The 115,343-nt window shown below is 64.5% G+C and carries 94 protein-coding genes and 2 pseudogenes (1 of these 96 running past the window's edge); 59 read left to right on the plus strand and 37 right to left on the minus strand.

Annotated features, from left to right (window positions below; genetic code table 11):
* Nucleotides 1–296: 296 nt before the first annotated feature.
* Entirely contained in the window at nucleotides 297–1,313 is a 1,017-nt protein-coding gene (locus NWE53_RS04060) for an amino acid ABC transporter substrate-binding protein (protein ID WP_265053095.1), read from the plus strand.
* Nucleotides 1,314–1,498: 185 nt separating this feature from the next.
* On the opposite strand, the gene NWE53_RS04065 is transcribed toward NWE53_RS04060, so the two are convergent.
* Nucleotides 1,499–2,695 (minus strand): mandelate racemase/muconate lactonizing enzyme family protein, encoded by a 1,197-nt coding sequence (locus NWE53_RS04065; RefSeq protein WP_265053096.1) that lies wholly within the window; start codon nucleotides 2,693–2,695, stop codon nucleotides 1,499–1,501.
* A complete protein-coding gene (locus NWE53_RS04070; protein ID WP_265053097.1) occupies nucleotides 2,695–3,435 on the minus strand; it encodes a GntR family transcriptional regulator in 741 nt (246 codons plus the stop codon). The genes NWE53_RS04065 and NWE53_RS04070 overlap by 1 nt, the downstream gene beginning before the upstream one ends.
* Before the next feature lie 81 nt (nucleotides 3,436–3,516).
* On the opposite strand from NWE53_RS04070, the gene NWE53_RS04075 reads away from it, so the two are divergent.
* The 11 genes from NWE53_RS04075 (at nucleotide 3,517) to lhpI (ending at nucleotide 14,614) form a co-directional block, all read left to right on the plus strand.
* Nucleotides 3,517–4,548 carry a succinylglutamate desuccinylase/aspartoacylase family protein gene (locus tag NWE53_RS04075; protein WP_265053098.1) on the plus strand — a complete coding sequence of 344 codons (1,032 nt, stop codon included), beginning with the start codon at nucleotides 3,517–3,519 and terminating at the stop codon, nucleotides 4,546–4,548.
* 41 nt (nucleotides 4,549–4,589) lie between these two features.
* Nucleotides 4,590–6,128 carry an ABC transporter substrate-binding protein gene (locus tag NWE53_RS04080; protein WP_265053099.1) on the plus strand — a complete coding sequence of 513 codons (1,539 nt, stop codon included), beginning with the start codon at nucleotides 4,590–4,592 and terminating at the stop codon, nucleotides 6,126–6,128.
* A 245-nt stretch (nucleotides 6,129–6,373) separates the two neighbouring features.
* Complete coding sequence (locus NWE53_RS04085; protein WP_265053100.1) at nucleotides 6,374–7,318, plus strand: ABC transporter permease; 945 nt, start codon at nucleotides 6,374–6,376, stop codon at nucleotides 7,316–7,318.
* A complete protein-coding gene (locus NWE53_RS04090) occupies nucleotides 7,315–8,166 on the plus strand; it encodes an ABC transporter permease (RefSeq protein ID WP_265053101.1) in 852 nt (283 codons plus the stop codon). The genes NWE53_RS04085 and NWE53_RS04090 overlap by 4 nt, the downstream gene beginning before the upstream one ends.
* 17 nt (nucleotides 8,167–8,183) lie before the next feature.
* On the plus strand, nucleotides 8,184–9,671 hold the full coding sequence (locus NWE53_RS04095; protein ID WP_265053102.1) for a M81 family metallopeptidase: 1,488 nt from the start codon (nucleotides 8,184–8,186) through the stop codon (nucleotides 9,669–9,671).
* Between the two features lie 11 nt (nucleotides 9,672–9,682).
* A complete protein-coding gene (locus NWE53_RS04100; RefSeq protein WP_265053103.1) occupies nucleotides 9,683–10,861 on the plus strand; it encodes a mandelate racemase/muconate lactonizing enzyme family protein in 1,179 nt (392 codons plus the stop codon).
* Between the two features lie 36 nt (nucleotides 10,862–10,897).
* Nucleotides 10,898–11,461 (plus strand): carboxymuconolactone decarboxylase family protein, encoded by a 564-nt coding sequence (locus NWE53_RS04105; protein WP_265053104.1) that lies wholly within the window; start codon nucleotides 10,898–10,900, stop codon nucleotides 11,459–11,461.
* A gap of 333 nt (nucleotides 11,462–11,794) precedes the next feature.
* The gene (locus tag NWE53_RS04110) at nucleotides 11,795–12,115 is read left to right on the plus strand and encodes a GNAT family N-acetyltransferase (protein WP_265053105.1); all 321 of its coding nucleotides are present in this window, start codon (nucleotides 11,795–11,797) and stop codon (nucleotides 12,113–12,115) included.
* A complete protein-coding gene (locus tag NWE53_RS04115; RefSeq protein ID WP_442864951.1) occupies nucleotides 12,112–12,408 on the plus strand; it encodes a VOC family protein in 297 nt (98 codons plus the stop codon). Before NWE53_RS04110 ends, NWE53_RS04115 begins: the two co-directional genes overlap by 4 nt.
* 109 nt (nucleotides 12,409–12,517) lie before the next feature.
* On the plus strand, nucleotides 12,518–12,706 hold the full coding sequence (locus NWE53_RS04120; RefSeq protein WP_265053106.1) for a DUF3008 family protein: 189 nt from the start codon (nucleotides 12,518–12,520) through the stop codon (nucleotides 12,704–12,706).
* A 168-nt stretch (nucleotides 12,707–12,874) separates the two neighbouring features.
* Nucleotides 12,875–14,614 carry a cis-3-hydroxy-L-proline dehydratase gene (gene lhpI, locus NWE53_RS04125; RefSeq protein WP_442864952.1) on the plus strand — a complete coding sequence of 580 codons (1,740 nt, stop codon included), beginning with the start codon at nucleotides 12,875–12,877 and terminating at the stop codon, nucleotides 14,612–14,614.
* 109 nt (nucleotides 14,615–14,723) lie between these two features.
* Here the strand turns inward: lhpI and NWE53_RS04130 are convergent, their stop codons facing one another.
* The 9 genes from NWE53_RS04130 to NWE53_RS04170 form a co-directional block, all read right to left on the minus strand.
* Entirely contained in the window at nucleotides 14,724–16,499 is a 1,776-nt protein-coding gene (locus NWE53_RS04130; RefSeq protein ID WP_265053108.1) for a CopD family protein, read from the minus strand.
* A gap of 1 nt (nucleotide 16,500) precedes the next feature.
* Complete coding sequence (copC, locus tag NWE53_RS04135) at nucleotides 16,501–16,854, minus strand: copper homeostasis periplasmic binding protein CopC (RefSeq protein ID WP_265053109.1); 354 nt, start codon at nucleotides 16,852–16,854, stop codon at nucleotides 16,501–16,503.
* A gap of 36 nt (nucleotides 16,855–16,890) precedes the next feature.
* Nucleotides 16,891–17,697: an ABC transporter ATP-binding protein gene (locus tag NWE53_RS04140; protein ID WP_265053110.1), complete on the minus strand. Its 807-nt coding sequence runs from the start codon at nucleotides 17,695–17,697 to the stop codon at nucleotides 16,891–16,893.
* Entirely contained in the window at nucleotides 17,691–18,710 is a 1,020-nt protein-coding gene (locus NWE53_RS04145) for an ABC transporter permease (protein ID WP_265053111.1), read from the minus strand. The genes NWE53_RS04140 and NWE53_RS04145 overlap by 7 nt, the downstream gene beginning before the upstream one ends.
* Nucleotides 18,697–19,719, minus strand: a complete 1,023-nt coding sequence (locus tag NWE53_RS04150; RefSeq protein ID WP_265053112.1) for an ABC transporter substrate-binding protein — start codon at nucleotides 19,717–19,719, stop codon at nucleotides 18,697–18,699. Before NWE53_RS04150 ends, NWE53_RS04145 begins: the two co-directional genes overlap by 14 nt.
* 50 nt (nucleotides 19,720–19,769) lie before the next feature.
* Nucleotides 19,770–20,306, minus strand: coding sequence for an OsmC family protein (locus NWE53_RS04155; RefSeq protein WP_265053113.1), 537 nt, complete (start codon nucleotides 20,304–20,306; stop codon nucleotides 19,770–19,772).
* Between the two features lie 532 nt (nucleotides 20,307–20,838).
* Nucleotides 20,839–21,855 (minus strand): PLP-dependent cysteine synthase family protein, encoded by a 1,017-nt coding sequence (locus NWE53_RS04160; protein ID WP_265053114.1) that lies wholly within the window; start codon nucleotides 21,853–21,855, stop codon nucleotides 20,839–20,841.
* Between the two features lie 138 nt (nucleotides 21,856–21,993).
* Entirely contained in the window at nucleotides 21,994–22,620 is a 627-nt protein-coding gene (locus tag NWE53_RS04165) for a GNAT family N-acetyltransferase (protein WP_265053115.1), read from the minus strand.
* Between the two features lie 351 nt (nucleotides 22,621–22,971).
* Nucleotides 22,972–23,409, minus strand: coding sequence for a MarR family winged helix-turn-helix transcriptional regulator (locus NWE53_RS04170; RefSeq protein ID WP_320109550.1), 438 nt, complete (start codon nucleotides 23,407–23,409; stop codon nucleotides 22,972–22,974).
* A gap of 159 nt (nucleotides 23,410–23,568) precedes the next feature.
* On the opposite strand from NWE53_RS04170, the gene hmgA reads away from it, so the two are divergent.
* Genes hmgA through NWE53_RS04185 form a run of 3 tightly spaced genes read left to right on the plus strand, consistent with a single transcriptional unit; the run spans nucleotide 23,569 to nucleotide 26,291 of the window.
* Nucleotides 23,569–24,924 carry a homogentisate 1,2-dioxygenase gene (gene hmgA, locus NWE53_RS04175; RefSeq protein WP_265053116.1) on the plus strand — a complete coding sequence of 452 codons (1,356 nt, stop codon included), beginning with the start codon at nucleotides 23,569–23,571 and terminating at the stop codon, nucleotides 24,922–24,924.
* A gap of 7 nt (nucleotides 24,925–24,931) precedes the next feature.
* A complete protein-coding gene (locus NWE53_RS04180; protein ID WP_265053117.1) occupies nucleotides 24,932–25,696 on the plus strand; it encodes a fumarylacetoacetase in 765 nt (254 codons plus the stop codon).
* On the plus strand, nucleotides 25,659–26,291 hold the full coding sequence (locus NWE53_RS04185) for a hypothetical protein (protein ID WP_265053118.1): 633 nt from the start codon (nucleotides 25,659–25,661) through the stop codon (nucleotides 26,289–26,291). Before NWE53_RS04180 ends, NWE53_RS04185 begins: the two co-directional genes overlap by 38 nt.
* A gap of 348 nt (nucleotides 26,292–26,639) precedes the next feature.
* Here the strand turns inward: NWE53_RS04185 and NWE53_RS04190 are convergent, their stop codons facing one another.
* Nucleotides 26,640–28,058 (minus strand): aminotransferase-like domain-containing protein, encoded by a 1,419-nt coding sequence (locus NWE53_RS04190; RefSeq protein ID WP_265053119.1) that lies wholly within the window; start codon nucleotides 28,056–28,058, stop codon nucleotides 26,640–26,642.
* Nucleotides 28,059–28,214: 156 nt separating this feature from the next.
* On the opposite strand from NWE53_RS04190, the gene NWE53_RS04195 reads away from it, so the two are divergent.
* The 6 genes from NWE53_RS04195 to NWE53_RS04220 all read left to right on the plus strand — a co-directional run bounded on the left by NWE53_RS04195 (nucleotide 28,215) and on the right by NWE53_RS04220 (nucleotide 35,277).
* Nucleotides 28,215–29,537, plus strand: a complete 1,323-nt coding sequence (locus tag NWE53_RS04195) for a hydroxymethylglutaryl-CoA reductase, degradative (protein WP_265053120.1) — start codon at nucleotides 28,215–28,217, stop codon at nucleotides 29,535–29,537.
* Nucleotides 29,538–29,691: 154 nt separating this feature from the next.
* Nucleotides 29,692–30,894 carry an ABC transporter substrate-binding protein gene (locus NWE53_RS04200; RefSeq protein WP_265053121.1) on the plus strand — a complete coding sequence of 401 codons (1,203 nt, stop codon included), beginning with the start codon at nucleotides 29,692–29,694 and terminating at the stop codon, nucleotides 30,892–30,894.
* A gap of 106 nt (nucleotides 30,895–31,000) precedes the next feature.
* Nucleotides 31,001–31,918, plus strand: coding sequence for a branched-chain amino acid ABC transporter permease (locus NWE53_RS04205; protein ID WP_265053122.1), 918 nt, complete (start codon nucleotides 31,001–31,003; stop codon nucleotides 31,916–31,918).
* A complete protein-coding gene (locus tag NWE53_RS04210) occupies nucleotides 31,918–33,711 on the plus strand; it encodes a branched-chain amino acid ABC transporter ATP-binding protein/permease (RefSeq protein ID WP_265053123.1) in 1,794 nt (597 codons plus the stop codon). Before NWE53_RS04205 ends, NWE53_RS04210 begins: the two co-directional genes overlap by 1 nt.
* A gap of 2 nt (nucleotides 33,712–33,713) precedes the next feature.
* Complete coding sequence (locus NWE53_RS04215; protein WP_265054813.1) at nucleotides 33,714–34,418, plus strand: ABC transporter ATP-binding protein; 705 nt, start codon at nucleotides 33,714–33,716, stop codon at nucleotides 34,416–34,418.
* A gap of 1 nt (nucleotide 34,419) precedes the next feature.
* Entirely contained in the window at nucleotides 34,420–35,277 is an 858-nt protein-coding gene (locus NWE53_RS04220; RefSeq protein WP_265053124.1) for a hydroxymethylglutaryl-CoA lyase, read from the plus strand.
* A gap of 144 nt (nucleotides 35,278–35,421) precedes the next feature.
* Here NWE53_RS04220 and NWE53_RS04225 read toward each other — a convergent pair whose 3' ends face one another.
* From NWE53_RS04225 to NWE53_RS04240, 4 genes are all read right to left on the minus strand, one after another.
* The gene (locus NWE53_RS04225; protein ID WP_265053125.1) at nucleotides 35,422–37,140 is read right to left on the minus strand and encodes a dihydroxyacetone kinase family protein; all 1,719 of its coding nucleotides are present in this window, start codon (nucleotides 37,138–37,140) and stop codon (nucleotides 35,422–35,424) included.
* A 185-nt stretch (nucleotides 37,141–37,325) separates the two neighbouring features.
* Nucleotides 37,326–38,036: a DUF1028 domain-containing protein gene (locus NWE53_RS04230; RefSeq protein WP_265053126.1), complete on the minus strand. Its 711-nt coding sequence runs from the start codon at nucleotides 38,034–38,036 to the stop codon at nucleotides 37,326–37,328.
* A 20-nt stretch (nucleotides 38,037–38,056) separates the two neighbouring features.
* Nucleotides 38,057–38,758, minus strand: coding sequence for a DUF1028 domain-containing protein (locus NWE53_RS04235; protein WP_265053127.1), 702 nt, complete (start codon nucleotides 38,756–38,758; stop codon nucleotides 38,057–38,059).
* Complete coding sequence (locus tag NWE53_RS04240) at nucleotides 38,755–39,213, minus strand: hypothetical protein (RefSeq protein WP_265053128.1); 459 nt, start codon at nucleotides 39,211–39,213, stop codon at nucleotides 38,755–38,757. The genes NWE53_RS04235 and NWE53_RS04240 overlap by 4 nt, the downstream gene beginning before the upstream one ends.
* A gap of 337 nt (nucleotides 39,214–39,550) precedes the next feature.
* Between NWE53_RS04240 and NWE53_RS04245 the strand changes: the two genes are divergently transcribed.
* From NWE53_RS04245 to NWE53_RS04280, 8 genes are all read left to right on the plus strand, one after another.
* Entirely contained in the window at nucleotides 39,551–40,681 is a 1,131-nt protein-coding gene (locus tag NWE53_RS04245; protein WP_265053129.1) for an ABC transporter substrate-binding protein, read from the plus strand.
* A gap of 39 nt (nucleotides 40,682–40,720) precedes the next feature.
* The gene (locus NWE53_RS04250; RefSeq protein WP_265053130.1) at nucleotides 40,721–42,595 is read left to right on the plus strand and encodes an ABC transporter permease; all 1,875 of its coding nucleotides are present in this window, start codon (nucleotides 40,721–40,723) and stop codon (nucleotides 42,593–42,595) included.
* 17 nt (nucleotides 42,596–42,612) lie between these two features.
* Complete coding sequence (locus NWE53_RS04255; RefSeq protein ID WP_265053131.1) at nucleotides 42,613–44,277, plus strand: ATP-binding cassette domain-containing protein; 1,665 nt, start codon at nucleotides 42,613–42,615, stop codon at nucleotides 44,275–44,277.
* A gap of 36 nt (nucleotides 44,278–44,313) precedes the next feature.
* Nucleotides 44,314–46,395, plus strand: a complete 2,082-nt coding sequence (locus NWE53_RS04260; RefSeq protein WP_265053132.1) for a hydantoinase/oxoprolinase family protein — start codon at nucleotides 44,314–44,316, stop codon at nucleotides 46,393–46,395.
* A gap of 10 nt (nucleotides 46,396–46,405) precedes the next feature.
* Nucleotides 46,406–48,145 carry a hydantoinase B/oxoprolinase family protein gene (locus NWE53_RS04265; RefSeq protein ID WP_265053133.1) on the plus strand — a complete coding sequence of 580 codons (1,740 nt, stop codon included), beginning with the start codon at nucleotides 46,406–46,408 and terminating at the stop codon, nucleotides 48,143–48,145.
* Between the two features lie 384 nt (nucleotides 48,146–48,529).
* Nucleotides 48,530–49,123, plus strand: coding sequence for a TetR/AcrR family transcriptional regulator (locus tag NWE53_RS04270; RefSeq protein ID WP_265053134.1), 594 nt, complete (start codon nucleotides 48,530–48,532; stop codon nucleotides 49,121–49,123).
* A 133-nt stretch (nucleotides 49,124–49,256) separates the two neighbouring features.
* The gene (locus NWE53_RS04275; protein WP_265053135.1) at nucleotides 49,257–50,213 is read left to right on the plus strand and encodes a hypothetical protein; all 957 of its coding nucleotides are present in this window, start codon (nucleotides 49,257–49,259) and stop codon (nucleotides 50,211–50,213) included.
* Nucleotides 50,214–50,537: 324 nt separating this feature from the next.
* Nucleotides 50,538–51,125 (plus strand): invasion associated locus B family protein, encoded by a 588-nt coding sequence (locus tag NWE53_RS04280; protein ID WP_265053136.1) that lies wholly within the window; start codon nucleotides 50,538–50,540, stop codon nucleotides 51,123–51,125.
* 116 nt (nucleotides 51,126–51,241) lie between these two features.
* On the opposite strand, the gene NWE53_RS04285 is transcribed toward NWE53_RS04280, so the two are convergent.
* Together NWE53_RS04285 and NWE53_RS04290 are read right to left on the minus strand one after the other, a co-directional pair.
* Entirely contained in the window at nucleotides 51,242–52,009 is a 768-nt protein-coding gene (locus tag NWE53_RS04285; RefSeq protein ID WP_265053137.1) for an SDR family oxidoreductase, read from the minus strand.
* A 10-nt stretch (nucleotides 52,010–52,019) separates the two neighbouring features.
* Nucleotides 52,020–53,219 carry a mandelate racemase/muconate lactonizing enzyme family protein gene (locus NWE53_RS04290; protein WP_265053138.1) on the minus strand — a complete coding sequence of 400 codons (1,200 nt, stop codon included), beginning with the start codon at nucleotides 53,217–53,219 and terminating at the stop codon, nucleotides 52,020–52,022.
* A gap of 192 nt (nucleotides 53,220–53,411) precedes the next feature.
* On the opposite strand from NWE53_RS04290, the gene NWE53_RS04295 reads away from it, so the two are divergent.
* From NWE53_RS04295 to NWE53_RS04320, 6 genes are all read left to right on the plus strand, one after another.
* On the plus strand, nucleotides 53,412–54,173 hold the full coding sequence (locus NWE53_RS04295) for a GntR family transcriptional regulator (RefSeq protein ID WP_265053139.1): 762 nt from the start codon (nucleotides 53,412–53,414) through the stop codon (nucleotides 54,171–54,173).
* Between the two features lie 20 nt (nucleotides 54,174–54,193).
* On the plus strand, nucleotides 54,194–55,180 hold the full coding sequence (locus NWE53_RS04300) for a 2-hydroxyacid dehydrogenase (RefSeq protein ID WP_265053140.1): 987 nt from the start codon (nucleotides 54,194–54,196) through the stop codon (nucleotides 55,178–55,180).
* 78 nt (nucleotides 55,181–55,258) lie between these two features.
* Nucleotides 55,259–56,062, plus strand: a complete 804-nt coding sequence (locus NWE53_RS04305; protein ID WP_265053141.1) for a transporter substrate-binding domain-containing protein — start codon at nucleotides 55,259–55,261, stop codon at nucleotides 56,060–56,062.
* Nucleotides 56,063–56,170: 108 nt separating this feature from the next.
* Nucleotides 56,171–56,830 carry an amino acid ABC transporter permease gene (locus NWE53_RS04310; RefSeq protein ID WP_265053142.1) on the plus strand — a complete coding sequence of 220 codons (660 nt, stop codon included), beginning with the start codon at nucleotides 56,171–56,173 and terminating at the stop codon, nucleotides 56,828–56,830.
* Nucleotides 56,830–57,483 carry an amino acid ABC transporter permease gene (locus NWE53_RS04315; protein ID WP_265053143.1) on the plus strand — a complete coding sequence of 218 codons (654 nt, stop codon included), beginning with the start codon at nucleotides 56,830–56,832 and terminating at the stop codon, nucleotides 57,481–57,483. The genes NWE53_RS04310 and NWE53_RS04315 overlap by 1 nt, the downstream gene beginning before the upstream one ends.
* Entirely contained in the window at nucleotides 57,464–58,195 is a 732-nt protein-coding gene (locus NWE53_RS04320) for an amino acid ABC transporter ATP-binding protein (RefSeq protein ID WP_265053144.1), read from the plus strand. Before NWE53_RS04315 ends, NWE53_RS04320 begins: the two co-directional genes overlap by 20 nt.
* On the opposite strand, the gene NWE53_RS04325 is transcribed toward NWE53_RS04320, so the two are convergent.
* Entirely contained in the window at nucleotides 58,189–58,623 is a 435-nt protein-coding gene (locus tag NWE53_RS04325; protein ID WP_265053145.1) for a hypothetical protein, read from the minus strand. The two genes, NWE53_RS04320 and NWE53_RS04325, sit on opposite strands and share 7 nt — an antisense overlap.
* 101 nt (nucleotides 58,624–58,724) lie before the next feature.
* Between NWE53_RS04325 and NWE53_RS04330 the strand changes: the two genes are divergently transcribed.
* The 6 genes from NWE53_RS04330 to NWE53_RS04355 all read left to right on the plus strand — a co-directional run bounded on the left by NWE53_RS04330 (nucleotide 58,725) and on the right by NWE53_RS04355 (nucleotide 64,905).
* Nucleotides 58,725–59,858: a mandelate racemase/muconate lactonizing enzyme family protein gene (locus NWE53_RS04330; protein WP_265053146.1), complete on the plus strand. Its 1,134-nt coding sequence runs from the start codon at nucleotides 58,725–58,727 to the stop codon at nucleotides 59,856–59,858.
* On the plus strand, nucleotides 59,845–60,855 hold the full coding sequence (locus NWE53_RS04335; protein WP_265053147.1) for an NAD-dependent epimerase/dehydratase family protein: 1,011 nt from the start codon (nucleotides 59,845–59,847) through the stop codon (nucleotides 60,853–60,855). The genes NWE53_RS04330 and NWE53_RS04335 overlap by 14 nt, the downstream gene beginning before the upstream one ends.
* Complete coding sequence (locus NWE53_RS04340; protein WP_265053148.1) at nucleotides 60,848–61,306, plus strand: RidA family protein; 459 nt, start codon at nucleotides 60,848–60,850, stop codon at nucleotides 61,304–61,306. Before NWE53_RS04335 ends, NWE53_RS04340 begins: the two co-directional genes overlap by 8 nt.
* Nucleotides 61,307–61,397: 91 nt before the next feature.
* Entirely contained in the window at nucleotides 61,398–62,993 is a 1,596-nt protein-coding gene (locus NWE53_RS04345; protein ID WP_265053149.1) for an ABC transporter substrate-binding protein, read from the plus strand.
* A 100-nt stretch (nucleotides 62,994–63,093) separates the two neighbouring features.
* Nucleotides 63,094–64,038, plus strand: a complete 945-nt coding sequence (locus NWE53_RS04350; RefSeq protein ID WP_265053150.1) for an ABC transporter permease — start codon at nucleotides 63,094–63,096, stop codon at nucleotides 64,036–64,038.
* A 6-nt stretch (nucleotides 64,039–64,044) separates the two neighbouring features.
* Entirely contained in the window at nucleotides 64,045–64,905 is an 861-nt protein-coding gene (locus tag NWE53_RS04355; RefSeq protein ID WP_265053151.1) for an ABC transporter permease, read from the plus strand.
* Nucleotides 64,906–64,918: 13 nt separating this feature from the next.
* Here NWE53_RS04355 and NWE53_RS04360 read toward each other — a convergent pair whose 3' ends face one another.
* A complete protein-coding gene (locus tag NWE53_RS04360) occupies nucleotides 64,919–65,638 on the minus strand; it encodes a FadR/GntR family transcriptional regulator (protein ID WP_265053152.1) in 720 nt (239 codons plus the stop codon).
* A 169-nt stretch (nucleotides 65,639–65,807) separates the two neighbouring features.
* Here NWE53_RS04360 and NWE53_RS04365 point away from each other — a divergent pair, with 169 nt between their 5' ends.
* The 3 genes from NWE53_RS04365 to NWE53_RS04375 are packed head-to-tail and all read left to right on the plus strand — an operon-like array spanning nucleotide 65,808 to nucleotide 69,091.
* Nucleotides 65,808–67,508 carry a thiamine pyrophosphate-binding protein gene (locus NWE53_RS04365; protein ID WP_265053153.1) on the plus strand — a complete coding sequence of 567 codons (1,701 nt, stop codon included), beginning with the start codon at nucleotides 65,808–65,810 and terminating at the stop codon, nucleotides 67,506–67,508.
* A gap of 36 nt (nucleotides 67,509–67,544) precedes the next feature.
* Nucleotides 67,545–68,414, plus strand: coding sequence for an alpha/beta hydrolase (locus NWE53_RS04370; RefSeq protein WP_265053154.1), 870 nt, complete (start codon nucleotides 67,545–67,547; stop codon nucleotides 68,412–68,414).
* 44 nt (nucleotides 68,415–68,458) lie between these two features.
* Nucleotides 68,459–69,091 carry a hypothetical protein gene (locus NWE53_RS04375; protein ID WP_265053155.1) on the plus strand — a complete coding sequence of 211 codons (633 nt, stop codon included), beginning with the start codon at nucleotides 68,459–68,461 and terminating at the stop codon, nucleotides 69,089–69,091.
* A 38-nt stretch (nucleotides 69,092–69,129) separates the two neighbouring features.
* Here the strand turns inward: NWE53_RS04375 and NWE53_RS04380 are convergent, their stop codons facing one another.
* From NWE53_RS04380 to NWE53_RS04395, 4 genes are all read right to left on the minus strand, one after another.
* A complete protein-coding gene (locus tag NWE53_RS04380) occupies nucleotides 69,130–71,055 on the minus strand; it encodes an AI-2E family transporter (RefSeq protein ID WP_265053156.1) in 1,926 nt (641 codons plus the stop codon).
* A gap of 212 nt (nucleotides 71,056–71,267) precedes the next feature.
* On the minus strand, nucleotides 71,268–72,857 hold the full coding sequence (locus tag NWE53_RS04385) for an OpgD/OpgG family glucan biosynthesis protein (protein WP_265053157.1): 1,590 nt from the start codon (nucleotides 72,855–72,857) through the stop codon (nucleotides 71,268–71,270).
* Between the two features lie 237 nt (nucleotides 72,858–73,094).
* A complete protein-coding gene (locus NWE53_RS04390; RefSeq protein WP_265053158.1) occupies nucleotides 73,095–74,357 on the minus strand; it encodes a YeeE/YedE family protein in 1,263 nt (420 codons plus the stop codon).
* A 15-nt stretch (nucleotides 74,358–74,372) separates the two neighbouring features.
* Entirely contained in the window at nucleotides 74,373–75,308 is a 936-nt protein-coding gene (locus NWE53_RS04395; RefSeq protein WP_265053159.1) for a sulfurtransferase, read from the minus strand.
* A gap of 620 nt (nucleotides 75,309–75,928) precedes the next feature.
* Between NWE53_RS04395 and solA the strand changes: the two genes are divergently transcribed.
* The gene (gene solA / locus NWE53_RS04400; RefSeq protein ID WP_265053160.1) at nucleotides 75,929–77,110 is read left to right on the plus strand and encodes an N-methyl-L-tryptophan oxidase; all 1,182 of its coding nucleotides are present in this window, start codon (nucleotides 75,929–75,931) and stop codon (nucleotides 77,108–77,110) included.
* A gap of 142 nt (nucleotides 77,111–77,252) precedes the next feature.
* On the opposite strand, the gene NWE53_RS04405 is transcribed toward solA, so the two are convergent.
* From NWE53_RS04405 to hisD, 5 genes are all read right to left on the minus strand, one after another.
* The gene (locus tag NWE53_RS04405) at nucleotides 77,253–78,086 is read right to left on the minus strand and encodes an ABC transporter permease (RefSeq protein ID WP_265053161.1); all 834 of its coding nucleotides are present in this window, start codon (nucleotides 78,084–78,086) and stop codon (nucleotides 77,253–77,255) included.
* Nucleotides 78,083–79,252, minus strand: coding sequence for an ABC transporter permease (locus NWE53_RS04410; RefSeq protein WP_265053162.1), 1,170 nt, complete (start codon nucleotides 79,250–79,252; stop codon nucleotides 78,083–78,085). Before NWE53_RS04410 ends, NWE53_RS04405 begins: the two co-directional genes overlap by 4 nt.
* Nucleotides 79,249–80,319, minus strand: coding sequence for an ABC transporter ATP-binding protein (locus NWE53_RS04415; RefSeq protein ID WP_265053163.1), 1,071 nt, complete (start codon nucleotides 80,317–80,319; stop codon nucleotides 79,249–79,251). Before NWE53_RS04415 ends, NWE53_RS04410 begins: the two co-directional genes overlap by 4 nt.
* Before the next feature lie 181 nt (nucleotides 80,320–80,500).
* Nucleotides 80,501–81,553 carry an ABC transporter substrate-binding protein gene (locus NWE53_RS04420; protein WP_265053164.1) on the minus strand — a complete coding sequence of 351 codons (1,053 nt, stop codon included), beginning with the start codon at nucleotides 81,551–81,553 and terminating at the stop codon, nucleotides 80,501–80,503.
* A gap of 125 nt (nucleotides 81,554–81,678) precedes the next feature.
* On the minus strand, nucleotides 81,679–82,986 hold the full coding sequence (hisD, locus tag NWE53_RS04425) for a histidinol dehydrogenase (RefSeq protein ID WP_265053165.1): 1,308 nt from the start codon (nucleotides 82,984–82,986) through the stop codon (nucleotides 81,679–81,681).
* A 136-nt stretch (nucleotides 82,987–83,122) separates the two neighbouring features.
* Here hisD and NWE53_RS04430 point away from each other — a divergent pair, with 136 nt between their 5' ends.
* The 5 genes from NWE53_RS04430 to NWE53_RS04450 all read left to right on the plus strand — a co-directional run bounded on the left by NWE53_RS04430 (nucleotide 83,123) and on the right by NWE53_RS04450 (nucleotide 88,053).
* Nucleotides 83,123–83,668 (plus strand): cupin domain-containing protein, encoded by a 546-nt coding sequence (locus tag NWE53_RS04430; RefSeq protein ID WP_265053166.1) that lies wholly within the window; start codon nucleotides 83,123–83,125, stop codon nucleotides 83,666–83,668.
* A 327-nt stretch (nucleotides 83,669–83,995) separates the two neighbouring features.
* Nucleotides 83,996–85,039: an ABC transporter substrate-binding protein gene (locus NWE53_RS04435; RefSeq protein ID WP_265053167.1), complete on the plus strand. Its 1,044-nt coding sequence runs from the start codon at nucleotides 83,996–83,998 to the stop codon at nucleotides 85,037–85,039.
* A 27-nt stretch (nucleotides 85,040–85,066) separates the two neighbouring features.
* Nucleotides 85,067–85,933: an ABC transporter permease gene (locus tag NWE53_RS04440; protein WP_265053168.1), complete on the plus strand. Its 867-nt coding sequence runs from the start codon at nucleotides 85,067–85,069 to the stop codon at nucleotides 85,931–85,933.
* The gene (locus NWE53_RS04445) at nucleotides 85,930–86,679 is read left to right on the plus strand and encodes an ABC transporter ATP-binding protein (protein ID WP_265053169.1); all 750 of its coding nucleotides are present in this window, start codon (nucleotides 85,930–85,932) and stop codon (nucleotides 86,677–86,679) included. The genes NWE53_RS04440 and NWE53_RS04445 overlap by 4 nt, the downstream gene beginning before the upstream one ends.
* 24 nt (nucleotides 86,680–86,703) lie before the next feature.
* Entirely contained in the window at nucleotides 86,704–88,053 is a 1,350-nt protein-coding gene (locus tag NWE53_RS04450; protein WP_265053170.1) for an LLM class flavin-dependent oxidoreductase, read from the plus strand.
* A gap of 152 nt (nucleotides 88,054–88,205) precedes the next feature.
* Here the strand turns inward: NWE53_RS04450 and NWE53_RS04455 are convergent, their stop codons facing one another.
* Together NWE53_RS04455 and NWE53_RS04460 are read right to left on the minus strand one after the other, a co-directional pair.
* Complete coding sequence (locus NWE53_RS04455; RefSeq protein ID WP_265053171.1) at nucleotides 88,206–89,210, minus strand: asparaginase; 1,005 nt, start codon at nucleotides 89,208–89,210, stop codon at nucleotides 88,206–88,208.
* A gap of 246 nt (nucleotides 89,211–89,456) precedes the next feature.
* Nucleotides 89,457–90,362 carry a LysR substrate-binding domain-containing protein gene (locus tag NWE53_RS04460; protein ID WP_265053172.1) on the minus strand — a complete coding sequence of 302 codons (906 nt, stop codon included), beginning with the start codon at nucleotides 90,360–90,362 and terminating at the stop codon, nucleotides 89,457–89,459.
* A gap of 98 nt (nucleotides 90,363–90,460) precedes the next feature.
* Between NWE53_RS04460 and NWE53_RS04465 the strand changes: the two genes are divergently transcribed.
* The 4 genes from NWE53_RS04465 to NWE53_RS04480 all read left to right on the plus strand — a co-directional run bounded on the left by NWE53_RS04465 (nucleotide 90,461) and on the right by NWE53_RS04480 (nucleotide 94,026).
* Nucleotides 90,461–91,603 carry a DSD1 family PLP-dependent enzyme gene (locus tag NWE53_RS04465; protein ID WP_265054814.1) on the plus strand — a complete coding sequence of 381 codons (1,143 nt, stop codon included), beginning with the start codon at nucleotides 90,461–90,463 and terminating at the stop codon, nucleotides 91,601–91,603.
* Nucleotides 91,604–91,648: 45 nt separating this feature from the next.
* Entirely contained in the window at nucleotides 91,649–92,239 is a 591-nt protein-coding gene (locus NWE53_RS04470; RefSeq protein ID WP_265053173.1) for a hypothetical protein, read from the plus strand.
* A complete protein-coding gene (locus NWE53_RS04475; protein ID WP_265053174.1) occupies nucleotides 92,217–92,615 on the plus strand; it encodes a hypothetical protein in 399 nt (132 codons plus the stop codon). The genes NWE53_RS04470 and NWE53_RS04475 overlap by 23 nt, the downstream gene beginning before the upstream one ends.
* A gap of 397 nt (nucleotides 92,616–93,012) precedes the next feature.
* The gene (locus NWE53_RS04480) at nucleotides 93,013–94,026 is read left to right on the plus strand and encodes a phosphoribosyltransferase-like protein (protein WP_265053175.1); all 1,014 of its coding nucleotides are present in this window, start codon (nucleotides 93,013–93,015) and stop codon (nucleotides 94,024–94,026) included.
* A 114-nt stretch (nucleotides 94,027–94,140) separates the two neighbouring features.
* Here the strand turns inward: NWE53_RS04480 and NWE53_RS04485 are convergent.
* The 5 genes and pseudogenes from NWE53_RS04485 to NWE53_RS04505 form a co-directional block, all read right to left on the minus strand.
* Nucleotides 94,141–95,239: pseudogene (locus tag NWE53_RS04485) on the minus strand (IS3 family transposase).
* A 58-nt stretch (nucleotides 95,240–95,297) separates the two neighbouring features.
* Nucleotides 95,298–95,548, minus strand: a pseudogene (locus NWE53_RS04490) (transposase); the annotation flags it as partial.
* A gap of 193 nt (nucleotides 95,549–95,741) precedes the next feature.
* Nucleotides 95,742–95,999 carry a hypothetical protein gene (locus tag NWE53_RS04495; RefSeq protein ID WP_265053176.1) on the minus strand — a complete coding sequence of 86 codons (258 nt, stop codon included), beginning with the start codon at nucleotides 95,997–95,999 and terminating at the stop codon, nucleotides 95,742–95,744.
* Between the two features lie 169 nt (nucleotides 96,000–96,168).
* A complete protein-coding gene (locus NWE53_RS04500; protein WP_265053177.1) occupies nucleotides 96,169–96,468 on the minus strand; it encodes a PRC-barrel domain containing protein in 300 nt (99 codons plus the stop codon).
* Between the two features lie 265 nt (nucleotides 96,469–96,733).
* The gene (locus NWE53_RS04505) at nucleotides 96,734–98,080 is read right to left on the minus strand and encodes an Nramp family divalent metal transporter (protein ID WP_265053178.1); all 1,347 of its coding nucleotides are present in this window, start codon (nucleotides 98,078–98,080) and stop codon (nucleotides 96,734–96,736) included.
* Between the two features lie 233 nt (nucleotides 98,081–98,313).
* On the opposite strand from NWE53_RS04505, the gene NWE53_RS04510 reads away from it, so the two are divergent.
* Complete coding sequence (locus NWE53_RS04510; protein WP_265053179.1) at nucleotides 98,314–99,000, plus strand: response regulator; 687 nt, start codon at nucleotides 98,314–98,316, stop codon at nucleotides 98,998–99,000.
* Nucleotides 99,001–99,007: 7 nt separating this feature from the next.
* On the opposite strand, the gene NWE53_RS04515 is transcribed toward NWE53_RS04510, so the two are convergent.
* Nucleotides 99,008–100,498: a sensor histidine kinase gene (locus NWE53_RS04515; RefSeq protein ID WP_265053180.1), complete on the minus strand. Its 1,491-nt coding sequence runs from the start codon at nucleotides 100,496–100,498 to the stop codon at nucleotides 99,008–99,010.
* Nucleotides 100,499–100,951: 453 nt separating this feature from the next.
* On the opposite strand from NWE53_RS04515, the gene NWE53_RS04520 reads away from it, so the two are divergent.
* From NWE53_RS04520 to NWE53_RS04535, 4 genes are all read left to right on the plus strand, one after another.
* Nucleotides 100,952–110,149, plus strand: coding sequence for a peroxidase family protein (locus NWE53_RS04520; RefSeq protein WP_265053181.1), 9,198 nt, complete (start codon nucleotides 100,952–100,954; stop codon nucleotides 110,147–110,149).
* 85 nt (nucleotides 110,150–110,234) lie between these two features.
* On the plus strand, nucleotides 110,235–112,031 hold the full coding sequence (locus tag NWE53_RS04525) for a type I secretion system permease/ATPase (protein WP_265053182.1): 1,797 nt from the start codon (nucleotides 110,235–110,237) through the stop codon (nucleotides 112,029–112,031).
* On the plus strand, nucleotides 112,028–114,670 hold the full coding sequence (locus NWE53_RS04530) for a calcium-binding protein (protein WP_265053183.1): 2,643 nt from the start codon (nucleotides 112,028–112,030) through the stop codon (nucleotides 114,668–114,670). The genes NWE53_RS04525 and NWE53_RS04530 overlap by 4 nt, the downstream gene beginning before the upstream one ends.
* A gap of 50 nt (nucleotides 114,671–114,720) precedes the next feature.
* Nucleotides 114,721–115,343: the 5' portion of an HlyD family type I secretion periplasmic adaptor subunit gene (locus NWE53_RS04535; protein WP_265053184.1), read on the plus strand. Its footprint extends 727 nt past the window's final position; the window shows 623 of its 1,350 coding nt (coding positions 1–623); its start codon is at nucleotides 114,721–114,723; its stop codon lies off the right edge, out of view.

Below are 115,343 nucleotides of genomic sequence, written 5' to 3' on the forward strand. Positions count from 1 at the left end.
GCGCCTTTCGATCGACGCCGCAGCGATCTTAGCGGGCAGGTTTCGGAACGGGGCGCCCGCGCGCTATGATTTATCTCCGGCCGCTATTCGGCGCGCTTATATGCGCGGGGGATTCAAGGCCATCCCATGTGCTGGCCGGCCTGCCGTAGCGGGATCGAAGTAAGCGAGGACTTCTGCGGCGCAGTCTTCAATTCGGCGGAGTTATGGAGAGGCCGAAAAACTGATAGCCGACGGAATTGCCTTTGGGGCCGCCGTAGTGTCTCTGAATTCGTCGTGCGTCGACGAAGGGGACCATAATGAAATTTGTCTTGAAGGCTGTGTTTGCCGCAACCGCAATCGTATTGGCGTCGGGAGCCCAGGCTCAGACGTTGAAGACGGTGAAGGCGCGGGGCGTCCTGAGCTGCGGCATCGGCACCGGGCTCGCCGGCTTCGGCCTCGCCGACGCAGGTGGAACCTGGCGCGGTGTCAATATCGAGTTCTGCCATTCGATTGCGGCTGCGATCTTCGGCGATCCGGCGAAGGTGAAGTTCGTTTCGTTGTCCTCGAAGGACCGCTTCACGGCGCTGCAGGCGGGCGAAAGCGACCTCGTCTCGGCGACGACGACATGGACCATGTCGCGCGACGTCCAGGTCGGCCTGAATTTCCGCACGGTGTTCTACTATGATGGCCAGGGCTTCATGGTGAAGAAGTCCACGGGCATCAAATCCGCCAAGGAACTCAGCGGTGCCTCGATCTGCATTCAGCAGGGCACGACCACCGAGCTCAACACCGCGGATTACTTCCGCAAGAACAACATGAAGTTCGAGCCGGTGACCTTCGCCACCAACAACGAGGCGACGGAGGCATACGAGGCCGGCCGTTGCGACGCCTTCACCACCGACCAGTCGGGCCTCTATTCCGAGCGCCTGCGCTTCAAGGATCCGTCGGAGCACGTCGTGTTGCCGGAGACGATTTCCAAGGAGCCGCTCGGCTACGCCGTGCGCCACGGGGACGACCAGTGGTTCGACATCGTCTCCTGGGCGCAGTACGCGCTCGTGACAGCCGAGGAACTGGGCGTCACTCAGGCCAATATCGACGAGATGCGCGAGAAGTCAGACAACCCCGACATCAGGCGCCTGCTCGGCAAGGAAGGCGCCTTCGGCCAGTCGCTCGGGCTCGATAACGACTGGGCCTACCGCATCATCAAGACCGCCGGAAACTACGGCGAGATCTTCGAGCGCAATCTCGGGCAGCAGTCGCCGCTGAAGATCGCGCGCGGACAAAATGCGCTCTGGACGAATGGCGGCCTGCAATACGCGCCGCCGATCCGCTAGGCGAGCGCCGGCAGCTGCGCGTCGCGCGATCGACGTGCCGCTTTCCAAAAGATGGGCCCGGCCGCACTGCGGCTGGGCCTTTTTGCTCAAGCCTGTTTCACACCAGGGACAGCAGGGCTGGTCTCGCTGAGGGGCCCGCAGCTGATGCGTCAAAGTGGTTGTCGGCCGGCAAGCGGCCCGGACGCTCACTCGAAAAGGGCATGCGCCTCGGGCGTGTATCGAGACAGTTTCTCGCGATCGATCACGACCCCCAGCCCCGGCAGGTCCGGTATGGTCAGCCAACCCTCCTCATCGAGCGCGAAGGGCTCGGCCAGGATGCCGTCGACATAGGGGCTGCCGCCGATGAACTCCACGAGGTCGGCATCGGGGAAGGCGGAGGCCATCTGCAGATCCGCGGCCAGGCCGAGCGCCGTATTCCAGCCATGGCCGACATATCGGATGCCGAGATCGTAGGCCATCCAGGCGATGCGGCGCTGTTCCGAGATGCCGCCGACCTTGGTGACATCCGGCTGGACGATGTCGACTGCGCCGGTGGTCAGCCAGGGGATGAAGCTCTGGCGCCGGGTCAGCACCTCGCAGCCGGCGATCGGCACGGGGGAGGATCGGCGCAATTCGCGGTAGTCGTCGATCGCATCGGGCCTGACCGGCTCCTCGAACCATCCGACCTCGTAGTCGGCCAGCATCTCAGCCGTGCGCTTGGCCCATTTCAGCCCGTGTGGCCACAGCGCGTCGCTGGCGCCGGCGTCGACGAAGAGCTTGGCGCGCTCGCCTGCGGCCTCGCGCGCGGCGCGCACGATCGCCTCGTCCAGCTTGACGTCGAGCGCGCGGCCAAATGGGCCCCAGCCGATCTTGAACGCCGTGAAACCTTTGTCGCGAAAGCCGGCGACCACATCCCTCATCGCATCAGGTTCCTCCATCAGGAGCGAGCAATAAGGCTGCACGCGTTCGCGATAGCGGCCGCCGAGCAACCGTCCGACGCTGAGTCCGGTGGCCTGGCCGAGGATATCCCAGAGCGCGATATCGATGCCGCTGATCGTGTGGGTCAGCGTGCCGCCGCGGCCCATCCAGAAGGTGTTCTGATGCAGCTTCTCGCTGACGAAATCGGGGGACAGCGCATCGGCTCCAATGAAGAGCGGCTCCAGCACCTTGAGCGCGGCCTGCACGAGGCGTCCGTCCGTGAAGACGCTGCCACAGCCGATGAGCCCCTGATCCGTGTGGACGGCGATCAGCGCGTGAATTGAATCCTCCGGCCGGATTTCCGCCGACCAACCCCCTTTCGGGCTTTCCCCGAAGAGAGGCGCCGCCTCGATGCGGGTGATCCGGAAAGGCGGCAGCCCCGGCCGGCTCCGCGCGCGCGTCTGCTGGATGGCCTGATCGGTCACTATGCGTCCCTTTCCCTGCGGCGCTGCGCGACGATGGCCTCGTAGTCCATCGCGTGGTTCATGACGGTGATGTGGTCATCGAGCGTGCGTGCGATCTCTTCGATGTCGCCGGCTTCGAAGGCGGCGAGCAGATCGACATGCTCCTCGACGACGCCGGCCATCGGCTTTCCGAAAGTCGCGAGGCCGAAGATGATCGTGCATTGCGGCGCGAGCGTCTCCCACAAATCGAGCGTGACGCTGTTGCCGCCGAGCTGGCAGAGAGCGCGGTGGAAGCGGGTATCGGCGACCGCAACGCCATAAGCGCTGCCGCGAGCCGCCATCAGCTCCATCTCGGAGACCGCGCTGCGCAGCTCATCGAGATGGCTACCGCGGTTTCGGCCTGCGGTGACGGCGCGCGCCGTTGCGCTGGCTTCCAGCGCGATGCGGGCCTCGATCAGGTCCGCGACGCGCTCGTTCGTGACCGGGCGCAGGCGGATGCCCTTATAGGCTTCGCTGACCACGACGCCCTGGCTTTCCAGCAGGCGCAGCGCCTCGCGCACCGGCACACGGCTCACCCCTAGTTTCCGGGCGAGCTCGACCTCGACGATGCGGTCGCCCGGCAGGATCAGTCCTGCGGCCGCGCCCGCTATGATCGCCTCGATCGCATGATCGACGAGGGTCTGGGGCTGGAGCGGCTGCCAGTCCGGGCTGGGAGGTCCAGCCCTTTCGATCGCCTCGGCGCGCTCGCCAGTCTCCGTCATTCAGGCCTCGCTCGACTCTCGCTTGACACTTTGTATGATCGTATACAATCCTACAAACACAAGGGCAAGGAGGGGTTGGCCATGACGTCCGAGAGTCGGGTGCGCTGTGACATCGACTTCGAGGCATCGGGGCGACAGGCCGGCTATCTGCGCGCGCCGCTTTCCCGCAACACCTCTGGTTGGGGAACAGTCGAAATTCCTCTCGTCAGCGTGAAAAATGGCACCGGCCCCACGATCCTGTTCACCGGCGGGGTCCATGGCGACGAGTATGAGGGGCAGATCGCCATCTCTCGCCTCGCGCGCAGCCTCGATCCGGCCTCGGTTCAGGGGCGCGTCATCATGATTCCCGCCCTCAACATGCCCGCGGTGATGAACGACACGCGGCTCTCGCCCGTCGACAATCGCGATCTGAACCGCTGCTTTCCGGGCAACCCGAAGGGCACTTTCTCGGAGATGTTGGCCCATTTCGTCGATGCGGTGCTGCTGCCGCTGGTCGATGTCTCGGTCGATCTGCATACGGCAGGTCATTCCGGCGATTCCGCACTCTCGACCAACATGCATTATGTCGACGATGCCAGTTTGCGGGAGCGCACCATGGCGGCGGCTGCGGCGTTCGGCGCGCCCTACAATGTCGTTTTCTGGGGCGTCGACGAGGGCGCAACCCTGACCTCCTCGGTCGAGCGGCGCGGCATTCTTTCGCTCGGGACCGAACTCGGCGGCTGGGGCCGCGTCAATGTCGAGGGCGTGCGCATCGCCGACCGGGCCTTGACCAACATCCTCAAGCATTTCGGGCTGATGGAGGGCACGCCGGATACCCGCCAGCGCGACGGCTCTCCCGAAACCCGCCACATGATGGTGCGCGATGCGTCCGGCTACTCGTTCTCGCCGGCAGGCGGCTTGTTCGAGCCGCGCAACGTCGTCGGCGACGTCTGCCGCGCGGGAGAGCTCGCCGGATCCCTGCATTTCGTCGAGGATGTCGACCGCTCGCCCCTCGAGGTCCGCTACCGCCGCGACGGCGTGCTGTGGATGTCGGCGGGACCAGGTCGCGTGCAGCGCGGCGATGTCGTCGCCGTGCTGATGGAGGATTACGACGCGCGGCGAGCCGCAGCCTGACTGTCTTCGTGCCTGACCATCAATCCGCAGGGGAGAAGAACATGGCAAAGCACATCATCCTCGGCGCCGCTGTCGCGGTCGCCATTGCCCTGGGAGGGGCGCCGGCCGCGATGGCCCAGCGCAAGGGTGGCGACGTCGTCGTCGGCATCAGCCAGGCGCCACCCTCGCTCGATGCGCAGATCACTTCGGCGCAGGCCTCCCGGAACATCACGCTCCACATCTTCGAGACGCTCTACGCCCGCGACGAGAACGCCAAGCCCGTGCCCGAGCTGGCCGAGGGCGTCACGGTCTCGGCCGACGGCAAGACCTATGTCTTCCCGATCCGCAAGGACGTGACCTTCCACAACGGCAAGAAGCTCGATGCCGGCGACGTGGTGGCCTCGCTCGAACGCTATCGCAAGATCGGAGCCTCGCCAGCCCTCGTCGCTGCCATTGATGCGGTCAAGGCGAGTGGCGAGCACGAGGTCACGGTCACGCTGAAGCAGCCGCAATCGACCTTCCTCGACAACCTGTCATCGCCGCGTGCGCCGATCGCGATCTATCCGGCGAGCGAGGCTGCCAAGGAGGCCGGCAAGATCGAGATCGTCGGCACCGGCCCCTACAAATTCGTCGAGTACAAGCCGGACAGCCACGTCAAGCTGACGCGCTATGACGGCTATGCGCCCAATCCGAAGGGAACCGGCCGCGACGGCTTCGCCGGCAGGAAGGAAGCCTTCCTGGACACGGTGACCTTCCGCTTCATGCCGGAGGGCGGAGCGCGGACGGCGGCGCTCGAAGCCGGCCAGATCCAGTTCAACGAGACCGTCGACGGCCCGACGGCGAAGCGCCTCGGCACCGATAACCGCTTCACCATCCACAAGGTGATGCCGTTCGGCCTGCAGGTCATCAAGTTCAACCAGGCTCAAGCACCGGCCAATGACGTGAACTTCCGGCTCGCCGTCCAGGCGGCGCTGGACATGGAGGAGATCATGGCGATCTCCTACGCCGACATCTATCAGCTCGATCCGAGCTGGCTCTATCCCGGCTCCGCCTTTTACGGGACGGCCGGCAGCGACAAGTACAACAAGGCCGATCTGAAGCTCGCCAAGGAACTGCTCGGCAAGTCCTCCTACAAGGGCGGCAAGGTCACCTTCATCGTCGACAACCTGCGCGCCAATGTCGACACCGCGACGGTGGTGCAGCAGCGGCTCAAGGAGATCGGCGTCGATGTCGACATCGCCGTCTCCGACTGGCCGACGGTCTCGAAGATCGGCTTCACGCCGACAGGCTGGACGTTCTGGACCCACGGCTTCGGCATCGAGCCCTTCGAAGGACCCGGATCGGTGATGGCGCCCTGGGTCAACGGCCTCTCGCAGCAGGCGAAGGACCCGGAGATCGACCGCATCGCCGCCGCCTTCAACGCCGAGCTGGACGAAGCCAGGCGCAAGGCACTCTACGTCGCCTTCCAGAAACATATGTACGACGCTGCAGTCGCCATGAAGGCCGGCAATTACGGCGTCTTCCAGGCCTCGACGGCCAAGCTCAAGAACTTCAAGCCCTATCGCATCCCCCGCATGTGGGGCGTCTGGCTGGAGCCCTGAGCGCGCGTGGTCGATGCCAGCCGTCATAGGCATCGGCCGTCGCCTCAACTGCGGCGTCATCCCGGACAAGCCGCGAAGCGGCGCCGATCCGGGATCCATGCCTGAACCTTCATCGGAAGCGTTCCGGAATGGATTCCGGGTCTCCCGGAGCCTGTCATCGGGCCGACGAAGGTGGGTCCCGGTGGGTCGCCCGGGATGACCCGCACTTGTCAAAATGAAGCGCCAACGCTCGGAAGGAGGGCGGCATGGGAAGTTTTCTGATCCGCCGACTCGCGGGCGCCTTCGTCGTGCTCGCGCTGGTATCGCTGATGTCCTTCGCGCTGATCTGGCTGGTGCCGGGCGATCCCGCGGCGGCCTTTCTCGACGCCTCGGCAACACCGCAGCAGATCGCCACGCTGCGCAGCGCGCTCGGGCTCGACCTGTCGCTGCCCCAGCAGATGCTGGGCTGGTACGGCCGCATTTTGAGCGGCGACCTCGGCCAGTCGATCCTGCTGAACCGCTCGGTGAGCGCCGCCCTGATCGAGAGGCTGCCGGTCACGCTCTCGCTGGCGGCATTGGCGCTCGCCTTCGCCGTGCTCTTCGGTGTCGCTGCCGGAATCATCGCGGCCGTCAACCACAACCGCTGGCCCGATCAGGCGGTGATGACCACGGCTTTGCTGGGTCTTTCCGTGCCGGATTTCTGGCTCGGTCTCGTAATGGTCCTGGTCTTCGCGGTTTCGCTGGGATGGCTGCCGAGCGGCGGCTTCACACCCTTCATGGAATCGCCGGGAGTTTGGCTGCGTGGCATGATCCTGCCGGCCCTGACGCTAGGCCTCGTCCAGGTCGGCTTCATCGCCCGGATGGCGCGCGCGTCCATGCTCGACACGCTCGGGCAAGACTATGTACGGACAGCCGATGCCAAGGGCCTGGCGAAGCTCGACGTCGTCCTGCGGCATGCCCTGCCCAATGCCATGATCCCGATCCTGACCGTCATCGGCATCGTCTCCGGCGCATTGCTGGGCGGCGCGGTCATCGTCGAGCAGGTCTTCTCGATCCCGGGGATCGGCCGCCTGATCGTCGGTGCGATCGCGTCCCGCGATTTCCCCGTGCTGCAAGGCGGGCTGCTTTTCCTCGCCGTCGTCTATCTCGCGATCAATCTTGTGGTCGACATCCTCTACGCCGTGGTCGATCCCCGGGTGAGGCTGTCGTGACGCAGGGCATGCCGCTCGCCGGCCGCGCCGTCTGGGGACGCCTGCTGCGCAACCGTTCTTTCGTGATCGGGGCCGTGCTCGTGCTGGCCATGGTCTCGGTCGCGCTGCTCGCCGGCCTGCTGTCGCCGTTCGATCCTCTGCGCAGCAATATTCGCGCCCGGCTCGTGGCGCCGGACGCCGTCCACTGGTTCGGCACCGACCATTTCGGGCGCGACATCCTTTCGCGCGTCATGGTCGGGGCGCGCATCTCGCTCGCCATTGGCGCCTTCACCGTCGTGGTGGCCGGCATCGCGGGCACGCTCAGCGGCGCGGTCGCCGGCTTCTTCTACCGTCTCGACCAGCCGATCATGCGCGTGATGGACGCGTTGATGGCTTTCCCCTCGATCGTGCTCGCCATGGTCGTCTCGGCGGTGCTCGGCGCTTCGCTGAACAATGTCGTGATCGCGCTCGCTATCGCGACGACGCCGCACACGGCCCGCATCGTGCGCGCTTCCGTGCTGCTGGAGCGGGAGCAGGAATACGTGTCCGCCGCCCGCTCGATCGGCCTCGGCGAATGGACCATTCTGTTCAAGCATGTGCTTCGCAATGCGGCCGGCCCGCTGATCGTGCGGCTGACCTATGTCTTCGCCATTGCGATCCTCGCCGAGGCGGCGCTGTCCTTCGTCGGCGCCGGTCCGCCGCCCCCGGCAGCCTCTTTCGGCTCGATCATCGCCCAAGGCCGCGACTTCATGCGCGAAGCGCCCTGGATCACGGTGTTTCCCGGCCTCGCGATCATCGTCTGCGTGCTCGGCCTCAACCTCCTCGGCGACGGCTTGCGCGACGTGCTCGACCCTCGCCTGAAATTCTGACCCGCCGGAGCCGCCCGATGAAGCGCATCCTGATCGCCGACTGCAAGCAGGAGATCTCCTCCTTCAATCCGCTGCCGTCGCATTACGAGAATTTCCTGATCGGCCATGGCGAGGGGCTCTACGACCAGCGCGGCAAGAACCAGGAACTCGGCGGCGCACTCGCGGTCTTCGATGCCCGGCCCGATATCGAGATCGTGCCGACGATCTGCGCCCGTGCCGGCAGTGCCGGGCTGCTCTCGGCCGAAGGCTGGAAGAAGCTGTCCGAGGAGATTCTGGCCGCGATCTCCGCAAAGCTTGACGGCATCGACGGCATCTATGTCTCGCTGCATGGCGCGATGGGTGCCGATGGCGAACTCGACCCGGAAGGCTACCTGCTGGAGAAGCTGCGCGAGCGGGTCGGCCCGGACATGCCGATCGTCATCTCGCTCGACCTGCACGGCATCCTTACCGACCGCATGCTGCGCAACGTCGACGGCTTCGCGATCTACTGGACCTATCCGCATGTCGATTTCGCCGATACCGGCCGGCGCGCCGCCGAACTGCTGCTGAAGCTGATGGATGGCGGGATCAAACCCGTCGCCGCCCGCGTGGTCATTCCCGCGTTGGTACGCGGCGACGAGCTCATCACCAAGACCGGCTGCTATGGCGAGCTCCTCGCCGAATGCCGCCGGCTGGAGGAGGAGGGGCGGGCGCTCGCGTCCGGCATCATGATCGGCAACCCCTTCACCGACGTGCCGGAACTGTGCTCGCAGGTGCTCGTCCTCACCGATGGCGACAGGGAGACGGCCGAGCGCGAGGCCATCCGGCTGGCCGAGGAATTCTGGCCGCTGCGCTTTCGCATGCAGGGCAAGCTCGTGCCTGTTGACCGCGCCATCGGCCAGGCACGCAGCATCGACGGCCCCGTGATCTTCACCGATGCCGCCGATGCGAACTCGTCCGGCGCCTCCGGCGACAGCAATGCGATCCTGGCCGCGCTTCGAGACGCTGGCTACGGCAAGCGCGTGCTGGCCCAGATCATCGATGCGCCGGCGGCCGCAGCTGCCCACGAAGCCGGCGTCGGAGTGACCGTGACGCTCACCCTCGGTGGCACGATCGATCCCGCCCGCTTCCCGCCGATGCCGGTGACCGCGACGGTCAAGCTGCTCTCGGACGGAGAGGCATCGCTGGAGACGATGAAGGCGCCTCTCCGGGCTGGGCCGACCGCCGTGCTGACCTACGACAACGTCACCGTCGTCGTGATGAGCCGCTCCGTCAGCCTGTTCGACCGCGCCATGTACTACGCCAACGGGCTCGACCCGGCCGATTTCGACCTGATCGTGGTGAAGTCGCCCCACACCGAGTTCCACATGTACGACCAGTGGTGCGCGCGGAACTTCAACGTCGACGCTCCCGGCGCAACCTCCGCGAACCTGAAGAGCCTCGGCCATCGCATCTGCGCCCGCCCGGTCTATCCGCTCGACGAGAACGTCTCCTTCGCGCCGCGCGCGACGATCTACGAACTGTGAGGAGCAAGCCTGTGCCCAGCATCGAAGCCGTAGACTTCTTCTACCTCGCCATGCCCGTGGTCACCGACGAGGCCGACGGAAGCCAGGATGCGCTGCTCGTGCGGGTGGCGGCGGGAGGCCATATCGGTTGGGGCGAATGCGAGGCAGCGCCGCTGCCTTCCATCGCTGCCTTCATCTGCCCCATGTCCCATGGCGTCTGCCGGCCGGTGGCGGATTCCGTGCTGGGCCAACCGCTGGAGAGCCCCGCGGACATTGCGCGCATCGCTGCGGCGGTGGCCTACAACTCGATGGACCTGCTGCAGGCGCCCCATACCTTCTCGGGCGTCGAAATGGCCTTATGGGATATCCTCGGCAAGATGCGTTCCCAGCCGGTCTGGCGCCTGCTCGGCTACGGCAAGAGTACCCCCAAGACGCCCTATGCCTCCGTCCTCTTCGGCGACAGCCCGCAGGAGACGCTCGAACGCGCCCGCGACGCCAGGAAACGAAGCTTCCGCGCCGCGAAGTTCGGCTGGGGCCCGATCGGCCGCGGCAGTGTCGAGGCCGATGCCGAGCATTTCGTGGCGGCGCGCGAGGGGCTCGGAGAGGATGGCATTCTACTGGTCGACACCGGCCAGATATTCATTGAGGACGTCGAGCGCGCGGCGGCGAGGCTGCCCGCCATGGAGAAGGCCCATGTGCTCTGGTTCGAGGAGCCCTTCCACGCCAGCGCGTTGGAGGCCTACGGGGCTCTCGCCAAGCGCAGCCGAAAAGTGCGTCTTGCCGGCGGCGAAGGGGCTCATAACGAATCCATGGCCAAGCAGCTGATCGACTATGGCGGCATCGGCTACATCCAGATCGATTGCGGCCGGATCGGGGGCATCGGCCCGTCGAAGGCGGTTGCCGATTATGCGGTGGCGAAGGGCGTGACCTTCGTCAATCACACCTTCACCTCGCATCTGGCGCTGTCGGCCTCGCTGCAGCCCTATGCCGGTCTCGCCGACCATGAAATCTGCGAGTATCCGGCCATGCCGAAGCCGCTCGCAACGGCGATCACGGCCAGCCCCATCGGGCGCGACACGCTGGGCAGGGTCGCAGCACCGGATGCTCCGGGTCTCGGAATTGAGGTCGATACCGCGGCGCTTCGCAGCTATCTTCAGGATGTTGAAATCGTGGTCGCAGGAGAGCGGCTTTATAGTACTCCTTCTCTCTGAAGGGCATACGGAACAGCCCCATCTGCGAGAAGCCTGATGACGACCTCCTCCTGCCCGCCGATAGATGACGCCGACTGGCCGGAAGCGATTGCCGGGATGAAGGGCGGTTTCGCCGGAGCGCTCAACGTCTATCGCACCATGGCGCACCATCCCGAGCTGCTGAAGGCCTGGGCGCCGCTGCGCCAGCATGTCGTCAAGGACAGCGCTCTCGGCCCGGTGCGCTCGGAGCTGGTGATTTTGCGCGCGGCGCATCGCATGGGCTCGCCCTATGAGTGGGCGCATCACGTCAGCCGTTCGCGGGTGCTCGGGATGAGCGACGAGCGCATCATCGCGATGCGTGGCATGCCGGAAGGCGAGGATGGGCTGATCGCGCGCGCCGTCGACGCTCTGTTCGACGACCGTCGCCTGTCGCCCGCCCTCGAAGCCGAACTGGCCGCCGCCCTCGGCCGCAAGGCCGTCTTCGACCTGATCGCGACGGTCGGGTTCTATTCGGTCCTCGGCTATATACTGATGACCTACGACACGCCGATCGACACTGCCGTCGCGGCGGAGATGGCCGAGCGGCCGCTCGCGGAAGCAGGCCCGCCTAAGAGCGACTGAGCGGGCTCGTTCGTCTAAGATCCCATCGGCCTCCACGCGTCGTCGTCGCCGAGTTCCGCCAGCGCCAAACAGAACGCGGCCTGCATCGCCGCATGGGTGAGAGCATCGGGCGCAAGCTCCCCGAACTCGCAATGCAATACCGACGTGCTGCCGCTTCTGGCCACCCCGACGAACACCCGCCCGATGGGATTGCCGTCCTCGTCCGACGCCGATCACGCGGTCCCCGTGGCGATCGACGTTGTGCAGAACGGCACGAAAACGTCGCCGTAAACCGGGAACTCCGATCCAGGGCGGGGGTTCATTGCGGACAGCGCCTTTTCCGAAGGAGCCACCATGTCGGCGCAATCAAAGCGGGGAAGCTCTCCGGGCATTCGCGACGAAGCCGAGAACAACCGTTTCGTGATGACGGTTCCGGGCGGGGAAGCCTTCGCTACCTACAGGCGCATCGATGACTATCTGGTCGTCTCGCATACCGAGGTTCCGCAGACATTGCGCGGCCGCGGTGTCGGCTCGGAGCTGGCTCGGGCGCTGTTCGAGCCTGCCCGGGATCGTGGCGAGCGGATCGTCCCCGCGTGTTCCTTCATTGCCGACTGGGCGAGGCGGCATCCCGAGTATCAGGACGTTCTCGACGGCCGGAGGGAGCTGGCGCGATGATCGATCATGTCTCCGTGGGAAGCAACGATCTGCCCAGAGCGCGGGCCTTCTACGACGCGGTGCTGGCCGAGCTTGGGCTGCGTCTCCTGAGCAGCACCGGCCGTTCGGCGGATTATGGCGTCAGCGGCATCCTGTTCAGCATCGAGGCGCCGGTCGACGGCAACCGCGCTTCCGGCGGGAACGGAACCCATATCGCATTCTCGGCCGGCAGCCGGGACGTGGTCGACGGCTTCTACCGGGCTGCCTTAGCCCGTGGCGGCGCCGATGCAGGCCCGCCGGGCCTTCGTCCCTAATATGACGCCCATTATTACGGCGCATTCGTCTTCGATCCCGATGGCAACAAGATCGAAGCCGTCACCCGCTCATCCAGGTGAACCCACTCACTCAGTGAAGGAGGACGACATGCCTGCAAAATCCGCAGCCCAGCAGAAGGCCGCCGGCGCCGCGCTCGCGGCAAAGCGTGGCGATATGAAGAAGAGCGAGCTCAAGGGCGCTTCCAAATCGATGGAAAAATCGATGAGCGAGAGCGAGCTCGACAAGATGGCTTCGACGAAGCGCAAGGGAAAGCCCGAGCACAAGGCCAAGCATTGACATCATCGCGGCGATGGATCTGAAGAGGTCGGGAGGTCGCCACCAACCTCCGGACGAGGGCGCGTTTCAGTACGCGCTTCCGCGCCGGCGGAATGGCCTCGGTCCCGAGGGCTGCGTTTTGTGGCGCCGCCCGTTTCGCTTCCGCACTCGCTTTGCAATGATCGGTGCATGACCTCACCATCGCGCGAAACTGGAATTGCCATCGTTCCTGGCACGGCCTGCGGGCCAATTGTCGTGATGAAGGAGCCCCTGAGTTTCTGGGGCGGCGTCGATGCCTCCACCGGAGTGGTGATCGATGTGCACCACCCTGCACACGGCACTTCGCTCGCCGGTGCGGTCGTGATGATGCCAGGCAGCCGTGGCTCCTGCTCTGGCTCGGGCGTGCTGCTGGAACTGGCGCTTTCAGGCCGGGCCCCCGCCGCGCTGATCTTCGCCGATCCCGAGGACACGCTGACACTTGGGGCCATCGTCGCGGCGGAGATGTTCGGACGCCGCATTCCGGTGATGCGCCTCTCGGACGACGCGTTTGGCAGGCTCGCATCCGCCGCGGAGGCGAAGATCGCGCCGGACGCTATCGTGGCCGATGGCGGACGCGTGCATATCGCTCTTTCGGCGGCGGGACATGCCGAGCTGCGTCTTTCCCCCGACGATCGCCGCTTGCTTGACGGGGCTGAAGGCAGGGCCGCGCAACAGGCGATGCGCATCGTCTGCGCAATGGCGAGCCAGCAGGGCGCGGCCGCGCTCGTCGATGTGACGCGGGCCCATGTCGACGGCTGCATCTATGCCGGCCCGGCCAATCTGGTCTTCGCCGAGAAGATGGAAGAGCTCGGTGCGCGCGTTCGCATCCCGACGACGATGAACGCGATCTCGGTGGACCACGCCAATTGGCGCTGTCAGGGCGTGGCGCCGGCCTTCGGCGAACCTGCCGCGCGCCTGGCCGACGCCTATGTGCGGATGGGGTGCCGCGCGAGCTTCACCTGCGCTCCCTATTCCCTGCCGGATCCGCCCGGCTTCGGCGAAGCGATCGGCTGGTCGGAGTCGAATGCCGTGATCTTCGCCAACTCCGTCTTGGGAGCCCGGACGGCGAAGCATCCCGATTTCCTGGATTTCTGCATCGCCGTCACTGGCCGCGCGCCACTCGCCGGCGCCTTCCTCGATGAGGGAAGGCTTGCTCGGCGAGCGGTGCGGGTGGAGGTGCCGGAAGGGGTGGACGGCTCGGCCTGGCCCTTGATCGGTTATCTCACCGGGCTGGCCTCTCCGGATCGCATTCCGCTGATCAAGGGCCTCGCGAAAACGCGTCCGACGCAGGACGATCTCAAGGCGCTCTGCGCCGCTTTCGGCACGACCTCGGCGGCTTCCATGCTGCATATCGAAGGCATCACGCCGGAGGCGGAAGGCCTTGGAGGTAACCCGGAGGACGAGGTCGTCATTGATAGCGAGGCCCTCGCAGCCGGCTGGCGGAAACTGAATGACGGACCGGCGCGTGTCGATCTTGTCGCCATCGGCAGCCCTCATGCCTCGCTCGAGGAATGCCGAGCCGTCGCCGAACGGCTCGACGGACGTCCTCTCGCCGAGAATCTCTCCCTCATCATCACCGCCGGGCGAGATGTCGTGGCGGTGGCCGAAGCCGAGGGAACGCTGGCAAGGCTCCGGAACAGTGGCGTCGGTGTTATTCCCGATCTCTGCTGGTGCTCGATCACGCGCCCCGTCTTCCCCGAGCTGGCGAAAGTGGTCCTGACCAACTCAGGCAAATACGCCCATTACGGGCCAGGGCTTTCCGGTTGCACCGTCAGGCTCGGGACGCTCGACGACTGCATCGAGGCGGCCGTTACAGGCGCAGCACCAGCCCGGTTGCCGGGTTGGCTTTCTGCCGCGACGATATCAGGGCGGGAGCGTCCCCGGAGCTGAGTATACGGAGGCCGGCTGAGCGAGGCCTCGATATCGCGCAGACCGAGCGGCCACGAACGGGCGGAACAGCTCGGTTTCCCGTGCAGCCGCCAGCCGCGCTCGACGGCGGTCAGTGGTGGATGGAGGAGCCGTCCAGGGGGCTCGCCCGAATGAGCGCCAGCTCGGACGCGACGGCATGAGGCGGAGCGTCGCTCTCGGTCCTGAAGGCGCGCCTCAGCCAGCCATTGGAATCGACCAGAACCTGTGCGGGCGGCGAGGGGCTCCCGGTCAGTTCCGCCAGAGCTGCCGACAACGGCAGCGGATCCTCGACAGGGCATCGCTCGGCGGCGCCATCGGCCTGAACCTGCGCGTTTGCGCCATGCTCGTCGTGCCCGAGCCAGAGCCGCAACGGCTTCCCGCTTCCCGGCGTGACGACGCCGCCCCCCTCGCAGCGGGCGGCGAAACCCGGCATGCGCGTGACGCCACCCCAGCGCATGTCGGAAGGCGTGAAGATGCGGGCGCCGGCCCGCAACCGGATGAAATCGATCAGCGACCAGATCGCTGCATCCTCAAGCTGCGTCGCCGGCGGCATCGTGCCGATGCCGTGCCGGATCGACCAGAACAATTCCCCACCCGGGCGGCCGGCGATCAGCGGCGCGGAAAGATCCGGCGGCCAGACGGACTGTGCGACAGCAACCGGCCCACGGCCACGGGCATCCTGGCCATGGCAGCTTGCGCAATCGCGCTGGAACAGCTCGCGCCCCGTCGCGACCCATCGTGCGCCATAGCCGGTGGGGGAGAGCTGGAAGGTCGTCGGAACGGCCGCGGCGACATAGGGGCGCCAGGGCGGCAGCTGGATGGAGGCCAGCACGGCCACCCCGGCGAGAAGGGCAGGCCAGCGCAGCTTCCTCGCGAGGGCGGCAAGGGTGAAAAGCGCCAGCGCGATCACGACGGGAGCCAGCAGCCGGAAAAGCCCGTCGCGCAGATAGGCGTCGTCCCACAGGCCCGGAACCGGCCGCAGCGAGAAGGGCCAGATCGGCTGCTCATGGATCGCCGGTGGCTGGCTGGCCAGCGCGGCGGCAACCGCCACGGTGGCCAGCCCCACGCCGGCTTCGGCCGCGATCGACAGGGCAAGGCCGCGCGCCGAACCGCTGGATTCGGCAAGCGGCACGAAACGGAAACGGTTCGCAGCCGCCAGCAGCAGGAGGATGCCGAACAGGGCAAGCTTGGCGAGGGCGAGCTTGCCGTAGTCTGTGCCGAGCGTCGCCGCCAGCGTGCCGACGAGTGCCTGTGTCTGGAGGAGGGACGTGGCCGCGAGTACGGTCACACAGGCCATTCCGAGCGGCGTGAAGCGCCGTGCGAGCGCAGGCGCCTGCACCGGCAGCAGCAGGCAGGCTGCAAGCAATGGCAGCAGCGATCCGAGCCAAAGACCCGCCGCCAAGACGTGAAGACCCAAAGCTGCCGTCGTCCATCGATCGGTTGCGGCGCCATGCCCCAGCCAGCCCTGCAGCAAGGCGGCAACTGCCAGCACGGGCAGGGCGGCCGACATGGCGCGCCCACTGCCGCGCAGAAGCCAGATCGTGAGAGCCAGCAGGCTGGCGCGCAGCAGCAGCGCCTGCCCGAAGAGCGTCTCGGCAATGGTCCGGGCCGCCTCGATGCTGTCGACAGGCCGCCCCATCATCACGCTGCCTTGCAGCCAGAACCACGCCGCGCCGCTGGCGAGGGTGACAAGCACGGAGAGCCGGGCGTAGGAGACAATGCCGCCGAGCAGCGCCTCGCCTGCCGAAGTGGTGGCGAGCGCGCGCCGCGACAGCAGGCGAAAGGCCTCGGCGCCGAGGCCGGACAACAGGGCGGCGAGGTGAAGCCAGCGGATTGCCGGCAGCGCCGCCCCGATCAGCGCATCCACATCACGGCCTGACGGTGAACCGATACTGGCCGGTGACGCGGTGGGTATCGACCGAGGTTGCAGCCCACTCGACGGTGTACGCGCCTGGCGGAACTGTCTTGAGCAGCACCTTCAACGCCTTGCGGTCGCCCGGCACGGCTTCGGCCGGAGCGGTGCTGACGGTCTCGCCGCCGGCACTCTTGACCGCGATGCTGCTCAGCTTCACCTCCAGCTCCTCCGTGAAGCCGAGGATGATCTCGCTCGGCGGCGCTACCGTGGCGCCATCGGCCGGCGAGGCGGTCTTGAGATGCGCATGGGCGAAGGCCTGCGATGAGGCGAGGGCGAAGGCGAATGCCAGCCCGAGACGTCGAGACATGGACCGATCCTATGATTGAAAAGCGGCGGCGCGGGCTCACCAGCTCGCGTCGAGCCCGAGATGGGCGAGGGCCTGTCCGCGCAGCTCCGCGAGGCGCGGGTCGCCGCGATGGCGAGGATAGGGCAGGTCATTGATGATCTCGGCCTTGATCCGGGCCGGGCGCTCGCTCAGCACGATCACGCGTTGAGCGAGAAACAGCGCCTCCTCCACGTCGTGTGTGACGAGCAGCGTGGTGAAGCCGCGCTGGCGCCAGAGTTCGGCGATCTCGGTCTGCATGGCGATCCGCGTCAGCGAGTCGAGCTTGCCGAGCGGCTCGTCCAGGATCAGCACGTTGGGATCGTTGACAAGCGCGCGGGCCAGCGCCGCGCGTTGGGCCATGCCGCCGGAAAGCTGGCGCGGGAAGGCGCGCTCGAAGCCGGCGAGCCCGACCGTCTTCAGCGCGTCGTCGACGCGACTCTTCTGGGAGGAGAGCAGGCCGCGCGCCTCCAGGCCAAGCGCAACGTTCTTCCAGACCGTGCGCCAGGGATAGAGCGTCGGGTCCTGGAACACCACGACACGAGAGGGGTCGGGCGCCGTGATCAGCTCGCCGGCGGCTGCGATGCGGCCTTGCGATGGCTGTTCCAAGCCGGCGACCAGCCGCAGCAGCGTCGACTTCCCGCAACCGCTCGGCCCGAGCAGGGCCACGAACTCACCTGCCTCGATGTCGAGATCGATGTCGTCGAGCACCGGCAGGGGGCGGCCTTCGAGATCGAAGGCGTGCGAGACGCCGGCGATCGTGAGGTCGGCGCCGCGCGACGCTGCGGTGCCGCGTGGGGTGGAGACAGCAAGCTGAACGGCTACCATTTCACCACGTCCTTCTGCCAGCCGAGCAGCCGGTCGCGCGCGGCGAAGAGCAGCGTGATCAGGCTCGAGAAGATCAGCGCCATCACGATCAGCGCGCCATACATGTTGGCGTAGGCGGCCCAGCCCTGCGCCCATTGCAGGTAGTAGCCGAGGCCTGATTTGACGCCCATCATCTCGGCCGCCACCAGCACCGAGAACGACGCTCCGAGGCCCATGAACAGGCCGACGAAGACATGCGGCAGCGCGGCGGGGATCGCGACCTTGAAGATCAGGAAGGCACGGCCCGCGCCCAGCGTGCGGGCGACGTCGTAATAGGCCTTGTCGACGCTGGCGACGCCCGACCAGGTCAGCACCGTGACCGGGAACCAGGTCGCGAGCGCGATCAGGAAGATCGCCGCCGAAAAGCTCGACGGAAAGAAGAAGAAGGCCATCGGCAGCAGCGCGGTGGAGGGAATGGGCCCGAGGAAGCGCAGCACCGGGTGGACCCAGTAGCCGAGCCCGCGCGACCAGCCGATCGCCACGCCGGTGACGAAGCCGGAGATCGTGCCGAACAGGAAGCCGAGCGCGAGCAGGCGCAGGGAATGAAGCACGCTCTCGCCCAGCCGCGGCCAATCATCGGCATAGACCTCCACCAGGGACGAGGGAGGCGCGAAGAAGGGCACCGGCAGCACGCCCAGCTTCGCCGTCAGCAGGTCCCACAGGCCCACGAAAAGCGCGAGCACGACGAGCCATGGCGCAGCCCTGGCGACTCTTGCGCCGAGGGGCGGCCAGAAGGCACCGATCGTCGTGGCGATGGCCAGCAGGGCCGCCCAGCCGGCGAGCCCCAGATTGGTTTCGGTCACGTAGAGCGGTTCGGCGAAACCGACCTTCTTGTTCGCGAGCAGCGTGCCGGAAGCGGCCACGGCGGTCCAGGCGGCCGTGGCAAGCGCGCCACGTGCCAGGACCGAGCCGTCGACCTGCAGGCGCGGCCGGTCGAAGTTCGACGCGGAGCCGGTCTGTTCAAACGGGGACATTGGGCACGATCTTCTGCGCGAAGGCCTTGGCGTCGGTGTTCTTGCGGATCACGTTGACGAGCTTGAGCTGTTCGGTGAACAGGGCGACATCGTCGCGTAGCGCCGCTCCGGTGGAGTGGTGGTCATGCGTGTGGCTGCGCAGGATCGCGGCCACGGTCTCCGGCGTCACCTTGGCCGGAACGAAGGGCGCGAAGATCTCCGCCGTCTTGTCGGGGTTGGCCGCCGTCCAGGCCTGCGCCTCGACGATGGCGCGTGAGATCGCGGCTGCGACCTGGGGCTGGTCGCGGATCAGGGCGCCGCGCAGGCCGAGCACGCAGCAGGTCGACTTGGCATACTGGCCTTCGAGATTGGTGGCGAGCTCGACGAGCTTGTCGCGCTCGCGGATGAGGTAGAGATGCGGGTCATCGCCTGCCAGCGCATGAACCTCGCCCTTCTTCAGCGCTTCGCCGAACAGGTCCTGCGGGTACTGCACCCAGCTGACGTCCTTCTCCGGATCGAGCCCGATCGCGGCGAGGCGGATGGCGAAGAAGTTGCGCACCGGGCTCGCCGGATCGGTCACGGCGACGGACTTGCCCTTCAGGTCCTTCAGGCTGCGGATGCTGGCGTTTTCGGGAACCAGCAGTCGCATGCAGCCGCCATGGGTGCCGACGGTCAGGCCGACATCGAAGCCCTGCTCGAGCGGCTTGAGCCAGCGCAATGCCATGCCGATGCCGCCATCCGCATGGCCGGTCGCGATCGCCTGCAGCAGCGCATCGGTCGGACCGCTGAAGTTCACCGGCTCGACATTGAGGTTGTACTTCTCGAACAGGCCCTGCTTGAGCGCGACCGAGATCGGCGACTGGCAGACGGCCGTCTGGCCCCAGGCCAGCTTGATCGTCTGCCGCTGCGCGAGCGGCGTTGCCTGGGCGAAGGCATGATGTCCGGCGAAACCGGCAAGCGGAGCGGCGGCAAGAGCGGCGGCTCCGCGCAGAAGCGCGCGACGGGAAGGGAAGGCGGTTTGCAGGGTCATGGTGGCTCCTTGCCGCCGACTGGCGGCTGCATGATGTTTCAGGAGTGGGGTCAGGCCGCGGCGCGGCTCACGGGAATGCGCTCGACGGTGCCCCGCACCTCGGTGCCGCGCCGGAGCAGGTTGAGGATCGGGCAGAAGCGCTCGACGGCAGCGTTGAGTGCGTCCAACTCGGTCGCATCCGTGGTCAGCCGCACCGTGTAGGAAAGATCATGCGGATAGACCGGCGTGTTTTCGAAACCGGGCGTGCCCGCACGCGGATCGAGCTGTCCCTGCACTTCGACCGAGACATCCTGCAGATCGATCTGCTGGTCGGCCGCCTGGATGAGGTAGGTATGCGTCAGGCAACTCGACAGCGCGCCGAGCAGCAGTTCCGGCGAGCTCGGTCCGAGATCGTATCCCGCGAAATCGGGCGGGCTGTCGCTGATGACCTGGAAATCACGGATGCGGATTCGCCTGACGCCGCTGCGCCCCTCTGCACCGGCCTGGGCTTGCAGGCGTTGCGGACGCGCCTCCGCGGAGCGGGCGTAAGCCTTGCGACGCAACAGGGCTTCGCGCTTCTGTGCGAGATATTCCGTGAGATTGGACATGGATGACGGCTCTGCGCGTATCTGTTGATGGAGTGCTTGGACAAGGCGCGCTCGTTCGGCACGCAGCCGCGGGGAAGCGGCTGCGCGGAAGAAGTCGAGATTCCAGCGCTTTGGTCGGTGGATCGCCGTCCGAGATATCCGACACTGCGGACTGCGGTTCGGTGCTCCGACGGCGTATCGTCCGCGTTGCTGCAGACGACAGTCAGATGGCGAAGATCACAGTCTGCGATGACAGGGCGGTTTTTCGCCGAGCAATGTTCTTCGAAAAATCAGAGGCATTCGCGTCTCCAAAGCAAAGGAGCCCACGAGACATCGTGGTGCTTTTAGCGTTGTTGGCGCGGCGCAAGCTGCTCCAGCAAATCCCGCGGCGAAGAGTTTGATGTTGCTCTTCACGATCAAGAATATCGCCCAGAGGATTATTTATGGCAATGAAACAAACTCTGCGTTTTTATTGAAGGAAGGCGATAATTCGTTCCTGTTGCGGGTACGCGGCAACGCAATCAGGGTCGTCAAATCCAGCGGTGCATAATCCTCAGAAAGCTGCGGCGACATCCAGTGACGATGTCGTTCTCTCCGTCCGCGCCTCCGGGATGGCGGGGCCGAGCTTGGGAGGGCTGAGATAGCGTTCGCCGCTGTCGGCAACGATCGCGACGATCGTCTTGCCGGCGTTTTCGGGGCGCCTGGCAAGCGCCGAGGCGGCAAACAGCACCGCCCCCGACGATGTGCCGGCCAGGATGCCTTCCTGTTGCGCCAATGTCCGGGCGACCTCGCGGGCCGGGGCCGTGTCGGTCACGATCACCTCGTCGACGACGGCTGCGTCAAAATTCTCGGGCAGATAGCCGGCTTCGACGTCGGTCACCTTATGGACGCCTTCGATACTGTCGGGGTAGGGCGCCTCCGGCGAGGGGATCGAGGCCGGGCCCGGCTCGACGACGACGACTTTCACGCCGGGTTTCTGCGCTTTCAGGAAGCTACCGGTGCCCGAGATCGTGCCGCCGGTACCGACTGCCGCCACGAAGATGTCGACCTCGCCCTTCGTGTCGCGCCAGATCTCGGGGCCGGTCGTCTCGAAGTGAACGCGCGGATTTGCGGGGTTCGCCCGCTGGTTGGTGTAGTAGGCGTCGGGGTTCTCGCGGCGCACGCGGTCGATGATGGTGTGGATCGCGCCCGCCTCGAGGAATGCGCTGTTGTCGATCAGGACGACTTCGGCGCCATAGTGCTGGAGCAGCTTGATCTTGTCTTCGCTGATCGTGTTCCGGAGGTAGAACTTCGAGCGATAGCCACGCGCGGCGGCCAGGGCCGCGAGCCCGATACCGGTGTTTCCGCTGGTGAGATCGACGATGCGCTGGCCCGGCTTCAGCCGGCCGCTCTCCTCCGCTTCCCGGATGATGCCCCAGGCCGCACGGTCCTTGATGCTGCCGGCCGGGTTCAGGTACTCGATCTTCGCGAAGATGCGGGAGCCGAGATGCAATCCTTCCGCAAATCTGCGCAGCTCCAGCAACGGGGTATTGCCGACCAAAGCTGCAAAATTGTTGTTTCTCGGTTCCATCACGGTCTCTCGCAGAGGGATGGCGACTTGTGCCGTCACGGACGGGTGCGCCCGCCGATCGGGCTCGCAGCCACCCGTCGTTTCATCGGTAGTCGCGGCTCACGGCCCGTCTCGCACCTGGAAAAGTTTTCACCTTCGCTACGCCGCGGTTGCGCGACGGGCGGCCAGCCGGGCTGCAATCCCTGCTTCCTGCTGGGCCTTGATCGCGCCCACGCGGGCTGTCGCCTCATCCGGCGATGCGGCAGGGGCATAGACGGGCGCGCTGCCGGCCACGCCGGCCTTTGCCCCGATATGTTTCTCGAAGGGCAGGGACCGGTACAGGACCGGGTCGACGGAGGTGTCGAACAGCGGTCGATAGCCGAGCGACAGATAGAGGCCCGTCGCTTCCGGCTGCCGGAATCCGGTCGTGAGATAGGCTCTGGTGTAGCCGAGCTCGGCAGCGCTCTCCTCGAGCGCCAGCACGATGCGGCGCGCCAGACCCTGTCGCCGCAGAGTCTCGCGCGTCCAGATGCGCTTGAGCTCGACCGTCTCGTCGTCATGGCTCATGAAAGCGCCGCCCGCGATCGTCTCACCGCCGCGCTGAACCAGCAGGAAATCCCCGAGCGGCGGTGCGAACGCTTCCGCCGGATAGCGCATGAGCTCGGAGCGCGCGCCGCCCGGCCTGCTGTTGACGCCATACCGGCCGTCATATTCGGCAACGAGCCCTTCGACCAAGGCCTCTGCTTCAGGCGAAAGAGGAGATGATCGCACGATCAGGTCAGGCATAGCAGAATTCCAAGGGTATCGCGTAATCGCGAAAAGAGCGCCGATGACATCAATATTCAGATCATCGAAACAATCAACGATCGTTGGAAAATAAGAATATGTGCATTTATTCTGGTTATGATTTTGAGAAATACTTCCACGCGCGAGGGCGATCCAGATGGATTTATGCTATTCGCTGAGCGCGCATAAGCTTCGACGCAGCTCCCCGGGGCTCGCAGGACGAGTGTCGTGGCGTCCAGCCCCATGCGGTTGCTGGCTGACACGGGCTCGTCGCCGACAGCGCTTACCGGCCGGCCGAGAAGCTGGCCCGTTGTGTGCCTCCGTAAGAGGCCGTCACAGCGCCGGCTTCAGTCATGCCTCATCGAGTGCAAGTTCCAGTTGATGAATGGCCGCGAGCAGGCGCTTGGCATCCTTGCCGAGTGCTCCCAGGATTTTCGCTTCGAAAGCCAGGGCCCGCGGGACGATTTCCGTGTAGGTCTTCAGCCCAAGCGGCGTCAGGCATAAGATCTCTTCGCGCCGATCGTGGGGACTCTCGCGCCGCTTGAGCCAACGGCGCTCCTCGAGAGCGCGCACGGCGCGGCTCACCTTCGTCTTATGCATCGCGGAATGAGTGCCGATCTCCTTGGCGCTCATCGTCTCGAATTGGCCGAGCGTCGCCAGAACACGCCATTCGGGAACGGTCAGGTCGTGATGCGGTCCGTATACGGCCCGAAAGGCCTGCGAGACCGTCGTGGCGAGCCGATTGAGGCGATAGGGGAGGAATTCTTCGAGAGCGAGCTTCGTCATCATTGTTAGTTACAAAATGGACGGTTACCGATGCAACGATATATTTGTCCGAGCGCCTAAGGAAGCGATGAGGGCCGCTGGATCGGGAATGCCGACGACGTTTCACCGCTTCCCGGGGCCGGGCCTGCGTCCTCGGCGGCAATTTCCCACGGGAGAACAGACATGAACGTTCAAAATCCGTCGGCTAATCCGAAGAGCGCTGAGGTCCGGAGTGCCATCCAGGCGGGCTACATGTCCGGCTTCGGCAACGGCTTCGAGACCGAGGCGCTGCCGGGTGCGCTGCCGATAGGGCGCAACTCTCCCCAGAAATGCGCCTATGGCCTCTATGCCGAGCAGCTTTCCGGCTCGCCCTTCACCGCGCCGCGCACAACCAACGAACGGTCCTGGCTCTATCGCATCCGGCCGACCGTGGCGCACTGGAACCGGTTCCGGAAGGCGGAGATCGGGCTGTGGCGCACGGCGCCGGCGCGCGAGGTCGACTTGCCGATCGCGCCAATGCGCTGGAGCCCGATCCCCATCCCCTCGCGGCCGCTGTCCTTCGTCGAGGGTATGCACAGCATGACGACGGCCGGCGACGCCGGAGCCCAGGGCGGAATGGGTGCGCATGTCTACCTGATCACGCGCTCCATGGTCGACGAATACGTCTACAACGCCGATGGCGAGATGCTCTTCGTGCCGCAGCAGGGCGACCTGCGCCTGTGGACCGAGTTCGGCATCATCGATATCGAGCCAGGGGAAATCGCAGTCATCCCGCGCGGCGTGAAGCTCCGCGTCGAGCTGCGTGACGGCCCGGCGCGTGGGTACATCTGCGAGAACTACGGCGGCGCCTTCACCCTGCCGGAGCGCGGACCGATCGGCGCGAACTGCCTCGCCAATCCGCGCGACTTCCTTACGCCTGTCGCAGCTTACGAGGACCGCGACGCGCCGTCGAAGATGTATGTGAAATGGGGCGGCAATCTCTGGGTCGCCGATATCGAGCATTCGCCGCTCGACGTCGTCGCCTGGCACGGCAACTACGCCCCCTACAAATACGATCTCAGGAAGTACTCTCCGGTCGGGCCGGTCCTGTATGACCACGCTGACCCGTCGATCTTCACGGTGCTGACTTCGCCTTCCGAGACCCCCGGTACCGCCAATATCGACTTCGTCATCTTCTCGGACCGCTGGCTGGTGGCGGAAAACACCTTCCGGCCGCCCTGGTACCATATGAACGTGATGAGCGAGTTCATGGGGCTGGTCTACGGTGTCTATGATGCCAAGACCGGCGGCGGCTTCGTGCCCGGCGGCATCTCGCTGCACAACTCGATGCTGCCGCACGGCCCCGACGTCGACGCCTTCGAACGCGCGAGCAACGTAGAACTCAAGCCCCACAAGCTGGAAGGCACGCTCGCCTTCATGTTCGAAACGCGCTTCCCGCAGCAAGTCACCGCTTTCGCCGCAGGAACGGACGCGCTTCAGGGCGACTACGGCGGCTATGGCCACAAGCTGACGAAACACTTCGATCCGAACAAGCCCTGAGACAAAGATGACTGCCCTCGACGAAACCCATGACGCGACGCTTCGCAGTTTCGAGGCGTCCGCGAACGGCCATGCCGACTTTCCCATCCAGAACCTGCCGATCGGTGTCTTCAGCCCGCCGGGCGAGCCTGGCAGGGGCGGGATCGCGATCGGCGACAAGATCCTCGACCTCAAGCTGGCGCTGGAAGGCGGGCTCATGGCGGAGGATGCTGGTTTGGGCGAAGCCTGCGCACAGGGCAGCCTCAACGGCTTTCTCTCGCTCGGCTCGGCCGCGCGCGCAAAGCTTCGCCGTCGCGTCTCGGCCCTTCTCGCTCGAGGCGGGCGTGACGAGACGAAGGCGGCGCGCTGTTTGCGTTCGGCCTCCTCCTGCACGCTGCATCTGCCGGCGCGGATCGGCGACTACACGGACTTCTACGTCGGCATCCACCACGCGACCGAGGTCGGAAAACTGTTCCGTCCGGACAATCCCTTGCTGCCGAACTACAAGTACGTCCCTAATCACGCCGGAATTGTCGATGACGATCGAGGCGTTTCCGGTGCTGACGATGTCGCCGTTGATCGTTCCGGTGGCGAGGTTGTTGAGGGTGTTGAGGCCGTTGCCGGCAAAGGTGATCGCGGCGCCGGTTCCGCCATTGATCTGAGCTGCCGCGCCGCCGAAGCCATTGTTGATGACGATGGTCTGTGCGGCGCTGGACGCGCCGGTGCCGGCAGCGAACGCATTGGTCGATCCGCGAATGATCCCGCTATTGTCGATCACCAGCGAGCGGGCTGAAGCGCCCACCGCAAAATTCTGGTTCACGCCCACGCCGGCGCCGCCTCCCGTCGCCGTTCCGGCGATCGTCGCGCCGGTGGCATTGACGATCCGGATCGTCGAGATCGCGTTGCCTTGCAGGAGAGAGACGGCGAGCGCGTTGCCGGCCCCCGCGTTGGTGGCGGAGATGCTGCTGAAATTGTTGAGAATGCTCGTGCCGGCGCCCGTACCGGAAAAGAAAGTCACGCCTGTCAACGCGGCGGCGGCGTTTCCGGAAGCGGCAATCGAGCCATTGTTGTTGAGCACGTTTCCAGCCGTGTTCAGGCCGAAGGTGACGGCCTGTCCCGTCGCGGGAGCCTGCTGGACGGTGCCGCCCGGCACGACATTGATGGTGAGCGGCGTATTGGCCGGCGCCGCGAAACCGTCGTTATCGGAGCCCGTGCAGGTCACCGTCGCGCCTGGTCCCGGCGGATCGGGCGCGCACTGCGCCCAGGCAGGCAAAGCCGCGAAGAGCCCAAAGAGACCCGGCGCAAGAGCAGGCATCAAGCCGCGAGTAGAATTTCGCCTTGTCCTGGTCTCTCGCAGGCGTCGCCGCATATACAGGCCTCGCATGTAGTCGAGCCCCGGTATAATGCTGTCGATGGAGCATGAAGTCGACCGGAAAATGCCTTGGGGACTGCCCCCGATATGAAAACATCCTGATAATTGAGTGCAATCGACTGGCGCGCCGCCCGTTTGTGCGCAAACGATAAGGTTGATTCTACTTTTTGGGTTGCCGGGTCGGGATTTGCGCGCCATCTCGCGGAGACGCATGGCTCACCGTTGCTGGTCACGATCTCGCAGATTGCAACGGCCCGTTCATCGAACGGATTAAGTGGATAGGGGGACTTCGATCTCCGACAGCAGCCCGGCTCTTGCCTCTGAAGCCAGACAGCCGAGTGGAAACATCTCGGCGCCGGCTGATCTAAGCAAGCTTGGCGAAACTGGCCATTTCCGACTGAAGGAAGCGCACAAGGGCCGGGTCGTCCGCATAGGCGACGTTGACCCGCATGCCGTTCAACCCACCGTCCAGTTCCAGCTGACGCCTGTCGGGAAGGAAGACCGTGCCGGGCGCGATGAAGATCCCTTGCTCCGAGGCGCGGCGCGCGAGCGCGAGGTCGTCCAGCCCCGATGGCAATGCGACCCAAAGATAATAGCCGCCTACCTGGCGCGCAAAAACCGGCAGGCCGAGTTGCTCGAGATTGCCGAGCGCGCGCGCCGTGGCCTTGCCGATGCGTTCGCGCAGGCGCTTCAGATGGTGGCGATACTGGCCGCTGGCGATCAGATCGCTGACAAGGCGCTCCAGATAGCCGGAGCTGTTCACAACGGTAAGCATCTTCATGTCACCCAGTGAACGGGTGAGTGCCGGGCTTGCCGCCACGTAGCCGATACGTTGGCTGGCCGAGAGCGTTTTTGAGAATGTCCCGACATAGATCACGCGTTCGAGCTGATCGAGCGCGGCGAGCCGCGGCGCGCTGACCGGCAAGACGTCGGAGAACGGGTCGTCCTCGACGATCGTCAGATCGCGGTGAGCCGCAATCTGAAGCAGACGGTGAGCGACCGGCAGAGTGAGAGAGCCCCCGGTCGGGTTATGCGCCAATGACTGCGTGAAGAAGACCTTGGGCCGATACCGCGCGATCTGAGCGGCCAGGTCGTCGAGATCCGGGCCGTCCGCCCGGCGCCGGACGCCGGCCATCTCGATGCGCGCGAGCTTCAGCTTGCCGAAGAGCGGATAGTAGCCGGGGCTGTCGACAAGGACTGTATCGCCGGGCTGCAGGAGATGGCGGATGATCAGGTCGAGGGCGTGGTTGGCGCCGAAGGTCATCAAGATCTGCGCCGGCGAGACATGGATCGAGCGCTCCGCCAGCATCAGTCCGATCTGGGCGCGCAGCGGTGGATAACCCGTTGGGTCGCCGTAGCCGTGCTCTGCCGGCGGATCGCCCTTGCCGTTGCGCATGCGCAGATGGCGGCCGAGTTCGGAATCCTCCATCCAGGACGCTGGCGGGCGTCCGTCTCCGACGCGGACGGGATGGACCTGGCAGAGCTGCTCGCGCAACAGCGAAACGATGTCGATCGCCTTGGTCATATGCGGCGGAGCGACGTCGTTGGGGCGCTGGCCCGGCGCCCGAACGAAGAAGCCGGAGCCGCGCCGCGCCTCGAGCCGCCCCTGCGCGACCAGCCGGTCATAGACCTCGACCATGGTGTTCTTCGAGACGCCGTATTCTTCCGCCGCGGCCCGCAACGACCCCATGCGCTTGCCGGGCTGAAGCAGGCCTTGTTCGATCGCACGGACGATGCGCGCAACGATGCCTTCGGTTCGGTTGACCTCGGCCTGCTTATCCATCGCCCCTCGCAGTCGTACCAGCAAACTGACTGGTACAGAGAATGGGTTTGTCGGCGAATTGTCCCTTGTTCCTGTCCCGCCTTTGCTTGAGCCTGTCAATCAACAAGTCGAGCGATAAGCCGACAAAAGGCCCGGGCTGCGGGTGGAGGAAACACCATGACGACGGCAGAAGCGCGCGATGGCGTCGCGCGCCCAGTGAACTCGCGTATCGAAAACTACCGTAGCCTCTCCTGTGCCGCGCGGCTGAACACGGCGGTGGCCGCTGCCGGCCTCGGTCCGGAGGACGTAGCCCTGCTGGCTCAGCCCGGCGGGCTGCCTCTCAATCTCGCCAACGGCATGATCGAGAACGTCGTCGGCACGTTCGAGCTGCCGCTCGGCGTCGCGACGAACTTTACCGTCAACGGCAGGGACTATCTGATCCCGATGGCGGTGGAGGAGCCTTCCGTCGTCGCCGCCGCCTCCTATATGGCGCGGATCGCGCGCGGCTCGGGCGGTTTCCGGACTTCGAGCGACCGCCCGATCATGCGGGCACAGGTCCAGCTTCTCGGCATCGGCGATCCGGAGGGCGCGCGACACAAGCTCATCGCCGCGCGCGACGAGATCGTCGCCGCCGCCAATGCCAAGGACAAGGTTCTGGTCTCGCTCGGCGGTGGCTGTCGCGACATCGAGGTCCATGTCTTCCCGCAAACGCCGCGCGGACCGATCGTGGTGATGCACCTGCTGGTCGATGTACGCGATGCGATGGGCGCCAATACGGTCAACACCATGGCCGAGACGGTGGCGCCGATCGTCGAGCGCGTCACCGGCGGAACGGTTCGCCTGCGCATCCTGTCGAACCTCGCCGATCTCAGATTGGCACGTGCCACCGTCACCGTTCCGGAGGCAGCGCTGGCGACAAAGGACTTCTCTGGCCGGCGGATGATCGAGGGCATGCTCGACGCCTACGTCTTCGCGGCGATAGACCCCTACCGCGCCACCACCCACAACAAGGGCATCATGAACGGCATCGACCCGGTCGTGGTCGCGACCGGCAATGACTGGCGCGCGATCGAGGCCGGCGCCCATGCCTATGCGGCACGCAGCGGCCGCTATACCTCGCTGACGACATGGGAGGAGGATCGCGACGGCAATCTCGTCGGCTCGATCGAGATGCCGATGGCGCTCGGTCTGGTCGGCGGCGCCACCAAGACGCATCCGCTGGCGCAATGGTCGCTGCGCCTGCTCGGGGTCAAGACGGCACAGGAGCTGGCCGAGGTCACGGTCGCGGTCGGGCTCGCCCAGAACATGGCGGCGCTCAGGGCGCTGGCGACGGAAGGCATCCAGCGCGGCCATATGGCCTTGCACGCCCGGAACATCGCCATCGTCGCCGGTGCCGAGGGCGCGGAGATCGACGCGGTCGCCGCTGAGCTCGCCCGCAACCACGATGTCCGCGTTGACCGGGCCCGCGAACTGCTCGCCGAACGACGGCGCGGGGGCTGAAGCATGCTCGCCATGCCAGGAAGCGGCTTTTCCAATCGCGGGCTTGCCCCGGATAACGACGCGGCTCCGAGCCAGGACCACACCATCTAGACGCCGCGATACCATCCATCACCACAGAACCGCGCAAAGCGGACGAGCCACCGGAGGAACCTGCATGAACACCCTGATTTCCCGTCGCGCGCTTGGCGCTTTGCTGGTCTCGACCGGCCTGACGCTGTCGCTGCCGGCCTTCGCCCAGAACGAGATCAAGATCGGCTACAATGCCGACCAGTCGGCCACCGGCGCCGCCGAGCTCGGTCTGGCCGGCCTTTACGGCTTCCAGGCCGCGATCGAGGATTTGAACGCGCAGGGCGGCGTACTCGGCCGCAAGATCGTCGGCGTGGTGCGCGACGATGCCGGCGCGCCGCCCAAGTCGATCCAGAACATGAACGAGCTGATCGACAACGAGAAGGTCGCTGCCGTCGTCGGTCCGACCAATTCCGGCAACGCCTTGGCGTGGCTGCACATCCCGCAGCAGAAGAAGGTGCCGGTGATATCGCATGTGGCGACGGCGACCGACATCACCGCCCGCTACGCCAAGGAAGCGCAAAACTACATCTTCCGCGTCTCGATGGTCGACCGTGAGCAACTCGCCCTGCTCACCGCCTACGCGGTCAAGGCTTCCAAGACGAAGAAGATCGCGATCATCGCCGACACCACCGGATACGGCCAGGCCGCGACGAAGGACCTGCAGGAGATCCTGGCGCTGCACGGCATCACGCCGGTCGGCATCGAAAAGTTCGGCCCCAAAGACACCGACATGACCTCGCAGCTCGCCAAGCTGAAGGCCGCCGGTGCCGATATGGTGCTCTCCGGTTCGTTGGGCGACGCCACGGCGCAGGTGCTCAAGAGCATGGAAAAGATGGACTACTATCCCGGCCTGCTCTCGACCTGGAGCTCGATCAACACGCCGCTGGTCAACATCGCGGGGCCGAAGCTTTCGGAGAAGACGATCTTCGCCGCTTCGACGACCGAGGACGCGAACGACCGCGCCGTGGCACTGAACAAGCGCCTCATCGCCAAGTATCCCAACATGCCGGCCTTCGTCTCGGCCGCCCAGGGCTATGACGCGGTGATGCTGATCGCCGCCGCCGTCAAGCAGGCGGATGGCACCGACGGGCCGAAGCTTCAGCAGGCGCTGGAAAACCTCGGCAAGGTCCAGGGCATCATCAAGCTCTACGACAAGCCCTTCAGCAAGGAGCAGCACGAGGCGCTGGGCGTCGCCGACTTCCATCTGGCGCAGTGGAAGAACGGGCGCGTGGTCAAGGTCGACGACGCCGTCGTGAAGGGGCTGACGGCGGCCGATCTGAAGCGGTGAAGAAGCGAACCGGTCGTCCCGGCCGAAGCGTTGCACAAAGCCGGGACGAGCGCGTGATGTCAGATCGCAAGGTTCGGTGCCGGCACAGCCGGCTCGCGGAGAGACCATGACAGCTTTTCTTCAGGCTCTGGCCAGCGGTCTGGCACTGGGCGCGATCTACGGACTGATCGCGCTCGGTTTCAACATCACCTATGCCACGACCAAGACCTTCAATTTCGGCCAGGGCGCCTTCCTCGTGCCGGGCAGCCTGGTCGGCGTCTCGCTCCTGCTGCTGGCTGCCGGCAAGCCGCATTTCGGCAATCTCTCGCAGCAGGAGATGACGCTCGCGGCTTATGGGCTGGCGACGGTGGCGAGCGTCGTCGTGGTCGGCGCGATCGGCGTCGCGCTGTACTACTGCGCGATCAAGCCCTTCGTCGGGGCAGGGGGGCTGAACTGGGTGCTGAGCACGATAGGCTTCGGCATCATCATGCAGAACACCGCACTGGCGATCTGGGGCCCGGCTTCGATCGCCGTGCCGTCGCCGCTCGGTAGCGAGGTCTGGCGCATCGCCGGCGCCGGTATCCGGCCGCAGGAGGTCCTGATCGCGGTCGTCGCGGTCGCGGTGATGATCGGGCTCGACATCGTCCTGCGCAAGACGCGCTTCGGCAAGGCGCTCAGGGCCGTCGCCTTCAACCCGCAGGCGGCCGCGATCGTCGGCATCAACGTCGAAACCATCGTGATCCTCGCCTTCGTCATCTCGTCGGGCCTGGCGGGGCTCGCCGGCATCCTCATCGCGCCGATCACAACGGCCTCCGTCTTCATCGGCCTCGGCATCGCCCTCAAGGCGTTCTCGGCCGCGATCGTCGGCGGGCTGACCAGCCCGCGCGGCTGCATGCTGGGCGGCTTCCTGCTCGGCGTGGTCGAGGCGCTGGTCGGGCTCTGGCGCGCGGAGATGCGCGAGATCACCATCTTCCTGCTGATCATCGTCGTGCTGGTCGTCCGGCCTGGCGGGCTGATGGGCGCGCGCAGCGTGGAGAAGATCTGATGCCCGCGCTCGGCCATGCCATCGGGGTGGGGGCGCTGGCGGCGGCGCTCGCGCTGGTGCCCTATCTTTCCCTCAACGACTTCCACCTGCAGATCTTGTTCACGATCGGGGTGAACTATCTGGCCGCCGCCGGGCTGAACGTGCTCGTCGGTTATGCCGGCCAGAAATCGCTCGGTCATGCCGGCCTTTTCGCAGTTGGCGCCTATACGGCGGCGATCGCCAATATCGAATGGGGGATCAATCCCTGGCTCTCGCTGGTGCTGGCCTGCGGTTTCGGCGCGATCTTCGGCCTCGTCATCGCCATGCCGTCGGTGCGCGTCTCGGGGCCGAGCCTCGCCATGGTGACGATCGGCTTCGGCATCGTGGTCGAGAAGGTCGTCACGGAGTGGACCGACATCTTCAAGGGCCAGGCCGGCTTCTACGGCATCAACGCACCCTCGCTCGGCGGCACGAGCTTCACGAACCTGCACTGGGTCTGGTTCGTCGGCGCGCTCTGCATCGCGACCCATCTGATGCTACGCTCGCTGCTCGCCGGCCGTTATGGCCGCGCCTTCCTCGCGGTGCAGATGGCGGAGCCGGCGGCGCAGTCGGTCGGCATCTCGGTGGTGCGCGCCAAGACGCTGGCCTTCGTCATCTCGGCCGTGACCTGCGCGCTCGCCGGCGCCGTGGTCGCGCAGCAGAACCAGTATTTCAACTCCGACTTCATCACCTTCAACCTGTCGATCTTCCTGCTGGTGGTGGTGATCTTCGGCGGCTCAGGCTCGCTCTACGGCCCGCTCTTCGGCGCGGTGATCCTGACGCTGCTCGACGCCTGGCTGGCGCGCTGGCCGGCATTGCAGCACTTCACTTACGGCGCCCTGCTGCTGTTCTCGCTCTATCTGATGCCGAACGGCATCGCCGGGGCGGTCTCTGGCCTTGCGAAGCGTTGGGGCAGGCGTGACCGGAGCCTGCCCGGCGTCGCCGGCCACAGCGCTCTGGCCGCGGCGCCCGCGGCGTTGGTGGGCGGTGAAATCCTGGTCGTGAAAGACCTCTACAAGGCCTATGGCGGCATCGTGCCGGTTCGCAACGTCTCCTTCGCGATCGGCGCCGGCAAGGTGCATGCGCTGATCGGCCCGAACGGCGCCGGCAAGACGACCCTGCTCAACCTGCTCTCCGGCCATGTCGCGCCCGATGGCGGTTCGATCAGGTTCCAGGGGCACGAGACGGTCGGCCTGCCGGCGCATCGCGTCGCTGCGCTCGGCATCGCCCGAACCTTCCAGAACCTGAAGCTGTTCGGCGATCTCTCGGCCCTCGACAACGTCCTGCTCGGTGCGCATCTGCACATCGAGACCGGCTTTGCCGCCTCGCTGCTCGGCCTGCCATCGAGCCGTCATGTCGAGGCCAAGGCGCGCGCCGACGCGCTGGCGCTCCTCGGCGACCTCGGCCTCGGCGAGCGCGCTCACGAGCCCGCCAAAAGCCTGCCCTATGGCCTGCAGCGTCGGCTCGAAATCGCCCGCGCTCTCGCCTCGCGGCCGAAGCTTTTGCTGCTCGACGAGCCCGCGGCCGGGCTCAATCCGCAGGAGACGCATGAACTCGGCGAGGTCATTCGCCGCATCCAGCAGGCCGGCGTCACCGTGTTGCTGATCGAGCATCACATGGATCTGGTCATGGGCATCTCGCAGCATGTGCTGGTGCTCGATTACGGCGCATTGATCGCCGAAGGGCGCCCGGAGGTGATCCGGAAGGATCCAAAGGTCGTCACCGCCTATCTTGGCGCCGAGGACGACGCTGCCGTGACCGGAGACGCCGCATGACCATGCTCGCGATCGAGGGGCTCAAGGTCCGCTACGGCGCGGTCGAGGCACTGAAAGGCATCTCTCTGTCCGTCGGGCAGGGCGAAGTCGTCACGCTGATCGGCGGCAATGGTGCGGGCAAGTCGACGCTGATGCGGGCTGTCGGCGGGCTGGTGAAAGTCGCCGGCGGCGCGATCCGCTTCGAGGGGCGCGACATCGCCGGAATCAAGGGGCACGAATGCGTGCGTCTCGGCATCGGCCATTCGCCGGAGGGGCGCATGGTCTTCGGCGACCAGAGCGTACGCGACAATCTCGTGCTGGGTGCCTATGCCCGTCGGGACGACGATGGCATCGCCGCCGATATCGAGCGCTATTTCGGCATCTTCCCGCGGCTGGCCGAGCGGCGGGACCAACTTGCCGGTACGCTGTCGGGCGGCGAGCAGCAGATGCTGGCGATCGCGCGCGCCCTGATGAGCCGGCCCAAGCTGCTCCTGCTTGATGAACCCTCGCTCGGCCTGGCACCTTTGATCGTGCGCGAGGTCTTTGCCGTGATCCGCCGGCTGCGCGAGGAGGGAGTGACGATCCTGCTGGTCGAGCAGATGGCCAATCAGGCGCTTGCCGTAGCCGACCGGGCCTATGTCATCGAGACCGGCACGATCACGCTCGAAGGCACCGGCGCAGAGCTGCTGCGCGACGAGCGCGTCCGCTCGGCCTATCTCGGCGCCTGAGATGGCAGATCGTGAGGTTGTCATCGTCGAGGTCGGTCCGCGCGACGGGCTGCAGAACGAGAAGGTCCCGATCGCCACCGCCGACAAGCTCGCCCTGATCGGCAAGCTGGCCAGCGTCGGCCTCGCCAGGATAGAGGCGACTGCCTTCGTCTCGCCGCGCTGGGTGCCGCAGATGGCGGACCATGACGCCGTGATGCGCTGCCTGTTCCCGCGGCCGGGCGTGACATATTCTGCGCTGGTGCCCAATGAACGCGGAGCGGAAGCGGCGCTCGCAGCCGGTGCGCAGGCACTGGCGGTATTCACGGCCGCCTCCGAGAGCTTCTCTCAGAAGAACACGAACTGCAGCATCGCGGAGGGCATCTCCCGCTTCGAGCCGGTGCTGGCGCTTGCTCGAAGTGCAGGCGTGCCGGTACGCGGCTACGTCTCTTGCGCGCTTGATTGCCCTTACGAGGGCGAGATCGCGCCTTCAGCAGTCGCCGAAGTCACGGCGCGACTCCTCGCCATCGGCTGCTCGGAGATCGCGCTCTCGGACACGATCGGGCGAGGCACTCCGGACCGTACTGCGCAGATGATAGAAGCGGCCCTGCGCGTTGCCGCCGCCACGAAATTGGCCGGTCATTTCCACGACACCTCCGGGCGCGCGCTCGGCAACGTCGAGGCGGCCTGGCGGCTCGGTCTGCGCGTTTTCGACGGCGCCATCGGGGGCACGGGCGGATGCCCTTATGCGCCGGGAGCGGCCGGCAATCTGGCCACGGAGCGGCTCGCGGCTCACTTCGCAGCGAAGGGTATCGAAACCGGCATCGACCTCGTCGCATTGCGTAGCGCGGCCGCGTGGATCGGCACTCTCCTGCGATCGTGACGTATCGAAAAGGCGGCGCTGTCGATCCGGCTTATCGCAACTCGGTGAAGTCCTTTGTCCGGCTGTACGGCCCAGTGGCGGATTGTTAAGTCAGCGCACATTCATGCTTGCAGCAATCGGCGGCATCGGCGAGCGCAGTCGGCTTCAGGGCGCCAACAACAGCCCGCGCGAACGATGGCCAATCGCTTCGAGCCAGGTCGAAACCGCGGCGGCTCCGCCATCTGGTGAACCCAGTGCACGTTCTCCAAGATAGCTCGCTCGCCCCAGGCGTGGCTGCATCGCTGCCGTAGCCTCTGCGCCAGCCGCTGCAGCATCCGCTGCCAGCCGCCAGGCCTCGGCCGGAGGCAGTTTCCGACGAGCCGCGTCGGCCAGGGCGTCTGCCGCCGGCAGAAGAGAATCGAGCATCGTCCTGTCACCGGCGCGTGCGCCTCCAAGCTCGGAAACGGCTTCGGCGCCCCTGGCAAAGGCATCGGCCCAGTCTGCGAGACTGGTGCTCGGCCCCTCGGCGAGACGGCGTGCCGCTCGCAAAAGGCCTACGGCGTAGAACGGTCCCGAACTGCCGCCAATCGCGCGTCGCAACTCGTTGGCCAGAAGGAAGAGCACGGTTGCAGCACTGGCGGATCTGTCGGAGGCACAGCAGGTACGGATCGCGGCTGCGGCGCGACACATGCTGACTCCGAGGTCTCCATCGCCCCCCTTCCTGTCCAACTCGGTCAGGCGTGGCTCGGCCGCTTCCAGTGCTTCCGCACAGGCGAGCGCGGCCGCTCGGGCCACAGCACCAAGGCTGTCGGCCGAAGTCACCACATCCTTCACAACGTCCGGCTTCGCCGCAGGAATTGTGGCCGTGGTCCGCGGTATGATCCCGGGCCCCGGCCAGCTTGAAGCCTGAGTAGCCCAATCCAGGAGTTCGAGCCGTTCGTCGTCGACAGCGATGACGGAAATCGAGAAGCCCGGCATCTCGAGCGCGCTCAACAGGGTACCGGCCCAGGCGCGTTCGACCACCAGGCCTCGCTCGCGCAGGTAGGCGAGGGCACGCCGCGCGATAATGGACAGCTCCATCTGCGTGGTGCCACCCAGATTATTGATGAGCAGAGCGACGCGTGCGGCATCACCGTAGCCGCCATCCTTGAGGACGAGATCCAACATCCGGTCCGTGATGGCATCTGCGGAATCGACTTTCTGCCGCACCATGCCGGGTTCGCCGTGTATGCCCAGGCCGAATTCGATTTCGTCGTCACCCAGTTCGAAGCTCGGGACACCGACCGCCGGAATCGTGCAGGCACCGAGTGCCACACCCATGGTCCTTGCGGAGTCGGCCGCAGTCCGCGCTGCTGTGGCGACCGCATTGAGGGATTGCCCCTGTTCGGCCAGCGCTCCCGCAATCTTGTGGATCAGGACCGTGCCCGCGATTCCCCGGCTTCGCTCCTTTGGCACCCTCTCACGGAGGGCGACGTCGTCCGCCACGACCACGATCTCGGTCGGGATGCCGCCTGCTCGTGCGATTTCCGCAGCCAGGCCGAAGTTGAGCCGGTCGCCGGTGTAGTTCTTGACGATCAGGATCGCTCCCGACGGCCCCGCGACCGCATGAATGGCGGCAAGCACCGCGTCGACGGAGGGCGAGGTGAATACGTCCCCCACGACGGCGGCGTGCAACATGCCCGCGCCGACATAGCCTGCATGGGCTGGTTCGTGCCCAGCACCACCTCCGGAAATCACCGCGACACCGCGCCGCGCCGGTTCGGGGAGGTCGTTGCGGATGACGACGTCGTGTTCCGCCAGTAGCGCGAGGTCAGGGTGGAGCGCGACGACGCCCTCGAGCATTTCCCTGACGACCTGACGCGGGTCGTTGATGAGCTTCTTCACGTCATGCTCCCTCGAGGCCCGCTCGGATCTCACTTCGTATGGCCTGGCCAACTATCACAATTGCGGATCGCAGCGATGGGCTGCTCGGCCATGGAATTTCAGCCTGTGCAGGCCCTCGGATTCATCGGTGCCGATCGATCGCTCCCCGAGACCCGACACAAGCCGATCAGGCAACGGTCGGACGCTCACGCCCTCCGGCTGTCGAGATCCAGGAATTGCGCATACGAAATCTCGGGATGATCCAGCCAATAGTCCGCATAGTACGGCACGAGCGGTTCATAGGCGTCGAAGATGCGGCGCAGGTCGCGTACCGCATCTCCTCCCTCGGCCGGCAGCGGGTTCGCCATGTCGACCCGCAGATCGATCAAGGGCCTCTCCACGTCCGGAGCGCAGGCGATGAGTCCGGCGGATTTGTGCCCGATCGGCTCTCCGCCCGCGGCGGCGCCCGCCTCGATCGCCCGCACCAACCTCTCGAAGAACGGTATGGCTTCGTTCGCGACGAACGCATCGTGGATGGCGTCCACGACTTGTGGGCCGGCGAGTCCGTTGCCCATTGCGACAAAGCCCTCGCCGACGCGGTGGCCGGTATATGCGGCCCCGTTTACGGGGCTATGTGCAGCCGCACGGCCATCGGCGGTAACAATGCCGATCTGGCGGTAGTCGAAGAAGCGGTCCTTGTGCCGTAAGGCGACGAGGATCTCATCGGGGCTCCACCCCTTGGCGGCGAGTTCGAGGCCGGTCAGGCCATGCCGCCAATCGGAATGGCACTGCGACGAGATCGCCGCGACGCCGCCGCGTACATGCGGGCAGCGGGAAGCCACCGCGAGTGGGCTGGTCGCAAGGCAGACGCCAAGCAATTCGGTTTCAGGGCAGCGGGCGACAATCGTGAACGTCATGGGCGATCTCCCAGCTTGGGTCAGAATGCGCGAGGTGCCACCGAGCGGGCGGCGTAAGTGTCGACCAATGGCAGGTACTCGCCGTAGAGACGGCGCAGATCGGCAAGAGCATCACCGCCGTCTTCGATCGGCCGGCTCGGCAGGTCGATGCGCAGGTCGATCTGGCTTTCTGCACCGGGCGAGCGGACGAGAAGCGAGGCGGAATTGATCGGAAAGCTGTCGCCCAGCAGCCGCCTGGCGCTCTCCAGGCCGATCAACAGGCGATCGGCCATCAGCGCAGCGGATGGCGTGCCGGCGAAGCCTTCTGCCACGGCGTCCAGCGCCGCCGCACCCAGCGCAAGGCCATTGCCGAGGCAGAGCAGGTCATCGCCGATCCGATGCCCTGCCCAGCCGGTTGCCTCGCTGCCCGTATGCGCGCCGATCTGTCCGTCGGCGGTCAGAATCCCGATTTGACGATATTCGAGCCAGCGGTCGTGCTGACGCAGCGCTTCCAGCACCTCCGCGGCGGTCAATCCGCAACGCACCAGATCCAGCGCCAACGGCCCGACCTTGAGATTTGTGAAGCCCTGGCTCGCAATGGCGGCTTGCTCCGTTTCCAGGTGGGGGCAGCGCGAACCGATCGCTATCGAGCTCGATGCGAGTGCGATGCCGAGTGTGCGGTCGCGCGGGTCCCGCGCGAGCACGCTCAGCATCGTGCCCCTGTGAGTCAGATCAATGTTCATGCGGCGTCGTCGATCTGCTGGGAACGGGCTTCATCAACGAAGCTCTCGATCGCGCTTTCGGCAAGGCGGCGGATGAGGGTTTCGAGCCGCGCTTGCGCGGCGGGATCGCCCAGGTCCGGAAGCGCGATGCTCAAGGAACGATCCGCTTGCGCGTAAACTTCTGCGGCGCGTTCGGGATGCGCTTCGACATAGGCCTCCAGAAAGATGCGCTCCTCTTCTGGCGTCAGCTCCGCGAGCTTAACAATCGCGCGGACTTGCCCCCCCGGGATCGCGAGATCGTAGGCGGGGCTGGTGATCTGCGTCACGAAGCTGCGCGTGTGGCCGAGTGACTCGGCAATCGCCTGGCGCGCGCCCGTGCCTCGGCGCTTCAGGAACGCCTGCAAAAGCAATTTGTAGCGTCGGACGGGCATGCGCTCGTCGAACAGTTCGAAATCTCGGGCCGTAGAGGCGGGCATTTTCTTAGGTCTCGTCATGGCGCAACCAAACGCCATTCTCCGCTGACGATCAAGAGGAATGTTTAGTAAGTTGGGATTAGTCGCCCCGTTTCTCGAAACGCGCAAGCGCCCGAAATTTAGGCCTCAACGTTCAGTTTGGCGCCATCTTCCATTTCGTTTTGCCGCCAGCGATCAGCGATGAAATCAGGATTAGATTTGATTTTACAATACGTTGAGGTGGTATTCCCATCGCTCTCGACGGAGCGGTCGCCGGGCGTCCATATTTTTCGCTTGCGATCCAATTAGTTTAGTCAATAAACTTTCAGTCGATGGTTCTCATCGCCCTGGGAGGGGTCACATGAAGGGTTCTGCATTTTTGATCGGCGCGACCGTTGCGCTTGCGCTGACAGGATCGGCGCATGTCGGGGCGAAAGCCGCCGAGCCGATCGTCATCGGATTGTTCGGTCCGATGTCCGGCGAGCGCTCGGCATTGGGGGTGCGCTTCAAGGAGGCGGCGACGATGTTCGCCGATGAGCTGAACGGGGCAGGCGGGATCGGGGGGCGGCCCATCGAGGTTCGCGTCGAGGATAGCCGGGGTAACCCGCGCGAGGCGGCGACGCTGGCCCAGAAGTTTGCGCAGGATGCGGCGGTGCTCGCAGTGGTCGGTGGGCAGACCTCGACGGAATCGATGGCGGCAGGCCCTATTCTCGCGGAAGCCAAGCTCGCGCAGGTGGCGCCGACGGCCGGTCATCCGGACTATGTAAAGATCAGCCCCTATCAGTTCCGCACGACGCCTACACACGCCTCCATGGTGCAGCCCCATGCCGACATGCTGCTCAAGAAACTCGGCATGAAGAAGATCGCGATCGTCTACTTCAAGGACGATTGGGGCATGGTGACCAACACCATGATGAGCAAGCGCCTCAAGGAATTGGGCGCCGAGGTCGTGCTGTCCGAGGCGATGATCCCGGAGACCCGCGATTTCCGCCCGCTGATCACCAAGATCAGGGCCGCGACTCCCGATGGCATCTTCCTTGTGAGCCACTATGCGGAATCGGCCTTGTTCATGCAGCAGTTGCGCCAGGCCGAGCCGAACCTCAAGGTTGCCGGCACGGATACCCTCAACGACCCCAAGTTCATCGAACTGGCCGGCGGTGCCGCCGAGGGCGTCGTGATGCCTACCCTGTTCCTGGCTTCGGCGCCGGAAGCGGTGAAATTCACGAAGGTTTATGAGGCGAAGTTCGGGAAGGAGCCGAATTATTACTCGGCTTTCACCTGGGATGCGATGCTGATCGTTACCAGCGCGATGAAGGAGCTGGCCGCCGCGGGCAAGCCGCTCACCCGCCAGGCCGTGCGCGACCAGATCGCCGCCGCGGCGCCGATCCAGGGCGTCAGCGGCAGCTTGAAATACGAAGGCTCCGGCGACCTTGGCGAGCGGCAGATCAACTACATCGTCGTGAAGGGCAAGGGTTACGAACCCTTCAACTGACCGTCCATTGGCGCCGGCTTCAGAGAGGATGCCGCAACCATGATCGAATTCCTCAGCCAGATCCTGAACGGGCTGGTGATCGGGAACGTCTACGCGCTCGTCGCCATCGGCTTCTCGCTGATCTTCGGCGTGACGAACCTGATCAACTTCGCTCAGGGCTCCCTTCTGATGCTCGGCGCCTTCTTTGCCTATACCGGCGTGCGCCTCGGGTTGCCCCTGGCGGTGGCTGCTCTCTGTTCCGTGGCGCTCACCACCGCAGTCGGCATGCTGATCGAACGGGTGGCGCTGCGCCCGCTCGAGAATGCGCCCTGGATTGCTCCGCTGCTTTCGACGCTGGCGATCACTTTCATGCTCGACCAGGCGGCCGAGATCATCTGGACGCCGGAAGCACATCCATTTCCGAACCCGCTATCGGCTTACAGCGTCGTTGTCGGCGCAGCCTATGTCACCGGCATGGACGCAGCGATCCTGGTGATCTCTCTCTCCTCGATGGTGGCGCTGTACCTGTTCCTGACGCGGAGTTGGGCGGGCAGGGCGCTGCGCGCCATGTCGCAGGATATGGATGCCGTCCGGCAGATGGGGGTTAGAACCGACCGCCTGCGCCTGCTTGCCTTCGGCCTCGGTGCGGCGCTGGCTGCCGTCGCCGGTGTGATGGTCGCAATGTACTATCAGACCGTCTATCCGCAGATGGGTGTGCCGTTCGGTCTCAAGGGCTTTACGGCCGCCTTGCTCGGCGGTCTCGCGAGCATTCCCGGCGCCGTCGCGGGCGGTCTTCTGCTGGGCATCCTGGAGGCGCTCGCAGTCGGCTATGTCGGCGAAGGCTTCCGCGACATGGTTGCGTTCGGCATCCTGCTCGTCATCCTGACCTTCCGGCCGCAAGGCCTGTTCGGTGACAAGCGGCTCGACGCGCTGGGCGGCTCGCGGGGCGCTTCCGGTGTGATGCCCTCGACCAGCATTCTGATCGGGCAGGGCGGCCAGGCGCTGCCGCAGATCCGCGGGCTGAACCTGCCTTATCCGCTGCTGGCCCTGGGCGTCGCGGCCTGCCTGGTCCTGCCCTTCTTGCCGGTTTCCGCCTATGTCATTCAGGTTGCGCTGCTGATCGCGATCTTCGGACTGCTGGCGGCCGGGCTGACGATGCTCTCGGGCGCGGCTGGCATCATGTTCCTCGGCTTCTCCGGCTTCTTCGGCGTCGGGGCCTATGTCGCTGCTCTCAGCGCAAAGCAGGGGGCACCGGCCGATCTCGCCCTGCTGGCGGCGGCGGCTGTCAGCGCCGCTCTGGCCGGGATCGTCGGCCTCGTCTGCGCCGGCTTGACCGGGCATGTCGTTGGGCTCGCCACTCTCGCTATTGGCGTGCTGATCTGGCTCGTCCTGCTCAACTGGACCGATGTCACGGGCGGCCCCAACGGTGTCTTCGGCATACCCCGCCCTTCGCTGTCTTTTCTACCGGACGTGTCGATGGCTTCGGTCTCGGCACAGTATTGGCTGGCTGTCGGCCTGCTGATCGTGGCCGTGCTCGTCGTGGGGCGCCTGCTCGCATCGCCTGTCGGGCTGAGCTGGCGTGCGATCCGGGAAGACCGCGTGGCGGCCCATGCGGCCGGGCTGCCCGTGCGGCGTTATCTCGTCACCGCCTTCGTCATGGCCGGAATCTGCGCCGGTCTGGCTGGAGGCCTCTTCGCCTTTCTGCAGCGCTTCATCAGCCCGGACAGCTTCCGGCTCGACACCTCGTTCCTGATGGTTGCGATCATCGTGCTCGGAGGCCTTGGCAATCTGACGGGAGCCCTGCTCGGCGCTGCCGCGCTCATCGTCCTGCCCGAGATGCTCCGCGATGCGGCCGAGTTCCGCATGATCCTCTTCGGGGCAGTCCTCTACCTCACGCTGCGGTTCCGCCCGCAGGGGATTGCCGGAGTCCGCTGATGCACGGGACACGAGCCATGAACCCAAATCCCAATCTCGAGCTGACCGACCTGAAGGTCAGCTTCGGCGGGCTCAAAGCGATCGGCGGCGTCGATATGTCGGTGGCCCCGGGTGAGTTTGTCGGAATCGTCGGGCCCAATGGCGCCGGAAAGTCGACGCTGATCCAGGCGGTCACGGGCTTCGTCAAGCCGACCGGCGGGTCCGTGAGCTTCAAGGGGCATCGCCTGGACGGGCTGGCGCCGGAGGATATCGCCGCGTTGGGCGTCGCCCGCACCTTCCAGACCAGCCGCGTCTTTCCGGCGCTGACGATCGCCGAGAGCGTTCGTGTGGGCACGCAGCGCGGCCTTATAGGCGGTGGTCGCCAACGATCCCGCTTCGGACATCTCACCGAGCCGCTCGGGGCGATCTTCGGCCTCGCGGCATATCGAACGGCAACCCGGGAGGCCGACGAAAAGGTCGAGGCGATCCTCAAGATGTTCGGGGAGCGTCTCTGGCCGCGCCGCGATCGTCCGACGCATAGCCTTTCCTATGCGAACCGGCGGCGCCTGGACATAGCCAGAGCGCTGGCGACATCTCCGGATCTGCTGCTGCTCGATGAGCCGACCGCCGGGATGAATCCGACGGAAAGCCACGAGCTCGCCGACCTGCTCATCGATATGCGCCAGCGCTTTCCCCAGATGGCCATCGTCATGGTCGAGCACAAACTCGATATCGTCCGCAAGCTGACGCAGCGCACGATCGTCATGGCGCAGGGCAAGATCATCGTCGATGACGAGCCCGATCGGGCTTTCGCCAACCCGGAAGTGGCTGCGGCCTATCTCGGCCAAGGCGGCAATGCCCGCAGTTCCATTGTCGTGAAAGGTCATATCGACCACCAGCCCGAGATTGCGATGCCGGGGGAGCCGGACAGCCCTGCCGTCGAGCTCAAGGGGGTCGACGTCTTCTATGGCTCGGTCCAGGCTCTCTTCGGCGTTTCCCTGCAGGTTGGCCGCGGCGAGGCCGTTGCGGTGCTCGGCGGCAACGCCTCCGGCAAATCCACCGCTATCAAGACGGTGTTGCGACTGACCACGCCGCGCACCGGCGAGGTGTTGCTGCATGGACGACCTCTGGAGGCACGCTCCACGGCCGAAGTGATCGATCAGGGCATTGCCTCGATCCCCGAAGGTCGGCGCATGTTTGCCGAGCTTACGGTTCGCGACAACATTCTGATGGGTGGTTATGCGCGACGCCACGTGCCCCGCCAGCAACTCGATCGCGACGTCGAGGCGGCTGTCGCCGAGTTTCCCTGGCTCGGCAAGCGGCTCGACCAGCTCGCGGGAACATTGTCGGGCGGCGAGCAGCAGATGGTCGCCATGGCGCGGGCCTGGCTGCGCAAACCGCAGATCCTCTGCATCGACGAACCTTCGATGGGTCTGTCCCCACTGATGGTCGACCGCGTCTATGAGATCCTCGCGCGTTGGAAGTCGCAAGGTCTGACCATCCTCATGGTCGAGCAGAGCGCCAACAAGGCACTCGAGCTGGTCGATCGCGCTTACGTCCTCCGCAACGGCATCGTGATCATGGAAGGCCGCGCGGACGAACTGCGCGAGAACCCGGCGGTCCGGGAAGCTTACCTCGGCGGAGAGCATGTCTCGGCCTCCGCCTCTGCGTCATCGGGCCTCGCGCCCAGTCTTGCTCACTGATCCGGCTCGAAGCCGTTCCATTTGGAGGTCCCTGCGATGGGCTTGCGCGTTGGCGTCGATATCGGCGGCACATTCACCGATTTTGCAGTGCTCGACCCGGCTACGGGCCATTTTGAGATCGGCAAGGTGCTGAGCACGCCGGCCGATCCGGCCGAGGCCGTGATCGAGGGCCTCAAGGCCCGGATGGCCCAGAGCGGCCGACCAATGAGCGAGATTGCCGAAGTCGTTCATGCAACGACGATCGCTACGAATACCGTGATTCAGCGCAAGGGCCCGCCGACCGCGCTGATCACCACCAAGGGCTTTCGTGATGTGATCCTGATCGGCCGCCAAAAGCGGTACGAGCTCTACGACAACATGGCAGGGCGCCCGGCGCCGTTGGTTCCGCGGGACTTTGTGTTCGAGGTCGCCGAACGGATGCTCTGGACCGGAGAGGTCGAGACCGCGCTCGACGAGGACGGGGTCCGCTCGATCGCTCGGGAACTGGTCGAGAAGGGCGTGGTCGCCGTGGCAGTCTGCTTCCTCCATTCCTACGCAAACCCTTCGCATGAAAAGCGCGTTGCGGAGATTCTGCGGGAGGACGCCCCCGATCTGATGGTGTCGATTTCCTGCGAGGTCTCGCCTCTCTATCGGGAGTTCGAGCGGACCAGCACGACGGTCATGAATGCCTACGTTATGCCCGGGGTGGCCAGCTACGTCGAGCGGCTGGATCGGCAGCTGCGGGCATTGGGCGCGCAAGTGCCGATGCTGATCATGCAATCCAACGGCGGCGTGGCGACCGTAGAGACGGTGAAGCGCTTTCCGATCCGCATCATCGAAAGCGGTCCCGCCGCCGGCGTCCTGACGGCAGCGCGCTTCGCACCCGCAGCGGGCACTGACAATCTCATTTCCTTCGACATGGGGGGCACCACCGCCAAGCTTTGCCTGGTCGAGGATGGAAAGCCGTTGCTGACGAGCCAGTTCGAGGTGGACATGACCCACCTCAAGAAGGGTAGCGGCCTGCCGGTCAGCATTCCGGCGGTCGATCTGATCGAGATCGGCTCGGGAGGCGGAAGCATCGCCAAGGTCGAGCTCGGCGCGATCGCTGTCGGCCCCGAAAGCGCGGGTTCGGTGCCCGGTCCGGCCTGCTATGGGCGCGGCGGCGCCAAGCCGACCGTCACGGATGCCGATCTCGTGCTGGGTTATCTCAATCCGGACTACTTCCTCGGCGGCGAGATGAAGCTCGACAGCGAAGCGGCCCTTACGGCGATCGAGAGGGACGTCGCCGTCCCGCTGGGCATCGACGTCATGCAGGCTGCCTGGGGCATCCATGAAATCGTAACCGCACAGATGGCGCAGGCCGCACGCGCGGTGACGATCAATTGCGGAAAGGACCCCCGCCTGTTTGCGCTTGTGCCGTTCGGCGGCGCCGGCCCGGTCCATGGCACCCGCCTCGCACGCATGCTCGGCTGCCCGAAGGTCGTCTTCCCGCGCGCCGCGGGCGTGGAGTCCGCCGTCGGGCTCCTGATGGCGGAGACCTCTCTGGATCTGGCGCGCACCCAGGTGATGAATCTTGACGCCGACGCGATCAACGAGATCAACGCCCTCTACCTTGACCTTGAGGAACAGGCGCGCGCGCAGCTCGATGATGCAGGCGTCCCGCGCGACAGGCAGAGCTTCTCGGCGAGCTGCGACATGCGCTTTGCTGGCCAGGGCTTCGAGATTGCCGTCGATCTGCCAGCCTATCCTTACGCGACAGCCGATCTCGACATGCTTCGCGAGGCCTTCCACGCCGCCTACTCCAAATCCTATGGCGCCCGAACTTTCGATCCCGACTGGACGATCGTCGCGGTTCACTGGCGGTTGCGCGCGATCGCCGTCGGCAAGACGCTGACCATGGACGAGCTGCCGAAGCTGCACGGAGGTGTCGAGCGGGCCAGGCGCGGCCAGCGTCAGGTCTGGTTCCCCGAGACCGCCGGATTCACGCTCTGCGACGTCTACGACCGCTACGCGCTGAGCGCCGGCGATGTCTTTGCCGGGCCTGCCATCGTCGAGGAGCGGGAGTCGACCATCGTCCTGCCTCCGGAAAGCAAAACCACTGTCGACTCCCACGGCAACCTGATCACCACGCTGAACTGAGGAAACCGCGATGAGCACGATCGATCCAGTTACGTTCTCGGTGGTGTGGGGCGGCCTTCTCTCCACGGCAGCCGAGATGGGCAGCACACTGCTGCGCACCGCATATTCGATGACGGTGCGCGAAGGCTCCGATTTCTCGACGGGCGTTTTCGATGCCGAGGGCAATATGATCGCACAGGGCGACTACAGCCCTGGCCATCTCGGCTCGATGGCGTTCACCGTTCGTCAGATGCTCGACTACTACCCGAAAGGCACTCTTGGACCGGGCGACGCGGTCATCTGCAACGACCCCACGATCGGCTCCGGGCATCTTCCGGACTTCTTCATGGTCACGCCTGTCTTCCATGACGACGAATTGATCGGCTACGCCGTCAATATCGCCCACCATATCGACGTCGGCGGTAGTGCGCCGGGCAGCGAGGAAGTGGTCGGCGTCAGCGAAACCTGCCAGGAGGGCATCAAGCTGATGCCCGTCCTTCTCTACAAGGCAGGGGAGCCGATCCGGGAAATCCTGCGCATCATCGAGGGAAATGTCCGCATCAAGGATGTTCTCGGTGACCTGCATGCCCAATATGCTGCGAACATGACCGGTGTCGCCCGCATGCAGGCGCTCGCTCGGCAATACGGGACCACGCAACTCGCCGATTGCATGCGCGACATCGTTTCGCGCAGCCGCGACGCGATGGTCGAAGCGATCGCGGAGCTGCCCAAGGGCACCTACCATTTCAGCGACGTGCTCGATGATGTCGGGCCGGGCACGGAGCCCGTGCCGTTTCAGCTTGCGCTCACCGTCGAGGACGGTCGCATCATCTGCGATTGGGAAGGCACCGGCCCACAGAGGCCGGCCGGCATCAACGCCTACATGCAGTACACGCGATCCTACTGCATTGCGGCCATCAAGGCGGTCACGCTCCCGCGTTCGCCCCAGAATTTCGGCATCATCAGCTGCATCGAGATCCGGGCGCCCAAGGGCAGCTACGTCAATCCTCATCCGGGCGCGGCCAGCGGGGCGCGCGCCGTCAACGCCAACCGCATCTACGAGGTGGTGATGGGCGCGCTTGCGCAGATCGTGCCCGACCGCGTGATCGCTGCCAGCTCCGGCTTCTGCAATCCGAAGGTCAGCGGCTTTGTCAGCCCCTATACCGGCAAGCCTTTCCTCGCCTGGATGACGGCAATCGGCGGCGTCGGAGCGCACCGCCACCGCGACGGCCAGGAGGCCACGACCTCTCCGACGAACGGCACCAATACACCGGTCGAGGTCCAGGAGATGAATGCGCCGGTCTTTGTCGAGCGGATGGAACTCATACCCGATACCGGGGGGGCAGGGCGGTTCCGGGGTGGCATGGCGGTACGCAAGGACGTGCGCCTGTTGGCCGAGGCCGGACTCGTGACCAACCTCGGCGACCGCTATGTCAACGCGCCTTACGGGTTGGAAGGCGGGCTGCCGGGCTCTCTGGGGGCCACGATCCTGAACCCGGGCCAGCCAGGCGAGCGCAACCTGCACTCCAAGGGGACATATCCTCTCCGGAAAGGCGATGTGCTCAGCATGCGGACAGCGGGCGCCGGTGGTTTCGGCGATCCGGCCGAGCGTGCGCCCAAGGCTGTTCTGCGAGACATCCGGCAGGGACTGGTCTCCGCCCGCGCGGCGCAGAGCCTCTACAAGATCGTGCTCAGCGAGGATGGCTCGGACATCGACGAGACCGAAACGCGCAAGGCCCGCACTGCTTGTTCGCTGTTGCCGACGGCTTGAGGCGCGATGCCGGTGCATCTCCTGATCTGCTCAGGTGAGTGACTGGCCGCCCGAGCACCAAGGCTCGTGACTAGTGACGAGCTTGCTGCCGGCCGCATGGCAAGCGCGCTAACGAGCGCCTGTGATGCAGCCGCTGCTCGTTGAGTATCCCGATGATCGGCTTTCCGGAGCCGTTTGGGTGCATCGTCCGCCTGCCTGAAGGGGCGGAAGCCTTCCGGATAAGGAGATCAGGGAACCACGGCAGCGCTCGTGACTGTCGGCCCAGCCTGAGAGCCAACTTGCATTGCGGTCTGGAAAAAATCGCGACAAGTATCGGTCGGCTGAATCGTCAGACGGGGAGCATGGCTCCCACTTGATGATCCGGAAGTCGATTAGGCGGGTTTGATGGTCACCCGAACAGAGCTGGTATCAAGGCTGGAGCGGGAGTTCCTTGATCACGGCTATGCTAACCTTACGATGATCAACATCGCCAAATCGGTAGATGTAACGCGTCGTACATTGTATAATTATTTCAGCAGCAAAGAGGACGCTTTTCGGTTTTTGATCGAGAACGGTAACGCTTGCGCAGTCGATCTTGGCATGAGCGCCGGTCGATCGGCTTTGGTTAGTGGGCAAAGCACAGTCGACGTGCTCGCGACAATCCTTGACGTTCGCTATGGGGATGCGCGGCGCCGGCTGGCCAGGTCGCCTCATGCGGTCGAGATCAATGATCAGGCATTTCGTCGCTGCCGCGATATTATGGTGGCGTCGGCGATTGCGTTTCAAGCTGTGCTGGCCTGCTTCATCGAGGAACTCGAGGCGAAGGCCCTGATTAAAACCAGGGCGGGAATAAGCTTTGCCGATCTGGCTCAACTATTGGCTGACGGTACACGCGGTACCAATCAGAGCTTGCCGCCAATTCCGCCTGACCAATTGATACTTCGCTATCGCGCTATGGTTCGAGCCCTGCTCCACGGCGCTGTGGAAGGAGCCGCCTGAGCAGCGCTGGCGCGCACAGGCGGGGAAACGTTCGATTCAGGTTTGCTTCGGTTTCTCAGTTTTCTCCAACATGTGCATTTTGTGCTAGGCGCACGTTACGGCAGCAGGTTCGTTCGTATTTGCGGGGCAGCGAATGCAATCATTGGAATCGCAGTCACTGGAATCGAAAGCGCAGGATTGGCTGGCTGACCCTCGCTTCCACCGTGTCGTGCATCGGCTCGCGTCGGGATTTGTAGGGGTGCAGACGATCGCGCCGCGCCTCGCTTCCCAGTTCTCTACACAGCAGCGTTGGCTGATGTGCCATGCGGCCCTCTGGCGCTTTTTTGAAGCGGCGAGGGCAGGGCGCTTCGGCATCACACGGCAGGAGTTCGTCGATGCAGTGTTGGCTTATCAACTGGCCAGCCGGAACACGGCCATGGCCTTCTTCGCGCAGGCGCTCCAGTACGGCCTGATACAGCCGGTCAACCGCGGCGCGGGCAACGGCGCCGGGCTGGTCGAGCCAGCCGGCGCGACCTTGGGAGCGCTGATCGAGTGGTATGTCCTCCATCTGACAGCACTGGATGCATTGGATGGCGACAATCGTGCGCTGCGCTGGAGGGAAGCAGGGCATCCCCTTCTGTCCGAGCTGGCGCCGCTCGTGGCTGAGAGGCTCTTAACATCCGAGCAGATCCGGGCCCCTGCGCCGACTTACGCGGTGTTCGCATCCGTCGACGACGGCGGAAGCCTGATGGATCGGTTGATCGCGGGTCTGAGCGCCGATGCCTCCTTCGACCAAGAGAGGGCGATGACGAATGTGAGTTCGGTTTCATCCCTGGCTCGCCCGTTATCGCTGTCCCGCACGCATACGGGGCGCACCCTCTCGGCTGCCGCGGCTCTTGGTGGGCTGGGCTGGTGCGGAGCGCCAGGCCATTCGGCGATCTGGCTGTCGAGAACCTTTCGTTTGGAGTACGCCGCTTTCCAGGCTCTGAAGCTTGCAATCATCGACGATGCCTTCGAACGGACGCAGGCAAGCACAGAGACGCTTGGGCCAGCCTTGCCGTTGCTCGGCCGAGAAATGGCTCCTGAGGCATTGGGCAGCCAATCTTGCTGACGAAGACGTCTGGCAATGCCATGGAACTGGCGATCTTGTGGGCCCCGCAGGCCGATCGGCACGGCCCGTTGTCTGAGACCCGGCATGGTCCGCCCAGGCAAGTGACCATTTTTGAAACTCATATTGCACATAGAAGAGCAATCTGAGAATTGATGCGCCCATCATCCGGGCGTCTGGAAGGTCGCCTCGCCAGAAAAGCAACTCGCCGCCCGCTTCATTTACGTCAGCGGGTGTCTGCCGAGGGCCGAAGTGCCCTGATGCAAACGCCGTCGTCGCCTGGGGTGAGACGGAACGGTGTCGAGGTGGGCTGTGCAGGCGAAGCAGATGATTTTGGGCTTGGCGACTCTTGGTGTGGTCGTGGCCTCAATTGGCTCGGGATTCGCGCAGAACGGCCCGGCGAAGCCGGCAGCGGCGCCTCCCGCTGCCCCGCCGTCGATCCCTGCGGTCTCATCGGAGCCCACAGTCACGACGGCGAGCTTCGGCGACTGGACGCTGCGCTGCCAGCGCATCGTCGACGCAGCCAGGGCGGCGCGGGTCTGCGAGGTTGCGCAGGTTCTTCAGGCGCAGGGCCAGCAAGCCCCGCTTGCGCAGGTCGCCCTCGGGCGGCTCGCGAACGGCGAGCCGGTGCGTATCACCGCCGTCATGCCTGCCAGCGTCTCCTTCCCGAGCAGCGTGCAGATCTTCATGGGCGAGAAGGATGCCAAGCCGGTCGACTTGCCTTGGCGGCGTTGCCTTCCGACCGGCTGTTTTGCAGACGTCGTTCCAGGCGACGATGTGTTGAAGCAGTGGCGCAAGGCGACCGAGCAGGGCCGGATCCTGTTCAAGGACGCGGCCGGTCGTGAGCTGGCATTGCCCCTATCGAGCCGAGGTCTCGATCAGGCGCTCGACGCACTCGCCAAGGAGCGCCTCTGAGATATCGAAGCGCCGCTCGCTCCGTCCGGTTCCCGCGTTTGTGCCGAGTGCAGCCGAGCGTCCGGCAGCGCGGGGCTTTCGCGCCGAGGTCGCGCCCATTCTGAGCTATTCCAGTATCACAGAACGGAAATCATCCCTCCGTCGACATATATGATTTGCCCATTGATGTAATTCGACGCTGGCGCAGCAAGAAATACGGCCGTCCCAATCAACTCGTCGGGCCTGCCCCAACGCTTGGACGGCGTGCGGTTCTTTACCCACGCATCGAACGCTGGATTGTCGATCAGCGCCTGGTTCATATCGGTCAGCATGTAGCCAGGGCCGATCGCATTGGCCTGGATGCCGTGCTCTGCCCACTCGGCCGCCATGGCCTGGGTCAGCATCTTGATGCCGCCCTTGGCGACGGTGTAGGGGGCGACGGTGGCCCGTGCCAGGGCGCTGGTCAGCGAGCCAATGTTGATGATCTTCCCATGGCCGCGCGCGATCATCCGCTTCGCAGCTTCCCGTCCGATCACGAAGGCCGATGTCAGGTTCGTGTCGATCACGCGCTGCCAGTCCGCTGTCGCCAGTTCGACCATCGGCTTGCGGAACTGAATACCGGCGTTGTTGACCAGGATGTCGACGGTGACACCGGACGCGTCGAATCCGGCGAAGGCATTTACGACCTGCTCCTCCGAAGTGACGTCGAATGCGGCAGGATTGGCCTCGAAGCCGGCCTGACGCATCTCCTGCACGGCGGCACCGACACGGGCAGGGTCGGTACCGTTCACGAGGATGCTTGCGCCGGCCGCCGCAAGACCTTCCGCCATCGCCCGCCCGAGGCCGCGCGAGGAGCCTGTGACGAGGGCGGTGCGACCAGTGAGATCGAAAAGCGGATTGGTCATCCCGGACTCCTCACAGGCTCGAACGGCGATGATGCAGGTCCGGACGTTCGAAGACTGCCGGCAGCAGCTCGACGCCCAGCCCCGGGGCCTCCATCGGGTAGACGTAACCGTCCTTGATGACGGGCATCTCGGTGACGAGCTCCTTGTACCAGCCGGTGTAGAAGGCACGCACCGATTCCTGGATCAGCGTGTTCGGCTGGCTGAAGGAGGCGTGGATCGCGGCGATGAAGCCGACCGGTCCGATGCAGTCATGCGGCGCGAAGGGCCGGTGATAGGTCTCCGCCATCGCGGCGATCTTGCGCCCTTCGGTTAAGCCGCCGGTCCAGCAGAGATCGGCCATGACGACATGCATCGCATCGCGGTCGAGCATGTCCTTATACGGGAAACGCGAGCCCAGCGTCTCGCTGGCCGTCACAGAGACCGTCGTAGAGCGCGCGAACTCGGCCAGCGCCTGCGGCGAGTTCATCCGGATCGGATCCTCGTACCAGCTCGGCTCATACTGCTCGAGCACACGGGCGATCTTGATCGCGGTCGGCAGGTTCCAGAGCGAATGGAACTCGACCATGATCTCCATTCTGTCGCCGACGGCCTTGCGGATCTTTTCGAAGGGCTCGATCGCCTTCCGCATCTGCTCGGGTGTGATGTAGAGCCCCTGATTCTCGATCGCCGGCGGATCGAAGGGCCAGATCTTCATCGCCGTGATGCCGCTTTCGAGCAGGCTCTCGGCGACGGCATCGGCCCGGTTCATGAAGCCGTCGAGGTCTTCATAGGGGCCGCTGGTCTCGCCGAGATTCCAGGTCGAGACCGGCTTGATGTTCTGCGAGCGGACATATTTGTAGCCAGCGCAGGTATTGTAGATGCGCTGCTTGTCGCGGCAGAGCCCGCCGAGCATCTGATGCACCGGCTGGCCGCAGACCTTGCCGAAGATGTCCCATAAAGCGATGTCGACCGCCGAGGTTGCGCGCGATTCTACACCGGTCGAGGCCTGCGCCATCGGCAGGTTGGTCATTTCCTTGTGCAGCGCCTCGATATGCAGCGGGTTCTTGCCCAGCAGGCGCATCGCAAGCGTGTCGTGCAGATGTGCCTCGACGGCGGCAGCGCCGTAGAAGGTCTCGCCGAGACCGACGATGCCGGCATCGGTGTGCACCCGCACCCATAGCACATTGGCGAACTCGTCCGTCCGCAGCGTTTCGATCGCGGTGATCTTCAAATCAGCCTCCCGGAGCTGCGCTCTTCGGCGAGACGAGCTCGGGAGCGCCTTGTTTGCTTGTCGCGGCCTGCCAAGGGGCGATGATGGCCACGCAGTCTGGGACCATAGAAGCGCTTGTAAAATTTCACAACATGTTTATCGTTGCGTTCAAGATGGCGCCGCTACAGAGCGCCACGCGGGAGGAACAGGGTCATGGCGAAGCGCCAGAACCAGCCGCGGCTGGTTGCAGCCGGCGACACGGCGACGCCGAAGCGGCAAAACCGCGTGAACCTGTTCGAGCTCGCCTATGGGCGCATCGAAGAGATGCTGGTGACCTGCGAGCTCAAGCCCGGGCGTTTTCTCGCCATGCAGGACCTGCAGGATCTGACCGGCTTCGGCCGCACGCCGATCCACAACGCGGTCAACCGGCTGGCGGCCGACACGCTGATCGTCATCCGCCCGCGCCACGGTTTGCAGATCGCTCCGATCGATCTGGCGCGAGAGCGGCTGCTGCTCAAGCTACGGCGCGATCTGGAGCGCTTCGTCATCGGCCTGGCGGCCGAGCGCGCGGGCCCCTCGCACCGCAACCAGATGCTGCACATGGAACGCCTGCTGCGCGAGCGCCGCGCCGGGCTCACTCTTGCCGAGTTCAACACGCTCGACCGGCGCATCGACCAGATGGTGCTGGCGGCGGCGGCCGAGCCCTTCCTGGAACATACGCTGCGCCCGCTGCACACGATCTTCCGGCGCATCGGCTTCATCTATCACAATTACATGCCCCATCGTGTCGGGCTGGAAGGCACCATCGACCACCATATCGCTGTGCTGAACGCGATCGCGACGCGTCATGGCGACCGGGCCGTCGCGGCCTCCGATGCGTTGATAGGCTTCGTCGATGGCATGTTCGACGAGATGGAGGCTGCGATCGACCCTTCCTTGCTGGATTGCAGCCTAGAGCCGCTGCTAAATACCTGACGTAAAGAGAGCCGCCGATCATGCGCATCGTCTTTCATGGTGAGAATGCCGCTTCCTTCAGCGAAGGCTTCGCCGGGCTGGTGGGATCGGACGCCGATATCCGTGTCCTCCCGGACCAACTCGAGGCCGAAGCCGATCGCCGTGCTTATGCCGATGCGGATGTCGTCGTCGGCGTGAAGTTCGATGCCACCTTGCCCGCCCTGACGAATCTGCGCCTGTTCCATGTGCCGGGGGCGGGCTATGACGCGGTCCAGCTCGACAAGCTCCCGTCCGAGACGAGCCTCTGCAACTGCTTCGGCCACGAGCAGGCGATCGCGGAATATGTGATGAGCGCCTTGCTGGCGCGGCACATTCCGCTCGCCGACGCCGATCAGCGTCTGCGCCGCGGCGACTGGGCTTATTGGGCGGGCGCGCCCGACCGGGTCCATGGCGAGATCGCCGGCAAGACCATCGGCCTGCTCGGCTTCGGGCATATCGGCAAGGCGATCGCACGGCGTGCCAAGGCCTTCGAGATGCAGGTCAACGTCGCCAATCGCAGCCCGGTCGCGACCTCCGAGATCGTCGACCGCTCTTTCACGCTCGACCGGCTCGACGCGTTCTGGGGTTCGGCCGACGCGATCGTTGTTTCGCTCCCGCTCACCCCGGAAACCCGAGGGATCGTCGGCGCTGACGCTTTCGCCGCGATGCGCCGCAATGCGGTCGTCTTCAACGTTGGGCGTGGCCCGTTGCTCGACGAGGCTGCGCTGTACGAGGCGCTAAAGCAGGAGCGCATCGCCGGTGCCGTGATCGACACCTGGTACCGATATCCCTCTTCCGAAGACGCGAATCCCCTGCCGGGCTCGTTGCCTTTTCATGAACTGCCGAACATCGTGATGACGCCGCATATGTCGGGCTGGACGAGCGGCACGATCCGCCGCCGCCAGCAGACCATCGCCGACAACATCCGGCGCTGTTTCGCCGGCGAGCCTCTGACCAACCTCGTGCGCGAGGGCAAAGCTGTCGCCTGATCTCCGATTTCCGAGCCGGACGCCAAGAAGCCGGCTGGGCCAACCGCGGACAATCCGCAAAAAGCAGGGAAGCGCACCATGGGTCTCTTCAAGCATTTCAGGGTTGCCGGCACTTTGCTGGCGCTGGGCGCCGGCATGCTGGCGGCAAGTCAGGCCTCGGCCCAGACGGTCACCGACATCATCAAGCGTGGCTCCGTCAAGATCGGCGTGCTGATCGGTGCGCCGCCCTATGGCTCGGTCGACTCGCAGGGCAATGCGATCGGCTACGATGCCGACGTCATCGCGCTGATCGGCAAATATCTCGGCGTCAAGGTCGAGATGGTGCAGCTCACCCCGCCGGCCCGTATCCCGGCGCTGGAGGCCAACAAGGTCGACTTCCTCGTTGCGACGCTCGCCCCGACGCCCGAGCGTGCCAAGGCGGTGATGTTCTCGATTCCCTATAGCGCCTTCCAGACCGGCATCTACGCCAAGAAGAACGTCGCCATCAAAACCTGGGACGACCTGAAGGGCAAGAAGGTCGGCGTCAACCGCGGCTCCAGCGTCGAGCGCGAGTTCACCAGCCGCGAGAAGGAACTGAACCTCACCATCCTGCGCTTCGAGGACGATGCGACCACGATGCAGGCGCTCTTCTCCGGCCAGGTCGAGGCCATCGCCGGCCCCGACGCCCAGGCCAACGCGGCCATGAAGGCGCGCGGCGAGACTGAGACCGAACTCAAATTCGTCTTCGGCATGCAGCCCAACTCGATGACGATGCGCAAGGACGCCTATGAGCTGCGCCAGTGGCTCAACAACTTCATCTACTACGTGAAGCAGAACGGCGAACTTGATGCGATCGCCCAGAAATGGGTCGGCAGCCCGCTGCCCCCGCTGCCGACCTTCTGATCCTACGCTCGAGCCGGCGCGCGTTCCAGCGCGCCGGCGATCCCTCTCGACCTCCAGGGCCGAAGGAGCGCGCCGTTGCTCTTCCAAGACGTCTTTTCCAGATGGCCGATGATCCTGAACGGGGTCATGCTGACGATCGCGCTGTCCTTCATCGCGATCGGCCTCGGCCTCGTACTTGCCACGCTCATGACCGCGCTTCGCAGCCTCGCGGGCAGTTGGGCCGGCTACCTCGTCGATGCCTATGTCGAGCTGATGCGCAATACGCCCTTCCTGGTCCAGCTCTTCATGATCTTCTTCGGATTGCCTCAGATCGGCATCCGCATGAACGGTCTCGAGGCCTCGATCCTGGCGATGACGCTCAACCTTGCCGCCTACGCGACCGAGATCATTCGCGCGGGCGTCGACTCCATCCACAAGTCGCAGATCGAGGCCGGCATGGCGCTGGCGATGACCAAGCGCCAGGTCCTGCAATATGTGATCCTGCAGCCGGCTTTCGCGCGTGTCTGGCCGGCGCTGTCGAGCCAGTTCGTGCTGATGATGCTGGCGTCCAGCATCTGCTCCTTCGTCTCGGTGCAGGAGCTCTCCGGCACGGCCGCGATCATCGAGCAGGATACCTTCCGCAGTTTCGAGACCTACATCGTCGTCACCGTGATCTATCTGGTGCTGGCGCTCTCGCTGAAGCTGTTCCTGAACTGGCTCGGCCGGAAGCTCTTTCCGCAGGTCTCGGGCCTCGCGCGCATCACCGAAGCGCATGGGGAGGCCGCCTGATGCAGACCTTCGGTTGGCCAGAGGCCTATTTCATCCTGCGTTCCGCCGGCTGGACGCTGGCGCTCACGGCAATAGCCTTCTTCATCGGCAGCATCCTCGGCGGCGCCTTCGCGATCATGCGCCTGTCCCGGGTCAAGCTGCTGCGCCAGTTCGCGGCCGGCTACATCCTGGTCGTCCAGTCGATCCCCGTCCTCATGGTGCTGTTCATGAGCTATTACGGGCTTTCGGCTGTTGGCATCGAATTGCCGCCTTTCTTCGCGGCCTCGGCCTCGCTGTCGATCTACGTCTCGGCCTATCTCGCCGAGATCTGGCGCGGCTCGATCGAATCCGTGCCGCGTCAGCAATGGGAGGCCTCCGCCTCGCTGGCGCTGACCACGCCGCAGCAGTACCGCTACATCATCCTGCCGCAGGCGATCCGGATCTCGCTGCCGCCGACGGTCGGCTTCCTCGTCCAGCTCGTGAAGAACACCTCGATCGTCCAGGTCGTCGGCTTCGTCGACCTCATGCGTGCCGGCATGCTGGTCAACAACGCGACCTATCAGGCCTTCCAGATATTCACCCTGGTGGGCGCGATCTATTTCGCGATCTGTTTCCCGCTGTCCCGGCTCAGCCGCCATCTCGAAAAGGTGATGAATGCCAGCCGTTCTCATTGAAGACGTCCACAAGCGCTTTGGCTCGCTGGAGGTGCTGAAAGGCGTCTCGCTCAGCGTCGAGACAGGGCAGGTCGTCGCCATCATCGGCCGCTCCGGCTCGGGCAAATCGACGCTGCTGCGCTGCATCAACGGGCTCGAGACCTTCCATGCCGGCAAGATCGAGGTCGCCGGCCACACGACAACGCAGGACCCGACCAAGCTGCGCGAATTGCGCAAGGATGTCGGCATCGTCTTCCAGAGCTACAACCTGTTCCCGCACCTGACGGTCGGCCAGAACATCATGCTCTCGCCGCGCATCACCAAGAACGTCTCCCAGGCGGCGGCGCTCGCACTGGCCAAGGACGTGCTCGCGCAGGTCGGACTCTCCGAGAAGTTCGACAGCTACCCCGACAACCTCTCCGGCGGCCAGCAGCAGCGTGTCGCCATCGCCCGCTCGCTGGCGATGAAGCCGAAGGTGATGCTCTTCGACGAGGTCACCTCGGCGCTCGACCCGGAGCTGACCGGCGAGGTGCTGATCGTCATGGAGAAGCTCGCCAAGGGTGGCATGACCATGCTGCTCGTCACCCACGAGATGAACTTCGCCCGGACCGTGGCCGACACCACGGTGTTCATGCATCAGGGGAAAATCTGGGAGCAGGGGGCGTCGAAGGCGCTGTTCGCAACCCCCCAGACCGCTGAGCTGGCGAACTTCGTCAGGGCTGGCGCTCATTGAGCGTCTTCGCTCCGCGTCGATGATTTGGCTCGGACCCTGGCGGAGCACAAACGATTCTGCTTCCGCAATGCGAAGGTGGATATTCCATAGGTGAGCTTCGAGCGTCCGCTTTCGGACGACGGCTCGATGGCGGCTGTTGGCGCCACTGCGCTTGCCACCTGATCGGGCGCAACGCCCCGGTTGGCAGTTCGCGTTGAGCCGCGGCGCATTGCTTCGATCTGGCTTGCGCAAGCCAGACATGTGTCGATGGCCTGAAAAGCCCTGATGCGCGCAACATCCTGGCCTGCCTGCTTATTCAGACGGGCGCGTTCCCCGGGCTCTTCGCCGATCGAATTCTTGTCGATGTTGAATGGTCCGGCGAAGCGGTGCTCGCGCTTCGGCCGGTCGAGATGCGCAGCTACAAGCCGCAGATGGGCGCCGCACAGCATGTAGCGACGGCCACGTCTCGACGATATTGCGCTCGCCCTCAAATTGGTTCAACATTGGCTGAAATTGATCCGCATTGGCTGGACAAGGAATGCGACGGGCCATGATCATCGAAGACATCGCGTTCATCCCCTTGCAGGCGCAACTTCCCCCCGGTCGCAGCTATGGAATGGCGAAGTCGCTCGCGAGCGCCCGGGCCACGACCCTGGTCCGCCTGCGCCTGTCGGACGGAACAGAAGGCGTCGGCGAATGCTGGGGCATGCCCACGGTAAATCTCGCCATGCTGCCGCTGGTCAAGGGCTACCTGCTCGGGAGTCACGTGCTCGACATCGAGCATGTCTTCTCGCAGATGCTGGCTCGCCATTACCATTTCGGCGTCCAGGGGCCCATGACCTGGAGCATTTCCGGCATCGACATGGCCGCCAAGGATGCGGCGGGCAAGGCGCTGGGCCTGCCGGTTCACCGCTTGATCGGCGGCAAACAGGCTTCCCAGGTGCCGATCTATGCGTCTGGCGGTTACCTGACGGAGAATAGCGAGCGCGATTTCGAGCCGCAGATCGAAGCGATGGCGAAGGCGGGCCATCGCTCGATCAAGATCAAGATCGGCGTGTCGCCGGCCAGCGACGAGCAGCGTGTCGCTGCGGCGCGCCAGATTCTCGGCCCCGATGTCGAGATACTGGTCGACATCAACTCCAACTACACCCTCGATCTCGCGCGCGAGAGCATCGGCCGGCTCGTTCCCCACGGCATAGGCTGGGTCGAAGAGCCGCTCGCGCCTCAGGATTTCGCCGGCTATGAGGCGCTCCATCGCTGGAGTCCGGTCCCGATCGCCACGGGCGAGGCCCTCTACACCGCCTTCGACTTCAAACGCCTGATCGATCGGCGTGCTGTCGATGTCGTGCAGCCGGATCTCTCGCTCTGCGGTGGTTTCTGGCAGGGCCGTCAGATCGCCCAGCTCGCGATGATGGAGCATTTGCGCCTGTCGCCCCATGTCTGGGGCACGGGGGTCGGTTTGGCGGCGGCGGTGCATTTCGTCGCGTCGCTGCCGGTCTATCCCCATGGAGGCAATGTCCCGCGGCCGACGCTGGTCGAATATGATCTGGGCGACAACCCGTTGCGGGATTCAATCCTGGTCGATCCGCTCAAGCAGGTCGATGGCGTCATCGCCGTGCCCGACGCGCCCGGCCTCGGTATCGAGATCGACTGGAATGCGGTGGATCGCCATGTCCTTCGTTGATGCAGTCGAACCCGAGTCCACTGAGCTGGCGTCGAGGCCTGGCAGCGCCGGCACCGTGCTTGTCGCTGGCGGACTGGGCTTTGTCGGGTCTCATGTCGTCCGCGCCCTGATCCGTGCTGGGTATGCCCCGGTTCTGTTCGGGCCAGCCATGGCCGAGGATCGGCTTGCCGATGTCGCGGGCCGCTATCAGGTGTTCGAGGGCTCCATCGGCGATCGCGAGGCTCTCGACGCGGCCTTTGCCCGGTTCAAGCCGACGCAGGTGGTATCCTGCGTGGCGCATAGCGTCGGCAAGCAGGGACTGATGCGCGCCGGGGAAGCCGAGGCCGATGCCGCATTCGAGATCAATGTCGCCGGTCACGGCCGGCTCGTCGAGGCCGCGTGCCACGCTGGCGTGAACCGCATCGTCTGGACCGGTTCCGCCGTGGTGTATGGCCCCGCATCTGCCTATGCGACCACGCATGTCAACGAAGACGATGTCTCGGCTCCGACCACCGTCTACGGCGTGACGAAGCAGATGGCGGAGGTGCTTTCCGAGTTCCTGATGCGCCGGCACGGCGTCGAGATCGTCAGCATGCGCCTGCCGCTGATCCTCGGCCCCGGGCTCTGGTATCAAGGCGCCGCGAGTTCGATCTCCGAGGTCTTTGCGGCGGCACGCGAAGGGCGCCCGGCGCATGTGACGTTTCACGACCACCCCGTCGACCTGATGCATGTCGTCGACGCGGCGGCGGCGATGCTGACGGCGCTGCGCCATAGCGGGCCGGTCCGGCCGGCCTATAACATCAAGGGGTTCGAGGCGAGCATCCTCGACATCATCGAGGCCGTCCGGGCGAGGCGACCGGGGGTCGAGATCGGGTTCGAGCGCATCGAGCCGGCACTGCTGTTGCCGCTGAGCGACGGCAGTCGGTTCGTGTCCGAGACCGGCTTCGGACCGCGCTACGACCTTGACGGCCTCGTCGAAGATCTTCTCGCGCCAATTCCGGGACAAGCCCATGATTGACCAGCGTCTTGCCGAGCTCGGTATCGAGCTGCCGGAGGCTGCCTCGCCTTCGTTCAACTACGTACCGGTGACGCTGCACCGGGGCGTCGCCTATGTCGCGGGTCAGCTTCCCAAGGTTGACGGCGAGGTCAAGGTCAGAGGCAAGGCCGGCGCCGGGGTCTCGCTTGAAGCCGCTCGCGCCGAGGCGCGTATCTGTATCCTGCAGGGACTGGCCTGCTTGAAGCAGGCGTTGGGCAGCCTCGATCGGATCGAACGCGTCCTGAAGGTGACGGGCTTCGTCGCGTCGGCTCCCGGCTTCAACGACCAGCCGAAGGTTCTCGACGCCGCCTCCGACCTGCTCGGCGAAATCCTGGGCGAGGCCGGCCGCCACGCGCGCTCTGCCGTCGGGGTTGCCGAACTGCCGCGCGATGCGGCCGTCGAGATCGAGCTGGTAGTGGCCTATCGCGACTGAGCTTCTCGACATGGGGTACCGGCCAACGGGCGCCCGGCCATCCCAGGATCTCAGCAGATCCGAACCGGAGCCCGGTGAGGGGAAAACAACAATGTCGGATTCGGATCTCTTTGGCGGCGTCGACCGCCGCAGCCTGCTGCTGGCCCTCGGAGGATTTATTGCCACGGCGACCTTCGCCGGTTCGGCCGCCGCGGCCGAACTCTACGGGCCGAAGCCCACGGGCGCGAAGACGGGTGGAACCCTCAACATGGGTCTGCTCGTCGAGCCTCCGGGACTCGACCCTTTTCATCAGGCGGCCGATGCGCGCATCCGGCTGACGGTGTTGATCTATCAGGGGCTGTTCTACGAAAGCCCCGACGGCACCGCCATGCCGCTGCTCGCCGAAGGTTTCGACCTGTCTGCCGACCGGCTGGTCTATACCGTGCGCCTGCGCAAGGGCGTGAAGTTCCATGGCGGCCAGACGATGACCGCGAAGGACGTCGCCTACAGTTACAACTATATTCGGGACCCGAAGAACGGCTCGCCCGGGGCCGGCGATTTCGCCATGATCACGGCGATCGACGCCGTCGATGACGCGACGGTCAAGATCACGATCTCGGCGCCCAACGCGGCACTGCCGATGACGCTCGGCAACAAATACGGCGGCGTCGTCCCGGCCGGTTATTTCGATGCGGCCGATGCGAAAACCAAGCTGAACCAGACGAGCGTCGGCACCGGGCCGTTCAAGCTGGCCGAGTTCAAGCCCAACAGCAATGCCACCCTGGTCCGCAACCCGGATTACTGGGAGCCGGGCGTTCCTTATCTCGACCGGATCAACTTCATCTTCGTTCCGAATGCTGCGAGCCTGCTCGTCGGCCTGCGCAACAAGCGCATCGACATCGCGACGCTGAGCCGCCCGCAGGACGTCAAGCAGGTCGAAGGTGTGGCCGGGCTCGTTGTCGAGCGGAAGCCGTCCTTCAACCAGAAGGCCATCGATCTCGGTGCCGAGCTCAAGCCGCTCGACGATGAACGCGTTCGCCGCGCCATCGCCTTGGCGGTGGACAAGGACGAGATCATGCGCGCTTCGATCGGCGGGCTCGGCAACGTGATCGGCACCATGGTCGCCGGCATGCAGGAGAGCTGGGGCGCGCCGCTCGACAAGCTGCCAAACCAAAAGCTCGACATCGCCGCCGCCAAGAAGCTGCTGGCCGAGGCCGGCCATCCCGACGGGTTCGATCTCACCCTGACCTCGATCATCGGCTACGACTGGATGGACGCCGCCAGTGTGATCCTGCGTGAGCAGCTCGCCAAGATCGGCATCAGACTCTCGATCCAGCGCGTCGAGCTGGGCGTCTGGGTCAAGAATTTCCAGTCGAAGCAGATGGGCTTCACCTTCAACGACTGGGCGACGGTTCCGGACCCGAACCTGCTGTTCTACCGGCACTTCCACAAGGCGCCGAAAGGCGCCGATTTCCGCAACTGGAAGAATGACGAAGCCAGCAAGCTGCTCGACGAGGGGCGTGCCGAGAGCGATCCGGCAAAGCGCCGTGAGATCTATACACGCTATCAGCAGGTGATGGCCGAAAGCGTGCCGACGATCATGCTGTTTTCGGCCGACCATGTCGTCGTCAGGGGCGAAAGGGTGCACAACTACGATCAGCATCCCACCGGCTGGTATTACGGCCTGGCGCGCGCCTGGGTCGGCTGATCCCGCCCGCATCCGGCGCCGCATGGCGTCGCCTGCAGCGCCGGCGCGATCTCCAACTTCGCGCCGGCCATTCTTCCTGTCTTGAAATCCGCGGAGTCCGATGGGCGCTTATCTCGCAAAACGACTGGCAGCCTCTGCCGTCACGGCGCTGCTGGCGTCGATGGTGGTGTTCCTGCTGGTGCGGTCGGTGCCCGGTGACGTGGTCGGCCAGATGCTCGGCCAAACCAGCGATCCGATCGCGACCAAGGCACTGCGCGAGTTCTTCGGCCTCGATCAACCGGTCTGGCGGCAATATCTCGGCTGGCTCGGGCATGTCCTCACCGGCGATTTCGGCACCAGCTGGACGCGCGGGCAGCCCGTCCTCGGCATGATCGGCTCGGCGCTCGCGGTAACCGTTCAGCTGGCCTTCGCCACCCTCATTCTGGCGACGCTGATCGGCGTCCCGCTCGGCATTCTCTCCGCCATCTACGAAGGCCGCGCGCTCGACCGCGCGGTCCAGGCCTTCAATCTGCTCGGCCTGGCCGCGCCGGTGTTCTGGATCGGTCTCATGCTGCTGGTCGGCATGTCGGCCGGCTTCGATTGGTCGCCCCCGCTGATGTATGTGCCACCGACCGAAGCTTTGGGCGAAAACCTTTCGATGATCGCCCTCCCGGTGCTGAGCCTCGCTTTGCTGCAGGCTGCCGCCTACAGCCAGTTCGTGCGGCAGAGCATCGTCTCCGCCCTCGGGCAGGACTATGTGCGGACCGCGACCGCCAAGGGCGTCCCCACGCGGACCATCTTCTTCACCCATCTGCTGCGCAACATCGCGATTCCGCTGGTGACGTTCATGGGCCTGATCCTCATCCAGATTCTGGGGGGTGCCGTCATCATCGAGAGCCTGTTCGCGCTGCCGGGACTCGGCAGGTTGTTGCTGTCGTCGATCGAGACGCGGGACTATCCCGTGCTGCAGGCCGGGCTGCTGGTCGTGGTCGTGGTGGCCATGCTGGTCAATCTGCTTGTCGATCTCTCCTACCGGATCATCGATCCACGCGTCCGGCTGGGTTAGTCCGACATGAGCACCTCACCAACCTTTCCTTCCTTCCGCGCCCGCTTGTCGCGCCTCGTTCTGCGCGCGCGCCTCGAGCCGGACCTGGCTCTCGGCGTGGTTCTGCTCGCCTTCGTGCTGCTGGTCGTGCTGTTTCCGAGCCTGTTCACCAGCCATTCGCCGCTGGCGGTCAATGTCGACAGGGCGATGGAAGCTCCCTCGTCGGCGCATCCGTTCGGGACGGACGATGTCGGCCGCGACGTGCTCGCCCGCGTCGTGCATGGCACGCGCATGACCCTCTCCATCTGCGCCTCGGCCCTGGCTGCCGCGGCCTTGATCGGGGGGGCGCTCGGCATGATCTCGGGTTTCCTCGGCGGGCGCATCGATATGGTGCTCGGCCGGCTCGTCGACGTCATCCTGAGCTTTCCGCCGATCATCTTCGGCGTGATGGTCACCGGCATCCTCGGCCCGAAGACCATCAACCTCGTCTTCGCCCTCACGGTCGTCTACGTGCCGCTCTTCTTCCGCATCGCCAGATCGGGAGCCATGGCAGAAGCCGGCATGACCTATGTCGAGGCAGCCCGCAGCCTTGGCCTGTCGCCGCGCCTGATTCTCATGCGGCACGTCGCGCGAAATGTCCTGCCCGTCATCCTCGTCCAGTGCATGGTGCTGTTTCCGCTCATGCTGCAGATCCAGTCCGCACTCGGATTTCTGGGTCTCGGCGTTCAGCCGCCGACGCCCGACTGGGGCGCGATCCTGCAGCAGGGCAAGGACTACATCCTGTTGGCGCCGTGGATGTCGGCCTTTCCGGGCCTCGCCATTCTGATCACGGCGCTCGCGCTGATGCTGGTGGGCCGGGCCCTGCAGCGCCGGATGGACCGGCGCTGAACCAGCCGGGGCGTCAGCTCTCGCTGACCGACATCAGCGTGCGCAGGAGATAGCTGCTGATGAGGTCGCGCGCCTTGCTCGCGTCCCGGGCCTTCAAGGCGTCGATGATCGCGGCATTGTCGCGTGCGGCGGCCGCGCGCACGGCGCTGATCGGAAGCGGATGACCACCCGGTCGACCCCAACCTGCCTTGCGCCGCGACGCGATGATCCGCTCGAACACCGAGACGAGGAAGCCGTTTCGCGAAGCGCGGACGATGGCGAGGTGCAAGGCGTATTTGGCTTCCTTGAACTCGCTCCAGCTCGCGGCATTGCGAAGTGCTTCGAGATAGGTCGACAGCGCCGCGAGATCCTGCTCGGTCGCCCGTTCCGCGACCAGTTCGGCCAGCGTCGGCTCGAACATCAGGCGGGCCTCCAGCAGTTCGCCCAGGCTGAAATCGGGTTCGGCGGTCGCTTCCGCGCTGGTCTTCGACTGGCTTCGGGCCACGAAAGTGCCCCGCCCGACATGGCGGATGATCAGCCCTTCGTCGGCGAGCTGGTTCATCGTCTTGCGCACGGTGTTGCGGGCGGCGCCGAAGCGCGAAGCGAGCGCCCTTTCGGTCGGCAGGCGCGCGCCGGTCCGCAACTGTCCCTCGACGATCGAGCTGCGCAGGCTCTGGTAGATGGCATGACTGTCCGAATCGGATTTCAGCCGCGCGCTGGGCTCGTCCGGTTGTCTTGCCAGGTGCTCGATCATGTTTGGTCTGGTTTGGTCCCGCCAATTCTCGAATACCGATACCTCATTCTCGCCAGATGTTCAAAAGGCGCGATCGGCCGAGGCGGTGCGGAAAAATCGATAGCCATTGGTTGTAATTGGGCGATATTGGTTTAGAGATTGAACTGGTTTCATGCAGGGAAGCGTTGTTATGGGCGAGCGAATGGCACGGACGGGCGCGCAGCTGCTGGTGGATTGCCTCGCCCTGCAGGCGGTGGACCGGGTCTTCTGCGTGCCGGGCGAGAGCTACATCGCCGTGCTGGATGCCTTGCACGACAAGCGCGACGAGATCGAGCTGATCGTCTGCCGCCAGGAGGGCGGGGCGGCCAACATGGCGGATGCTCACGGCAAGCTGACCGGTCGTCCCGGCATCTGCTTCGTGACACGCGGGCCTGGCGCGACGAACGCATCGATCGGCGTCCACACCGCTTTCCAGGACTCGACGCCGATGATCCTGTTCATCGGCCAGGTCGGGCGCGATTTCGCCGACCGCGAGGGCTTCCAGGAAGTCGACTTCCGAGCGATGTTCGCGCCGTTGGCGAAGTGGGCGGCGCAAATCGACGACCCCGCGCGAATCCCCGAATATCTGCATCGTGCCTTCCAGACGGCGATGGCCGGACGGCCCGGACCCGTCGTTCTGTCGCTGCCGGAAGACATGCTCAGCGCGGTCGTCGAAGGTGAAATCGACCTGGGGCGGCGGGCCGACCCGCTGCCGGCCGCGCCCCGCTCGGATCAGGTCGCCGATGCCATGGCGATGCTGGCGAAAGCCCAACGGCCGATGGTGATCGCGGGCGGCGGCGGCTGGACCACGCAGGCCGGGCGCGACCTCGTCGCCTTCGCCGGCCGCAACCACGTGCCGGTCGCGGTTTCGCTGCGTTGCCAGGATTATCTGCCGAACGCTGACACCTGCTTCGTCGGCCATTTCGGGATCGGGGCTGAGCCCAGTCTCGTCAGGCGCCTTGCCGAGGCCGATCTTCTGCTCGTCCTCGGTCCGCGGCTGGGGGAAATGACGACGGCGGGCTACACGCTCCTGGCCCCGCCGCGACCAGCCGGGAAGACGTTGGTTCACGTGCATCCCGATCCGGATGAACTCGGCCGGGTGTACCAGGCCGATCTGCCGATCAATGCCGCGGCCAGCACGACGATCGCGGCGCTTGCGGCGCAGGCGCCCATCGCGGCGCCGGCATGGGCCGAATGGGCGCGCGCGTGCCGCGCCGACTACGAGGCGAGCCTGGTCCCCACAGCGCAGCCCGGCCAGGTGAATCTGGGCGAGGTGATCGTGCAGCTTCGCGAGGCGTTCCCCGACGACACCATCATCTGTTCGGGAGCCGGCAATTACACCGGCTGGCTGCATCGCCACTGGCCCTTCTCCACCTACCGCACGCAACTCGCCCCGAGCTCGGGCGCCATGGGCTATGGTGTGCCGGCCGCGGTGGCGGCGAAGCTCGCCTTTCCGGAGCGCGAGGTGGTGTCGATCGCCGGTGATGGCTGCTTCATGATGAACGGGCAGGAGCTGGCGACGGCGGCGCAATATGGGCTGAAGATCGTGTTCATCGTCGTCAACAACGGCATGTACGGGACCATCCGCATGCACCAGGAGCGCCATTATCCGGCACGCGAAAGCGGCACGGCGTTGACGAACCCCGATTTCGTCACGCTGGCGCAGGCCTATGGCCTGCATGCGGAGCGCGTGGAAGCGACGGGCGATTTCGACGCGGCGCTGCAGCGCGCACGCAGCGCAGGCACCGGGGCACTCATCGAGCTGGTGACCGATCCGGAGGCGCTCTCCGTCCGCTCGACGCTTTCGAAGCTGCGCAGCAGCTCGCTGGAGCGTCTGGCCCGGACCGCTTGAAGGAATTGCAGTGCCATCGACCGGCAGAGGATGAAGATGTCTTCCGATCAGTTCTTCTGGTCCGCGCTCAGCGCGGAAGAGCACGAGCTCCAATACAATCCGCAGGCAGCGTTCCCGAATTTCAAGGACGCCCAGGCAGACCGGGCGCCGATCAATGCCGAAGCCTTGGCGCGGCTGGAACGCCATGCAGACCTGTCCTATGGCGAGCATGCTCTGCGCAAGGTCGACATCTATCCAGCGCCGCGGAAAACCGAGCCGAGCCCGGTCCATATCTTCTATCATGGCGGCTATTGGCGTGCGCAGGACAAGGAGAACTTCGCCTTCGTCGCCGCTCCGCTGGTAGCGGCCGGGATCACCACCGTGATCGCGAATTACGAGCTCTGCCCGGCTTCGACGCTTGACGGCGTGGCGGAATCCGCGATTGCGGCTCTGGCCTGGGTGAGACGCGAAGCACGCCGTTTCGGTGGCGATCCCGGGCGCATCAGCCTGTCCGGGCATTCGGCAGGCGCCCATCTCGTCGCAGAATGCCTCGCGCATGACTGGGCGGCAGAGGGCGTCGATCCGGCCTTCGTCAGCGGCGCGGTGCTCATCAGCGGGATCTACGATCCGCGACCGGTCATGCCGACCAGCGTCAATGCGGATGTGCGCCTGACGGAAGAGATCGCAAAACGCCGCGATGTCGAGCGGCGGGACGTGCGTGTCAGATGTCCGGTCACCGTCTTCGTGGGCGGCCTCGAGCCATGGCATTGGATCGATCAAAGCTACCGCTACTCGCATCATCTCCACCGCAGCGGCATGAATCCGGAAGTCCACACGCTGCCGCGCTGGGGCCATTTCGACATCCTGAACGAGTTCCGTGAACCGGGAAGCCCGATCCTCGAAGCGGTCATCGGACAGTCCCGCTGATCTCTCGGAGGCTCGTCGCGCGCAACACGGGTAAGGACGGACGAATGGCTCGCCGATACAGACTAACCGCCTACGATATCGGCGCGCCGGCCACTTGCAGGCTGGAGCGCGGCAATATCGCCTTCGCATTCGCGCAGGCGGGAGAAGTCGCTATTGGCGACCGCCGGTTTGCTGAAGGGGACGGCGGGTTCGCACGCCCGGGAGATCTCGTTGCCAGCTCCGGCTGTGCCTGGCTGTTCGAGTTGGCGCCTGAGGGTTCTGTCATACGCCAAGGCGACGGCTTGTCGCCGGTGCTGTCCCGCATCGTCACCTTGCCCGAGGGTGACTTCATGCTCCGTGCGGATCGTGTCGGATCCGGAGCGGGAGTGAGAACGCCCGCTCATCGCCACCGTGGCCCAGGCATTCGCAGGCTGCTGACGGGATTGCTGCTCGCCGATGTCGGCGACCAGCTCGACCGCGTCGGGCCCGGACAGGCCTGGTTCGAAAGCGGGCATGAGACGGTCATCGGGACGAATATCAGCGGCGCCGAAAACGTTTTCGTTCGCTTGATGCTGCTGCCGACCACGCTTACCGGCGGCGAAAGCTCGTTCATCCCCGCCAATCCGGAAGAAGCCGCAAAGCCGCGCGCCGTCAGACTTCATCTATTCGGCGAGTGCCTGTTGGCACCAACGGTGTAACGCCGAACCTGCCGAGCGTAGCGACTGCAAACCCTTGGTCAAACCGTAGCGTTGCGCTCAGCTGATTTGAGACAGACCCGACAAATGCCTCGGATGGAGGTTTCGACCTCGTTGGCGTCCAGCGCTCCCTTGAGATCCATCGCTGGATCAGACGCTTGTGACAGCCAGCCCAGCACGAGGATGGTCGACGGCATATGACGGCGAAGGCGCTTGATGGCATATTTCATGTGAGCCGTACTCTGCGCACCGAGATAGCAAAGGCAGATCAGGGCCGGCTTCTGTTCAGCGAGCTGTGCGAGCCCCTCCGCTGACAGCGTGCTCGGCGGAAGAACCTTCGGGGCCAGGCCGTGCTTCTCCATGATCTGATTCAGCATCAGCGCAGCCGCCTCATCGAGCTGCGACTGTGCGCCGATACAGATTACGCGATCTCGGCCTTTGAAGGCCTCGCCCAGCGCCTCCTCGGCGAGCACGGGCAGGTCGGAGGTTCCTTCGCTTTCATCTGTTTGTTCGACGGCCGCCTCGCTCTCCGGATCCGTCGTTGCAGCGGTGGGTCCTGGTCGCCGGTCGTCGTGGTCCGACAGATCGTCGACGACCTCGCGCACGGTCGCGAGAATCTGGTCTCGACGACTTGCGTCGAGAACGCCGCGCGCCTCATCCGCGGCGGCGAGACGCAGGCCTTCGAGCGCGACTTCATCGTAGTATGCGGAAAGCGAGCGCTCCTTCAGCACCTCCTCGGCCTTGTCGGCCGCTTCTGCCGGGTCCCCTGCGAGGATGCGCTGATAAAAGATCTCCGGTGCCGAAAGCGGCGGTCGATCACCCAGCATGACGTCCAGGAACTCCAGCCGTTCGACGTGCCGGCCGAGAACCACGAGACACACCGTCAACGGCGTCGCCAGAACGAGTCCGATGGGTCCCCATAGCCAGGTCCAGAATGTCGCCGCGACGACGATGGCGACAGGCGACAGGCCGGTGGAGCGGCCGTAGGCCAACGGTTCGATCACATGGCCGACAATCGGTTCTGCGATCAGGAACAAGCCGGCCGTCAGCAGGAGCATCGTCCAGCCGGGATCGACCGATGCCGCGATCACCATTGGAAAGACCGCTGAGAGAACCGCTCCGAGGTAAGGTATGAACCGAAGGATTGCTGCTAGGATGCCCCATAGCAGTGAGCTGGGAACACCTATGGCCCAAAGGCCGCAACCGATGACGATGCCGAACACCGCATTGACGATCAGTTGAGTAAGGAACAGCCGGCTTAGACGTCTAGCCGCGTCGTCGAACGCGGCGGTGGTCTTTTGCAAGTCGTGGGTGCCGGTCAGCCGTATGAAACGGTTTCGAAGATCTTCCCGCTTCAGAAGGATGAAGATCACAAAAATCAGCACGATTCCCGTCGTGGTGAGCGGATGGATCAGCGGCGACAGAAATGCCTGCAGCGTTTCCATCGCGCCGGGCTCAGGTTGGTGCACCTCGACGGGAATCGGACGGCCCTCCCGAGCGCCCGCGGGCGGCTCGTTGGTAGGGGGGAGTTCCGGCTTGGGACGATCGAGTTCCTTGCCCAGGTCTTGCAGGACATCCGCAGCCCGGCTGAGAACTCCGCTGCCGGCTTCCGAGCCTTTCAGCGCGGCGATCTTCGCGCGCATCGTGCTCTGGTAGATCGGCAATTGACCAGCCAATTGCGTCGCCTGGCCGACCATGGCCATGGTCAGGATGGCCAGTCCCGCGAATGCTGTCAGGACAACCGTGATGACCGCCAAGGCACGTGGGACGCGGAGCTTCTGCAATCCTTTGACCAGCGGCGCCAGGACAAAACTGAACAGGACCGCAAGCGCCACCGGGACGAAGACCTCTCGTCCGAAATACAGCGCGGCAATGATAAACGCTCCAATGGCAAGGCTGGCGACGCCGTCGCTGGGCGACTTCGCTGCTGCACTCGGGGTAGCCGATGAAGTCACGATCTCGCGCATCTTTCATTTTCCTTGGACCGCGATGTCGGCTCACCATCCGACGGGAAAGATCTCACGATGCAGGCTGTCAGCCTCTACTTGGTCTCTGTTTTGTTCGATTGAGATGGGGCCTCTTGTGATGAATGTGGGGTGAAGCGGAATCTGAGCGCGGACTGTCTTCGACCAACCATGAGAACCCGAAACCGAGCGGAACGCCCTGATTGTCCCGTAAGTCAATTCTTTGGCTTGTTCGGTGGAGCAGAGTCGCCAGCCGGAACCGACCAGGTCGCGGTCCACGTCTCGCTCAATGTTCGATTTCGCGATCTGAGGAAGATTCTGAGTTCGGCCGATTGGCCGTCGGGCAGGGTCGCATCGACAATCGCGCGCACCCCATTCAGCGGCGCGTGGAACGCCAGGATTTTGGAAGTAATCGTGCCGCTCGTCGTCGTGGCAACGAGCTCCAACCGCTCGGGCTCGCTCCGGTAGTAGGCGAGGTCGCTCCCGGCAAAATCGATGATGAATCGCTTTGTGCCGTTGCCATCCACCACACCATCTTCGACATCAGAGCCATTGAAGCTCTGTTGCGCCTGCGCGTAGGGGTGCAGATGCCATGTCGCTGATATCGCAGAAATGCGATACCGGAATTCGGCGGGCCGTCCGATGGGCAGGGGCGTGTTTGGGGTCCAGCACGCAACCACATTGTCGAACGCTTCGTTCACCGTCGGGATTTCGATGAGATCGAGCCGGCCATCCCCCCAATCTCCCTGCGGCTGCACCCAGTAACTCGGCCGCGCATCGTAGCGCGCTTCCAGATCCTGATAGCTGCCGAATTCCCGGTCGCGTTGCATGAGGCCGAAGCCGCGCGGGTTCTTGTCGCCAAAACTCGATATGCGCAGCGCCTTTGGATTGCGGATGGGACGCCAAATCCATTCGCCCCCGCCGGATTGCATCATCAACCCATCGGAGTCGTGAATTTCAGGCCGGAAATCTGTTCGCTGGGCCAGGTCGCCCTCGCCAGCCTGAAACATGGACGTCAGCGGTGCGATGCCGATCCGCGCGATTTCCTTGCGAGGAATGATCGTGGCGGTCACATCCACATAGGTTTCCCGGCCTGGGCTGACGACGTAGCGATAAGCTCCGGTGACCGAAGGAGAGTCCAGGAGTGCGTAGATCACGAGTTCGGTCGTTTCGCGCCAGGGCTCCTCGAGCCAGAGCGCCCGCATAAACGGGAACTCCTCGGGCTGCTTCCCGCCGACGTCCAAAGCCAAAGAGCGAGCCGAAAGCCCATAGCGATGCCCCCGCCCGATCAGGCGAAAATAGCTCGCGCCCAGGAAGGAGATGACCTCGTCCTGCACCTTTGGATCGTTCAGATTGGTCGTCACAGCGAAACCCGCAAAACCGAGCGCGGGTGAGAGCCCCTTGGGAACCGGCACCTTGCCGTATTCGAATAGCCCGGTCGTGAACGGTATCGGGACTGCCGTGCCGTGATTGATGATGTGAATCTGGACCGGCTTGTTGTGAAGAAAACCTAGATGGAAAGGCAGGAGCCGGAAATCCGAACCACCATCGCGCCAGAACGCCTTGTCGCGACGAAAGCGGATTTCCCGGTAGCTGTCATAGGTCAGCTTCGATAATTCGGCCGGAATCGCGGCGCTTTCGGCATCGAAAGGCCGCTCCGCCAGCGCCAATGCTTGCTGAACGACGTTTTCGTAGCCGAAGCCTTTCCTGGCATCGCCCGTCGATTGAGCCTCCGCTGGGCGGTATCCCATCGCCCAGGCGCTGGACAGCAAGGCGAGGATCCTGCGACGGGACGGTGTGGACACGACAGACTCCTGACCCCGGGAAGGATAACGACCACGCTATGGGTAAGCCTCCAACTGCAGCGAGGTTTCCGGGTTCCAGACGGGCCATGGTCGGGCCACACATCCGGAGGTCCGCAGTGTCCGCTTCCGGTACCTGAAGGAGGGACCCGGAGCTCGTAGACTGAGACGTTCGCCCTTTTGGGCGGTCGCGTTGAGTGCGGCGCCGATCGCCTGATCGAAAAGGCCGCTGCCGACGTTTTACAAAGGCAATCCGAAACGACGCCCGAGTCTCAGAACGACCGTGGCGCCCGCGGCCAGAGCCGTTGCAAAAACCCAACCCGAAAGGGCGCCCGCTGAAATCCCCGACAGCAAGGTGCCGACTGTGCAGCCGAGCCCGATGACGGTTCCCCAGCCGAGCAGGACGCCGCCGGTGAGGCCCCGCAGGAGTTGGCCGATGCTTGGCCAGCGGGGCTTGAACTCCCCGGCAAGGAGGGCTGCGATAAGCGCTGCCACAACCAGGCCGAAGATGAAGAGGCCGTTCGGTGTCAGCAAGGCGTCGCGAATGATGGTGGCGCAGCCCCGGAAGCTGTCGAGGCCCTCCAGCCGCGAAGGCAGGAGTTCGAACGCGGCAGCCAATTGGCGCGAGCGCGAGCCGATCTCCGCCGTCACTCCGAGCGGCGAGAGGCGCAGATAGGCGCCAACCCCGATCAGGCCCACAAAAAGGCCGCCCAGCCACGCCGGCCAGCGCTGCCGGAATACGGCGACGAGAGGATCGCCCTCCGGCAGTTCGCGCCGCGCGGGGAGGGGGCGAGCGCGCAGCAGGAATAAGGCTAGCACAGCCAGAACGGCGAGCGAGACGACCAGCGCGCCGCCATAGCCGAGATGGCGAGGCAGCCAAAGGATGGGCGCATCCGCGATTGTCCAGAGATAGAGCCCGTTCCAACTCCGAAAGCCGATGATGAAGCCGCCCACGGCGCCGATCAGGGCAAAGGGCGCTGTCGGAGAGCCTTCGCCGAGACGGTAGAGATGGGCGCTGAGGCAGGATCCGGAGATCGCCATCCCCGCGCCGAAGGCAAGGCCCGCCAGGACGAGAGCGATGCTCACCGGCCCGATATGGGCCGTCGGAGGCAGGCGCGATCCTGATGGGTCCGGCAGCCAGGCACCGAAGATCAGCGTATAGCCGGTGATGCCGATGACGAGCGCCGTGATGATGCCGAGGAGGCCGCGCGGGTCGCGCCGGTCCAGCCAGTCACGCCAGATGCAGAGGAAGCAGAAACGCGACCGCTGGATCACGAAGCCGAAGGCGGCGCCGAGGATCAGGGACAGCTGCAGCTGCGGCGCCGGATCGCCGTGGCGGCCGACCGCGACGATGGCCGCCGCCAGCGCTCCGGCAAGGCAGAGCGCGATCAGGATGACCCAAGGAGGACCGGAAGCGCGATCGACCACGGCGGCCGGGCCGGCCATGGCCGCTTCGCGGGCGCGCTGATACTCCAGCGCGCCGCTCTCGTCGGAGATGCTCATCGATGCGAAGGCGGCTTACTTGCCGCCCCACACCGTGCCGGCGGGGTTGCTGATCGGCAGGCCGACGGTGTTGCCGTACTCGGTCCAGGAGCCGTCATAATTCGCGACCTGATAGCCGAGCACGCGCGACAGGATGAACCAGGTGTGGCTCGAACGCTCGCCGATGCGGCAGGTGGTGATGACCGGCTTCGAGCCGTCGATCCCGACATTGGCGTAAAGCTTCTTCAGTTCCTCCGGGGACTTCAGCGTGCCGTCGGCCTGGTTGACCGCCTGCGCCCAGGGCACGTTGACGGAGCCGGGGATATGTCCGGCGCGCAGCGCCAGCTCCTGGAAGCCCGCCGGCGCGATGATCTTGCCGGAGAACTCATCGGCCGAGCGGATGTCGAGCACGCGAGCCTCCGACTTCTTCTCGACGGTCGCGACGACATCGGCGAGGCGGGCGCGGAGCTTCCGGTTCGGTTCGGCGACGGTGAAGGCGGAGGCCTTGATGGCCAAGGGATTGGTCGAGACCGGGCGCTTTTCCAGCTCCCACTTCTTGCGGCCGCCATCGAGCAGCTTTACGTTGTCGCGCAGGCCGTAGATATCGAACACCCACGCGCCCCAGGCGGCGAACCAGTTGTTGCTGTCGCCGTAGAGGACGATCGTCACGTCCTTGTCGAGGCCGAGCTTGCGGGCGAGCACCTGGAACTTCTCCGGTTTGGCGATGTCGCGCTCGACCGTGTCGACGAGGTCGGTGTGCCAGATGATGTTCTGCGCGCCGGGGATGTGCCCGCGCTCGTAGAGGCCGGGCTCGACGCTGACCTCGACGATCCGCACCTTCGGATCGCTCAGGTTCTTCTCCAACCAGTCGGTGGTGACGAGCGGGCCGGAATTCGCGAGCGCGACGCCGCCGAGCAGCAGGGTTGCTGCGAGCGAAAGGACGCTTCGGCGCAGCAGGGACAGGGCGGACATGGCGCGATCTCCTTCAATTGAATGGGTTCGCCATGATTTCGCCACAGAGCGATCAGCGGAAGCCGAACAGGATTTTTTTGTTTGACCGCTGCGGAGAACGAAGAAGTCGTACGACCTAGGTTTAAGAAAACGCCGCGGCTAAGCGGGCCGTTGCCCCTGCCCATTGGCCGGGCTCGGCGCCGCAGTTTGTGGTCTTCGATCTTGTTCGGCGGCAGGTCCGAAGGCGAAGGCGCGCGTGTCGCCCTGTGCGCGGGAATCTGCGGCAGGGCAGCCCCCGTCCTGCGCTATTCGGCAAGCGGGAAGTCTGAATGGGCAAGCATCTGCGCCCGTTATGCCGGCACCGCTGAAAGGGGCCAGACGAGGCCGGCAAGGCGAAAGGTCGATTCCCGATCCGATCCGCCCGGCAGGCGGCACTCGATAGACCTAAGAAGAGAATTCCCCCGGAGCCGTGGACGGCGGAAGTCTTTCCACGAACGAACGCCGTCGAGCAGATAATCTACTAAGTTGGTAGTCTAATATTGACCGCCTGGATGCGCCCGCTCCAACAATGTGAGCGATCGCCTTCAACCCTTTAAACCCGCCGCGAATCCCTGCGGGCGGCGAGCTGTCGCGAGTGCTGCATGGTCCGGAAATCAGTCGATATCGCGGTTCTCGGCCTCGGCGCCATGGGTTCCGCCGCCCTGTTCCAGCTCGCGGCGCGCGGCGCGGAGGTTCTCGGAATCGACCAGTTCAGTCCGCCGCATCAGCTTGGTTCGAGCCATGGCGAAACGCGGATCACGCGGCTTGCAGTGGCGGAAGGCAGGGAGCTGGTGCCGCTGGTGCGGCGATCCCACGAGATATGGAAGGAACTGGAAGCACGAACCGGCGAGAGCCTGTTCGGCCAGGTCGGCTTCCTGGCTGTTTCCGGCGGCGGGCCGGGCCAGGGCGCCGGAGATTATGTCGATCGCGTCACCGCGGTCGCGCAAGGGGAGGGGATCGACCACGAAGTCGTCGATGCCGTTGAAGCGCGACGCCGCTATCCCTGGCTGAACGCGGCCGAGGGCGAGCGGGTCTATGTCGAGCCGGAGGGCGGCTATCTGCGGCCGGAGCACTGCGTTTCCGCGCAACTGCGCCTCGCCGTCGCGGCAGGTGCGCGGCTGTCGCTCGACACCCGCGTCCAGGCGATCGTTCCGGAGGGTGATCATGTCGAGCTGAGGACCGACCATGACACGATCCGCGCGGGCCGCGTCGTGGTGAGCGCGGGAGCCTGGGCGAGCAAGCTGCTCGGTCCGGACTTCACCAGCCTGCTGCGCCCTACGCGCGAAATCCTTCACTGGTACGGTCTGGAGTCCGCAGCCGCCCGCGCGTGGAAGGATGCACCGGTTTTCATCTGGGCGTCAGGCCTGCGGCAGGGCTTCTACGGCTTTCCAGCGATCGACGGCTCGGTGAAGGTTGCGCATGGGGAGAAGTCCGTTTTCGTCGACCCGGACCATTTCGACCGTTCGAGCGACGAGGCTGAATCGCGGGAGTTTTACGCGAAAGCGATCGAAGGGCGGCTCGATGGCCTGAATGTCGATGTCTCGCGTCGCGCGACCTGCCTCTACACTGTTTCGCCCGATGGCGGCTTCGTCATCGATCGATGGCCGCGCGGCGAGCGCGTTCTCGTGGTGTCGCCATGCTCAGGGCACGGCTTCAAGCATTCGGCCGCGATCGGCGAAGCCGTGAGCCAGCTTGTCCTGGATGGCTCAAGCCGTATCGACCTGTCGTCCTTCCGGCTGGGAAGTTTCGACCGACGCGATGGCCGTGACGCTAAGCTAGGGTAAGCCTGTTGCCGCGCGGCTTGCCCGATCTTCAAAACGTCGCGGCGGGGGAGCGGCGATGGCGAGCATGACCGCCACGCCAGGATGGCACCAGGTGGCGCAAATCGAAACCGAAGCGACACATGCCTTCGTAATGACGCCCGAGCTAGCTGATCTCGATCCTCTGCCGCTTGCGCAGCGCCTGGTAGAGCGAGGCACCCTTCACGGCGAGGAGCAGCACGAACGTCAGGATCATGATGATGAAGGCCGCCGCTGCGATCGCCGGGCTGATGTTTTCGCGCAGCGACGAGAACATCTGGCGGGCGAGCGTCGTCTGGTTGGGGCCGGCGACGAACAGCGTGATCACCACCTCGTCGAGCGAAGTGGCGAAGGCGAAGACGGCGCCGGTCAGGATGCCCGGCATGGCCAGCGGCAGCGTCACGCTTCTGAAGACCTTGACCGGGGATGCGCCGAGACTAGCGGCGGCCCGTTCCAGCGCCGGATCGATGCTGGCGAGCGAGCTCGCGACATTGACGAGCACGAAGGGCACGCACAGCACGGCATGAGCGATGATGACGCCGAGATAGCTGGAGGCCAAGCCCATGCGGGCGTAGAGGATCTGCATGCCGACGCCGAGCACCACGGCAGGCACGACCATCGGCAGCAGGAAGACCGATCGCAGCAGCCCAGAAAACGGCACGAGCTCGCGCCTCAGCCCGAGTGCCGCCAGCGTCCCGACCACGGTCGCGACGACTGTCGCGCCCGTGCCGATGATCAGCGAATTGACGATCGCGCGGGTCCACGCCTGGCTTTGCGCGAGCGCGCCGAACCAGCGCGTCGAGGGACCGGTGATCGGATAGACGAGGAAGACGCTGTCGGTGAAGGCGAGCGGCAGGATCGCGACGAGCGGCAACAGCAGGAAGGCGACGGCCAGCGCCCCGAAGGCGAGCCTCAACGTGTTGAAGGCCACGCCGCCCGGACGAATCGAAGCCCCGCTCATGTCTGCACCAGCGGCGTGCGCGAAAGCCGATTATAGACGATATAGAGCACCGTGGTCGGCACCAGCAGGAACAGGCCGAGCGCTCCAGCCATCCCCCAGTTGGCCGTTCCGGTGGCGTAGAAGGCGATGACCGAGCTGATCATCTGGTCGCCCGCTCCGCCGGTGAGGGCCGGGGTGATGTAGTAACCGAGCGCCACCATGAAGACGAGCAGCGAGCCCGAGAGCAATCCGGGCATCGCAAGCGGCAGCAGGACGTGGCGGAAGGCCTGCAGCGGCGCCGCGCCCAGCGCCGCGGCGGCCGGCATCAGGTTGCGCGGGATTGCGATCAGGCTGGCATAGATCGGCAGCACCATCAGCGGCAGCAGCACATGCGTCATGGCGATCAGCACGCCGGTGCGGTTGTAGATGAGCGAAAGCGGCGAATCGATCAGCCCGATCGCACGCAACGTTTGGTTGATGAGCCCGTTATCCTGCAGCAGGATGAGCCAGGCCGCCGTCCGCACCAGCAGCGATGTCCATAGCGGCAGCAGTACGGCAATGAGCAGCGCATTGCGCTTCCACCCGGATACGCTCGCCGCCAGCATCGCGAAGGGCAACCCGATCGCCGCGCAGAGCAGCGTGACCTGCGCCGCGATGATGAAGGTGCGCAGCATGATCGCACGGTTGACGGCGAAATCGGACTCGACCGGCTCGATCCGCGCGTCGTCACTGCGCTTGAGGTCGACCGCCGCCAGCAGATTGGCGTCCGTATAAGCTGGCATGCTGCGCTTCAACGCCAGCCAATAGGCTAGGTCGCCCCAGCGCGGATCGACTGTGGCGAGGTCTACCACGTCGGCTTCGCCAGCTTCCCGTACGGCACGGGCCGTGCGCGGCAGCAGCGTGCGGAAGCCGGCCTGCTGGCTGTTGAGCGTGCGCACGGCATCGCCGAAGCGCTCCTGCGGCGTGTCGGCCCGCAAATCCCGGACGAGTGCAGCCTGCAGCGGGGCCGGCGGCGGGCTGTTGCCATTCCAGCTCGCGATGGCGATTGCCGTTTGCGGAAAGGCCAGGCGAACGGTGCCGCCCTGCACCGCGGTGGAGACCATCATCCAGAGCGGCCAGAGGAAGAACAGGCCGAGGAACACCACCAGCGGCAGGATGAGGAGCGTTGCCCGGAGGCGCGCGCTCATGGCGCCACCAGCGAGCAATCGCCGGGTGCGAAGCTGGCAAACGCCCTGCTGCCGATCGGCGGTGCCGCATCGCGGCGCCCGGCCCTGGCGACGAGCCGGTTATCGCCATAGGCGAGGTGCAGGCGGATGTGATCGCCATGATAGACATGGTCTTCGATCGTCACCGGCAATGCGTTCGCAGCAGCATCCGGCACGAGATGCAGCATTTCAGGACGAACCGAGACCATGACGTCATGGCCGGCCTCAAAGGCTGCCGCCCTGTCGCAGGTCACGCTCCCGCCAGCCGCAAGCGCGATCATCGCTGCGTCGCCCTGGCGCTGCGACACGCGCCCCGCCAGCAGATTGGTCTCGCCGATGAACTCGGCGACGAAGCGTGTCCGCGGCCGGTCGTAGAGGCCAGACGGCGTATCGAATTGCTCGATCTTGCCGCGGTTCAGCACGGCGACACGGTCGGACATGGTCAGCGCCTCGCCCTGATCATGCGTGACGAAGATCACCGTCAGCCCGAGCTCGCGATGCAGCGCGCGGATCTCGAGCTGCATATGCTCGCGCAATTGCTTGTCGAGCGCGCTCAGCGGCTCGTCCATCAGCACGACCTTGGGCTCGTAGACGAGGGCGCGGGAGAGTGCGATGCGCTGCTGCTGGCCGCCGGAGAGCTGGGAAGGCTTGCGGTCCGCGAGGTGGCCGAGGCGCACGAGGTCGAGCGCGCGCTTCACCCGCGTCTCGCGCTCCGCCCGGGCGACGCCGCGCATCTTGAGCGGAAAGCCGACATTCTCCGCGATCGTCATGTGCGGGAACAGGGCGTAGTTCTGGAAGACGACGCCCATCTCACGCTTGTGCGGCGGCAGATGCTCGACGCGCCGTCCGTCGACATGGATGCTCCCGCCGGACGGCGTCTCGAAGCCGGCGAGCATCATCAGGAGCGTCGTCTTGCCCGAGCCCGATGGGCCGAGCAGGCTGACAAACTCGCCCCGCGCGACATGGAAATCGAGCGAGTCGACCACGGTTACCGTGCCGAATACCTTGCTGATGGCCTCGAAATGAATGAACGGATCCGGATCTCGCAAAGGATCAATATTCCCGTGACGGATGAGGCGAAGCCGTTGCGGCCGCGGCGAGGATTGCCGGAAGGGCAGGGCACGCCAAGCGGTCTGCCGGCAAGCCCCGAGCACGTTCTCGCGCGCCCGGGGACTTGTTGGATGACGAGCGGCAAACCGGAGGCGGCTGCTTGCCGACCTCCTTGCCGACCTACTTGCCGACCCAGGCGTTGAAGCGCTTGGTCAGGTCCTCGATGTTGTCGTTCCAGTAATCGACGTCGATCGCGATCGCGTTCTCGAGATTCTGCGGCGCGGTCGGCAGGTCGGCGGCGAGATCAGCCGGAACGGCGGCTGCGGCAGCCTTGTTGGGCAGGCCGTAGGCGATGTCCTGCGGCAGCTTGGACTGGTTCTCCGGCAGGCTGGCGAACGCGATGAAGTCCATCGCCTGGTCCTTGTTCGGGCTGCCCTTCAGGATCACCCAGCTGTCGACCGCGTAGATGCTGCCCGGCCAGACGGTCTTGAACTTGGTGCCCTCGGTCTTGTTGATGCCGCTGATGCGGCCGTTATAGGCCGAGGTCATCACGACCTGCCCGGACTTCAGCAGCTGCAGCGGCTGGGCGCCCGATTCCCACCAGACGATGTCGGACTTGATCTCGTCGAGCTTCTTGAAGGCGCGATCGACGCCGCCCTTGTCGCGCAGCACCTTGTAGACGTCCTTCGGCGCGACGCCATCCGCGATCAGTGCGAATTCGAGCGCATATTTCGGTCCACGGCGAAGGGCGCGCTTGCCCGGGAATTTCTTGGTGTCCCAGAAATCCGCCCAGGAGGTCGGCGCCGTCTTCAGCTTGTCGGAATCGTACGAAAGGAGCGTCGACCAGACGATCGCCCCGACGCCGCAATCGCTGACGGCGCTCGGCAGGAACTTGTCCTTGCCGCCGAGCTTGGTCCAGTCGAGCTTTTCGTAAAGGCCGTCGGCGCAGCCGATGGCGAGCTCGTCGGCCTCGACCTGCACAGCGTCCCAGTTCGGCGTTCCCGCCTTCACCTTCGCCTGGACGACGCCGACGCCGCCGTCCCAGGACTCGTCGAGGACCGGTTTTCCGGTCTTGTCGGCGAAGGGCTTGAAGTAGATCTTGCGCTGCGCGTCCTGGTAGTTGCCGCCCCAGGATACGACGGTGAGGTCACGGGCGGATGCCGCGCCGAGGCCGGCGATGACGAGCCCCGCCGCGAGCGCGGTGCTGCCGAGTATGGACTTCAGAAACGTCATGGATCTTCTCCCTGCTTCTGCTGCAGCGACCCGCTCCGCCCCTCGCGGACAGGATCGTTGTTGCCCTCATTGGAACCCCCTTTTTCGTGGTGCGATAGAGGGTTTCCGGAAAATCTTGTCGCCGGTTAGGCTCCGATCTCGCTCAGCAACTGCGTCGGCGCGAGCCGCAGCGCCGCTGCCCGCCTGTGCCCCTCCAGGCCTTCGCTCGCGCTCTGGCGCATGGCCGGCGGAGCCACGGCTGCGACGCCGCGCTCGTCGAGCCATTGATGGGTACAGGTCTTGAGATAGGAGCCGACCCAGAGGCCGCCGGTGTAGCGCCCGGCCGCCATGGTGGGCAGCGTGTGGTTGGTGCCGCAGCATTTGTCGGAATAGACCACGCTCGCGGCGACCCCGATGAAGATCGACCCGTAATTGCGCAGCTTCGCGGCCGTCGCATGCGCATCGCGCGTGTGCACCTCCAGGTGCTCGGCGGCGATATGATCGGAATAGGCCAGCATCGTCGCCTCGTCGGCACAGACGACGATCTCGCCATAGTCGCGCCAGGCGGCGGCGGCCACCGGCGCCGTCGAGAGATTGCCGAGCTGCCGCTCGATCTCGACGAGCACCTTTTCTCCCAGGGTGCGATCGGTTGTGATCAGGCCGACGCGGGTGCGCACGTCATGCTCCGCTTGCGCCAGCAGATCGATCGCGATCGTCACGGCATCGCCGGTCTCGTCCGCGACGACGAAGATTTCGCTCGGCCCGGCCAACTGGTCGATGCCGACCAGCCCGAAGACCTGCCGTTTGGCCTCGTTCACATAGGCGTTTCCGGGGCCGACGATCTTATCGACCGCCGGGATGCTTTCCGTGCCGAAAGCCATCGCGGCGATCGCCTGCGCGCCGCCGACGCGGAAGATCCGGTCGGCGCCGGAGAGATGGCAGCCGGCTATCATCGCCGGGTGGGCTGCCGGCGGCAGGCATGCGATGACCTCGTCGCAGCCGGCGACCTTGGCCGGCACGATGGTCATGATCGGCGCCGACAGCAACGGGTAACGCCCGCCCGGCACATACGCACCGACGCGAGCGATCGGGATGATGCGGTGCCCGAGATGCAGGCCCGGCAGCGCCTCGATCTCCAGGGGCAGCAGGGTCTTGCGCTGCGCCTCGGCGAAGCTCCGCACTCGTTCGATCGCGAATTCGGTATCGGCGCGTGTCTGCTTCTCGAGTCCTTCGAGCGCAGCGGCGCGCTCCGCATGCGTGACCTCGAACGCCTCGATATCGACCTTGTCGAATTCGCGGGAATAATGCCGCAAGGCGGCGTCGCCGTCCCGCCGCACCGCCTCCAGAACGGCCTTCACCGTGGCCTCGACGGGGGTGTTGTCGCTCCAGGCACTGCGCTGGGGCGCCTTGATGCGCGTTATCCGGTCTTCCAGGGCGGGATCAGACTTGGACATGCAGTGTGTTCCGGTGAGCAGGAGTGAGCCGCAAGCTTCCGCGGCGCATCGAGGCAACGCAAGGAGGGCGGGCAGGCGTGTTGAAAATAATCACCGGTTGCGCTCAGATGCCGCGCCCGCACGAAGGAGGCCTTCCATGAAGATCGGCGACCGTTTGAGGGAGCTTCGCCAGCGCCGGAAGCTCTCCGTCCGCGCCGTCGCCTTGCGCTCGGGCGTGTCCCATTCCTCGGTATCGCTGATCGAGCGGGACCTGATCAGCCCGTCGCTCGATACGCTGCACGCCATACTCGACGCGCTCGGCACCACGCTATCGGGCTTTTTTCTGGATTTTCACGCCGTTTCACCGCCAAATCCCTTCTGCAGGGCAGCGGAAATGACCGAGATCGGCCGCGTGGACGCCATTTCCTACCGCGTCATCGGAACGGGCTTTCCCAACCGCTCGATGCTGATGCTGCACGAGACCTACGCCCCCGGCGCCGATACGGGCGAGGCCTTCTCCCACTCGGCCCAGGAAGGTGGCCTGGTCATCCGCGGCGCCGTCGAGGTCACGGTCGCGGGCCGGACATCGATCTTGCAGCCCGGCGATGGTTATTATTTCGACAGCCGGGAGCCGCACCGATTCCGGAATGCCTCGACGGAAACGAGCGAAATCGTGAGCGCCATCACGCCTCCCACCTATTAGAGGCCGGGCGAGGGTGGGCGTATTGCGATTGTCGGCTCTCAGAGCCGAACTTAATCTCCGCTCATGGCGCAGGAGCGGGATTATAGCGTGGCGCGACCAGCGTCGGTTGGCGTGCCGACGCGGATCGGCAATCGGCCTTGTCGGCCGCCGCGTTGGGCTGTTCGACCTATTCCTTCTCGTATCAGGTTGTGATGCTGGAAGGTTCTTCGGGATTGCGTCGTATATTAAAAAGAACATTCGTTTGACTTAACGAACGATCCTTTCGCAAGATTTGATGGCCTCGGCGCTGGATCGGCGCCGAACACGAATCCGCGAAAGGGTACGAACATGGTCGATGCGACCGAGCATTCGAAACGCTTCGAAGCCGACCGCCGCGCGCTGCTGAAGGCCGCGCTGCTCGTGCCGTTCATCGTCTCTGTCGCCGGAGCCGCAAAGGCACAGGGAGCTCTGCCATCGCAGATTCCCGCCGGCACGAAGCTGGTCGTTGCCGATCAGAATGAAGCGCTGCAGACCTTGATCCGGGCCTCCGGCGTGCAGGACAAGCTGTCGAGCGCCGTAACCTATGCCAACTTCCTCGGCGGGCCTGCCATCCTGGAAGCGTTCCGCGCCGGCGCGCTGGATCTCGCGACGGTCGGCAACACGCCGCCGATTCAGGCCCATGCTGCCGGTGAGAACATCCCGATCGTCGCAGCGCGCGTCTCCTCCGAAACCGACTATTTCTTTGCCGTCCGTCCCGGCCTCAAGATCAACAGTCTCGAGGAACTGAAGGGCAAGAGCATCACCTATGGCGAGGGCACCGGGCGCCAGCCCTTCGTGCTGAACGCGCTGAAGCTTGCCGGGTTGACGCGCAAGGACGTCAAGCTTGTGCCGCTCAGGGCCGCCGACTTTCCCGACGCGGTCCGGACCGGCCAGGTCGATGTCGCCGCGCTCAACGAGCCGCATTTCTCGCGCTATCTCACCGACTTCGCCGATCGCGGCGCCAGCGCGCTGCCCAAGGAGCAGAACGACAGGCTGCCGAAAAGCCTGACCTATCTCTACGCGAGCAAGAAGGCGCTCGACGATCCGGCGAAGGCGGCGGCGATCCGCGAATTCGTCGCGGGCTGGATCGATGCCAGCCGCTGGTCCCACAAGAATGTCGATGCCTGGGTCGATGCCTATTACGTCAAGCGTCAGAACCTGAAGCCGGCCGATGGGCGCAAGATCGTCGAGTCCGAGGGAGACTACCAGTTTCCGCTGCTGGCCAGCCTGATCGCCAAGCAGCAATCGCTCATCGACGTGATCCATGAAGCGGGCGACCTGCCGAAGCGGCTCGATGCGCGCGACGAATTCGACCTGCGCTTCGACGAGGTCATCGCGACCAAGACCAACTGACGTCCCGGTTCGGACGAAAGGACCGCCATGAGCCTGATCACCTATGCCACCGCATTCCAGGCAGAGTCGGGTGTCGAGGGGCATGCATGCCGCACGGCCGGGGCGCATGCGGGCCGGCTGCCCAAGCTGGCGCCCGGACGGCTGCCAACAGGAGGGATCCTGCTGGGCCCGGTCGCGCTCATCGTAATCTGGGAACTCGCCTCTGCCCTCGGGTGGCTCTCTCCCAGGTTCCTCGCGGCGCCGTCGACCGCTCTGCTCACCGGCTTCGAGCTTCTGGCCAACGGCACATTGGCCGACCATTTCCTCGCCTCGGCCAAGCGAGCCTATCTCGGCCTCGGCATCGGCGTCGCGATCGGGCTTGCGATGGCGCTCGCCTCCGGCCTCAGCCGGATCGGCGAGGCCTCGCTCGACGGATTGGTCCAGATCAAGCGGGCCGTGCCGACGCTGGCACTGATTCCGCTTGCCATTCTCTGGCTCGGAATCGGCGAAACGATGAAGATCGCGCTGATCGCCTCCAGCGTGCTGGTGCCGATCTACATCAACACCCACGCCGCGCTGAGGGGTATCGACATCCGCCATGTCGAGCTCGCCCGCAGCGTCGGGCTGACACGCAGCGCCTTCCTGCGCGAAGTCGCCCTGCCAGGTGCTCTGCCGGGCTTCTTCACCGGCCTGAGGCTCGCCGTCACGACCTGCTGGACCGCTCTCGTCGTGCTCGAGCAGATCAACACCAGCGAAGGCATCGGCTATCTGATGAACCGCGCCCGCGACTACGGCCAGACGGACATCATCGTCGTCGGCCTCGCGATCTATGCCATTCTCGGCCTCGGCTCCGATTTCGCCGTCAGATACTGGGAACGCAAGGCGTTGTCCTATCGCAAGGCGCTCGCCTCGTGAACGCCTGGGCCCATCCGCTCCGCCTGCCTCCGGGCGACATTGCTTCGGCTGCCGTCACGCTGCGCGGCGTCACCCGCCGCTTCTCGGGCCGCAATGTGCTGAGCGATGTCTCGCTCGATTTCGCGCCGGGCCAGTTCGTCGCGCTCATCGGCAAGAGCGGCTCGGGCAAGAGCACGCTCTTGCGGGCCATTGCCGGGCTCGACGACGGCGTCGAGGGCGAGGGGCGGATCGGCGTTCCCGCCGATCGCTCGGTTCTCTTCCAGGATTCCCGGCTGCTGCCGTGGAAGAATGCGCTGCAGAACGTCGTCTTCGGTCTGCGCGTTGCGGATGCGGATGAGCGCGGTCGCGCGGCCCTGGTAGATGTCGGCCTGGCCGGGCGTGAGGATGCCTGGCCGAACGCCCTATCCGGCGGCGAGCAGCAGCGCGTCGCGCTGGCGCGTTCGCTCGTGCGCCAGCCGCGCCTGCTTCTCGCCGACGAGCCCTTCGGCGCGCTCGACGCGCTGACGCGGATCAAGATGCATGAACTGCTCTTCCGCCTGATCCGCCAGCATCAGCCGACCGTGCTGCTCGTCACCCATGATGTCGACGAGGCGATCAAGCTCGCCGACCGCGTCCTGGTGATGGAGGAGGGCCACATCGTCGTAGACCGGCCGGTGGCGTTGGCGCACCCCCGGCTCAAGGATTCCCGTTTCGAGGCCTTGCGCGGCGATTTGCTCGCGGCGCTCGGCGTCTCCGATGCCATCTAGCTCCCACTCACAGGTCGATCCGCCATGTCACGCGAGCTGCACCTCAATCTCTTCATCAACGGCCGCGGCCATCACGAAACGGCCTGGCGCCATCCCGCCTCGACGAAGAGGGCCTTGAGCGATCTCGCCTACTACCGCGATCTCGCGCTTGCGGCCGAGGCGGCAAAGCTCGACTCGATCTTCTTCGCCGACCAGCTCGCGCTCGGCGACGAGCTGGTCCATGCTGCGCGTGGCGAGCTGGAACCCTTGACGCTGCTCGGCGCGCTCGCCGCGCTGACCGAACGCATCGGGCTGATCGCCACCGCATCGACGACCTATAACGAGCCCTACAACCTCGCCCGGCAATTCGCCTCGCTCGACCACCTCAGCGGCGGGCGGATCGGCTGGAACATCGTGACCTCCTGGGCACCGGGCGCCGCAGCCAATTTCGGCGGGGAGACGCAGCTCGGCATCGACCAGCGCTATGCGCGCGCCCACGACTTCGTCGAGGTTGTTTCCAAGCTCTGGGACAGCTGGGCAAGGGACGCCGTCATCGACGACCGCGAGCATGGAATCTATGCCCAACCGGATCGCGTCCGGCGCGCCGAGCATCGCGGCAGCCATTTCAGCGTGGCCGGTGCGCTCAACATCCCGCGCTCGCCGCAGGGGCGTCCGGTCTTCGTCCAGGCCGGGGCCTCGACCGACGGCCGCGCCTTCGCCGCACGTTACGCCGAGGCGATCTTCACCGCGCATCTCACCAAGGAAAGCGCGATCGGTTTCTACGCCGACATCAAGACGCAAGCGCGTACGCTTGGCCGGAGCCCGGACCAGATCGTCATCCTGCCGGGCCTCAGCGCGGCGATCGGCTCGACCGAGGCGGAAGCCAAGCGGGTCTGGGAGGAGCTCAACGAACTTTCACACCCGAGCGTCGGACTGGCCAGGCTGTCGAGCCGCTTCGGCGGACACGACTTTTCGCATCTCAAGCTCGACCACGTTCTATCGGTGGACGATTTCCCCGACCCGTTGCAGGTTCAGGCCTCGCGCAGCCGGGCCCAGTCGATCACCGCCCTTGTCGCGCGCGAGCGGCTGACATTGCGCGGCCTGCTGCACAGCCTGGCCGGTGCGCGCGGCCATTTCACCGCGACCGGAACCCCGGAGCAGATCGCCGACATCATCGAGGACTGGTTCCTGTCCGGCGCGGCTGACGGTTTCAACGTCATGCCGCCGATCCTGCCGGCACAGTTCGAGATCTTCGCAGGCGAGATTGTCCCGCTGCTGCGCCGCCGCGGCCTGTTCAGAAGCGAGTATGGCGACGGGACACTCCGCGACCGGTTGGGCCTCGACCCTGTTCCCAGCCGCTTCGATCCAGCGGTGCCGGCGAAGCGCTCCGCATGAGCGCGGGCGCCGTCCCGCGCCTGGCAGCCTGAACCGCCGCCATAGCGGCCGATGCGCCAGATCTCCGCGAATCCAAGGCCGTCTCGAATAGCATTCCCCGAGGCGGGCCAGGGTAGTGATTTATCAACGATACGCTCGCGGGCGCCGACAAATCAGTACGTATCGAACAGTGCTTGTAGATCCTCGTGCGGGATCTCGTTCGCGATGCCGACCGCCGCCAGGATTCGCGCTTTTTGCGGCGTCAGTGAACCGGCGACGAGAAGGCCGAGCTCGGCGTCGCTGCGTAGGGGAGCAACGATGCCTTGGCCGGTTCTGCTGGCACGGATCACTGTGACGCCTGCATTGCGCGCGACGGTTGCCCCCTTGCGCATGCCCGGTGACAAGCTGCCGTTGCCCATGCCCGCGACGACGAGCGCCTTGGAACCGGCAGCCACACAGGCTTCGCAAAGGTAAGAGCCCGCGCCCGGATGGTCGAACAAGATATCGACCTGCGGAAGGCGATCCAGACGGGCGATATCGAATGCGCTCCGCCGCGTATGAAGACGCTCCGAGCGATGCAAAAACTGCACAGATTTCCCGCTGATCTCGGCAAGAATTCCATACTTGTTGGCTTGGAAGGCGTCGACCGAAGACGTGTCGCGCTTCATGACGTCGCGCGCGCCAAATACATGGCCGTTCGCCACAACCAACACACCCTTGCTGGCGGATTCTGGCGCGGTCGCCGTGAGGATAGCATTATAGAGATTGAGGGGGCCGTCGGCGCTTAACGCATTGGCCGGGCGCATTGCGCCGACAATAACAACAGGCTTGTCGGTCGGTACGACCAGATTCAGGAAATAGGCTGTTTCCTCAAGCGTATCCGTGCCGTGTGTGACGATAGCGGCATCGACTTGAGGGTCTTGAACGGCCGAGGCCACGGCACGGGCAATGTCCAGCAGGATCGCATTGTCGATCCGGAAACTTTCGATATTGATCGGCTGCTGGATATCGATGCGGGCCAGCTCCGCGATCTGGGGCACGGCCGCCAGAATTTCCTTTGCAGTGCTGGTGACGCTGTAATTGTGAAAATCGTCCGCGCTCGCAGCGGCAGACGCGATCGTTCCACCGGTCCCGATCACCGTGATCCGTGGCAGATCCTTCGCCTCGTGTTTTGTCATATCAGCTCGATGCATCTGGCCGCTTCAGCGAACAAATCGCACGGAGCGCAACCCTGGGCCAGCGACGATCGTTCATTGCGTTATGCCGGACACGACTAGGTGAAGCCACATCAGCTAGCTGGCTAAAAAGAAGCCGGCCTTTCGTCGATCTGATCCGCCAGCCCCGTTCTGAAAGCATCCATCGCCCTGCAGTGCTTTGAGTGCTCGTGGCTTGACCGGCAAGCGGATGCCGGACGTCGCACCTTCTCACCGCCGCCAAGGCGTGCGTGACAAGCAATCCTTTAGAATTTGCACGAAATGCTCCATCCGGGCTGCCCGGCCCTGACGTGGGCCGAGCAGTGCCACGACGTCGGCGTCAGGCAGGCGCCAAGCGCCGAGTACCTCGACCAGCCGCCCGTCGCGTAAGTCGTCCGCAACGTCCCACTCCGATCGCTGAACGATCCCGAGCCCGGCGAGGGCCCAGCCTTTGATGACCTCGCCGTCGTTGCTGACGAGCGCCGGCCGGACACGAACTGTGGCCGTGCTTCCATCCTTTGCAGCGAAGCTCCACAGCGTCACGTCGGCCCGGTCTTCACGAATGACGCCGCAGACATGCCGTTCCAGGTCGCTCGGTGTTTCGGGCGCGCCACGCTCAGCGAGGTAGCCCGGCGCAGCGCACAGGATTCGCCGGTTCGGGGCCAGCCGGCGCAGTGCGAGCGCGCTGTCGGCCAAAGGGCCGACCTGGACGATCACGTCCCATTGCTCGCTGCGGATGCTGCCGGGATCGTCGTGCAGCGTCAGTGTGAGCTCGACCTGCGGGAAGCGGCGCCGCATCTCGGCCATCGCCGGCGCGACATGGGCGCGGCCGAACCCAAATGGCGCCGCAACGTGCAGGCGGCCGCTTACGGTATTGCGTCGTTGGAAGAGCGACGCCGAAATTCCTTCCATTCGCTCCAGCACGTCGCCACCTTGCTCGGCGAGCAGCGTCCCCTCGGCAGTCAGCGTGAGGCGACGACCTGTGCGGTTCACCAGTCGAACCCCGAGACGAGCCTCCAGGCCTTGCAGGCGCTGCGACACGGCCGGCGGCGTTACGTCGAGCTCGCGGGCTGCTGCTGCGAGCGAACGCGCCCGGGCGATAGCGGAAAAGAAGGACAGGTCCTGAGACGTCAGCATTAAGCTCAGACTTAATCCAAGATGCAGATCAGGTAAATTCTGCCTGGATGCGCGAACGTCTAAGGTCCCGCCCGACACGTTCAGGACGGGAGGCAACCATGAAAGTCGCCGACAGGCTGGCCGCGATGCCCACGCCGGCACTGCTGCTCGAGGAAAGCCGAATGCTCGCCAATATCGACCGGCTGCGCGAGCGCACCGCACGGCTCGGCGTGGCGCTCCGCCCGCATCTCAAGACCGCGAAATCCATAGAGGTTGCCCGTAGGCTTCTTGCGGAGGGCAACGGGCCGGCAGCGGTTTCGACCCTGCGAGAGGCAGAGATGTTCTTTGCAGCCGGCGTCCGGGACATCCTCTATGCCGTCGGTATCGCCCCGGAGAAGCTGCCCCGCGTCGCTGCGCTTCGATCAGCTGGCTGCGAACTCTCTGTGATCCTCGATTCGACCGATCAAGCTGATGCAGTAGTGGAAGCATCCCGGGCGGCAGCCTCCCCGATTCCGGCGCTGATCGAGATCGACTGCGACGGCCACCGGGGCGGTATCGGTCCGGAGGACGACGCGCTGATCCGGATCGGATGCCAGCTCAGCGAGGGAGCGGAACTCCGGGGCGTGATGGCCCATGCCGGCGAAAGCTACGGCGCGGTCGGCGAAGAAGCCCAGGCGGAATTCGCCGAGCGGGAGCGCGCCGTGGCAGTCAGGGCCGCGACGCGGCTCCGAGATGCCGGTCTGCGATGCCCCGTGGTCAGCGTCGGCTCGACCCCGACCGCGCTTGCCGCCCGCAACTTGGCCGGCGTGACGGAAATCCGGGCGGGCGTCTCCACGTTTTTCGACCTTTTCATGGCCGGTATCGGCGTCTGCGCGACCGACGACATCGCCCTCTCGGTGCTGACGACCGTGATTGGACACCAGCGCTCTCGCGGCTGGATTCTTGTCGATGCCGGCTGGATGGCCATGTCCCGCGACCGCGGCACGGCGAACCAGGCCGTGGACCAGGGTTACGGGGTCGTCTGCGACGCGGAGGGCCGCGTAATCCCCGACCTCATCCTGGCGTCGGCGAACCAGGAACACGGCATCGTAACCGTGAGGCCCGGTAGTCGCGCGACGTTGCCTGATTTTCGAATTGGCGCCAGGTTGCGCATCCTGCCGAACCATGCCTGCGCAACAGCGAGCCAGTTCGATGCCTACGATGTCATCCCCGCCGAAGGCGGCAAAGCGCTCGCCCGGTGGGAACGCTTCGGCGGCTGGTAGGCGATCAATTATTCAGATCATCACCGGGAGGAAAGTTGATCAGGGATGAAAGCCAACGAAGTCGCCCGCAAGGAGCTGGTCGCGGTCATCCGTCTGGAGTCTGGAGACTCCCTAGATGCCTGCGACAGGGTTGGCGCGCTCCGGATCGGCAAAACCCGGATCGCTCTCAGGCAACTTGAGAAGCCTCTGTTCACCGATGTGATGGTCGAAGATGCTGCGCTTGGGCTTGGCGCGGATGAAGATCGCATACCCCTTTCGCGATACGTTGATGAGGAAGATATGTTTACTGTCCTCTTCAACGATCTCAGCCTAGCGTATGTGAACGGTACGCTCTTCCGAGACGACGCGCTGGTCGGCGGCGGAAAAATGTTCCTGCGACACCTCATCGCGAATCCCTCGCTCGGTGCGGCCACAAGCGAGAAGGGATCGTTCGCGAACGGACAGGCCGAGTTCTCGCAAGGTTCGGTCTTCCGCGCTGTCGTGGACAGCGTGCGCGTGAGGACATGCTCATCTGCGACGATCTCGGCGACGGGTGGGCCGATTTTATCGGCGTCGCGACTGAGACGACCCCGGCGACGATCAGCTTCTATCACGCCAAGCAGGCGATCGTTCGTTGAGCGCATCCGCCTTTCATGATGCCGTCGGTCAGGGCATCAAGAATCTCGGCCGGCTTAACCTCGCCGGAGATGTGATGGCGGTCAAATACGAGGGCTGGGACACTATTTATCGGAATGATGGAGCGATGACCGCAATGGCTCGGTACATCCGCGGCGGCGCACGCGACGAGGTTGAGGTCAACATTGGCCAAGTGGTCGGGGCGCCTGATGTCGTCCGCCGGGTTTTTATCGTTACCTCCTCGCTGAGCCGTACCGACGTTGCCAATGGCTTTGCGCAGGCCGCTGACGGTAATCCGCTCAGGCCGAATTTCGTTCAGCTGTATTGGATCCTGATGGGCTTCTTTTCTGCCTGCGCGGAAATCGGAGCAGTCGGTTGTGTCGTCTGCCAGCCGTAACCCCGTATGCGCCGACGTTAGCTTTTCGATCGATCGCCGCCGACAACAACGAGCGCTAATCCGAGGCGGGCTGCGGCACACTAGTCGAAAGCGTCGCCAACGTTCAGAGTCTATAAGTCGCTCATGTGGGGCGAGATGCATATACCGCTGAACGTGGAGCGAGTTCGCATGACTGGGACTATGAAACCACAATGAGCTTTCTATCGGGTACAGCTGCAGGCGAGGCTTGGCTGCAAAACTTCGATACTGTTGACAAGCCGATAGCAAAGAAGTTGCTCGATGGATTGCTGCTAATTAGTTCCAGCGAGTTCAATTCGAAGATGACCAAGCAACTCGCGGTGATCGCCGCTTGCGCGAGGGAAGCAGGTCAGGTGATCGCGCTCTACCCGAGCGAGAGATGGCTAAAGCAGACGGCAATGTGTTGCCGTTGTTCCCAAAGATTGAACGAGGACGAGCCACGGGTCATGGCGTCCAGCCGGTTTTAGTGTCGCCTAATAGGCAGGATGTTGGCAGCGAAGGGATCCTGGCTGCCCTGATATCTAAATTGCGCAATGCCAATCCAGCTACAGTTCTATCTCATCCTGGGCCCGATGATTTGCGAGCGAAGCGGGTCCGAAAAATTGTCATCGTCACTGACTTCATCGGCTCGGGTAAGCGTGCCTGCGAGATCCTGGAAGCTTTCGGAAATGTAGCGAGCATCCAGAGTTGGCGGTCATATGGGCTTATTGAATTCGAGGTCGTTTGCTATTCAGCCGCAGAATGGGGTGCCAAGACTGTGGCTGACCATCGCCTCAATCCAACATTGACGATCTACGCGGCATGTCCCGTCGTCAGTGAGACCTTCATGGGAGCCGACCTCAAAGCCATCGAGGATCTGTGCAAAAAGTATCCGAAGGGATCAAAGTGGCCGATGGGGTTCAACGCCACCGGCTCGCTAATCGCGTTTTCTCACGGCATTCCGAACAACGCACCCCAGATATTTCATAGCTCGCTGAACGGCTGGCAACCGCTTTTTCAAGGCCGGAGCACGCTAATGTCGGAGCTGGATCAAGTTGCGGACACTTCGGACCATGTTGTAAAGCAATCGACAGAATTGCTTGGTGTTAGGAATGCCCGCGAGATTCTGCACAAGCAATCGGGCAGCGTGTGGACGCACACCATGCTTGTTCTGCACGCCGTGAGAAGCGGTTTGCAGTCCATAGAAGGCCTCTCCGCGCGAACGCGCCTGCCAATCGCCAGAGTCACCGAAATTGTGGAAGTGGCGTCAATTGCCGGATGGTTATCTCCGACCCGTCGACTGACCAAACTGGGACGGCGCGAATTGCGGTGGAAAGCAGCAAAGCACGGGGCGCTAATACTTGCCCGCCAAGATGATGAGCTCTATTTTCCAACCCAGTTGAGGGCTCCGTAGTGTCGTCTAGCAATGCACCGCGCAAGCGGTGCCGGGTTTCACAACCCGGGATGCCTGACCTGAGACCCATTTCTCCTCCGACCTGAGGGAGAGTCCTGAGTTTGATTTCTGGCCTTAAGCGGCCTGTTTTTCCAGCGTGGATTTGAGGGCGAACTCGGCGGGCGTGATGTTGCCGAGGGCCGAATGGGGTCGGTGTCGGTTGTAGTCCTCCTTCCATGCGCTGATAGCGTTGCGGGCTTCAGTGAGCGTCGAGAACAGCGTGTCGTTGAGGCACTCATCCCGGAAGCGTCCGTTGAAGCTCTCGACGAAGGCATTCTGCGTCGGCTTGCCGGGGGCGATGTAGTGCCACTCGACGCCGGTCTCCTGGCACCAGCGCAGGATCGCCATCGAGGTGAACTCGGTGCCGTTGTCGGACACGATCGTCCCCGGCCGGCCGCGCAGGCGAATGACGCCATCCAGTTCGCGGGTCACGCGCAGACCCGAGAGCGAGGTGTCGGCGACGAGCGCCAGGCACTCGCGCGTATAGTCGTCGACGATGGCGAGCACCCTGAAGCGGCGACCGTCCGAGATCGTGTCGGAGAGAAAGTCGAGGCTCCAGCGCACATTGGCCCGATCAGGCACGAGCATGGGCCTGCGCAGTGCCCAATCCCGTTTGCGGCCGCCACGCCGGCGGACCTGCAACTTCTCCTCGCTATAGAGCCGTCGCAGCTTCTTCTGGTTCATCACGATGCCCTGGCGGTCCAGCATGATGTGGATCCTGCGGTAGCCGAACCGCCGGCGCTCCGCCGCCACGCCCTTCATCGCCTCGCGCAGCAGGGCATCGTCCGGCCGGGTGCTCGTGAGCGTACCGTCGAGCGGTCGATCGTCAAGGCCAGGCACGCCCGACGCTGGCTCACTGCATGCACCGTGCAGGCATGAGCCACCGCCTTCCGCTTCGCATCGGGCGCCACCATTTTTTTGCGGCGACATCCTTCAGGATCGCATTGTCGAGCATCTGTTCGGCCAGCAACTTCTTGAGGCGGGCGTTCTCGTCCTCCAGCGTCTTCACTCGACGCGCATCCGACACGTCCATCCCGCCATACTTCGCCTTGAACTTGTAGAAGGTCGCCGAGGAGATGCCGTGCTTGCGGCAGACATCCGCCGTCGCCGCTCCGGCCTCCTGCTCCTTTAGCATCCCGATGATCTGCTCTTCCGTAAATCGTGAGGGGCGCATCGTCCGTCTCCTTGAGTGACGGACTCCACTCAAATCTGGAGGAGGATCAGGGGCTCAGGTCACCGGCAAGCCCGGCGAAGATCCGGTCGAAGACGCCGAGCCGGCTCCAGCGGAGGAAGCGGTTGTGAGACGCGTCTTGTGGGGACCGTAGTCCTTGGGCGCGTCCTTCCACTGCAGGCCGTTGCGGATGACATAGACGATACCGCTGACCACGCGCCGATCATCGACCCGTGATACGCCGTGCGACAGCGGAAAATGCGGCGATATCCGTGTCATCTGCCGCTCGCTCAGCAGAAACAAATCCCCCATCACGGCATCCTCCTAGACACCGTGAATCACACCACAGACCAAATTAATAGGTCCTGAGCCTAGGTGGACTTATCTGGCATATTCGGTCAGCATCTATCAGCTGGCACCCACGCTACTCCGGCAATGGCCGTCAGGACCGTGCCAGGCAGGAAAGCGTGGCCGGGCTGGATCGTCCAGCGCGATAATCGTGTCCCTATGGAGACTGAATCCGAGCGAGCACACGACCTGTGACCGCGAGGTGCCTATCACCGCGGTTCAAGATCGATACCGCGACGGCCTCGCCGTCCTCGCAGCCCAAGATGAGCCTGTGACAAAACAGGGTGTCGTCGAATATCGTCGTATCGAAGAGAAGATGGCCGGCACGACGGTCGTCGTCGTTGCTCGCAAACTCGTAGGAAACTTCAGCCCGGCGCCCATTGCGCAGGTACAGATAGCCATTTCCGGTAATCATAGCGTGTCTCCGCTCAATCGAGTCAGGAAGCGCCGCACGCGGTCATGTCCAAAAGCGGTATGGAGACGACGGCCCCATTATCAGACACCTTTCCCCACCGAATGTCGATGCCAAAAAGGCCCGGCCGCGTGCGAGCGAGACTGCGACGATTGCGGAAAATCCCTGGCCCTTATGGGTCGACATGCTCGGGCATCTCCTTGAGCTGGTCCTTGGTCCAGCTCGTAACGGCATGCACATCGCCATCTTCGTCTCGCATGAACTCAAGCTGATCGAGAGCCACCGACACAGGCTTTGCGCCGATCCCGAGAAAGCCACCGACGTCCACAACAACCTGGGTCGCCGGCCCCACGCCGTGGATGTGAGAGACCGAGCCGATTTTTTCGTCGCCTGGACCATAGATCGTAGCCCCCTCGAGGACGCCGGCGTTGAGCTCGGTAGCGGAGAGACGCGCATGCTTCGAATGGTCCATGGTTTTCCTCCTCGTTCGCTAGAGCGGAATGAACGAGTGGCGACAACCGCTGTTCCGCCGCCGAGCCAATCAAGTTCTGACCGACTTGGACTCGGTAGAGTTTTTGAAGCGAAGGAAAATCGAAAGAACGACCAGGAATTCGATTTCGAAGAAGCATTTTTGAAAGCCGGTATCGATCGGCCGAGTTGCTCAGTTCAAAAGTCCGACCTGATCGATATCCGCCCGCTCCCACCAAATGAGCCGGTTCCTGGGCGGGCGGTGCGTATCACCGCAACACCATGCCCGTGACAAGCGTCAGATTGAGCGCGATCAGCACAACCGCTATCGCGCTGGCCAGCCCTGTCTGCCAGAGGGGCGGTGCAAGAGCCCCCATCTTCTTGCGTGAAGCTGTCAGCAACACCAGCGGCGTCACAGCGAAGGGCAATTGCAGGGCCAATACGACCTGGCTCAAGATCAGGAGGTCCGTGGTGCGGGTGTTGCCGTAAAACTGCAGCACGATCACCGCGGGCAGAATGGCGACGAGGCGGGTTACCAGGCGCCGCAGCCATGTTGGCAAGCGGATCTCGATGAAGCCCTCCATCACGATCTGCCCGGCCATGGTCGCCGTCACGCTGGCATTTATGCCGCAGCACAGGAGCGCGATCGCAAAGAGTGTCGGCGCAGTTGCGCTGTTCAGAAGCGGCGTAAGGATCTTATAGGCCTGCTCCAACTCGGCCACGTGGGTCTGGCCGGCGGAGTGGAATATCGCCGCGGCGACGATGAGCAACGAGGCGTTGACGAGAAAGGCGAAGAGCAAGGCGGCGCTGGAATCGATCGTCGCGAAGCGAAGCGCCTCGCGGAGGTCGCGCTCCTCACGGCCGTAGGCGCGAGTCTGGACGATGCCCGAATGTAGATAAAGGTTATGCGGCATGACCGTTGCGCCGATGATGCCGAGCGCCAGATAGAGCATATCAGGGTCGGTTAGGATCACGCGGCTCGGGGCAAATCCACCTAGCACTCCGCGCCAGTCCGGATTCGCCATCGCCAGTTGGATAGCGAAGGAAATGGCAATCACGCCGAGCAGTGTGATGATGAAAGCCTCGATCCAGCGAATGCCCTTGTTCTGCAGCCAAAGCACGACGAAAACATCGAGCGCGGTCAGTACCACGCCGACCTCGATCGGCAGGCCGAAGAGCAGATTGAGCGCGATCGCTGTTCCAAGCACCTCGGCGAGGTCGGTCGCGCAAATGGCGAGTTCCGCCAGCACCCAAAGAGGCACGCTTATCCAAGGCGGATAGGCGTCCCGGCAAGCCTGCGCAAGATCGCGGCCAGTCGCAATCGCGAGTCTGGCACAGAGCGCTTGCAGAACGATCGCCATGACGTTCGAAAGCAAAGCGACGAAGAGGAGCGCATAGCCGAAGCGGGATCCTCCGGCGACGGCGGTCGCCCAGTTCCCAGGGTCCATATAGCCTACGGCAACAAGGTATCCGGGCCCCAGAAAGGCGAGGAATCTTCGCCACGATGTCGCTCCGGGGCCCAACGGCACCGAGGCAAAGGCCTCGACAAGCGAAGGTTCGCGCGGGGCGCGTTGCCAACCGATTTTTCTCGGCTGATGGCCAATATTCGCCGTCATGAATCCGTCGGCCTCGGCTTTGCGGCGGGGAAAGATGACGCATCAACAGCAGCCTATGTCAGCTCTCAGGATTCGCAAGTTGAATTCTTATTACTCAGGGGTAGATAACGGCAATAAAGAGGTACTTCGTAGTGCAAATCCGTATAATTTTGACAATTACTCAATCGTTTATCATGGTGTTGCAGTTACTCCTAAATGCGGCGTCGTGATGCAAGCTAAAAAATGAGGGGAATATGGGGAAAATATCGATCGCGGTTGTCGACGACCATCCACTCTTAATGGAAGGTCTTATGGCCCTCATGCAACGAAATGTCGGGTTTTCATTGGCTGCAGCCGGCTCAAATGCGGGCGACATCTATTCGATTACAGAAAAATTCCGACCTGACGCGATGATAGTCGACCTGAACATGCCAGGGGACGCGTTTCTGGCGATCAAAGACGCTACAAAAGCGGCGCCAGACATGAAGATTGTCGTATTTACGGCCTCGACGAACACGGACCATGCCATTCAAGCCCTTGAGGCGGGCGCCAAAGGCTACGTCTTGAAAGGCAGCAGCGCCGATGAACTGATCAAGGCCATCGAGATGACGTGTCGGGGCGAGATTTACATCACTCCCTGCTTTGCCGCCAAAGTGATCAGCGCCTTGCACGGTAAAGCGCTGGACCGACAGGTCGCAGAGAGCGCGAGGCTCAGCGTTCGGGAGGATCAGATCGTCAGGCTGCTTTTGTGCGGCAAGCAGAACCGAGAAATTGCGAGCGCATTGTCCCTCAGCGAGAAGACCGTCAAGGGCTATATGACGCTTCTCATGCAGAAACTAAAGGCACGCAACAGGTTGGAAGTGGTGATCGCAGCACAGCGGCTGAATCCCTCGGCTTTTGAGGGCATGCGCGTTTCGCCGCGGCCGCAGAAATCGATTTAGGCCGGAATCAGGAACGCACCGGCAGAATTGCTCGAACTTCGGTCCCGCCGTTGACCAGCCGCGCGATGGTCAGGCTGCCGCGGAGCGCCCTGACGCGACTGTCCATGCCTTGCAACCCGAGCTTCGCACTGCGCGCGGGATGATGGCGTTGCAATGTCGGAGCCGTGCCAATATCCGTCACCACGATCTCCAGCATCTTGCCGTTGCGACGCGCGGACACCCGCTGCCCCTGGCCTCCTGCATGTTTGTAGGAATTGTTGAGGGCCTCCTGAACCACGCGATATGCGCAGACCCGGATGGCGCGCGAGACGCGCTCGGGTAAATCCTCGAGATTGCGCAGGACCATGGTTCCGGTCTGGTGTTCGTGCCGCGTGATCGCCAGATCGATCGTCTCCATCGGGGACAGATTCTCGACCTCGGGAAGCACCAGCCCAGCGGAGAGATTACGCAGATCTGCAAGCGTTTGCTGGATCAGGGGCTCCAGATCCTTCCGCACCATGCCCAAGTCGTCAGGCTGAGTTGCGTCCGCCTTTGCGTCAGGCAGTTTAAGCATCATCAGGCTGAGCACCTGGATGGGCCCGTCATGGATATCCGCGCCAATGCTGGCGAGATATGTCTCGTTCAAGACCGTCGCATTGAGCCGAGCGCGATCTGCCGCGCGCCGCAGGGCGTTGTTTCGCTTTGCCAATTCGGCCGCGCGGGCAAAATTGGCTTCCAGCAATTCTTGTTGGTCTCCAATGGTTTTGCCAGTTTTACTCACGATTATATGTAAAAGAACAATAATTATGATGGAAACATTGAATATCAGGAACCAGGTTCCGTATTTGACGCTTTTAATCTCACTTATCAGAAATTTATCATACTCATAGAATTCCCCGATGGCTATTATGTTGTTGGAATTCATTTTGTATATAGGCGCATAAATTTCGATCAGTCTCGGAGTGATGTTAATCGATTTTAATTCTGAAGCATGGTCGTCCGTGTCATCATCAACAACGACTTGACCGTCTTTAATACGATCGATGTAGCCGCCATGAAGTTTTTCATGCGAATCTGAATTGTTCGTACTGTATATAAGATTTCCGTCGAGCCCCCAGATCTTTATGATCGCGACCCGGTTACCAAGGCGGGTATTGGACAGCAAGTTCTGGATCTCGATTTGGCTCGCTGCGGGCAAGATCCGGGAATTTTCGAGCGTCTGGACATGATGCGCCAGAAAGCCCTCGAGATAGAGAGCGCCGGTCTCCGCCATGCCCTGAATCCAACCTACGCGGATTCGCTTTTCGACCCAGTAACCCAACGTCACCATCGATAACACAATGGCTAGTGTGGCAGTGAGCAAGAATTTGCGCTCCAAGCTGAGGGCGCGCCAGGGCCTCACAAATGGGCTCAGCACCGCCAGCCAGCGCGCAAGCTTTTGAACACTGGAAGCCGCTTGCCCGCGTCCTTCTGCGGTCACCGGGTTTTTGTCGAGCTTTCCATCAGTAGGCTTGCCCATCCCTGATCCATTTTGTGGCCGCAGACCTAACAATCACTCACCCAGCGAATCTGGGGCGAAATCTACAACAAATCGGAATGAAATGGCGACATGCGGACGACAGCATTGATGCGGTTTGCGCGGCAGCGTGCTGACATGGCGTCGTATTCATGTTTTGGGACGCGATTTATTGCGCTTGCGATTGTGAATTCGCAGCGCACCATGACGTGTTGTCGAACCTGCCGATCTTCGCATCGAGCCGAAAAAGGTCGCCTGGGAATACGGACCAAAGTCTCACTCTTTGGCTGGACCTTCCGATCTATGAACAAACGCGCCCCAGTACAATGATACTCGCTGAGATCATGAGCGTCGCATTGCGGTCTATTCGTCATGTTTCGAGACGACCGAAGCCCCGTTCGAATAAATGCAGCGTCGATGCCCTGTTAAAGCTCAGTTCGCGCGAAGTTGCGCTTGGTGTCCATAACATTGGGGATAAGTACGATGGTAACCTACATCAAGAGCGACCTGGACTTCATCCTCAAGCAGATCAAGATCGCTGAGGCTGACGCTGCGTTCCGGCAGGGCATCTCGACCGGCGATCCGGGCAACCCGGCAAAGCCGCTGTTTGGACCCGGTGGATCGATTCCGACCTACAACCTCTCCTGGGGGCTTCGCACCGTCGACGGCTCCTACAATCACCTGCTTCCCGGCCAGGAAAAGTGGGGCGCGTCCGATACGCCGTTCAACGAGCTGATGAATCCGACCTTCCGCACGATCATGGTGGACCCGGATGGCGCTGGCCCTGCTGGCCCCGTTCCGATGCTATATCGGCCCGGCGTCGACAATGACGGACCGACCATGCAGGTTCCCGGGCCGAATGGCCCGATCACCATCGGCAATCGCGCCGGCCCGAGCGATGTCATCGACCCCTATGTGCGTGTGATCAGCAATCTGTTGGTCGACCAGACGCTCTCCAACCCGGCTGCCATCCTGACAGCTCTTCAGAATGCCGGGGTTGAAGATCCTGGCATGGTGATCACCGGCCAGATTGCCGCGCTCTACGTTCCACTCAAGCCGCTTTTCAAGACATTCGAGGAAGCCGCGCGCGCTGAAGCTTCGGCCGCCGCAGCAGCAGCAGCCAGCCCAGGCAACGAGGCCCTGCAGGACGCCGCCGATGCGGCGCGGCTCGCCCTCGATGCGGCAAAGGCGGCTATCGATGTCGCCGCCGGGCCAGCGCCGACCGGCAATGGCCTCTTCGAACTGCTGACCGAGAACGGCATCGCGCTGGACGGCATCAACGTCCACATCCCGAATTTCGCGCCAGACGAAGGCCTTTCGGCTCCGTTCAACTCCTGGTTTACCCTCTTCGGCCAGTTCTTCGACCATGGCCTCGATCTCGTCAACAAGGGCGGCAGCGGCACCGTGATGATTCCGCTCAGCCCCGACGATCCGCTTTATGTCCAGGGCAGCACCACCAATTTCATGGTTCTGACCCGCGCCACTGTTTCGGCCGGCCCGGACGGGCAGCTGGGTACGGCGGATGACGTGCGCCCGGTCAATACCACGACCGCCTATGTCGACCAGAACCAGACCTATACCTCGCACCCCTCGCACCAGGTCTTCCTGCGCCAATATGCAGCGACCGCCGGCGGCCCGGTTTCGACCGGCCACCTGATCGAAGGCGCCAATGGCGGCATGGCCACCTGGGGCGAAGTCAAGGCGCAGGCCGCGACCCTGCTCGGCATCGAATTGACCGACAACGATGTGGGCAAGGTGCCGCTGCTGCGCACCGACCCCTATGGCAATTTCATCCCGGGCCCGAACGGCCTTCCGCAGATCATCTACAATATCGGTCTGGACGGGATTCCAAACACCGGTGACGACCTCACGGTCGAAGGCAATCTCGCCAATCCGGTCAATCCCTCCAACCTGTTCGACGTCGTTGCACCGGCGGTCCCGACCGAGGCGGTCCGGCTCAACCACGCCTTCCTCGCCGACATTGCCCATAATGCAGTGCCGACCGGTCTGGCTGACGGCGACATCACCATCGGGCTCGACAATCCCGGCAACGAACCGGGTGTCTATGACAACGAGCTGCTCGACGCCCACTTCGTCGCCGGCGACGGTCGCGCCAATGAAAACATCGGCCTGACGGCCGTCCACCACGTGTTCCACTCCGAACACAACCGCCTCGCCGAACACACCAAGGCGACGGTGCTCGAGAGCAAGGACCTGGCCTTCATCAATGAATGGCTCGTGGTCGACATCACCCAGGCGCAGCTAAACGCCCTGCCGGCGACACTGCCGACCGACGCCGTGGCCCTCAAGGCCCTGCTCGACAGCTTCACCTGGGATGGCGAACGCATCTTCCAGGCGGCCAAGTTCGGCACCGAAATGCAATACCAGCACCTGGTGTTCGAAGAATTCGCCCGCAAGGTCCAGCCCAACATCAACGTGTTCCTGGTGCCCGATGGCTTCGACACGATGATGGACCCGACGATCTTCGCCGAGTTCGCGCATGTGGTCTATCGCTTCGGCCACTCCATGCTGACCGAGTCGATCGACCAGTTCGACCCGAACTTCAATCCCAACCACATCAGCCTGATCCAGGGCTTCCTCAATCCCACGGCCTTTACCAGCACCGATGGCGTCGACGACGGAATTGCAGCGGGCGCGATCATCCGTGGCATGACCCGCCAGGTCGGCAACGAGATCGACGAGTTCATCACCAGCGCGCTGCGCAACAACCTGCTCGGCCTGCCGCTCGATCTCGCCACCATCAACCTCGCCCGTGGCCGTGACGTCGGCGTGCCCTCGCTCAATGAAGCGCGCCGCACCTTCTTCGAGATGACCAACCAGGATGCCCTCCTGACGCCCTATACGAGCTGGATCGACTTTGCGGGCAACCTCAAGCACGAAGCCTCGATCATCAACTTCGTGGCGGCCTACGGCACGCATTCGCTGATCACCGGCGAAACGACGGCCGAAGGCAAGCGCGACGCCGCGATGACGCTGATCTTCGGCACGCCCTTCGGCAAATTCGCCGCTGATCCGGCCTTCGTCATGCCGACCGATGCGGAGGCATTCCTCAACGGCACCGGCATCTATGCCGCGAACCTGGGCGGCCTCGAGAATATCGATCTCTGGATCGGCGGCCTTGCCGAAAAGATCATGCCCTTCGGCGGCATGCTCGGCGCCACGTTCAACTTCGTCTTCGAAGCGCAGATGGAACTGCTGCAGAGCGGGGACCGCTTCTACTACCTGCAGCGCCTCGACGGCCTGCATCTCTTCGGCGAAATGGAGAACAACTCCTTCGCCGCCATGATGATGCGCAATACCGACGCGACGCACCTGCCATCGGACGTGTTCTCGACGCCCGGCCTCATCCTCGAGATCGACCAGCGCCGGCAGTACAATCCGGGCCTGGGCGAAAGCGGGGGCGCCGACGGCATTGTCGAAGACAATCCTCTGACGACCGATATCGACGAGAGCGCCGACAATCTGGGCATTGACCCGACCGGTACCGGCATCCTGACCCAACTGGTCGTCCGCAATAATCCGGCGACGGCAGGCACTGACACCAACTATCTCAAATACAATGGCAGCGACCACGTCGTGCTCGGCGGAACCGATCCGGGCAATACGTTCAATCCCTCGGGCAATGACGTCCTGATTGCCGGCATCGGCGACGATACCGTCTATGGCGACGGCGGCAACGACATCATCGAAGGCGGTTTCGGCAACGATATCCTCAATGGTGGTGACGGCGACGACATCATCAAGGACATGGGCGGCGACGACAACATCAAGGCAGGCAAGGGCAATGACGTCGTGCATGCCGGCCCGGGCCTCGACCTCGTCATGGGCAATGACGGCCAGGACTTCATCTTCCTCGGCACCGACATGGGCTCGGAAGTGTTCGCCGGCACCGGCAACGACTTCATCTATGGCAACCGCAATGCCGAACGCATCCTCGGCAACGAGGGCGACGACTGGATCGAAACCGGCACCTTCGACGGCGCCCCCGGCGACAATTTCGACGAGGTCTTCGCCCATGACAGCATCGACGGACACGACGTGTTCCTCGGCGATGGCGGCTTCGACGAATTCATCGGCGAAGGCGGCGACGACATCATGGTGGGCAGCACCGGCCGCGGCAAAATGGCCGGCATGTCGGGCTATGACTGGGCGACCTACAAGGACAGCACTTTCGGCATCAATGCCGACCTGTCGCGGCCCATCGTCTTCGACGAAGCCCCGACGCTGCCGGCGAATGCCGCCCTCGACGAATATGCGTCCATGGAAGGTTTGTCGGGCTCGAAATACAACGACGTGCTCGGCGGCTCGAATGCCTTGGGCTCGGAACGCCTGCCCTTCGACCCCAATGCTCCTGATGGAACGACCGGCCAGGAAGGCTATCGCGGTAGCCAATTGACCAAGGAAAGCCTGGCGCTGATCTCTGGCCTTGCCGAAGTCTTGGGTCTTACTCCTGCGCAGGTCACCGCAATGGCGGCCGGCACCGTTGTCTTCAATGCCGGCGACATCATCCTCGGCGGCGACGGCAGCGACATCATCCAGGGCAATGCCGGCGATGACATCATCGACGGCGACAAGTGGCTCGACGTGCAGATCGCCGTCTATGCGACCACCGAGCGGACCGGCACGCCGATCGCCTATCACAACAGCATGACGACGCTAGCCGCGAGCATGTTCAACGGCTCGATCAATCCCGGCCAGCTCGGCATCGTCCGCACGATCAAGACGGACACGACGAGCGGCGACGTGGACATCGCGCGGTTCCAGGGCGCCCGCGGCGAATATGCCTTCTCGGCCACGGCGGATGGGCAGATCGTCGTTTCGCATGCCGTCGAAGACTCGCTCGATGGCACCGACAAGCTGCGCAACATCGAAAAGGTGGAGTTCGCCGGCGGCGGCGCGCTCAACATCATCGTGGGCACGCCCTATAGCGACAATGGCCTTGCCCCGCAGGGTGCGGCTCCGCTCAACCAGCCCGTGCTCAACGGCACGGCGGCCGACGACCTGATCCTCGGCCTTGCCGGCTCCGACGTTCTCAACGGCAATGGCGGCAACGATATCCTGGTGGGCGGCGCCGATGGCGCGGTCGCTGCCCTAACGACCGTGACCTTCCAGGACAATTTCAACACTAGCAGCTTCGCCAACTCCAACGGCAATACCGCTTGGACGACGCCTTGGACAGAAACCGGCGACGGCAACGCGCCCGGCGGCCAACCGACAGGCAGCCCAACTACCGGCCAGATTCGCCTCGATGATGGTCAGGACAACCTACGGTTCAATGCCGGGGATGGCGGCCAGATCCAGCGCACCGTCAACCTTGCCGATGCAATTGCAGCCACTCTGACCTACACCGTGGGCCGCAGCACCGGCGGAAACAGCCTTGACGCCGCACCAGACGACGACGCTGTCAGGGTCTATTTCTCGCGGAGCGGCCTCGATGCCGACTTCATCTTGGTCGACACTATCAACAGTACGTCGTCCCTGGCGGCGCGCAATATCAATCTCGCTCTCGTCGGTACTGGTCCCTTCACGGCAAATGCGGCGATCCGCTTTGTCACCAGCACGCTAGAAGGAAACGAGTTTGTCTCGATCGACACCCTGGCTATTACCCGCACCACTGTGGGCAGCGGTGCCGTCGCCGGCGACACGCTCAATGGCGGGGCCGGCAACGACACCTATTCGTTCGGCCTCGGTGATGGCATCGACGTCATCAACGAAGCCGGCGGCGTAGGCGCAGGCACGGCAGACAAGATTTCCATCCTGGCCCCCAGCACGGGCTTCGATGTGGATGGCCTGCCGATCCTGACCATCAACGCCCTCAATGCCTTTGACAGCAATACAGGCAATGAGAACGGCAATCTGGTGATCAACTACACGCTGCCCACCGGCACGCAGCAGTCCATCACCGTGAATGGCCACTATACCGGCACCACCGCGGAGACGGGCATCGAGCTCATCAACTTCAATGGCGCCTTCTTCAATGGCTACCAGTTGGTCGGCGACTATGCCGTCAGCCGGGCGGATCCGACCGGCGGGACGCGCACCGTCAACCTCGCGGCCTCCACCGCCAATAATTTCATCGCCGGTGAGGACGCGGACAATGACGCCATAACCGGCGGTCTCGGCAATGATCTGATCTTCGGCGGCGGCGACAATGACGATCTCGTCGGCGGCCTCGGCGACGACCTGCTCGTCGGCGGCGCGGGCAATGACGACCTCGATGCCCGCGATACCGGCGATCCGGATGCTCTCGACCTCGTCGGAGCGGGCGGCGGCGACACGCTGGTCGGCGGCCTCGGCAGTGATACCTACGGCGTCGACGACCTGCTCGACGTGGTGGTGGAAGCTGCCGGCGAAGGCACGGACACGGTCGAAACCTTCATGACCGAACTGTCCATGGCAACCATGGCCAATGTCGAAAACCTCGTCTATCGCGGGGCCGATGCGGGAGCCTTTGTCGGCACCGGCAATGCCGGCAACAATGACATCACCAGCGGCGACCTCAACGATACGCTGAGCGGGCTCGGCGGCATCGACATTCTCCGGGGTGGCCTCGGTGCCGACACCATGATCGGCGGCGATGGCAACGACACCTACTTCGTCGACGATGCCGGCGATGTGGTGACCGAAACCAATACAGACCTCGTGGTCGGCGGTACCGATCTCGTTGAATCCAGCGTCGATTTCACGCTCGGCGCCAATGTCGAGAATCTCGACCTCAACGACACGGCAGTCAGAGGGACAGGCAACGCCGCCAACAATGTCATCACCGGCAATAACGCGAACAACGAGCTGTTCGGTGCCGGTGGTACCGACACGCTCAATGGCAGCGACGGCAATGACCTGCTCGATGGCGGGGACGGCAATGACACGATCAACGGTGGCGACGACAACGACACCATCATCGGTGGTGCCGGCAACGACACCATCGATGTCGGTGGCGGCTTCAACACCGTCGTCTACAACGCTGCGGGCTTCGGCGGCGACATCATCAACAGCTTCGACTCGGTCGGTGGCACCGCTGCCAACCAGGACCTGATCAATATCAGCGCCCTGGGGATCACGGCAGCGAACTTCGCCCAACGGGTGACCATCGCCGACATCGAAGATGGGGCGACGGACGATACCCTGATCACGATCTATGATGCCGGCGGCATTGCCGGTGGCGTGGTCCTCGGGACCATCCGCCTCGAAGAGGTCGAGGCCACGGTCTCCGGCACCGGTGCAACCGCGGTCGGCGTCAGCGCGCTCGACTTCATCCTCGCCGGCGCCGCGCCCACCAGCACGATCAACGGCGACAACAACGCCAATACGCTCAACGGCGTGGGAACCACCTCCGAAACGTTCAATGCCAATGGCGGCAATGACACCGTCAACGCCAATGGCGGCAATGACGTCGTCAATGGCGGCGAAGGTGCCGACATCCTCAATGGCGGCGACGGCAATGACACGCTCTCGGGCGGGATCGGCAGCAACATCGGTGCCTTTGTCGACAGCTTCGGCACCGAGGCCTATTCGAACAATAATGGCACAATCTCCTTCGCCGGAGACTGGGCCGAAGGCGGTGGCGAGACCACCAGTGCCACCGGTGGCGATATCTCCATCGAGGGCGGTCGCTTGCAGTTCAACGAGAACCTTGATGGCGGCGAGTGGATCCAGCGCGCCTTCAACCTGACTGGCGCAACCTCGGCGACGGTGCAGTTTGCCTTTACCGGCGACGGTAGCGTCACCGGCACGGAGAACGTGACCGTCCAGGCCTGGAATCACACCAGCAATAGTTGGCAGAACCTGGCCGGTGGCGTGCTCAATTCGACCAACGCCAACTTCTCGGTGGCCCTGTCGGCGCAGCAAATCGGGCCGCAATCCGCGATCCGCTTCCAGGTAAATGGCGACTGGGATGGCGGCGACAACGTCTTTATCGACAACTTCATCGTCAACGCGACCATTCCCGGCCTCAATGCCGGTGTGGATACCGTCAATGGCGGCAACGGCGACGATACGATCGTCTGGAATGCCAATGCCTCCGGCCCGACCGATGGCAGGGACGTAGTCGACGGCGGCACCGAAGGCGGCGCCGGCGACACCTTCTCGATCGTCGGCAATGCTTCGACCGAAACCTACCGCATCTATACGAGGGCCGAATTCGCGGCGCTCAATCCGGCAGCGGCGCTGCTGGCGGCCACCGAGATCGTCGTTACCCGCAACGGCACCGATGCCGCTTCGGTGATCGCCGAACTCAGCGAGATCGAAGAAATCCGCATCAACGGCGCCGATCCTTCGGGAACTGGCGGTCTCGCCGGCAACGACAACTTCGAGATCATCGGCGACTTCTCGACCACGAGCCTGCGCCTCAACACCATCACGATCGATGGTGCGGCCGGCGACGACACCGTCGACATTTCGGCCCTGACCTCGGCGCACCGCATCGTGTTCCGCTCCAATGGCGGCAACGACACCATCGTTGGGACGTTGCGGCCGCAGGACGTGATCGAGCTGCCCGACGGCGCGGCGCCGGAGGACTACGAGATCACGACCGACGCGAACGGCGTGACCACCATGACGAGTCCGACACATAGCATCTGCTTCACCGCCGGCGATGGGATGCCGCAATTCGGCTCCGGCGATGAAGAAGACGAAGACGAAGATGACGATGATCATGACGACGACGACGATGACGATTGCGACGCTGACGACGATGATGCGGGCACGCCGGCTCCCACGCCGACGGGTGGCAGCAACGTCCGGGTCGGGACGGCCTCGGGTGATGTCCTGCTCGGCACGAGCGGCGGCGACAGCATCATCGGCCTTGCCGGTGACGATGTCCTCATCGGCGAAGCCGGGGACGATGCGATCTCCGGAGGCGATGGCGCCGATTTCGTCGACGGTGGCGCGGGTCGCGACACGGTGCATGGCGGCTCGGGCGACGACCATGTCTTCGCCGGAGCGGACGCTGATCTGGTCAATGGCGAGGCCGGAGCCGACAGGCTCTTCGGCCAGGGCGGCAACGACGTCATCAATGCCGGAGCGGGCGATGACGCTGCCTTCGGCGGGGCCGGCAACGACCTGTTCGTCGGCGAGGTGGGTGACGGCAACGACACCTATTACGGCGACGAGATCGATGGCGGCAACGGCGTCGACACGCTCGACCTGTCGGCGATCAGCGCCAATCTGACGGTGGATCTCGGCAATGGCATGCTGGGGCGCGGCAGCGCCGTCAGCAGCCAGAGCGGCAGCGACACGCTGTGGCATATCGAGAACGTCGCGACCGGCTCCGGAAACGACACGATCACCGCAAGTCGCGCGGTGAATGTGATGGAGGGCGGCGCCGGCGATGACGTCTTCCGCTTCTCCGATGTCGAGAGCGCGGATGGCGACACTATCCTCGACTTCCAGCCCGGAGATCGCCTGGATCTGTCTGGCATGGATGCCAATAGTGGGGTGGCGGGCAACCAGAACTTCACGCTCGTCAACGGGCCTGCCTTCGATGCGGCGGCACAGTTGATGGTGTCCTACGAGGAGCGGGAAGGCGTCGCCTACACGGTCGTGAGTGGCAATGTCGGCGGCGACGCGGCGGAGGAGTTCCGCATCGAGCTCAAGGGCAGCCACAACCTGACCGCAAACAACTTCGTCTTGTGAATGTGAACGAAGGCCGGCGGGCGGGCCGCGTGGTCCGCCCGCCTTCTCCACTTTCCTTCACCGCTATGATTAAGGGCGCGCCGCCATGGCCTCCTCTGCCCGTCTCACCGAAGCCCGCAAACGCGACGGAGCCGTGCTGACCCGGGATTTCCGCCAGGTCGCATTGTTCCTGTTCCTGATCTCCGGCCTGATCAACATCCTCGCGCTGACCGGCTCGTTCTATATGCTGCAGGTCTACGACCGCGCGCTGACCAGCGGCAGTGTTCAGACGCTTGCCGCCCTCTCCGTGCTCGCAATCGGCCTGTATCTGTTCCAGGGCGGCTTCGACATTGTCCGGTCGCAGGTGCTGATCCGGATCGGCGCGCGCCTCGACGAAGATATCGCGCCACTCGCCCATCGCGTCGCGCTCGATATGCCGCGTTTCGGCTTCTCCAGCACGGAGGCACTCGAGCGCGGCCGCGACGTCGACACGGTGCGCGGGTTTCTCGGCAGCCAGGGGCCGGCGACCCTGTTCGACCTGCCCTGGATCCCGCTCTATCTGGCCTTCGTGTATTTCCTGCACCCTTGGCTGGGCGCGTTGACATTGGGCGGCGCCGTGGTGCTGTCCCTGCTGACGCTCCTGAGCGAGATTCTGGCGCGGAGGCTGAGCAGCAGCTCGCGCCAGGCCGCGATCGCCCGCAATGCGATGGCTGACACCCATGCCCGCAACGCCGAGGTCGTGCGGGCCATGGGCTTCTCCGGCCGCGCGGTGGCACGCTTCGACCGTGTGAATCGTGAGCACTTGGCGCTGCAGACCAGTGCCAGCGATCTCGGCGGGACCTTCGGAGCGGTCGCGCGCGTCCTGCGCATGATCCTGCAATCGGCGACCCTCGGCCTCGGCGCCTTCCTCACCATCAAGGGCGAGCTTTCCGCGGGCGCGATCATCGCCGCGTCGGTCGCCTCTGCGCGGGCGCTCGCACCAGTGGACCAGGCGATCGGCAACTGGAAATCCTTCGTCGCCGCGCGCCTCGCCTTCGGGCGGCTGCGCGAGACCGTGGTGGCGCTGAGCAAGGCGGTCGAGCCGATGGAGCTGCCCGCACCGCACCGATCCCTCGGGGTCGATCGTATTACGGTCGCCGCGCCGGGATCCGGCCAGGTGCTGCTGAGCGAGGTCAGTTTCGAGCTGACCGCGGGCAAGGCACTTGGCATCATCGGCGTCAGCGGCGGCGGCAAGACCACCCTGGTTCGCGCGCTCACCGGCATCTGGCCGTGCCTGCGCGGGTCGGTTCGGCTCGACGGCGCGAATCTGGAGCAATGGCCCGAGGATGCGATTGGCCGCCATCTCGGTTATCTGCCGCAGGAGGTGAGCCTGCTCGATGCCAGCATCGGCGATAACATCTCGCGGCTTGCGCCCGATCTCGACCCGGCCGCCATCGTGGCCGCAGCGACCGCAGCCGGCATCCACGACATGATCGTGAAGCTGCCGGAAGGGTATCAGACGCAGCTGGGGCCGCAGGGCACCGCGCTTTCGGCCGGCCAGCGCCAGCGCATTGGCCTGGCTCGCGCGCTCTACGGCAATCCCTTTCTGGTCGTGCTGGACGAGCCGAACTCCAATCTCGACAGTGAGGGCGAGGCAGCCCTGACGAGGGCGATAGAAGGCATCAAGGCGCGCGGCGGCATCGCGATCATCGTCGCCCACCGGCCGAGCGCACTTGTCGCGGTCGATTTGCTCGGCGTCGTGCAGGGCGGCAAGCTTACCGGCTTCGGTCCCAGGGACACCATCCTCAACCCCGTACAGAAGCAGCCCGCACCCGCCGGGACCGATGTTCCGGTCGAGCCACGCCTGCCCGCCGCCAGCGGGATCGATGGGGGCGCTGGTCCGCTCAGGAGGGTGACAGCATGATCGAGGTCAAGGCGCTCCGGCCCGCTCGGAATTCCGCACCCTCAGCCGAGGAAATCTACCGGAAGGCGCAGGGAGAGCCCGCGCCGTCACGCTGGCCGGCCGCTCTCGCGGTGATCGTTCTGGCGGTCGCCGCATATCTGCGCTCGCTGACGTCGACGCAGGCCGAACCGGAGCCAGGCCCAGTTGACACTGCGGCCGCACCCCAGCCGGCCGGCGAGGTGGAGCTTCAGGGCGACCCGGACGAAACCGGTTCGATTCCCGAGGACAAGAACGACCACGAACTCGGCTCGGGCGCGGCGAGCGATCCGGTGCCGGGGCTGGTGGATTTCCTCGGCATCGATTCGCCGCCGATCGACTATGAGCAGCTGCCCCTGCAGCCCTTCGTGCGCGAAACCATCGCATTCGGCCTGGACCGGGTCAGCAACGACAACCGTTTTGCCGCGGAGGGCTCGCAGACAATCGGCGGCGCGAGCGTGTCGAGCGGCCCACATCTTGTCCCCATCGAGGGGGGCGGGGCGCGGGTGCCGGTCGTCGTGGCGCCTTTCAACCCGGTGATCTTCGTTCCCGAACCGCATGATCCTCCCGACGGCCCCGATCCCGATCCCGATCCGGTTGGACCGCAGGACCCGACGACCCGTAACCGGTCCCCGCGCCTGGCGAAATCGGTCCAGCTTGGCGAGATCGGTGCCTGTCAGACATTGCTGCTGACAGCGGCGGGGTTGCTGGTGGGCGCGTCGGATGCCGACGCCGATCCGCTGACGGTCCGCAATCTGCAGGTATCGTCAGGCACGATCGAGCTGACCGAAGACGGCTGGCAATACCGGCCGGCTGCCGGATATTACGGCCCCGTCTTCGTGAGCTATGGCGTGACCGATGGCATCGCGACCGTCTCGCAGGTCGCGGTACTCCGGGTGGTCGAAATCCTGGAGCTGGACGGCACTGCCGGTGACGACGTGCTCACCGGCACGGACTGTGCCGACCTGATCAGGGCCGGCGATGGGAACGACACCGTCGATGCGCGGGCCGGCAACGACATCGTGCACGGGGGCGCGGGCGACGACCACATCATAGCGGGTGCCGGCAACGATATCGTCTATGCCGGTGCCGGTAACGACGTCGTCTATGGCGGCACCGGCATGGATGTCCTATTCGGCGGCGCCGGCAATGACCGCCTTTACGGCGAGGACGGCGACGACCGCCTGTTCGGCGAAGCTGGCGACGACCTTCTCGTCGGCGGCCTGGGGAACGACGAACTCTCGGGCGGCGACGGCAACGACACGATCTTCGGCGAGGCCGGTGACGATGCAATCGACGGCGGCGCCGGCGACAACGAGCTGCATGGCGGCCCGGGCAACGACCATATCCGTAGCGGCCCTGGCAACAATGTTATCTCGGGCGGTCCCGGCGACGACATCATCGCGACCGGCGACGGCTACAGCGCGATCGACGGCGGATCGGGCGATAACATCATTTCGGTCGGGAACGGCCTGAACCACGTCAGCGCCGCCGATGGCAACAATACGGTGCTCGGCGGCGCTGGCGTCGAACTGGTTCAGCTCGGCGCCGGACGCGATGTCATGCGGCTCGGCGGCGGCGACGACGTCGCAAAGGCGGGTGCTGGATCCGACCTTCTGTTCGGCGAGGAGGGCGACGACACCCTCTTCGGCGAGGCGGGGGACGATCGTCTGGACGGGGGCGACGGTGACGACACGCTTTCGGGCGGGGCCGGTAACGATGTTCTCGTCGGTCGTCGGGGCGACGACCTCGTCGATGCCGGGGAGGGCGACGACCTCGCCGATGGCGGCGAAGGAAACGACACCTTGCTCGCCGGCGCCGGCGACGACGAGGTCGAGGGCGGCGATGGCTGTGATGTTATCGATGCCGGCACAGGCGACGACGAGGTCGATGCAGGGAACGGAGACGATGTCGTGTTTGCCGGATCCGGCGACGATAAGGTCGATGGCGGCGATGGCGACGACGTTGTCCGCGCCGGGGACGGCGATGACATCGTCGAGGGCGGGGACGGGAACGATACGCTCGATGGAGGAATGGGCCGTGATACGGTCAGAGCGGGATCGGGCAACGATATCGTGATTGCCTCACTGGATCAGCAAGACGATTGCCTCCATGGCGATGAGGGGCATGACACCCTCGATCTTTCCCAGACGAGCGATGGCGTAACCGTCGACCTGACGGAGAACAGGGCCGTTGGCATCGAGATCGGGGAGGATACGGTTCTCGATTTCGAAGCCCTGATCGGCGGCGAGGGGAACGACCACTTCATCGTGGGGTCGAAGGGCGCGACGGTGACGGGCGGCAGGGGCGAGGACCGGTTCGAGTTCGACGTATCCGCTCCCGCCGATAACGACCTGATCCACCAGATCCTCGATCTCGAGGAGGGCGACCGCATCATCGTCAAGCAATACCAGGTCCATTCCGACGCCGAGGCTGGCGGCACCGAGATCGACCCATTCAACGAAACCTATAACGGCACCGACGAGGACCGACGCCCGTTCCGCTTCCGCATCGAAAAGATCGGGGAGGACGACAGGACCTTTGTCGATGTCTTCGTCGCGCAGCAGGACGAAAAGGATTTCTCGATCGAAATCTATGGTGCTCACAAATTGTATTATTACTGATCCAGCGTGGTGTGGTCGCCGCTCGCTATGGCGCCGAGAGGGTTCGTGTCATGAATGCCCAAAATTTCGACGCCAAGCTCTTCGCCAAGGCACAGAAAGGCGCTCGCGCGGCCGAACGGCGGGCCGATTTCGGCCTTGGTCCGCACATTGTCTCCGGCATGGCGCTGGCGTTGCTGCTCGTGGTCGGATTCGGTGGCTGGGCTGTATCGGCCAATCTCAATGGCGCGGTTCTCGGCCAGGGAACGGTCAAGGTCGATCAGAACCTCAAGGAGGTGCAGCATCGCGACGGCGGCATCATCCGGTCGATCGCGGTCAGGCAGGGCGACAACGTCAGCGAGGGACAGGTTCTGTTCCAGCTCGAGGACGTCCAGACCCGCGCGGAACTGTCGATCGTCCGCTCTCAGCTGGCGGAGCATCTTGCCCGCGGCGCCAGGCTGGTCGCCGAGCGTGATGGTTTCGACAAGGTCGATTTTCCTTCCCCTCTCGCCGCCTTTTCCGAGGAGGCCGCTGAGATCATCAAGGGCGAGACGCGTCTGTTCGAGGGGAACCGAACCAATCGGGAAAGCCGCAAGGAGCAGCTCGAGATCGGCATCGTCCAGTCCGGGGAGGAGATCAAGGGGCTACAAGCGCGGCATGTCGCCAAATCCGAGGAGCTCAGGCTCGTCGAGATGGA

Source organism: Bosea sp. NBC_00550 (assembly GCF_026020075.1).
Lineage (GTDB): Bacteria > Pseudomonadota > Alphaproteobacteria > Rhizobiales > Beijerinckiaceae > Allobosea.

What these genes read in the sequence shown, in the direction of transcription:
- NWE53_RS04060 (WP_265053095.1), top strand. Translation starts at nt 297, where the DNA reads ATGAAATTTGTCTTGAAGGCTGTGTTTGCCGCAACCGCAATCGTATTG.
- NWE53_RS04070 (WP_265053097.1), bottom strand. Translation starts at nt 3,435, where the DNA reads ATGACGGAGACTGGCGAGCGCGCCGAGGCGATCGAAAGGGCTGGACCT.
- NWE53_RS04075 (WP_265053098.1), top strand. Translation starts at nt 3,517, where the DNA reads ATGACGTCCGAGAGTCGGGTGCGCTGTGACATCGACTTCGAGGCATCG.
- NWE53_RS04080 (WP_265053099.1), top strand. Translation starts at nt 4,590, where the DNA reads ATGGCAAAGCACATCATCCTCGGCGCCGCTGTCGCGGTCGCCATTGCC.
- NWE53_RS04085 (WP_265053100.1), top strand. Translation starts at nt 6,374, where the DNA reads ATGGGAAGTTTTCTGATCCGCCGACTCGCGGGCGCCTTCGTCGTGCTC.
- NWE53_RS04095 (WP_265053102.1), top strand. Translation starts at nt 8,184, where the DNA reads ATGAAGCGCATCCTGATCGCCGACTGCAAGCAGGAGATCTCCTCCTTC.
- NWE53_RS04105 (WP_265053104.1), top strand. Translation starts at nt 10,898, where the DNA reads ATGACGACCTCCTCCTGCCCGCCGATAGATGACGCCGACTGGCCGGAA.
- NWE53_RS04110 (WP_265053105.1), top strand. Translation starts at nt 11,795, where the DNA reads ATGTCGGCGCAATCAAAGCGGGGAAGCTCTCCGGGCATTCGCGACGAA.
- NWE53_RS04115 (WP_442864951.1), top strand. Translation starts at nt 12,112, where the DNA reads ATGATCGATCATGTCTCCGTGGGAAGCAACGATCTGCCCAGAGCGCGG.
- NWE53_RS04120 (WP_265053106.1), top strand. Translation starts at nt 12,518, where the DNA reads ATGCCTGCAAAATCCGCAGCCCAGCAGAAGGCCGCCGGCGCCGCGCTC.
- lhpI (WP_442864952.1), top strand. Translation starts at nt 12,875, where the DNA reads ATGACCTCACCATCGCGCGAAACTGGAATTGCCATCGTTCCTGGCACG.
- copC (WP_265053109.1), bottom strand. Translation starts at nt 16,854, where the DNA reads ATGTCTCGACGTCTCGGGCTGGCATTCGCCTTCGCCCTCGCCTCATCG.
- NWE53_RS04140 (WP_265053110.1), bottom strand. Translation starts at nt 17,697, where the DNA reads ATGGTAGCCGTTCAGCTTGCTGTCTCCACCCCACGCGGCACCGCAGCG.
- NWE53_RS04145 (WP_265053111.1), bottom strand. Translation starts at nt 18,710, where the DNA reads ATGTCCCCGTTTGAACAGACCGGCTCCGCGTCGAACTTCGACCGGCCG.
- NWE53_RS04150 (WP_265053112.1), bottom strand. Translation starts at nt 19,719, where the DNA reads ATGACCCTGCAAACCGCCTTCCCTTCCCGTCGCGCGCTTCTGCGCGGA.
- NWE53_RS04155 (WP_265053113.1), bottom strand. Translation starts at nt 20,306, where the DNA reads ATGTCCAATCTCACGGAATATCTCGCACAGAAGCGCGAAGCCCTGTTG.
- NWE53_RS04160 (WP_265053114.1), bottom strand. Translation starts at nt 21,855, where the DNA reads ATGGAACCGAGAAACAACAATTTTGCAGCTTTGGTCGGCAATACCCCG.
- NWE53_RS04165 (WP_265053115.1), bottom strand. Translation starts at nt 22,620, where the DNA reads ATGCCTGACCTGATCGTGCGATCATCTCCTCTTTCGCCTGAAGCAGAG.
- NWE53_RS04170 (WP_320109550.1), bottom strand. Translation starts at nt 23,409, where the DNA reads ATGATGACGAAGCTCGCTCTCGAAGAATTCCTCCCCTATCGCCTCAAT.
- hmgA (WP_265053116.1), top strand. Translation starts at nt 23,569, where the DNA reads ATGAACGTTCAAAATCCGTCGGCTAATCCGAAGAGCGCTGAGGTCCGG.
- NWE53_RS04180 (WP_265053117.1), top strand. Translation starts at nt 24,932, where the DNA reads ATGACTGCCCTCGACGAAACCCATGACGCGACGCTTCGCAGTTTCGAG.
- NWE53_RS04185 (WP_265053118.1), top strand. Translation starts at nt 25,659, where the DNA reads ATGATCCCGCTATTGTCGATCACCAGCGAGCGGGCTGAAGCGCCCACC.
- NWE53_RS04190 (WP_265053119.1), bottom strand. Translation starts at nt 28,058, where the DNA reads ATGGATAAGCAGGCCGAGGTCAACCGAACCGAAGGCATCGTTGCGCGC.
- NWE53_RS04195 (WP_265053120.1), top strand. Translation starts at nt 28,215, where the DNA reads ATGACGACGGCAGAAGCGCGCGATGGCGTCGCGCGCCCAGTGAACTCG.
- NWE53_RS04200 (WP_265053121.1), top strand. Translation starts at nt 29,692, where the DNA reads ATGAACACCCTGATTTCCCGTCGCGCGCTTGGCGCTTTGCTGGTCTCG.
- NWE53_RS04205 (WP_265053122.1), top strand. Translation starts at nt 31,001, where the DNA reads ATGACAGCTTTTCTTCAGGCTCTGGCCAGCGGTCTGGCACTGGGCGCG.
- NWE53_RS04210 (WP_265053123.1), top strand. Translation starts at nt 31,918, where the DNA reads ATGCCCGCGCTCGGCCATGCCATCGGGGTGGGGGCGCTGGCGGCGGCG.
- NWE53_RS04215 (WP_265054813.1), top strand. Translation starts at nt 33,714, where the DNA reads ATGCTCGCGATCGAGGGGCTCAAGGTCCGCTACGGCGCGGTCGAGGCA.
- NWE53_RS04220 (WP_265053124.1), top strand. Translation starts at nt 34,420, where the DNA reads ATGGCAGATCGTGAGGTTGTCATCGTCGAGGTCGGTCCGCGCGACGGG.
- NWE53_RS04230 (WP_265053126.1), bottom strand. Translation starts at nt 38,036, where the DNA reads ATGACGTTCACGATTGTCGCCCGCTGCCCTGAAACCGAATTGCTTGGC.
- NWE53_RS04235 (WP_265053127.1), bottom strand. Translation starts at nt 38,758, where the DNA reads ATGAACATTGATCTGACTCACAGGGGCACGATGCTGAGCGTGCTCGCG.
- NWE53_RS04240 (WP_265053128.1), bottom strand. Translation starts at nt 39,213, where the DNA reads ATGCCCGCCTCTACGGCCCGAGATTTCGAACTGTTCGACGAGCGCATG.
- NWE53_RS04245 (WP_265053129.1), top strand. Translation starts at nt 39,551, where the DNA reads ATGAAGGGTTCTGCATTTTTGATCGGCGCGACCGTTGCGCTTGCGCTG.
- NWE53_RS04250 (WP_265053130.1), top strand. Translation starts at nt 40,721, where the DNA reads ATGATCGAATTCCTCAGCCAGATCCTGAACGGGCTGGTGATCGGGAAC.
- NWE53_RS04255 (WP_265053131.1), top strand. Translation starts at nt 42,613, where the DNA reads ATGAACCCAAATCCCAATCTCGAGCTGACCGACCTGAAGGTCAGCTTC.
- NWE53_RS04260 (WP_265053132.1), top strand. Translation starts at nt 44,314, where the DNA reads ATGGGCTTGCGCGTTGGCGTCGATATCGGCGGCACATTCACCGATTTT.
- NWE53_RS04265 (WP_265053133.1), top strand. Translation starts at nt 46,406, where the DNA reads ATGAGCACGATCGATCCAGTTACGTTCTCGGTGGTGTGGGGCGGCCTT.
- NWE53_RS04270 (WP_265053134.1), top strand. Translation starts at nt 48,530, where the DNA reads ATGGTCACCCGAACAGAGCTGGTATCAAGGCTGGAGCGGGAGTTCCTT.
- NWE53_RS04275 (WP_265053135.1), top strand. Translation starts at nt 49,257, where the DNA reads ATGCAATCATTGGAATCGCAGTCACTGGAATCGAAAGCGCAGGATTGG.
- NWE53_RS04280 (WP_265053136.1), top strand. Translation starts at nt 50,538, where the DNA reads ATGATTTTGGGCTTGGCGACTCTTGGTGTGGTCGTGGCCTCAATTGGC.
- NWE53_RS04285 (WP_265053137.1), bottom strand. Translation starts at nt 52,009, where the DNA reads ATGACCAATCCGCTTTTCGATCTCACTGGTCGCACCGCCCTCGTCACA.
- NWE53_RS04295 (WP_265053139.1), top strand. Translation starts at nt 53,412, where the DNA reads ATGGCGAAGCGCCAGAACCAGCCGCGGCTGGTTGCAGCCGGCGACACG.
- NWE53_RS04300 (WP_265053140.1), top strand. Translation starts at nt 54,194, where the DNA reads ATGCGCATCGTCTTTCATGGTGAGAATGCCGCTTCCTTCAGCGAAGGC.
- NWE53_RS04305 (WP_265053141.1), top strand. Translation starts at nt 55,259, where the DNA reads ATGGGTCTCTTCAAGCATTTCAGGGTTGCCGGCACTTTGCTGGCGCTG.
- NWE53_RS04310 (WP_265053142.1), top strand. Translation starts at nt 56,171, where the DNA reads ATGATCCTGAACGGGGTCATGCTGACGATCGCGCTGTCCTTCATCGCG.
- NWE53_RS04315 (WP_265053143.1), top strand. Translation starts at nt 56,830, where the DNA reads ATGCAGACCTTCGGTTGGCCAGAGGCCTATTTCATCCTGCGTTCCGCC.
- NWE53_RS04320 (WP_265053144.1), top strand. Translation starts at nt 57,464, where the DNA reads ATGCCAGCCGTTCTCATTGAAGACGTCCACAAGCGCTTTGGCTCGCTG.
- NWE53_RS04325 (WP_265053145.1), bottom strand. Translation starts at nt 58,623, where the DNA reads ATGCTGTGCGGCGCCCATCTGCGGCTTGTAGCTGCGCATCTCGACCGG.
- NWE53_RS04330 (WP_265053146.1), top strand. Translation starts at nt 58,725, where the DNA reads ATGATCATCGAAGACATCGCGTTCATCCCCTTGCAGGCGCAACTTCCC.
- NWE53_RS04335 (WP_265053147.1), top strand. Translation starts at nt 59,845, where the DNA reads ATGTCCTTCGTTGATGCAGTCGAACCCGAGTCCACTGAGCTGGCGTCG.
- NWE53_RS04340 (WP_265053148.1), top strand. Translation starts at nt 60,848, where the DNA reads ATGATTGACCAGCGTCTTGCCGAGCTCGGTATCGAGCTGCCGGAGGCT.
- NWE53_RS04345 (WP_265053149.1), top strand. Translation starts at nt 61,398, where the DNA reads ATGTCGGATTCGGATCTCTTTGGCGGCGTCGACCGCCGCAGCCTGCTG.
- NWE53_RS04350 (WP_265053150.1), top strand. Translation starts at nt 63,094, where the DNA reads ATGGGCGCTTATCTCGCAAAACGACTGGCAGCCTCTGCCGTCACGGCG.
- NWE53_RS04355 (WP_265053151.1), top strand. Translation starts at nt 64,045, where the DNA reads ATGAGCACCTCACCAACCTTTCCTTCCTTCCGCGCCCGCTTGTCGCGC.
- NWE53_RS04360 (WP_265053152.1), bottom strand. Translation starts at nt 65,638, where the DNA reads ATGATCGAGCACCTGGCAAGACAACCGGACGAGCCCAGCGCGCGGCTG.
- NWE53_RS04365 (WP_265053153.1), top strand. Translation starts at nt 65,808, where the DNA reads ATGGGCGAGCGAATGGCACGGACGGGCGCGCAGCTGCTGGTGGATTGC.
- NWE53_RS04370 (WP_265053154.1), top strand. Translation starts at nt 67,545, where the DNA reads ATGTCTTCCGATCAGTTCTTCTGGTCCGCGCTCAGCGCGGAAGAGCAC.
- NWE53_RS04375 (WP_265053155.1), top strand. Translation starts at nt 68,459, where the DNA reads ATGGCTCGCCGATACAGACTAACCGCCTACGATATCGGCGCGCCGGCC.
- NWE53_RS04380 (WP_265053156.1), bottom strand. Translation starts at nt 71,055, where the DNA reads ATGCGCGAGATCGTGACTTCATCGGCTACCCCGAGTGCAGCAGCGAAG.
- NWE53_RS04390 (WP_265053158.1), bottom strand. Translation starts at nt 74,357, where the DNA reads ATGAGCATCTCCGACGAGAGCGGCGCGCTGGAGTATCAGCGCGCCCGC.
- NWE53_RS04395 (WP_265053159.1), bottom strand. Translation starts at nt 75,308, where the DNA reads ATGTCCGCCCTGTCCCTGCTGCGCCGAAGCGTCCTTTCGCTCGCAGCA.
- solA (WP_265053160.1), top strand. Translation starts at nt 75,929, where the DNA reads ATGGTCCGGAAATCAGTCGATATCGCGGTTCTCGGCCTCGGCGCCATG.
- NWE53_RS04405 (WP_265053161.1), bottom strand. Translation starts at nt 78,086, where the DNA reads ATGAGCGGGGCTTCGATTCGTCCGGGCGGCGTGGCCTTCAACACGTTG.
- NWE53_RS04410 (WP_265053162.1), bottom strand. Translation starts at nt 79,252, where the DNA reads ATGAGCGCGCGCCTCCGGGCAACGCTCCTCATCCTGCCGCTGGTGGTG.
- NWE53_RS04420 (WP_265053164.1), bottom strand. Translation starts at nt 81,553, where the DNA reads ATGACGTTTCTGAAGTCCATACTCGGCAGCACCGCGCTCGCGGCGGGG.
- hisD (WP_265053165.1), bottom strand. Translation starts at nt 82,986, where the DNA reads ATGTCCAAGTCTGATCCCGCCCTGGAAGACCGGATAACGCGCATCAAG.
- NWE53_RS04430 (WP_265053166.1), top strand. Translation starts at nt 83,123, where the DNA reads ATGAAGATCGGCGACCGTTTGAGGGAGCTTCGCCAGCGCCGGAAGCTC.
- NWE53_RS04435 (WP_265053167.1), top strand. Translation starts at nt 83,996, where the DNA reads ATGGTCGATGCGACCGAGCATTCGAAACGCTTCGAAGCCGACCGCCGC.
- NWE53_RS04440 (WP_265053168.1), top strand. Translation starts at nt 85,067, where the DNA reads ATGAGCCTGATCACCTATGCCACCGCATTCCAGGCAGAGTCGGGTGTC.
- NWE53_RS04450 (WP_265053170.1), top strand. Translation starts at nt 86,704, where the DNA reads ATGTCACGCGAGCTGCACCTCAATCTCTTCATCAACGGCCGCGGCCAT.
- NWE53_RS04455 (WP_265053171.1), bottom strand. Translation starts at nt 89,210, where the DNA reads ATGACAAAACACGAGGCGAAGGATCTGCCACGGATCACGGTGATCGGG.
- NWE53_RS04460 (WP_265053172.1), bottom strand. Translation starts at nt 90,362, where the DNA reads ATGCTGACGTCTCAGGACCTGTCCTTCTTTTCCGCTATCGCCCGGGCG.
- NWE53_RS04465 (WP_265054814.1), top strand. Translation starts at nt 90,461, where the DNA reads ATGAAAGTCGCCGACAGGCTGGCCGCGATGCCCACGCCGGCACTGCTG.
- NWE53_RS04470 (WP_265053173.1), top strand. Translation starts at nt 91,649, where the DNA reads ATGAAAGCCAACGAAGTCGCCCGCAAGGAGCTGGTCGCGGTCATCCGT.
- NWE53_RS04480 (WP_265053175.1), top strand. Translation starts at nt 93,013, where the DNA reads ATGGCTAAAGCAGACGGCAATGTGTTGCCGTTGTTCCCAAAGATTGAA.
- NWE53_RS04495 (WP_265053176.1), bottom strand. Translation starts at nt 95,999, where the DNA reads ATGATTACCGGAAATGGCTATCTGTACCTGCGCAATGGGCGCCGGGCT.
- NWE53_RS04500 (WP_265053177.1), bottom strand. Translation starts at nt 96,468, where the DNA reads ATGGACCATTCGAAGCATGCGCGTCTCTCCGCTACCGAGCTCAACGCC.
- NWE53_RS04505 (WP_265053178.1), bottom strand. Translation starts at nt 98,080, where the DNA reads ATGACGGCGAATATTGGCCATCAGCCGAGAAAAATCGGTTGGCAACGC.
- NWE53_RS04510 (WP_265053179.1), top strand. Translation starts at nt 98,314, where the DNA reads ATGGGGAAAATATCGATCGCGGTTGTCGACGACCATCCACTCTTAATG.
- NWE53_RS04515 (WP_265053180.1), bottom strand. Translation starts at nt 100,498, where the DNA reads ATGGGCAAGCCTACTGATGGAAAGCTCGACAAAAACCCGGTGACCGCA.
- NWE53_RS04525 (WP_265053182.1), top strand. Translation starts at nt 110,235, where the DNA reads ATGGCCTCCTCTGCCCGTCTCACCGAAGCCCGCAAACGCGACGGAGCC.
- NWE53_RS04530 (WP_265053183.1), top strand. Translation starts at nt 112,028, where the DNA reads ATGATCGAGGTCAAGGCGCTCCGGCCCGCTCGGAATTCCGCACCCTCA.